98 protein-coding genes, 2 pseudogenes and 1 riboswitch (1 of these 101 running past the window's edge) are annotated in these 85,964 nt (G+C 65.7%); of the genes and pseudogenes, 90 read left to right on the top strand and 10 right to left on the bottom strand.

Features of this window, described 5'->3' with window-relative positions; genetic code table 11:
- From HWX07_RS32925 to dsbD, 32 genes and pseudogenes are all read left to right on the top strand, one after another.
- Nucleotides 1-90: pseudogene (locus tag HWX07_RS32925) on the top strand (elongation factor Tu); the annotation flags it as partial.
- Nucleotides 91-376: 286 nt separating this feature from the next.
- Nucleotides 377-688: a 30S ribosomal protein S10 gene (gene rpsJ / locus HWX07_RS32920; RefSeq protein ID WP_004199280.1), complete on the top strand. Its 312-nt coding sequence runs from the start codon at nucleotides 377-379 to the stop codon at nucleotides 686-688.
- Between the two features lie 178 nt (nucleotides 689-866).
- On the top strand, nucleotides 867-1,517 hold the full coding sequence (gene rplC / locus HWX07_RS32915) for a 50S ribosomal protein L3 (RefSeq protein ID WP_006482922.1): 651 nt from the start codon (nucleotides 867-869) through the stop codon (nucleotides 1,515-1,517).
- The gene (gene rplD / locus HWX07_RS32910; protein ID WP_006477192.1) at nucleotides 1,517-2,137 is read left to right on the top strand and encodes a 50S ribosomal protein L4; all 621 of its coding nucleotides are present in this window, start codon (nucleotides 1,517-1,519) and stop codon (nucleotides 2,135-2,137) included. The genes rplC and rplD overlap by 1 nt, the downstream gene beginning before the upstream one ends.
- Nucleotides 2,134-2,448 (top strand): 50S ribosomal protein L23, encoded by a 315-nt coding sequence (gene rplW, locus HWX07_RS32905; RefSeq protein WP_004199275.1) that lies wholly within the window; start codon nucleotides 2,134-2,136, stop codon nucleotides 2,446-2,448. Before rplD ends, rplW begins: the two co-directional genes overlap by 4 nt.
- A 2-nt stretch (nucleotides 2,449-2,450) precedes the next feature.
- Nucleotides 2,451-3,278, top strand: coding sequence for a 50S ribosomal protein L2 (rplB, locus tag HWX07_RS32900; protein WP_006482900.1), 828 nt, complete (start codon nucleotides 2,451-2,453; stop codon nucleotides 3,276-3,278).
- Between the two features lie 10 nt (nucleotides 3,279-3,288).
- Nucleotides 3,289-3,564, top strand: coding sequence for a 30S ribosomal protein S19 (gene rpsS, locus HWX07_RS32895; RefSeq protein WP_004199273.1), 276 nt, complete (start codon nucleotides 3,289-3,291; stop codon nucleotides 3,562-3,564).
- Nucleotides 3,565-3,576: 12 nt separating this feature from the next.
- Nucleotides 3,577-3,906, top strand: a complete 330-nt coding sequence (gene rplV / locus HWX07_RS32890) for a 50S ribosomal protein L22 (protein WP_004199272.1) — start codon at nucleotides 3,577-3,579, stop codon at nucleotides 3,904-3,906.
- A gap of 11 nt (nucleotides 3,907-3,917) precedes the next feature.
- Nucleotides 3,918-4,718, top strand: coding sequence for a 30S ribosomal protein S3 (gene rpsC / locus HWX07_RS32885; protein WP_006482899.1), 801 nt, complete (start codon nucleotides 3,918-3,920; stop codon nucleotides 4,716-4,718).
- 2 nt (nucleotides 4,719-4,720) lie between these two features.
- On the top strand, nucleotides 4,721-5,137 hold the full coding sequence (rplP, locus tag HWX07_RS32880) for a 50S ribosomal protein L16 (RefSeq protein ID WP_006482873.1): 417 nt from the start codon (nucleotides 4,721-4,723) through the stop codon (nucleotides 5,135-5,137).
- 9 nt (nucleotides 5,138-5,146) lie between these two features.
- Nucleotides 5,147-5,341 carry a 50S ribosomal protein L29 gene (gene rpmC / locus HWX07_RS32875; protein WP_006400652.1) on the top strand — a complete coding sequence of 65 codons (195 nt, stop codon included), beginning with the start codon at nucleotides 5,147-5,149 and terminating at the stop codon, nucleotides 5,339-5,341.
- On the top strand, nucleotides 5,338-5,610 hold the full coding sequence (gene rpsQ, locus HWX07_RS32870) for a 30S ribosomal protein S17 (protein ID WP_006477189.1): 273 nt from the start codon (nucleotides 5,338-5,340) through the stop codon (nucleotides 5,608-5,610). The genes rpmC and rpsQ overlap by 4 nt, the downstream gene beginning before the upstream one ends.
- A 309-nt stretch (nucleotides 5,611-5,919) precedes the next feature.
- Entirely contained in the window at nucleotides 5,920-6,288 is a 369-nt protein-coding gene (rplN, locus tag HWX07_RS32865; protein ID WP_006482918.1) for a 50S ribosomal protein L14, read from the top strand.
- Between the two features lie 9 nt (nucleotides 6,289-6,297).
- Nucleotides 6,298-6,606, top strand: coding sequence for a 50S ribosomal protein L24 (gene rplX, locus HWX07_RS32860; protein ID WP_006477187.1), 309 nt, complete (start codon nucleotides 6,298-6,300; stop codon nucleotides 6,604-6,606).
- Nucleotides 6,607-6,622: 16 nt separating this feature from the next.
- Nucleotides 6,623-7,162, top strand: a complete 540-nt coding sequence (gene rplE / locus HWX07_RS32855; RefSeq protein ID WP_006477186.1) for a 50S ribosomal protein L5 — start codon at nucleotides 6,623-6,625, stop codon at nucleotides 7,160-7,162.
- Nucleotides 7,163-7,169: 7 nt separating this feature from the next.
- Nucleotides 7,170-7,475: a 30S ribosomal protein S14 gene (rpsN, locus tag HWX07_RS32850; protein WP_006482884.1), complete on the top strand. Its 306-nt coding sequence runs from the start codon at nucleotides 7,170-7,172 to the stop codon at nucleotides 7,473-7,475.
- A 14-nt stretch (nucleotides 7,476-7,489) separates the two neighbouring features.
- Nucleotides 7,490-7,885 carry a 30S ribosomal protein S8 gene (rpsH, locus tag HWX07_RS32845; protein ID WP_006477185.1) on the top strand — a complete coding sequence of 132 codons (396 nt, stop codon included), beginning with the start codon at nucleotides 7,490-7,492 and terminating at the stop codon, nucleotides 7,883-7,885.
- A gap of 18 nt (nucleotides 7,886-7,903) precedes the next feature.
- Complete coding sequence (rplF, locus tag HWX07_RS32840) at nucleotides 7,904-8,434, top strand: 50S ribosomal protein L6 (RefSeq protein WP_006477184.1); 531 nt, start codon at nucleotides 7,904-7,906, stop codon at nucleotides 8,432-8,434.
- A 12-nt stretch (nucleotides 8,435-8,446) separates the two neighbouring features.
- The gene (gene rplR, locus HWX07_RS32835) at nucleotides 8,447-8,812 is read left to right on the top strand and encodes a 50S ribosomal protein L18 (protein WP_006477183.1); all 366 of its coding nucleotides are present in this window, start codon (nucleotides 8,447-8,449) and stop codon (nucleotides 8,810-8,812) included.
- 14 nt (nucleotides 8,813-8,826) lie between these two features.
- A complete protein-coding gene (gene rpsE / locus HWX07_RS32830) occupies nucleotides 8,827-9,345 on the top strand; it encodes a 30S ribosomal protein S5 (protein ID WP_006752931.1) in 519 nt (172 codons plus the stop codon).
- Nucleotides 9,346-9,360: 15 nt separating this feature from the next.
- A complete protein-coding gene (rpmD, locus tag HWX07_RS32825) occupies nucleotides 9,361-9,543 on the top strand; it encodes a 50S ribosomal protein L30 (RefSeq protein ID WP_006400644.1) in 183 nt (60 codons plus the stop codon).
- A 26-nt stretch (nucleotides 9,544-9,569) separates the two neighbouring features.
- Nucleotides 9,570-10,004, top strand: coding sequence for a 50S ribosomal protein L15 (rplO, locus tag HWX07_RS32820; protein ID WP_006477180.1), 435 nt, complete (start codon nucleotides 9,570-9,572; stop codon nucleotides 10,002-10,004).
- 42 nt (nucleotides 10,005-10,046) lie between these two features.
- Nucleotides 10,047-11,396 carry a preprotein translocase subunit SecY gene (gene secY, locus HWX07_RS32815; RefSeq protein WP_006482915.1) on the top strand — a complete coding sequence of 450 codons (1,350 nt, stop codon included), beginning with the start codon at nucleotides 10,047-10,049 and terminating at the stop codon, nucleotides 11,394-11,396.
- A 7-nt stretch (nucleotides 11,397-11,403) separates the two neighbouring features.
- Nucleotides 11,404-11,622 (top strand): translation initiation factor IF-1, encoded by a 219-nt coding sequence (infA, locus tag HWX07_RS32810; protein WP_004521905.1) that lies wholly within the window; start codon nucleotides 11,404-11,406, stop codon nucleotides 11,620-11,622.
- A gap of 20 nt (nucleotides 11,623-11,642) precedes the next feature.
- A complete protein-coding gene (gene rpmJ / locus HWX07_RS32805; RefSeq protein ID WP_004199844.1) occupies nucleotides 11,643-11,759 on the top strand; it encodes a 50S ribosomal protein L36 in 117 nt (38 codons plus the stop codon).
- Between the two features lie 38 nt (nucleotides 11,760-11,797).
- Nucleotides 11,798-12,163, top strand: coding sequence for a 30S ribosomal protein S13 (gene rpsM / locus HWX07_RS32800; RefSeq protein ID WP_006477178.1), 366 nt, complete (start codon nucleotides 11,798-11,800; stop codon nucleotides 12,161-12,163).
- A gap of 28 nt (nucleotides 12,164-12,191) precedes the next feature.
- Nucleotides 12,192-12,593 carry a 30S ribosomal protein S11 gene (rpsK, locus tag HWX07_RS32795; protein WP_004197937.1) on the top strand — a complete coding sequence of 134 codons (402 nt, stop codon included), beginning with the start codon at nucleotides 12,192-12,194 and terminating at the stop codon, nucleotides 12,591-12,593.
- Nucleotides 12,594-12,748: 155 nt separating this feature from the next.
- Nucleotides 12,749-13,372 carry a 30S ribosomal protein S4 gene (gene rpsD, locus HWX07_RS32790; protein ID WP_006477177.1) on the top strand — a complete coding sequence of 208 codons (624 nt, stop codon included), beginning with the start codon at nucleotides 12,749-12,751 and terminating at the stop codon, nucleotides 13,370-13,372.
- A gap of 124 nt (nucleotides 13,373-13,496) precedes the next feature.
- Nucleotides 13,497-14,474, top strand: coding sequence for a DNA-directed RNA polymerase subunit alpha (rpoA, locus tag HWX07_RS32785; protein WP_006477176.1), 978 nt, complete (start codon nucleotides 13,497-13,499; stop codon nucleotides 14,472-14,474).
- Nucleotides 14,475-14,623: 149 nt separating this feature from the next.
- Nucleotides 14,624-15,019, top strand: coding sequence for a 50S ribosomal protein L17 (gene rplQ / locus HWX07_RS32780; protein WP_006477175.1), 396 nt, complete (start codon nucleotides 14,624-14,626; stop codon nucleotides 15,017-15,019).
- Nucleotides 15,020-15,221: 202 nt separating this feature from the next.
- Nucleotides 15,222-15,548 carry a divalent-cation tolerance protein CutA gene (cutA, locus tag HWX07_RS32775; RefSeq protein ID WP_175879167.1) on the top strand — a complete coding sequence of 109 codons (327 nt, stop codon included), beginning with the start codon at nucleotides 15,222-15,224 and terminating at the stop codon, nucleotides 15,546-15,548.
- Nucleotides 15,541-17,388: a protein-disulfide reductase DsbD gene (gene dsbD / locus HWX07_RS32770; protein WP_175879166.1), complete on the top strand. Its 1,848-nt coding sequence runs from the start codon at nucleotides 15,541-15,543 to the stop codon at nucleotides 17,386-17,388. Before cutA ends, dsbD begins: the two co-directional genes overlap by 8 nt.
- Nucleotides 17,389-17,532: 144 nt before the next feature.
- On the opposite strand, the gene hemB is transcribed toward dsbD, so the two are convergent.
- Together hemB and yihA are read right to left on the bottom strand one after the other, a co-directional pair.
- The gene (gene hemB / locus HWX07_RS32765) at nucleotides 17,533-18,531 is read right to left on the bottom strand and encodes a porphobilinogen synthase (protein WP_175879165.1); all 999 of its coding nucleotides are present in this window, start codon (nucleotides 18,529-18,531) and stop codon (nucleotides 17,533-17,535) included.
- 252 nt (nucleotides 18,532-18,783) lie between these two features.
- On the bottom strand, nucleotides 18,784-19,443 hold the full coding sequence (yihA, locus tag HWX07_RS32760; RefSeq protein ID WP_006477171.1) for a ribosome biogenesis GTP-binding protein YihA/YsxC: 660 nt from the start codon (nucleotides 19,441-19,443) through the stop codon (nucleotides 18,784-18,786).
- Nucleotides 19,444-19,657: 214 nt separating this feature from the next.
- Between yihA and HWX07_RS32755 the strand changes: the two genes are divergently transcribed.
- The 5 genes from HWX07_RS32755 to msrQ all read left to right on the top strand — a co-directional run bounded on the left by HWX07_RS32755 (nucleotide 19,658) and on the right by msrQ (nucleotide 25,802).
- Nucleotides 19,658-20,311, top strand: a complete 654-nt coding sequence (locus HWX07_RS32755; RefSeq protein WP_011546640.1) for a c-type cytochrome — start codon at nucleotides 19,658-19,660, stop codon at nucleotides 20,309-20,311.
- A 220-nt stretch (nucleotides 20,312-20,531) separates the two neighbouring features.
- Nucleotides 20,532-22,745 carry a cytochrome c biogenesis protein ResB gene (locus tag HWX07_RS32750; protein ID WP_175879164.1) on the top strand — a complete coding sequence of 738 codons (2,214 nt, stop codon included), beginning with the start codon at nucleotides 20,532-20,534 and terminating at the stop codon, nucleotides 22,743-22,745.
- Nucleotides 22,746-22,749: 4 nt separating this feature from the next.
- A complete protein-coding gene (gene ccsB, locus HWX07_RS32745) occupies nucleotides 22,750-23,940 on the top strand; it encodes a c-type cytochrome biogenesis protein CcsB (protein WP_175879163.1) in 1,191 nt (396 codons plus the stop codon).
- Between the two features lie 159 nt (nucleotides 23,941-24,099).
- A complete protein-coding gene (gene msrP, locus HWX07_RS32740; protein WP_175879162.1) occupies nucleotides 24,100-25,095 on the top strand; it encodes a protein-methionine-sulfoxide reductase catalytic subunit MsrP in 996 nt (331 codons plus the stop codon).
- Nucleotides 25,096-25,115: 20 nt separating this feature from the next.
- Complete coding sequence (gene msrQ, locus HWX07_RS32735) at nucleotides 25,116-25,802, top strand: protein-methionine-sulfoxide reductase heme-binding subunit MsrQ (RefSeq protein WP_175879161.1); 687 nt, start codon at nucleotides 25,116-25,118, stop codon at nucleotides 25,800-25,802.
- Between the two features lie 94 nt (nucleotides 25,803-25,896).
- Here the strand turns inward: msrQ and HWX07_RS32730 are convergent, their stop codons facing one another.
- Complete coding sequence (locus HWX07_RS32730) at nucleotides 25,897-26,175, bottom strand: lipoprotein (RefSeq protein WP_011546635.1); 279 nt, start codon at nucleotides 26,173-26,175, stop codon at nucleotides 25,897-25,899.
- Between the two features lie 36 nt (nucleotides 26,176-26,211).
- On the opposite strand from HWX07_RS32730, the gene cyaY reads away from it, so the two are divergent.
- Nucleotides 26,212-26,538, top strand: a complete 327-nt coding sequence (gene cyaY, locus HWX07_RS32725; protein ID WP_011546634.1) for an iron donor protein CyaY — start codon at nucleotides 26,212-26,214, stop codon at nucleotides 26,536-26,538.
- Nucleotides 26,539-26,619: 81 nt separating this feature from the next.
- On the opposite strand, the gene HWX07_RS32720 is transcribed toward cyaY, so the two are convergent.
- Nucleotides 26,620-29,013, bottom strand: a complete 2,394-nt coding sequence (locus tag HWX07_RS32720; protein WP_175879160.1) for a penicillin-binding protein 1A — start codon at nucleotides 29,011-29,013, stop codon at nucleotides 26,620-26,622.
- 220 nt (nucleotides 29,014-29,233) lie between these two features.
- Here HWX07_RS32720 and HWX07_RS32715 point away from each other — a divergent pair, with 220 nt between their 5' ends.
- The 12 genes from HWX07_RS32715 (at nucleotide 29,234) to ugpQ (ending at nucleotide 41,375) form a co-directional block, all read left to right on the top strand.
- A complete protein-coding gene (locus HWX07_RS32715; RefSeq protein ID WP_012327758.1) occupies nucleotides 29,234-30,157 on the top strand; it encodes a competence protein ComA in 924 nt (307 codons plus the stop codon).
- On the top strand, nucleotides 30,157-30,801 hold the full coding sequence (locus HWX07_RS32710) for a fimbrial protein (protein WP_175879157.1): 645 nt from the start codon (nucleotides 30,157-30,159) through the stop codon (nucleotides 30,799-30,801). Before HWX07_RS32715 ends, HWX07_RS32710 begins: the two co-directional genes overlap by 1 nt.
- A complete protein-coding gene (locus HWX07_RS32705; protein ID WP_175879155.1) occupies nucleotides 30,798-31,664 on the top strand; it encodes a pilus assembly protein in 867 nt (288 codons plus the stop codon). The genes HWX07_RS32710 and HWX07_RS32705 overlap by 4 nt, the downstream gene beginning before the upstream one ends.
- Nucleotides 31,661-33,292, top strand: coding sequence for a type IV pilus secretin PilQ (gene pilQ, locus HWX07_RS32700; RefSeq protein ID WP_175879153.1), 1,632 nt, complete (start codon nucleotides 31,661-31,663; stop codon nucleotides 33,290-33,292). The genes HWX07_RS32705 and pilQ overlap by 4 nt, the downstream gene beginning before the upstream one ends.
- A gap of 40 nt (nucleotides 33,293-33,332) precedes the next feature.
- On the top strand, nucleotides 33,333-33,887 hold the full coding sequence (locus tag HWX07_RS32695) for a shikimate kinase (protein WP_027783320.1): 555 nt from the start codon (nucleotides 33,333-33,335) through the stop codon (nucleotides 33,885-33,887).
- Nucleotides 33,884-34,963, top strand: a complete 1,080-nt coding sequence (gene aroB, locus HWX07_RS32690; protein ID WP_175879152.1) for a 3-dehydroquinate synthase — start codon at nucleotides 33,884-33,886, stop codon at nucleotides 34,961-34,963. The genes HWX07_RS32695 and aroB overlap by 4 nt, the downstream gene beginning before the upstream one ends.
- A 65-nt stretch (nucleotides 34,964-35,028) precedes the next feature.
- Entirely contained in the window at nucleotides 35,029-36,213 is a 1,185-nt protein-coding gene (locus tag HWX07_RS32685) for a deoxyguanosinetriphosphate triphosphohydrolase (RefSeq protein ID WP_229278552.1), read from the top strand.
- An 88-nt stretch (nucleotides 36,214-36,301) separates the two neighbouring features.
- A complete protein-coding gene (ugpB, locus tag HWX07_RS32680) occupies nucleotides 36,302-37,636 on the top strand; it encodes a sn-glycerol-3-phosphate ABC transporter substrate-binding protein UgpB (protein WP_175879150.1) in 1,335 nt (444 codons plus the stop codon).
- 96 nt (nucleotides 37,637-37,732) lie between these two features.
- Complete coding sequence (gene ugpA / locus HWX07_RS32675) at nucleotides 37,733-38,617, top strand: sn-glycerol-3-phosphate ABC transporter permease UgpA (RefSeq protein ID WP_126359344.1); 885 nt, start codon at nucleotides 37,733-37,735, stop codon at nucleotides 38,615-38,617.
- Nucleotides 38,614-39,459 carry a sn-glycerol-3-phosphate ABC transporter permease UgpE gene (gene ugpE / locus HWX07_RS32670; protein WP_012327766.1) on the top strand — a complete coding sequence of 282 codons (846 nt, stop codon included), beginning with the start codon at nucleotides 38,614-38,616 and terminating at the stop codon, nucleotides 39,457-39,459. Before ugpA ends, ugpE begins: the two co-directional genes overlap by 4 nt.
- 31 nt (nucleotides 39,460-39,490) lie before the next feature.
- Nucleotides 39,491-40,576, top strand: a complete 1,086-nt coding sequence (locus HWX07_RS32665) for a sn-glycerol-3-phosphate import ATP-binding protein UgpC (RefSeq protein WP_175808463.1) — start codon at nucleotides 39,491-39,493, stop codon at nucleotides 40,574-40,576.
- A 28-nt stretch (nucleotides 40,577-40,604) separates the two neighbouring features.
- Nucleotides 40,605-41,375 carry a glycerophosphodiester phosphodiesterase gene (gene ugpQ, locus HWX07_RS32660; RefSeq protein ID WP_175879149.1) on the top strand — a complete coding sequence of 257 codons (771 nt, stop codon included), beginning with the start codon at nucleotides 40,605-40,607 and terminating at the stop codon, nucleotides 41,373-41,375.
- A gap of 176 nt (nucleotides 41,376-41,551) precedes the next feature.
- On the opposite strand, the gene HWX07_RS32655 is transcribed toward ugpQ, so the two are convergent.
- The gene (locus HWX07_RS32655; protein WP_175879147.1) at nucleotides 41,552-42,283 is read right to left on the bottom strand and encodes an OmpW family outer membrane protein; all 732 of its coding nucleotides are present in this window, start codon (nucleotides 42,281-42,283) and stop codon (nucleotides 41,552-41,554) included.
- A gap of 194 nt (nucleotides 42,284-42,477) precedes the next feature.
- Here HWX07_RS32655 and HWX07_RS32650 point away from each other — a divergent pair, with 194 nt between their 5' ends.
- From HWX07_RS32650 to thpR, 5 genes and pseudogenes are all read left to right on the top strand, one after another.
- Entirely contained in the window at nucleotides 42,478-43,191 is a 714-nt protein-coding gene (locus tag HWX07_RS32650; protein WP_006477151.1) for a transposase, read from the top strand.
- A gap of 288 nt (nucleotides 43,192-43,479) precedes the next feature.
- Nucleotides 43,480-48,183, top strand: coding sequence for a glutamate synthase-related protein (locus tag HWX07_RS32645; protein ID WP_175879146.1), 4,704 nt, complete (start codon nucleotides 43,480-43,482; stop codon nucleotides 48,181-48,183).
- Nucleotides 48,184-48,268: 85 nt separating this feature from the next.
- Nucleotides 48,269-49,735 (top strand): glutamate synthase subunit beta, encoded by a 1,467-nt coding sequence (locus tag HWX07_RS32640; protein ID WP_124701766.1) that lies wholly within the window; start codon nucleotides 48,269-48,271, stop codon nucleotides 49,733-49,735.
- Nucleotides 49,736-50,081: 346 nt separating this feature from the next.
- Nucleotides 50,082-51,575 carry an alanine/glycine:cation symporter family protein gene (locus HWX07_RS32635; protein ID WP_124701768.1) on the top strand — a complete coding sequence of 498 codons (1,494 nt, stop codon included), beginning with the start codon at nucleotides 50,082-50,084 and terminating at the stop codon, nucleotides 51,573-51,575.
- Nucleotides 51,572-52,155: pseudogene (gene thpR, locus HWX07_RS32630) on the top strand (RNA 2',3'-cyclic phosphodiesterase). The gene HWX07_RS32635 and the pseudogene thpR overlap by 4 nt, the downstream one beginning before the upstream one ends.
- A 73-nt stretch (nucleotides 52,156-52,228) precedes the next feature.
- On the opposite strand, the gene HWX07_RS32625 reads toward thpR, so the two are convergent.
- The 4 genes from HWX07_RS32625 to HWX07_RS32610 form a co-directional block, all read right to left on the bottom strand.
- The gene (locus tag HWX07_RS32625; RefSeq protein ID WP_175879145.1) at nucleotides 52,229-53,530 is read right to left on the bottom strand and encodes a D-amino acid dehydrogenase; all 1,302 of its coding nucleotides are present in this window, start codon (nucleotides 53,528-53,530) and stop codon (nucleotides 52,229-52,231) included.
- A gap of 25 nt (nucleotides 53,531-53,555) precedes the next feature.
- Nucleotides 53,556-54,818, bottom strand: coding sequence for an MFS transporter (locus HWX07_RS32620; protein ID WP_175879144.1), 1,263 nt, complete (start codon nucleotides 54,816-54,818; stop codon nucleotides 53,556-53,558).
- Nucleotides 54,819-54,946: 128 nt separating this feature from the next.
- The gene (locus HWX07_RS32615) at nucleotides 54,947-55,723 is read right to left on the bottom strand and encodes an SDR family oxidoreductase (protein WP_175879142.1); all 777 of its coding nucleotides are present in this window, start codon (nucleotides 55,721-55,723) and stop codon (nucleotides 54,947-54,949) included.
- Nucleotides 55,720-57,489: an ABC transporter ATP-binding protein/permease gene (locus HWX07_RS32610; RefSeq protein ID WP_074801539.1), complete on the bottom strand. Its 1,770-nt coding sequence runs from the start codon at nucleotides 57,487-57,489 to the stop codon at nucleotides 55,720-55,722. Before HWX07_RS32610 ends, HWX07_RS32615 begins: the two co-directional genes overlap by 4 nt.
- A gap of 270 nt (nucleotides 57,490-57,759) precedes the next feature.
- Nucleotides 57,760-57,883: riboswitch (TPP riboswitch) on the top strand.
- 222 nt (nucleotides 57,884-58,105) lie between these two features.
- On the opposite strand from HWX07_RS32610, the gene HWX07_RS32605 reads away from it, so the two are divergent.
- The 29 genes from HWX07_RS32605 (at nucleotide 58,106) to tatC (ending at nucleotide 79,650) form a co-directional block, all read left to right on the top strand.
- Nucleotides 58,106-59,242 (top strand): FAD-dependent oxidoreductase, encoded by a 1,137-nt coding sequence (locus HWX07_RS32605; RefSeq protein WP_175879140.1) that lies wholly within the window; start codon nucleotides 58,106-58,108, stop codon nucleotides 59,240-59,242.
- Nucleotides 59,243-59,274: 32 nt separating this feature from the next.
- A complete protein-coding gene (gene thiS, locus HWX07_RS32600) occupies nucleotides 59,275-59,472 on the top strand; it encodes a sulfur carrier protein ThiS (RefSeq protein WP_006488534.1) in 198 nt (65 codons plus the stop codon).
- Nucleotides 59,473-59,510: 38 nt separating this feature from the next.
- On the top strand, nucleotides 59,511-60,326 hold the full coding sequence (locus tag HWX07_RS32595) for a thiazole synthase (RefSeq protein ID WP_175879137.1): 816 nt from the start codon (nucleotides 59,511-59,513) through the stop codon (nucleotides 60,324-60,326).
- Nucleotides 60,323-61,450: a thiamine phosphate synthase gene (gene thiE, locus HWX07_RS32590; protein ID WP_175879135.1), complete on the top strand. Its 1,128-nt coding sequence runs from the start codon at nucleotides 60,323-60,325 to the stop codon at nucleotides 61,448-61,450. Before HWX07_RS32595 ends, thiE begins: the two co-directional genes overlap by 4 nt.
- A gap of 84 nt (nucleotides 61,451-61,534) precedes the next feature.
- A complete protein-coding gene (locus HWX07_RS32585; RefSeq protein WP_006477138.1) occupies nucleotides 61,535-62,356 on the top strand; it encodes an ABC transporter ATP-binding protein in 822 nt (273 codons plus the stop codon).
- On the top strand, nucleotides 62,353-63,120 hold the full coding sequence (gene mlaE / locus HWX07_RS32580) for a lipid asymmetry maintenance ABC transporter permease subunit MlaE (RefSeq protein WP_175879134.1): 768 nt from the start codon (nucleotides 62,353-62,355) through the stop codon (nucleotides 63,118-63,120). The genes HWX07_RS32585 and mlaE overlap by 4 nt, the downstream gene beginning before the upstream one ends.
- A gap of 24 nt (nucleotides 63,121-63,144) precedes the next feature.
- Complete coding sequence (gene mlaD / locus HWX07_RS32575) at nucleotides 63,145-63,714, top strand: outer membrane lipid asymmetry maintenance protein MlaD (protein WP_006477136.1); 570 nt, start codon at nucleotides 63,145-63,147, stop codon at nucleotides 63,712-63,714.
- 31 nt (nucleotides 63,715-63,745) lie between these two features.
- A complete protein-coding gene (locus tag HWX07_RS32570; protein WP_011546612.1) occupies nucleotides 63,746-64,708 on the top strand; it encodes a VacJ family lipoprotein in 963 nt (320 codons plus the stop codon).
- Nucleotides 64,709-64,819: 111 nt separating this feature from the next.
- Nucleotides 64,820-65,449, top strand: coding sequence for an ABC transporter substrate-binding protein (locus tag HWX07_RS32565; protein ID WP_027809257.1), 630 nt, complete (start codon nucleotides 64,820-64,822; stop codon nucleotides 65,447-65,449).
- A complete protein-coding gene (locus HWX07_RS32560; protein ID WP_006477133.1) occupies nucleotides 65,446-65,721 on the top strand; it encodes an STAS domain-containing protein in 276 nt (91 codons plus the stop codon). Before HWX07_RS32565 ends, HWX07_RS32560 begins: the two co-directional genes overlap by 4 nt.
- A gap of 192 nt (nucleotides 65,722-65,913) precedes the next feature.
- Nucleotides 65,914-66,840: an ABC transporter ATP-binding protein gene (locus tag HWX07_RS32555; RefSeq protein ID WP_175879132.1), complete on the top strand. Its 927-nt coding sequence runs from the start codon at nucleotides 65,914-65,916 to the stop codon at nucleotides 66,838-66,840.
- Complete coding sequence (locus tag HWX07_RS32550; RefSeq protein ID WP_006485346.1) at nucleotides 66,837-67,658, top strand: ABC transporter permease; 822 nt, start codon at nucleotides 66,837-66,839, stop codon at nucleotides 67,656-67,658. The genes HWX07_RS32555 and HWX07_RS32550 overlap by 4 nt, the downstream gene beginning before the upstream one ends.
- Before the next feature lie 55 nt (nucleotides 67,659-67,713).
- On the top strand, nucleotides 67,714-67,953 hold the full coding sequence (locus HWX07_RS32545; RefSeq protein WP_006477131.1) for a BolA family protein: 240 nt from the start codon (nucleotides 67,714-67,716) through the stop codon (nucleotides 67,951-67,953).
- A 14-nt stretch (nucleotides 67,954-67,967) separates the two neighbouring features.
- The gene (gene murA / locus HWX07_RS32540) at nucleotides 67,968-69,317 is read left to right on the top strand and encodes a UDP-N-acetylglucosamine 1-carboxyvinyltransferase (RefSeq protein WP_175879131.1); all 1,350 of its coding nucleotides are present in this window, start codon (nucleotides 67,968-67,970) and stop codon (nucleotides 69,315-69,317) included.
- A complete protein-coding gene (hisG, locus tag HWX07_RS32535) occupies nucleotides 69,314-69,967 on the top strand; it encodes an ATP phosphoribosyltransferase (protein ID WP_175879130.1) in 654 nt (217 codons plus the stop codon). Before murA ends, hisG begins: the two co-directional genes overlap by 4 nt.
- 24 nt (nucleotides 69,968-69,991) lie before the next feature.
- The gene (hisD, locus tag HWX07_RS32530; RefSeq protein WP_074801523.1) at nucleotides 69,992-71,308 is read left to right on the top strand and encodes a histidinol dehydrogenase; all 1,317 of its coding nucleotides are present in this window, start codon (nucleotides 69,992-69,994) and stop codon (nucleotides 71,306-71,308) included.
- Between the two features lie 141 nt (nucleotides 71,309-71,449).
- Entirely contained in the window at nucleotides 71,450-72,523 is a 1,074-nt protein-coding gene (hisC, locus tag HWX07_RS32525) for a histidinol-phosphate transaminase (RefSeq protein WP_006477127.1), read from the top strand.
- Nucleotides 72,524-72,588: 65 nt separating this feature from the next.
- The gene (hisB, locus tag HWX07_RS32520; protein ID WP_006477126.1) at nucleotides 72,589-73,176 is read left to right on the top strand and encodes an imidazoleglycerol-phosphate dehydratase HisB; all 588 of its coding nucleotides are present in this window, start codon (nucleotides 72,589-72,591) and stop codon (nucleotides 73,174-73,176) included.
- Nucleotides 73,177-73,236: 60 nt separating this feature from the next.
- Nucleotides 73,237-73,857 (top strand): YchE family NAAT transporter, encoded by a 621-nt coding sequence (locus HWX07_RS32515; RefSeq protein WP_006477125.1) that lies wholly within the window; start codon nucleotides 73,237-73,239, stop codon nucleotides 73,855-73,857.
- The gene (gene hisH / locus HWX07_RS32510) at nucleotides 73,854-74,495 is read left to right on the top strand and encodes an imidazole glycerol phosphate synthase subunit HisH (protein WP_175879129.1); all 642 of its coding nucleotides are present in this window, start codon (nucleotides 73,854-73,856) and stop codon (nucleotides 74,493-74,495) included. The genes HWX07_RS32515 and hisH overlap by 4 nt, the downstream gene beginning before the upstream one ends.
- 163 nt (nucleotides 74,496-74,658) lie before the next feature.
- The gene (gene hisA / locus HWX07_RS32505) at nucleotides 74,659-75,414 is read left to right on the top strand and encodes a 1-(5-phosphoribosyl)-5-[(5-phosphoribosylamino)methylideneamino]imidazole-4-carboxamide isomerase (RefSeq protein WP_006477123.1); all 756 of its coding nucleotides are present in this window, start codon (nucleotides 74,659-74,661) and stop codon (nucleotides 75,412-75,414) included.
- A 106-nt stretch (nucleotides 75,415-75,520) separates the two neighbouring features.
- Complete coding sequence (hisF, locus tag HWX07_RS32500) at nucleotides 75,521-76,294, top strand: imidazole glycerol phosphate synthase subunit HisF (RefSeq protein WP_006751800.1); 774 nt, start codon at nucleotides 75,521-75,523, stop codon at nucleotides 76,292-76,294.
- Nucleotides 76,294-76,710: a phosphoribosyl-AMP cyclohydrolase gene (hisI, locus tag HWX07_RS32495; RefSeq protein ID WP_027783357.1), complete on the top strand. Its 417-nt coding sequence runs from the start codon at nucleotides 76,294-76,296 to the stop codon at nucleotides 76,708-76,710. The genes hisF and hisI overlap by 1 nt, the downstream gene beginning before the upstream one ends.
- The gene (locus tag HWX07_RS32490; RefSeq protein ID WP_006485344.1) at nucleotides 76,707-77,072 is read left to right on the top strand and encodes a phosphoribosyl-ATP diphosphatase; all 366 of its coding nucleotides are present in this window, start codon (nucleotides 76,707-76,709) and stop codon (nucleotides 77,070-77,072) included. The genes hisI and HWX07_RS32490 overlap by 4 nt, the downstream gene beginning before the upstream one ends.
- Nucleotides 77,073-77,142: 70 nt before the next feature.
- The gene (locus tag HWX07_RS32485; protein WP_006477118.1) at nucleotides 77,143-77,535 is read left to right on the top strand and encodes a hypothetical protein; all 393 of its coding nucleotides are present in this window, start codon (nucleotides 77,143-77,145) and stop codon (nucleotides 77,533-77,535) included.
- A gap of 29 nt (nucleotides 77,536-77,564) precedes the next feature.
- Nucleotides 77,565-77,930 carry a histidine triad nucleotide-binding protein gene (locus HWX07_RS32480; RefSeq protein ID WP_011546602.1) on the top strand — a complete coding sequence of 122 codons (366 nt, stop codon included), beginning with the start codon at nucleotides 77,565-77,567 and terminating at the stop codon, nucleotides 77,928-77,930.
- A 93-nt stretch (nucleotides 77,931-78,023) separates the two neighbouring features.
- Nucleotides 78,024-78,254, top strand: coding sequence for a Sec-independent protein translocase subunit TatA (tatA, locus tag HWX07_RS32475; RefSeq protein ID WP_006477115.1), 231 nt, complete (start codon nucleotides 78,024-78,026; stop codon nucleotides 78,252-78,254).
- Between the two features lie 26 nt (nucleotides 78,255-78,280).
- Nucleotides 78,281-78,820: a Sec-independent protein translocase protein TatB gene (gene tatB, locus HWX07_RS32470; protein ID WP_006477114.1), complete on the top strand. Its 540-nt coding sequence runs from the start codon at nucleotides 78,281-78,283 to the stop codon at nucleotides 78,818-78,820.
- Between the two features lie 41 nt (nucleotides 78,821-78,861).
- Nucleotides 78,862-79,650 (top strand): twin-arginine translocase subunit TatC, encoded by a 789-nt coding sequence (tatC, locus tag HWX07_RS32465; RefSeq protein WP_006477113.1) that lies wholly within the window; start codon nucleotides 78,862-78,864, stop codon nucleotides 79,648-79,650.
- Nucleotides 79,651-79,852: 202 nt separating this feature from the next.
- On the opposite strand, the gene HWX07_RS32460 is transcribed toward tatC, so the two are convergent.
- Nucleotides 79,853-81,058: a Do family serine endopeptidase gene (locus HWX07_RS32460; protein ID WP_006477112.1), complete on the bottom strand. Its 1,206-nt coding sequence runs from the start codon at nucleotides 81,056-81,058 to the stop codon at nucleotides 79,853-79,855.
- A gap of 21 nt (nucleotides 81,059-81,079) precedes the next feature.
- On the opposite strand from HWX07_RS32460, the gene HWX07_RS32455 reads away from it, so the two are divergent.
- The 6 genes from HWX07_RS32455 to HWX07_RS32430 all read left to right on the top strand — a co-directional run.
- Entirely contained in the window at nucleotides 81,080-81,826 is a 747-nt protein-coding gene (locus HWX07_RS32455) for a Nif3-like dinuclear metal center hexameric protein (protein WP_006477111.1), read from the top strand.
- Nucleotides 81,827-82,044: 218 nt separating this feature from the next.
- On the top strand, nucleotides 82,045-82,665 hold the full coding sequence (petA, locus tag HWX07_RS32450; RefSeq protein WP_006477110.1) for a ubiquinol-cytochrome c reductase iron-sulfur subunit: 621 nt from the start codon (nucleotides 82,045-82,047) through the stop codon (nucleotides 82,663-82,665).
- Complete coding sequence (locus HWX07_RS32445) at nucleotides 82,665-84,047, top strand: cytochrome bc complex cytochrome b subunit (RefSeq protein WP_012327783.1); 1,383 nt, start codon at nucleotides 82,665-82,667, stop codon at nucleotides 84,045-84,047. The genes petA and HWX07_RS32445 overlap by 1 nt, the downstream gene beginning before the upstream one ends.
- Nucleotides 84,048-84,068: 21 nt before the next feature.
- A complete protein-coding gene (locus tag HWX07_RS32440) occupies nucleotides 84,069-84,827 on the top strand; it encodes a cytochrome c1 (RefSeq protein ID WP_006477108.1) in 759 nt (252 codons plus the stop codon).
- Between the two features lie 94 nt (nucleotides 84,828-84,921).
- Nucleotides 84,922-85,533, top strand: a complete 612-nt coding sequence (locus tag HWX07_RS32435; RefSeq protein WP_006400565.1) for a glutathione S-transferase N-terminal domain-containing protein — start codon at nucleotides 84,922-84,924, stop codon at nucleotides 85,531-85,533.
- Between the two features lie 71 nt (nucleotides 85,534-85,604).
- Nucleotides 85,605-85,964, top strand: the 5' portion of a protein-coding gene (locus HWX07_RS32430) for a ClpXP protease specificity-enhancing factor (RefSeq protein ID WP_012327784.1). Its footprint extends 162 nt past the window's final position; 360 of the gene's 522 nt are visible here — the first part of the coding sequence; its start codon is at nucleotides 85,605-85,607; its stop codon lies beyond the right edge, outside the window.

Here is an 85,964-nt window from a genome sequence, read left to right as displayed (position 1 = left end):
CCGATCGCGATGGAAGAGGGTCTGCGCTTCGCGATCCGCGAAGGTGGCCGTACCGTCGGCGCCGGCGTCGTCGCCAAGATCATCGAGTAATATCGACGATCCGCGGATCCCGACGGGGTCCGCGATTCCCGCGGTACGCCGTTGTACCGTCGAAACCGGGTGTCCAGCTTGCGCTGGCGCCCGGTTTTGTTTTCCGGCGGCGCGTTGCGCGCACCGAGAAACACGCAACACTGCTTCAGAATTTCGTGTAGAATCGCGGGCTTAGCAGTGGAAGTACTGTCCGGAACCTGATGCTTCGCTCCCCGCTGGCGTCATGTTTCACGTTCTTTTAGTGTCCGGCGATGCAACATCGCCTCGCTCTTTTCAAGGAATTGTCATGCAGCAACAGAAAATCCGCATTCGCCTGAAGGCATTCGACTATCGTCTGATCGATCAATCGGCTGCCGAAATCGTCGATACCGCGAAGCGGACTGGCGCAATCGTCCGTGGCCCGGTGCCGCTGCCGACGCGCATTCAGCGTTTTGACATCCTGCGTTCGCCGCACGTCAACAAGACGTCGCGCGATCAGCTCGAAATCCGCACCCACCAGCGCCTGATGGACATCGTCGACCCGACGGACAAGACCGTTGACGCGCTGATGAAGCTCGACCTGCCGGCTGGCGTCGACGTGGAAATCAAGCTGCAGTAAGGCTTCCAGCGCCGGTCGGTCCGCCGGGCGGTGCTAAGTCTTTGTATTGCTTGCGGAAATCGGAAAGTCGGGCTATACTGCTTGGCTTTTCGCGTATTCGCGTAAAAAAGTTGGGCCTTGCGTGCCCGGCATTTTGTAAATCAGCCCCGACCAATCGCAGTCGGGAATGGAGAAAATGATGAGCCTTGGACTCGTAGGTCGCAAGGTTGGCATGACCCGTATCTTCACGGCTGAAGGGGATTCGATTCCCGTCACCGTGCTGGACGTGTCGGACAACCGCGTGACGCAGATCAAGACTGTTGAAACCGACGGCTACACGGCCGTGCAGGTTGCATTCGGCTCCCGCCGCGCATCGCGCGTGACGAAGCCGCTGGCAGGTCATCTCGCCAAAGCCGGTGTCGAAGCCGGTGAAATCCTTAAGGAATTCCGCATTGACGCGGCCAAGGCAGCCGAGCTGTCGAATGGCGCCGTGGTCGGTGCAGATCTTTTCGAAGTGGGCCAGAAGGTCGACGTGCAAGGCGTGTCGATCGGTAAGGGCTACGCCGGTACGATCAAGCGTTACAACTTCTCCTCCGGCCGTGCCACGCACGGTAACTCGCGCTCGCACAACGTGCCGGGCTCGATCGGTATGGCGCAGGATCCGGGTCGTGTTTTCCCGGGTAAACGCATGACGGGTCACATGGGTGACGTGACGGTGACGGTGCAGAACCTCGAAATCGCTCGTATCGACGCAGAGCGCAAGCTGCTGCTCGTGAAGGGTGCGATTCCGGGCGCGAAGGGCGGCAAGGTCTTCGTGACGCCGGCCGTCAAGACCAAGGGGGCGAAATAATGGAACTCAAGCTCCTGAACGAAAATGGTCAGGAAGGTGCAGTGGTCAACGCATCGGACGTCGTGTTCGGTCGTGACTACAACGAAGCGCTGATCCACCAGGTCGTCGTCGCTTACCAGGCGAATGCTCGCCAGGGTAACCGCGCACAGAAGGACCGTGAGCAAGTCAAGCACACGACCAAGAAGCCGTGGCGCCAGAAGGGTACGGGCCGCGCTCGTGCCGGTATGTCGTCGAGCCCGCTGTGGCGTGGCGGTGGTCGTATCTTCCCGAATTCGCCGGAAGAAAACTTCTCGCACAAGGTCAACAAGAAGATGCATCGCGCAGGTCTCTGCTCGATCTTCTCGCAGCTGGCCCGTGAAGGCCGTCTGTCGGTCGTCGAGGACATCATCCTCGAAGCGCCGAAGACCAAGCTGCTGGCCGACAAATTCAAGACCATGGGTCTCGACTCCGTGCTGATCATCACCGACACGGTCGACGAGAACCTGTACCTGGCTTCGCGCAACCTGCCGCACGTGGCGATTGTCGAGCCGCGCTACGCTGACCCGCTGTCGCTGATCTACTTCAAGAAAGTGCTGGTCACGAAGGCTGCGGTCGCCCAGATCGAGGAGTTGCTGTCATGAGCGAGATTCGCAAGAACGATCATCGTTTGATGCAGGTCCTGCTCGCACCGGTGATCTCGGAAAAGGCGACGCTGGTTGCCGACAAGAACGAGCAAGTCGTGTTCGAAGTCGCACCGGATGCCACGAAGCAGGAAGTGAAGGCGGCTGTCGAGCTGCTGTTCAAGGTTGAAGTTGATTCGGTCAACGTGCTGGTTCAGAAGGGCAAGCAAAAGCGCTTCGGTCGTTCGATGGGCCGCCGCAAGGACGTGAAGAAGGCGTACGTTTGCCTGAAGCCCGGCCAGGAAATCAACTTTGAAGCGGAGGCCAAGTAATCATGGCAATCGTTAAAGTTAAGCCGACATCGCCGGGTCGCCGCGCGATGGTCAAGGTGGTCAACAAGAACCTGCACCAGGGCAAGCCGTTCGCGGCACTGCTCGACTCGCAGAGCTCGACCGCCGGCCGTAACAACAACGGTCGTATCACCACGCGTCACAAGGGTGGTGGTCACAAGCAACACTATCGTATCGTCGATTTCCGTCGCACGAAGGATGGTATCCCGGCAAAGGTCGAGCGTCTCGAGTACGACCCGAACCGTAGCGCGAACATCGCGCTGGTGCTCTACGCAGACGGCGAACGTCGCTACATCATCGCCCCGAAGGGCCTGACCGTCGGCCAACAGCTGATGTCGGGTTCGGAAGCGCCGATCCGTGCAGGCAACACGCTGCCGATCCGCAACATTCCGGTCGGTACGACGATCCACTGCATCGAGATGCTGCCGGGCAAGGGCGCGCAAATGGCGCGTTCGGCTGGCACGTCGGCCATGTTGCTGGCGCGCGAAGGCGTCTACGCGCAGGTTCGTCTGCGTTCGGGCGAAATCCGCCGCGTGCACATCGAGTGCCGTGCAACGATCGGTGAAGTCGGCAACGAAGAGCATAGCCTGCGCCAAATCGGCAAGGCTGGCGCGAACCGCTGGCGCGGTATCCGCCCGACGGTGCGTGGCGTTGCGATGAACCCGGTCGATCACCCGCACGGTGGTGGTGAGGGCAAGACGGCTGCAGGTCGCGACCCGGTGAGCCCGTGGGGTACGCCGGCTAAGGGTTACCGCACCCGCAGCAACAAGCGCACGACGACGATGATCGTCCAGCGCCGTCACAAGCGTTAAGGAGTAGGCAATGGCACGTTCTGTTAAAAAAGGTCCGTTCTGCGACGCCCATTTGCTGAAGAAAGTTGAGGCGGCTGCAGCTTCGCGCGACAAAAAGCCGATCAAGACCTGGTCGCGTCGCTCGACGATTCTGCCGGATTTCATCGGCCTGACGATCGCTGTTCACAACGGCCGTCAACACGTTCCGGTGTACATCTCGGAAAACATGGTCGGCCACAAGCTTGGCGAGTTCGCACTGACCCGTACGTTCAAGGGTCACGCAGCCGACAAGAAGGCCAAGAAATAAGGGGCAATCAAGATGGAAGTGAAAGCAATTCATCGCGGTGCCCGCATCTCGGCGCAGAAAACGCGCCTTGTGGCTGACCAGATCCGCGGTTTGCCGGTCGACAAGGCGCTGAACGTTCTGACGTTCTCGCCGAAGAAGGCGGCTGGCATCGTGAAGAAGGTTGTGCTGTCGGCAATCGCGAATGCGGAGCACAACGAAGGCGCTGATATCGACGAGCTCAAGATCAAGAGCATCTACGTCGACAAGGCTGCATCGCTCAAGCGTTTCACCGCGCGCGCCAAGGGCCGCGGTAACCGCATCGAGAAGCAATCCTGTCACATCACTGTGACGGTCGGGAATTAAGGAGCCATACGATGGGACAGAAAATTCATCCGACTGGCTTCCGCCTGGCTGTCAGCCGCAATTGGGCTTCGCGTTGGTACGCGAACAACAACAATTTCGCGGCGATGCTGCAGGAAGACATCGGTGTTCGTGAATACCTGAAGAAGAAGCTGAAGAACGCTTCGGTCGGTCGGGTCGTCATCGAGCGTCCGGCGAAGAACGCGCGCATCACGATTTACAGCTCGCGTCCGGGTGTGGTCATCGGCAAGAAGGGCGAGGATATCGAACAGCTGAAGACGGAACTGCAACGCCGCATGGGCGTGCCGGTTCACGTCAACATCGAAGAAATCCGCAAGCCGGAAACCGATGCTCAGCTGATCGCTGACTCGATCACGCAACAGCTCGAGCGCCGGATCATGTTCCGTCGCGCGATGAAGCGTGCGATGCAGAACGCGATGCGTCTGGGTGCCCAAGGCATCAAGATCATGAGCGCGGGCCGTCTGAACGGTATCGAAATCGCTCGTACGGAGTGGTATCGCGAAGGTCGCGTGCCGCTTCACACGCTGCGTGCTGATATCGACTACGCGACTTCGGAAGCGAAGACGACTTACGGGATCATCGGCGTCAAGGTGTGGGTCTACAAGGGCGATACGCTCGGCCGCAACGACGCACCGGTGGTGGAAGAAGTAGCCGAAGACAAGCGTCCGCGTCGCAATGCGCGTCCGGGCGACCGTCGTCCGCGCCGTGACGGCGAAGGCGGCGCTCCGGGTGCTCGTCGTGGCGCACCGCGCCGTGGCGCCGGCAAGCCCGAAGACGGCAAGACTGGAGAATAACGATGCTGCAACCGAAACGCAGAAAGTATCGTAAAGAGCAGAAGGGTCGTAACACCGGCAAGGCGACGCGCGGCAACGCAGTGTCGTTCGGTGAATTCGGCCTGAAGGCGATCGGTCGCGGTCGTTTGACCGCACGTCAGATTGAAGCGGCGCGTCGTGCAATGACGCGTCACATCAAGCGTGGCGGCCGCATCTGGATCCGGATCTTCCCGGACAAGCCGATTTCGCAGAAGCCGGCCGAAGTGCGTATGGGTAACGGTAAGGGTAACCCGGAGTACTACGTCGCCGAGATTCAGCCGGGCAAGATGCTCTATGAAATGGACGGCGTAACCGAAGAACTGGCACGCGAAGCGTTCCGTCTGGCCGCAGCCAAGCTGCCGCTCAAGACGGCATTCATCGTGCGCCAGCTCGGCGCCTAAGGAGAAAACATGAAGGCTTCCGAACTTCTCCAGAAAGACCAGGCCGCGCTCAACAAGGAGCTGGCGGACCTGCTGAAGGCGCAATTCGGCCTGCGCATGCAACTCGCGACCCAGCAGCTCACGAACACGAGCCAGCTGAAGAAGGTTCGTCGCGACATCGCACGTGTGCGGACCGTCATGACTCAGAAGGCGAACCAGAAATGAACGATAGCGTGAAAACCTCGCTGAAGCGGACGCTGGTCGGTCGGGTCGTCAGCAACAAGATGGACAAGACCGTCACCGTGCTGATCGAGCACCGCGTCAAGCACCCGATCTACGGCAAGTATGTCGTGCGTTCGAAGAAGTACCACGCGCACGATGAAGCGAACACCTACAACGAAGGCGATCTCGTCGAAATCCAGGAAACGCGTCCTGTTTCGAAGACGAAGGCCTGGACGGTGTCGCGCCTCGTCGAAGCCGCTCGCGTCATCTAAGCGGGCAGTGCAGTAGGCAGTAACAGGCACTTCTCCACGAAGTGCTTGAAATCGCAAAGTTTTTGCTTGCGGGACCAGGATTATTTGTTATAATCCTGGTCTTCCCTCTTTATGGGAGCCCCGTCGCGGGCGAAGTTGGTGGGGGAAGCGGACTGGCGCCAGCCTGTCCGAAAGATTCACCGAATTGCGATGGCGGGTTTCGTTTGCCGTCGCTGCTGTTCCAACCCAAGCAGCCGATTGGCTGACGGGACCAAGACTGACCGAATGCATCATGGTGGTGCATCCGGATTAAGTTGGGAAAGACAAACCATGATCCAGACCGAATCTCGGCTCGAAGTAGCCGACAACACGGGTGCACGTGAAGTCCTGTGCATCAAGGTGCTCGGCGGCTCGAAGCGTCGTTATGCCGGCATTGGCGACATCATCAAGGTGAGCGTCAAAGAGGCAACGCCGCGCGGGCGCGTGAAGAAAGGCGAAATCTACAACGCCGTGGTGGTTCGCACCGCCAAGGGCGTGCGCCGTCAAGACGGCTCGCTGATCAAGTTCGACGGCAACGCCGCTGTGCTTTTGAATAACAAGCTCGAGCCGATCGGCACCCGTATCTTCGGGCCGGTGACGCGTGAGCTGCGTAGCGAACGATTCATGAAGATCGTTTCGCTGGCGCCGGAAGTGCTGTAAGGAGTCGCGATGAACAAGATTCGCAAAGGTGACGAAGTCATCGTCGTCACTGGCAAGGACAAGGGCAAGCGCGGCGTCGTGCTGGCTGTCGGTGCTGAACATGTGACGGTTGAAGGTATCAACCTCGTCAAGAAGCATGTGAAGCCGAACCCGATGAAGGGTACGACGGGCGGCGTGGAAGCGAAGACGATGCCCCTGCATATTTCGAACGTCGCACTGGTCGACGCGAATGGCAAGGCGTCGCGTGTTGGCATCAAGGTCGAGGAAGGCAAGAAGGTTCGCTTCCTGAAGACGACCGGTGCCGTACTGAGCGCCTGACGCAGCGGAGTAAAAAATGGCTCGTTTTCAAGAGTTTTACAAAGAAAAGGTTGTGCCCGGCCTGATCGAGAAGTTCGGTTACAAGTCGGTCATGGAAGTGCCGCGCATCACCAAGATCACGCTGAACATGGGTCTTGGCGAAGCGATCGCTGACAAGAAGATCATCGAGAACGCCGTTGGCGACCTCACGAAGATCGCCGGCCAGAAGCCGGTCGTCACGAAGGCTCGCAAGGCAATCGCAGGCTTCAAGATCCGCCAGGGTTACCCCATCGGCGCGATGGTGACGCTGCGTGGCCAAGCGATGTACGAATTCCTCGACCGTTTCGTGACGGTTGCCCTGCCCCGCGTGCGTGACTTCCGCGGTGTGTCGGGTCGTGCTTTCGATGGCCGTGGCAACTACAACATCGGTGTGAAAGAGCAGATCATTTTCCCCGAAATCGATTACGACAAGATCGACGCGCTGCGTGGGCTGAACATCAGCATCACGACGACTGCGAAGACCGACGACGAAGCAAAGGCTCTGCTCGCCAGCTTCAAGTTCCCGTTCAGAAACTGAGGTTACCGTGGCTAAACTGGCACTGATCGAACGTGAAAAGAAGCGCGCCCGCCTGGTCGCGAAGTTCGCAGCAAAGCGCGAAGCGCTGAAGGCGATCGTCGAAGACCAAAGCAAGTCGGAAGAAGAGCGCTACGAAGCACGCCTGGAGCTGCAGCAACTGCCCCGCAACGCAAACCCGACCCGCCAGCGTAACCGCTGCGCGATCACGGGCCGTCCGCGTGGCACGTTCCGTAAATTCGGCCTCGCGCGTAACAAGATTCGTGAAATCGCATTCCGTGGCGAGATTCCTGGCCTGACCAAGGCGAGCTGGTAATAGGAGAAACGTAAATGAGCATGAGTGATCCTATCGCCGATATGCTGACTCGCATCCGCAACGCGCAGATGGTCGAGAAGGTATCGGTCGCGATGCCCTCGTCGAAGGTCAAGGTTGCAATCGCGCAAGTCCTGAAGGACGAAGGCTATATCGACGATTTCGCCGTGAAGGCAGAAGGTGCGAAGTCCGAACTGAATATCGCGCTGAAGTACTACGCAGGTCGCCCGGTCATCGAACGCCTCGAGCGCGTGTCGAAGCCTGGTCTGCGCGTGTACCGCGGCCGTAACGACATTCCGCAGGTCATGAACGGCCTCGGTGTGGCAATCGTGTCGACGCCGAAGGGCGTGATGACCGACCGCAAGGCGCGCGCTACCGGCGTCGGCGGCGAAGTCATCTGCTACGTCGCTTAAAGCCGAGGAGAGAGAAACATGTCTCGAGTAGGTAAGAGCCCGATCGCGCTGCAAGGCGCGGAAGTCAAGCTGGCCGACGGTGCAATCACCGTCAAGGGCCCGCTGGGCACCATCACGCAAGCGATCAATCCGCTCGTGAACGTGGCGAACAACGACGGCACGCTGAATCTGTCGCCGGTCGACGAAAGCCGCGAAGCAAATGCACTGTCGGGCACGATGCGCGCGATCATCGCGAATGCCGTGCACGGCGTGACCAAGGGTTTCGAGCGCAAGCTGACGCTGGTTGGCGTCGGTTACCGTGCGCAAGCGCAAGGCGACAAGCTGAACCTGTCGCTGGGTTTCTCGCACCCGGTGGTGCACCAGATGCCGGAAGGCGTCAAGGCTGAAACCCCGACGCAAACCGAAATCGTGATCAAGGGGATCAACAAGCAACAAGTCGGTCAAGTGGCTGCGGAAGTTCGCGGTTACCGTCCGCCGGAGCCCTACAAGGGCAAGGGCGTGCGCTATGCCGACGAGGTTGTGATCCTCAAAGAAACGAAGAAGAAGTAAGGGTGCGCAATCATGGATAAGACTCAATCTCGCCTGCGCCGCGCTCGCCAGACGCGTATCAAGATCGCTGAGCTGCAGGTCGCGCGTCTCGCCGTGCATCGCACGAACACGCACATCTACGCTCAAGTGTTCTCGCCCTGCGGCACCAAGGTGCTCGCCAGCGCGTCGACGCTCGAGGCAGAAGTGCGCGCAGAACTGGCCGACAAGTCGGGCAAGGGCGGCAACGTCAATGCTGCGACGCTGATCGGCAAGCGTATTGCCGAAAAGGCAAAGGCTGCCGGCATCGAATCCGTCGCCTTCGACCGCTCGGGCTTCCGCTACCACGGCCGCGTCAAGGCGCTGGCTGAGGCAGCTCGCGAAGCTGGGCTCAAGTTCTAAGGAAGGAATTCGTCATGGCAAAGATGCAAGCGAAAGTTCAGGCTGACGAGCGCGACGACGGCCTTCGCGAAAAGATGATTTCGGTCAATCGCGTGACCAAGGTCGTGAAGGGTGGCCGTATTCTCGGCTTCGCCGCACTGACCGTGGTTGGCGATGGTGATGGCCGCATCGGTATGGGCAAGGGCAAGGCGAAGGAAGTGCCGGTCGCTGTCCAGAAGGCAATGGAACAAGCTCGCCGCAACATGTTCAAGGTGCCGCTCAAGAACGGCACGCTGCAGCACGAAGTGCACGGCAAGCATGGCGCATCCGCTGTCCTCCTCGCTCCGGCGAAGGCAGGTACGGGCGTGATCGCCGGCGGCCCGATGCGCGCAGTGTTCGACGTGATGGGCGTTCAGAACGTCGTGGCGAAGAGCCACGGTTCGACGAACCCGTACAACCTCGTTCGCGCCACGCTGGACGGTCTGCGCAAGCAATCGACCCCGGCAGACATCGCGGCGAAGCGCGGCAAGTCCGTCGAAGATATTTTGGGCTAAGCCCGGGTGGTCACCATGTCTGAAAAAACTGTCAAGGTTCAGCTCGTCAAGAGCCTGATCGGGACCCGCGAATCGCACCGCGCGACCGTGCGTGGCCTGGGCCTGCGCCGACTCAATTCGGTTAGCGAGCTGCAGGACACGCCGGCGGTCCGCGGCATGATCAACAAGGTCTCGTACCTCGTTAAGGTCATCGCGTAAGCGGCCCTACGGATCAAGGAGTTGATATGGAATTGAATAACCTGAAGCCGGCCGCTGGTGCAAAGCACGCCAAGCGTCGCGTCGGTCGTGGCATCGGTTCGGGCCTCGGCAAGACGGCTGGCCGTGGTCACAAGGGTCAGAAATCGCGTTCGGGCGGCTTCCACAAAGTCGGTTTCGAAGGCGGTCAGATGCCGCTGCAACGTCGTCTGCCGAAGCGCGGCTTCACGTCGCTGACGAAGGAATTCGTCGGTGAAGTGCGCCTGAGCGACCTCGAGAAGCTGCCGGTCGACGAGATCGATCTGCTCGCACTGAAGCAAGCCGGCCTGGTCGGCGAGCTGACGAAGAGCGCAAAGATCATCGCGACGGGCGAACTGAAGCGCAAGATCGTCGTGAAGGGTCTCGGTGCCACCAAGGGTGCGCGCGCTGCGATCGAAGCGGCTGGCGGTTCGTTCGCCGAGTGACACGCGTAGCGCGTCGTCACTTGCATTCATCGGAGAAGGTACTTGGCTAACAGCCCGAGTCTTGCAAAACCCGGTCGAAGCACGGCGAAATTCGGCGATCTGCGCCGGCGAGCGATGTTCCTGCTCCTGGCGCTGATCGTCTATCGCATCGGCGCGCACATTCCCGTGCCGGGCATCGATCCGGATCAACTGGCTAAGCTGTTCCAGAGCCAGGCGGGCGGCATCCTGGGCATGTTCAACATGTTCTCGGGTGGCGCGCTGTCCCGCTTCACGATCTTTGCGCTGGGGATCATGCCGTATATCTCGGCGTCGATCATCATGCAGTTGCTGGCGATCGTTTCGCCGCAGCTCGAGGCGCTGAAGAAGGAAGGGCAGGCAGGGCAACGGAAGATCACGCAGTACACGCGGTATTTCACCGTGGTGCTCGCGACCTTCCAGGCATTCGGTATCGCGGCCGCGCTGGAAAACCAGCCGGGCCTCGTCACCGATCCCGGCATGCTGTTCCGTCTGACGACGGTCGTGACGCTGGTGACGGGCACGATGTTCCTGATGTGGCTCGGCGAGCAGATTACCGAGCGTGGTCTGGGCAACGGTATCTCGATCATCATCTTCGGCGGGATCGCAGCAGGGTTCCCGAATGCCGTGGGTGGGTTGTTCGAGCTGGTGCGCACGGGTTCGATGAGCATCATTTCGGCGATCATCATCGTCGTTCTGATCGCCGCGGTGACTTACCTGGTCGTGTTCATCGAACGCGGTCAGCGCAAGATCCTCGTGAACTACGCGAAACGCCAGGTCGGCAACAAGATCTACGGTGGGCAGTCGTCGCATCTGCCGCTGAAGCTGAACATGTCGGGCGTGATTCCGCCGATCTTTGCATCGTCGATCATTCTGTTCCCGGCAACGATTCTCGGCTGGTTCAGTACCGGTCAGCCGACGGGAAGCTGGATTTCCAATACGTTGCATAACGTTGCGGAAGCGCTGAAGCCGGGCCAGCCGGTCTATGTGCTGCTGTACACGCTGGCAATCGTGTTTTTCTGCTTCTTCTACACCGCACTGGTGTTCAACAGCAGGGAGACCGCGGACAACCTGAAGAAGAGCGGCGCGTTTGTTCCGGGCATTCGTCCGGGCGATCAGACCGCACGATATATCGACCGCATCCTCACGCGTCTGACGCTGGCCGGTGCGATCTACATCGTCTTCGTGTGTCTGCTGCCGGAATTCCTGGTGCTGCGCTGGAACGTGCCGTTTTATTTTGGTGGAACGTCGCTGCTGATCATTGTCGTCGTCACGATGGACTTTATGGCGCAGGTGCAGTCGTACGTTATGTCGCAACAGTATGAGTCGCTGCTCAAGAAGGCTAACTTCAAGGGCGGCAACATCCCGATGCGTTGAAAGGACTATGGCCAAAGACGATGTAATCCAGATGCAGGGTGAGGTGATTGAAAACCTCCCGAATGCGACCTTCCGTGTGAAGCTGGAAAACGGCCATGTCGTGTTGGGGCATATTTCCGGAAAGATGCGGATGCACTACATCCGCATTCTGCCCGGCGACAAGGTGACGGTTGAGTTGACGCCTTACGATCTGTCTCGTGCGCGGATCGTGTTCCGGGCGAAGTGATTTGAAAAAAGGGTATTATCATGAAAGTGATGGCATCGGTTAAGCGCATTTGCCGCAATTGCAAGATCATCAAGCGCAAAGGCGTCGTTCGCGTGATCTGCAGCTCGGATCCGCGCCACAAGCAGCGCCAAGGCTGACCGCGCGTTTGTTTGCGCTTTTTGTTTGAGGAAAAACAATGGCTCGTATCGCAGGGGTTAACATCCCGAATCACCAGCACACCGAGATCGGCCTGACGGCTATCTTTGGTGTCGGCCGCACCCGTTCGCGCAGCATCTGCGTGGCAGCTGGCGTCGATTTTTCGAAGAAGGTCAAGGATCTGACCGACGCAGACCTGGAAAAGCTGCGTGAAGAAGTGGGCAAGTTTGTCGTCGAAGGCGATCTGCGCCGTGAAGTGACGATGAACATCAAGCGCCTGATGGACCTCGGTTGCTACCGCGGCGTCCGTCATCGCAAGGGCCTGCCGATGCGCGGTCAGCGTACGCGTACGAACGCACGTACCCGCAAGGGTCCGCGTCGTGCAGCGCAAGCGCTGAAGAAGTAAGCGGAACTGACAGTTACAGGAAAACGTAATGGCTAAGGCTTCGAACACCGCGGCGCAACGCGTTCGCAAGAAGGTTAAGAAGAACGTCGCTGAAGGCGTGGTTCACGTTCACGCGTCGTTCAACAACACGATCATCACGATCACCGATCGCCAAGGCAACGCTCTGGCATGGGCGACGTCGGGCGGTCAGGGCTTCAAGGGCTCGCGCAAATCGACGCCGTTCGCTGCTCAGGTCGCAGCCGAGTCGGCTGGCCGCGTCGCGATGGAATACGGCGTGAAGAATCTGGAAGTGCGGATCAAGGGCCCGGGCCCGGGTCGCGAGTCGGCAGTGCGCGCACTGCACGGCCTCGGGATCAAGATCACCGCGATTTCGGACGTCACCCCGATTCCGCACAACGGCTGCCGCCCGCCGAAGCGTCGTCGTATCTAAGGATGTGCTGGCACGTTCGTGCTAGCGCATTGCCTGTCGCCGCTCAGCGTCGACGGGCGTTGCTTTTTTTGATTGACTAAGCCCACCGTTCGCCCCAAAGGGAGCGGACTAGCGCGGATTTCGATCCGCGTGACTGATTGATAAAGGAATGCAAAGTGGCACGTTATATCGGCCCCAAAGCCAAGCTGTCCCGCCGTGAAGGCACCGACCTGTTCCTGAAGAGCGCACGCCGCTCGCTCGCCGACAAGTGCAAGCTCGACAGCAAGCCGGGTCAGCACGGCCGTACCTCGGGCGCACGTACGTCCGACTACGGTACGCAGCTGCGCGAAAAGCAGAAGGTCAAGCGTATCTACGGCGTGCTGGAACGTCAGTTCCGTCGCTACTTCGCTGAAGCCGATCGTCGCAAGGGCAACACGGGTGAAAACCTGCTGCAACTGCTCGAGTCGCGCCTCGACAACGTCGTGTATCGCATGGGCTTCGGCTCGACCCGCGCTGAAGCGCGTCAGCTGGTGAGCCACAAGTCGATCACCGTGAACGGCGTCGTCGCAAACGTCCCGTCGCAGCAAGTGAAGGCGGGTGACGTCGTCGCGATCCGCGAAAAGGCGAAGAAGCAGGCGCGTATCGTCGAAGCGCTGTCGCTGGCCGAGCAAGGCGGCATGCCGAGCTGGGTTGCAGTCGATGCGAAGAAGTTCGAAGGCACGTTCAAGCAAATGCCGGAACGCGCTGAAATCGCAGGCGACATCAACGAAAGCCTGATCGTCGAATTGTATTCGCGTTAATCCGATTGACGGCCGAGGTACCCCGATTGCGTTGCGCAAGGAGGGGCCTCGGCTGTTTATTTTCTGGTTGTTACCGGTCAGCCTTATCGGTGTAACGAGCCGAGGGTATTGAAAAGGAAAGCCCATGCAAACCAGTTTGCTGAAACCCAAGATCATCGCCGTGGAATCGCTGGGCGAGAACCACGCGAGGGTGGTCATGGAACCGTTCGAACGCGGTTACGGCCACACCTTGGGCAATGCGCTTCGCCGCGTGCTGCTGTCGTCGATGGTGGGCTATGCGCCGACCGAAGTCACGATCGCGGGCGTGGTGCACGAGTACTCGACGCTGGATGGCGTGCAGGAAGACGTCGTCAACCTGCTGCTGAACCTGAAGGGCGTGGTGTTCAAGCTGCATAACCGTGACGAAGTGACGGTTACGCTGCGCAAGGAAGGCGAAGGCGTCGTGACCGCCGGCGATATCGAGCTGGCTCACGATTGCGAAGTCATCAATCCGAATCACGTGATTGCGCACCTGTCGAAGGGCGGCAAGCTCGACGTTCAGATCAAGATCGAAAAGGGTCGCGGCTATGTGCCCGGCAACGTCCGTCGCTATGGCGAAGACACGGCCAAGATCATCGGCCGCATCGTCCTCGACGCATCGTTCTCGCCGGTTCGCCGCGTGAGCTATGCGGTTGAAAGCGCACGTGTCGAGCAGCGTACCGACCTCGACAAGCTCGTGATGAACATCGAGACGAGCGGCGTGATCACGCCGGAAGAAGCGATCCGCCAGTCGGCCCGCATCCTGGTCGACCAGCTGTCCGTGTTCGCGGCGCTGGAAGGCACGGAAACGGCAGCCGAAGCGCCGTCGCGTGCACCGCAGATCGATCCGATCCTGCTGCGTCCGGTGGACGATCTCGAGCTGACGGTTCGTTCGGCGAACTGCCTGAAGGCCGAGAACATCTACTACATCGGCGATCTGATCCAGCGCACGGAAAACGAGCTGCTGAAGACGCCGAACCTCGGTCGCAAGTCGCTTAACGAGATCAAGGAAGTGCTCGCTTCGCGCGGTCTCACGCTGGGCATGAAGCTCGAGAACTGGCCGCCGGCTGGTCTCGACAAGTAAGCCCGGTTGTAGCCTGGCTATAGCTGTAGTTGGCAAAGATGCGGATTTTCCTTTAAAATCCGCATCTTGCTTTTTTTCGTTACCGGCCCGTGCACCCTCCGAGGTGCGATAGAAGAGCTGGACCAAAACTTTGAATCAAGGAAACTGAAATGCGCCATCGTCATGGTCTGCGGAAACTGAACCGCACGAGCAGCCACCGTCTGGCTATGCTCCGTAACATGTCCAACTCGCTGATCGAGCACGAAGTCATCAAGACGACGCTGCCGAAGGCGAAGGAACTCCGTAAGGTCGTCGAGCCGCTGATCACGCTCGGCAAGAAGCCGTCGCTGGCAAACCGTCGCCTGGCGTTCAACCGCCTGCGCGATCGTGACTCGGTGGCGAAGCTGTTCGACGTGCTCGGTCCGCGTTTCGCGAACCGTCCGGGTGGCTACCTGCGCGTGCTGAAGTTCGGCTTCCGCGTGGGCGACAACGCACCGATGGCACTGGTCGAACTGCTCGATCGTCCGGAAGTCGACGAAACGGAAAACGTGCAAGAAGCTGAGTAAGCTTCCGGTACGCAGCAGTATCTGAAAGGGGCCGAGCAATTGCTTGGCCCTTTTTGTTTTTGAGATGCCGGCTGCGATCGATTGTCGCAGGCCGGTACCGGCAGCGTTGCGCGGGCTGCGCTACGATACGGGGCAACCGGTGCGGTCCCTGAACGCGTAACCGGCGCGGGCAGAAGCCGGCAGACCCGTTAGGAGGGCGCAGATGATAGTGGTGCTGATGCTGACGACGGTACCCGATGCGGCGACGGCTGCGGCGCTCGCAGACGGCGCGCTCGATGGGCGGCTGGCCGCGTGTGTGTCCGAGCTCGGCACGATCAAGTCGCGCTATCACTGGCAGGGCAAGGTCGAAACGGCCGACGAGATCCAGTTGCTGTTCAAGACGAGCCCCATCCGGGCGCTCGAACTGGAGCGGTTCATTCTCGCGCATCATCCTTACGAGACGCCCGAAATCGTCTCGTGGCAGACGACGGCATCGGCCGCATATGGCCAGTGGGTGACCAGCGAAACTCAACGTCTATTTCATGTTTAACGGTATGGCGCTTTCGGTGCGCGTGCGCGCGCTGCGGTTTCTTGCGGTCCTGTTGTCGTTCGTGCTCGTGCTGGGCGGATTGTCCGCTGCGCGCGCGGCCGACGATTTCCTCGATCCGTCGGTTGCGTTCAAGTTCAGCGCGAGCGAATCGCCGGGACAGGTGGACGTCCGCTTCAAGATCGCCAACGGCTATTACATGTATCGCGAGCGGTTCGCGTTCGCGGTGAAGAGCGGTCAGGCCACGCTCGGGGAGCCGCAATTCCCGGCCGGCCACGTCAAGTTCGACCAGACGTTCCAGAAGAACGTCGAGACCTATCGCGATGAAGTCGTCGTTCGCGTGCCGGTGAAGCAGGCGGCCGGGCCGTTCGAGCTCGCGGTGACGTCGCAAGGGTGTGCGGACGAAGGGATCTGCTATCCGCCGGCCGAGCACGTGATGAAGGTCGATGGCGCAGCGCTCGGCGCCGCCTCCTCGTCCGGTGACACGGCTGCCGCGGGTAGCTGGTTCGACAAGGTCACGAGCGCCGATTTCGCGCAGTCGCTGCTCGAAGGCCACGGCTTCTTCACGATCGTCGCGCTCTATTTCGTCGCGGGTGTCGTGCTGAGCCTGCTGCCGTGTTCGTACCCGATGATTCCGATCGTGTCCGCGATCATCATCGGCCAGGGCACGCGTGCGACGCATGCACGCGGCTTCGCGCTGTCGCTGACGTACGTGGTCGGCATGGCGCTGGTCTACACGGTGCTCGGGGTCGCCGCCGCGCTGGTCGGCCAGAGCCTCGGCGCATGGTTGCAGAATCCGTGGGTGCTTGGCGCGTTCGGCGTGCTGCTGACCGCGTTCGCGATATCGCTGATCTCGGGCAAGGACATCGCATTGCCGGAGCGCTGGCAGAACAGCGCGGCCGGGGCATCGAGCGCGCGCCAGGGCGGCCACTTCGTCGCGGTCGCGGCGATGGGCGCGTTGTCGGCGCTGGTCGTCGGTGCGTGCATGACGGCGCCGCTGTTCGCCGTGCTCGCTTTCATCGCGCACACCGGCAATGCGTTGCTCGGCGGCGCGGCGCTGTTCGCGATGGGGCTCGGGCTCGGCGTGCCGCTGCTGGTCGTTGGCGTCGGGGCCGGGACGGTGCTGCCGCGCGCAGGTGCGTGGATGGACGGCGTCAAGGTGTTCTTCGGCATCGTGCTGCTCGCGGCCGCGCTGTGGATCGTGTGGCCGGTGCTGGCGGGCGCGCTGAAGATGGTGCTCGCGGCGTTGTGGCTGCTGATCGCGGCCGCGGCGCTCGGGCTGTTCACGCCGAATGCCGGCGCCGCGTCGATCTGGCGGCGCCTGGGCCGCGGCGTGGGCGCCGCGCTCGCGATCTGGGCCGCGACGCTGCTCGTTGGCCTGGCTGCGGGCTCGACCGATCCCGTCAAGCCGCTGGCCGTGCTGGCGGCGCGTCCGCTGGCGTCCGGCGGGGCGGCGACGGCTGGCGCGGCTGCCGCGCAAGACGGTCCCGCGTTCGCATCGGTGCGCTCGAGCGGCGAACTCGACGCGCTGCTGAAGACGTCGGGCCAGCCCGTGATGCTCGACTTCTACGCCGATTGGTGCGTGAGCTGCAAGGAGATGGAGCATCTGACGTTCACGGACGCGCGCGTGCAGGCGCGGCTCGCGAAGCTTCACCTGGTGCGCGCGGACGTTACCGCAAACAACCCGGACGATCAGGCGCTGCTCAAACGCTTCAACCTGTTCGGGCCGCCGGGCATCATCTTCTTCGATCGCAATGGCAACGAGATCGGCCGCGTGGTCGGCTATCAGGCGGCCGATACGTTCCTGCGCAGCCTCGATCGGGCGGCCGTGCCGACGGTATGACGGCGGTTGGCGCGGGTGGCATGCCGGACGGCGCCCGGTGAACGGGCGCTCCGGGGTCGGCTGACAGTCGCGATCGACGGTAAACAAAAAACGGCGGAACACCGAGGTGTTCCGCCGTTTTTGCTGGTGCCTGCCGGCACGCGATCAGCGCTGCGCTTTCAGCAGGCGTGCGGCATCGAGCGCGAAGTACGTGAGCACACCATCAGCGCCTGCCCGCTTGAACGCGAGCAGCGATTCGAGCACGACCTTGTCGTGGTCGAGCCAGCCGTTCATCGCGGCCGCCTTCAGCATCGCGTATTCGCCGCTGACCTGATACACGTAGGTCGGGAAGCGGAACTCGTCCTTCACGCGGCGCACGATGTCGAGATACGGCATGCCAGGCTTGACCATCACCATGTCCGCGCCTTCGTCGATGTCGAGCCGCACTTCGCGCAGCGCTTCGTCGCTGTTCGCCGGATCCATCTGGTAGGTCATCTTGTTGCCCTTGCCCAGATTGGATGCCGAACCGACCGCATCGCGGAACGGGCCGTAGAACGCCGATGCGAATTTCGCCGAATAGGCCATGATCCGCGTATGGATATGGCCGTCGCTTTCCAGCATCTCGCGGATCGCGCCGATGCGGCCGTCCATCATGTCCGACGGCGCGACGATGTCGACGCCGGCTTCCGCCTGTGCACGCGCCTGCTCGACCAGGATCTCGATCGTGTCGTCGTTGATCACGTATGCATTTTCGTCGAGCACGCCGTCCTGGCCGTGGCTCGTGTACGGATCGAGCGCGACGTCGGTCAGCACGCCGAGTTCGGGGAAGTGCTTCTTCAACTCGCGCACCGCGCGCGGAATCAGGCCTTCCGGATTGGCTGCCTCGCGGCCGTCGGGCGTCTTCAGCGAAGGTTCGATGGCCGGGAACAGCGACAGCACGGGCACGCCGAGTTCGACGCACTGCTCGGCGACGTGCATCAGCAAATCGACCGACACGCGCTCGACGCCGGGCATCGACGGGATGGGCTGGCGCTCGTTGGTGCCTTCGACGACGAACACCGGGTAGATCAGGTCGTCGGTGGTCAGGCGGTTTTCGCGCATCAGGCGGCGGGAGAAGTCGTCGCGGCGCATCCGGCGCGGACGATGAAGCGGATGGAAGCTCATGGCGATTTGGCAGAAATCAGGGCAAGAAGACCTTACGGAACCCTTAGGTCATTTTCGAGATCGTTGGTATATGATAGCGATCGAGCGGCACGCGTTGCGTGCAGCTCCCCGCTTCTCCTCCCTGAGCGGGTGCCTGTCGTTTTTCGATTAGGCTGTTTGACCCGCCGTTCAACGGCGGGTTTTTTTATGAGCCGGCCGAATCCGCAGGTGCCGTCAGGTGCGCACAGCCGATCCCGGCCGCGCGTTGCCCGCTCATTGTGCTACAGGCTCGCTTTTTTCGTCGGCGACGGACGGCCGCAGCCAGCTCTCGATCAGTTCATGGGCCTCGTCGAGCCCCGTACGCTTCAGCGCCGAGAACAGCTGGACCGTCAGCTTGCCCTTCACGCCCTGGTCGCGATACGCGTCGAGCCCCTTCTGCGTGTTGCGCAGCGCATTGATGCTTTCCTGGCGCGTCAATTTGTCGCACTTCGTCAGCAGCGTGTGGATCGGCTTGCCGGTCGGCGCGAACCACTCGATCATGCGTCGATCGAGATCGGTCAGCGGACGGCGCGAATCCATCATCAGGATCAGGCCACAGAGCTGCGAGCGCGTCGCGAGATAGGACGACAGCAGCATTTCCCAGTGCGCCTTGGCGGCGCCGGGCACTTCCGCGTAGCCGTAGCCGGGCAGGTCGACGAGGTTCGCGACGGGCTCGGCGGCCGGGCCGACGGAGAAGTAGTTGATATGCTGCGTGCGGCCGGGCGTCTTCGACGCGAAGGCCAGCCGCTTCTGGTTGCACAGCACGTTGATCGCCGTCGACTTGCCGGCATTCGAGCGGCCCGCGAACGCGATTTCCGGCTGAACCGTCGGCGGCAGGTCGCGCAGATGGTTGACGGTCGTGTAGAAGCGGGCTTGATGGAGCAGAAAGGCCATGGGAACCGGAAGGACGGGCGGCGCGAGCCGCTTGGTGGAGGCGGGGTAGCCCCGATAGGCGCGGGGGCTTTCAGCACGATATTGTACAATACGGCGGTTTTACCGAAGGCCACCGGGCGCCTGCCTCGCGCTTTTATGTGGCTTCTGCGGTAGACTGAACGCCGTCGTTTTTTGCAGAACCTCAAATTCCCACAAGACGAAACAGGGTGTGCGAATGAATCGACTGTGCAAGTCTCTGATGGTGCTTCAGGTTGCAGCAGGGTTCGTAGGTTTCGTAGCGGAGGCAAATGCGGCAGATGCGGCCAAGCCGGATCTGGACCGCGGCAAGGCGATTGCCGGGCAGGTCTGCGCGTCGTGTCACGGCGCCGACGGCAACAGCGCGTCGGGCAGTTTCCCGAAGCTCGCCGGCCAGCATCCCGAATATCTGGTCAAGCAGTTGAACGACTTCAAGACGCAGCCGGGCGCGAAGGGGCCGGTGCGTAACAACGCGGTGATGGTCGGATTCGCGAGCGCGTTGAGCGCGGACGACATGCGTAACGTCGCCGCGTACTACGGGTCGCAGACGACGAAGCTCGGTACCGCTCGCGATGCGGCGACCGTGCCGGTCGGCCAGAAGATCTATCGCGGCGGCATCGCGGAGAAGGGCGTACCTGCCTGCGCGAGCTGCCACGGGCCGACGGGGCAGGGCATCCCGGTCCAGTATCCGCGTTTGTCGGGGCAATGGGCCGATTACACGGTCGCGCAGTTGACCGCGTTCCAGCAGGGTGCCGGCGCGCGCAACAACAACGAGGCGATGCATCAGATCGCGTCGCGGCTGTCGGATACCGAGATCAAGGCCGTCGCGGATTACATCGCGGGCCTACGTTGAGCGGTCAGCCGCGAACGGAATGACCGGGCGCCCGAAGGGCGGCCGGAGTCAGAACAAGAAAAGGGTGGGGCACCGCGTCGTCGCGGTTGCCTCGCCCTTCTTTTTTGTCGGCACGCGCCGGGCCGAGCCGGGATGGCGCGGCTTGCGGGCGATTGGGGGGCTGCGCCCCCGAAGCGAACATAGTGAGCGTGGGGGCTGTTTCCCCTTAGTCGGAGTTTGAATGAGCGTTACCACGTCGGGGTTGCAGTCGAAGTCGAGTCAGGGTGCGTCGAAACGCGCGGTCGAGCTGCTGAGCTCGATGCGTTTCGCGATCGCGCTGCTGGTGGTGCTGTCGATCGCGAGCATCATCGGCACGGTCCTGACCCAGGACGATCCGTATCCGAACTACGTGAACCAGTTCGGGCCGTTCTGGGCGGATATCTTCCGCTCGCTCAGCCTGTACACCGTGTACAGCGCGTGGTGGTTCATGCTGATCCTGATCTTCCTCGTCGTGTCGATCTCGCTGTGCGTGATCCGCAACGCGCCGAAGATGCTCGCCGATGCGAAGAGCTGGAAGGACAAGGTCCGCGAAGGCAGCCTGCGCGCATTCCACCACAAGGCCGAGTACACGGCATCCGGCACGCGCGCGAGCGTCGCGGCGACGCTCGCCACGTTCGTCACGAAGGCCGGCTACAAGCACGTCGTGCGTGAAACCGACGGCGCGACGCTGATCTCCGCGAAGCGTGGCGCGATGACCAAGTGGGGCTATATCTCCGCGCACCTCGCGATCGTCGTGATCTGTATCGGCGGCCTGCTCGACAGCAACCTGCCGATCAAATTCCAGATGTGGATATTCGGCAAGAGCCCGGTCAACACGAGCGCGACGATCAGCGAGATTTCGCCCGACCATCGCCTGTCCGCGTCGAACCCGACGTTCCGCGGCTATGCGTGGGTGCCGGAGGGCCAGTTCGTGTCGACCGCGATCCTGAACCAGCCGAGCGGCTCGCTGATCCAGGATCTGCCGTTCTCGATCCAGCTCGACAAGTTCATCGTCGATTACTACACGACGGGCATGCCGAAGCTGTTCGCGAGCGACATCGTCGTGATCGATCGCGAGACCGGCCGGAAGATCCCGGCGCGGGTCGAGGTCAACAAGCCGTTCACGTACAAAGGCGTGTCGATCTACCAGTCGAGCTTCCAGGACGGCGGCTCGCAGATGCAGATGACGGCCTATCCGATGACCGGCAGCCATGCGGCGACCGTCCCCGTGAAGGGCACGATCGGCAGTTCGGCGCCGCTGCAGGTTCCGGGCGCCGACGGTGACACGATCGAGTTCTCCGACTTCCGTGCGATCAACGTCGAGAACATGGCCGACGCGAAAGGCAAGCCGGACGTACGCGGCGTCGCGACGACGAGCTCGCTGAAGGAAGTATTCGACGAGCGGCTCGGCTCGGGCGCGAAGACGTCGAAGCCGACGCAGCTTCACAACATCGGCCCGTCGGTGCAGTACAAGATTCGCGGCAAGGATGGCCAGGCACGCGAATTCAACAACTACATGCTGCCCGTCGACATGAATGGCGAGCGCGTGTTCCTCGCCGGCGTGCGCGCGAGCCCGAACGATCCGTTCCGCTACATGCGGATCCCGGCCGACAGCCAGGATTCGATCGGCGAATGGATGCGCCTGCGCGCCGCGCTCGAGGACCCGGCGGTGCGTACCGAAGCCGCCGCGCGCTTCGCGCAGCGCTCGCTGCCGGGCGACGCGTCGCTGCGCGGCCGTCTGCAGGACAGCGCCTCGAAGGTACTGACCCTCTTTGCGGCGAGCGACGACAGCATCCGCCGCGGGGCGGACGGCCAGCCGGTCGGCGGCTTTCAGGCGGTGGCGACCTTCATCGACCGCTCGGTGCCGAAGGGCGAGCAGGAGAAGGCCGCGAGCCTGCTGCTGCGGATGCTCGAGGGCTCGATGTGGGAGGTCTGGCAGATCGCGCGCGAGCGTGCCGGCGAGCCGGCCGCGCAGCAGGGCACCGACACGATCCGCTTCGTGCAGAACGCGATCAACGCGCTATCCGACAGCTTCTTGTATGGATCGCCGGTCTATTTGCAGCTTGACTCCTTCAAGCAGGTGCAAGCTTCGGTATTTCAGTTGACGCGCGCACCCGGCAAGAATCTGGTGTATCTTGGCAGCCTGCTGCTGGTCGCCGGCATCTTCTCGATGTTCTACGTGCGCGAGCGGCGACTCTGGTTCTGGCTGAAGGACGCCGGTTCGGGCGTCGATGTGGTGATGGCAATGTCCACGGCCCGCAAGACCTTCGATTTCGAGAAAGAATTCGTGCAGACGCGCGACGCGGCCGGCGCCGCCTTGCGCGCCGCACCTCGCGACGCCGCGCCCGCCGGTGCGGCTTCGACGGCCCGCCCGCCTGCCGGCGGCGGTTCCGATTCCGAGAATTCCACCCGGTAACATCATGGATCTCACGCAAGTTTCCTCTTCCCGTACGGCGTCGGCTCCGGCGCCGGCATCGTCGCCGTTGTTCGACGAGCGGCCGTTCCTCGCGCGCCTGTCGCTGTTCGACTGGCTGTTCGCACTGGCGCTGGTGGCGGGCGCGGGCTATGCGCTCGTGCACTACAACGCGCACATGGATTATTACGACAAGGCGGTGATGATCGGCACCGTGCCGGCGCTCGTCGCGCTCGGCTGGCGCTGGAAGCCGGCGCGGCTGATGATGGCGTCGATCGCCGTGCTGTCGCTGCTGTCGATCCAGATCTACCAGGGCGATCTCGCCCGCGCCGATTCGGCGTTCTTCCTCAAGTATTTCCTGTCGAGCCAGTCGGCGATCCTGTGGATGAGCGCGTTGTTCGTGCTCGCGACGATCTTCTACTGGATCGGCCTGCTCGCGCGCTCCGAAACGGGCGCCGCGATCGGCCAGAAGCTCACGTGGGTTGCCGTATTGATGGGCTTCACGGGGCTGATGGTGCGCTGGTACGAGTCCTACCTGATCGGTGCGGACGTCGGGCATATCCCCGTGTCGAACCTCTATGAGGTGTTCGTCCTGTTCAGCCTGATCACCGCGCTGCTTTATCTGTATTACGAGGGTCACTACGGCACGCGTTCGCTCGGCGCGTTCGTGCTGCTGGTCATCAGCGCGGCGGTCGGCTTCCTGATGTGGTACTCGGTCGCGCGCGATGCCCAGCAGATCCAGCCGCTCGTGCCGGCGCTGCAAAGCTGGTGGATGAAGATCCACGTGCCGGCGAACTTCATCGGCTACGGCAGCTTCGCGCTGTCGGCGATGGTGTCGGTCGCGTACCTGATGAAGGAACGCGGGATGCTCGCCGATCGACTGCCGACGCTGGAAGTGCTCGACGACGTGATGTACAAGTCGATTGCGGTCGGTTTCGCGTTCTTCACGATCGCGACGATCCTCGGCGCGCTGTGGGCGGCCGAAGCGTGGGGCGGCTACTGGAGCTGGGACCCGAAGGAAACCTGGGCGCTGATCGTGTGGCTGAACTACGCGGCGTGGCTGCACATGCGGCTGATGAAGGGCCTGCGCGGTGCGGTGGCGGCATGGTGGGCACTCACCGGCCTGCTGGTCACGACGTTCGCGTTCCTCGGCGTCAACATGTTCCTGTCCGGGCTGCACAGCTACGGCAAGCTGTAAGATTTCCGCCGTTCGTCCGACTATCAGACCGCCGGTGCACTGCGTGCCCGGCGGTTTTGTTTTGTAACGGGCGGGCGAACCGGGCGTCGAACGGCGCGTGACGGGCCGGGTCGAACGCTGATGAAGCATGCGCGCCGCGCATGCGGGAGGAGCTGCACGATGTGGATCAAACGCCCTTTGCGTAACCTACTGACCGGCGCGGATATCGCGTCGAGCGAGATCACGCCGCGCGCGGTATTCGAGAACCGGCGGCGCGTGTTGCAGGCCGCCGGCCTCGCGGCCGCGGGCGGCCTGTTCGGCACCAGCGGGGCCGCGCTCGCCGCGTATGCGTCGCCCGACCCGCGGGCGGCGAAGCTCACGGCAAAAACCAATCCGAAATTCGTCGCCACCGACAAGGTGACGCCGTTCAAGGACATCACGTCCTACAACAACTTCTACGAATTCGGCACCGACAAGAGCGACCCGGCGCAGAATGCGGGCACGCTGCGGCCGCGCCCGTGGCGGGTGAGCGTCGAGGGCGAGGTGCAGCACCCGAAGGTGTTCGATCTCGACGAGTTGCTGAAGCTCGCGCCGCTCGAGGAGCGCGTGTACCGGCTACGCTGCGTCGAGGGCTGGTCGATGGTGATCCCGTGGATCGGCGTGCCGCTGTCCGAGTTGATCAAGCGCGTGCAGCCGACCGGCAACGCGAAATACGTGCAGTTCATCACGCTGGCCGATCCGTCGCAGATGCCGGGCCTGTCGACGCCCGTGCTCGACTGGCCGTACTCGGAAGGGCTGCGCATGGACGAGGCGATGAATCCGCTGACGCTGCTGACGATGGGCGTCTACGGGCAGGTGCTGCCGAACCAGAATGGCGCGCCGGTGCGGATCGTCGTGCCGTGGAAGTACGGCTTCAAGAGTGCGAAGTCGCTCGTGAAGATCCGCTTCGTCGACAAGCAGCCGAAGACGAGCTGGAACACGTATGCGGCGAACGAGTACGGTTTTTACTCGAACGTGAACCCGAACGTCGATCATCCGCGCTGGAGCCAGGCCACCGAGCGGCGCATCGGCGAGGACGGCTTCTTCACGCCGAAGCGCAAGACGCTGATGTTCAACGGCTACGGCGATCTGGTCGCGTCGATGTATCAGGGCATGGACCTGAAGAAGAATTTCTGAGCGTGACCGTGAGAAACGACATGCCTCCTTCGACGCTCACGCCTGCGCGCGCCGCCAGCACCGGGCCGGCCGCACGTGGGGCGCGCGCGGGTGGGAGCCGGCCCGCCGCGCCGCGCTGGCTCGCACCGGCCAAGGTGCTGGTGTTCGCGGCTGGCCTCTATCCGCTCGCGCGCCTCGTGCTGTTCGGGCTGACCGACCGGCTCGGTGCAAACCCGATCGAGTTCATCACGCGCTCGACGGGCCTGTGGACGCTCGTCCTGCTGTGCATCACGCTTGCCGTCACGCCGGTCAGGCGCATGACGGGTTTCGCACCGCTGTTGCGCTTTCGCCGGATGATCGGGCTGTTCGCGTTCTTTTACGCGACGCTGCATTTCACGACCTATCTGTGGTTCGACAAGTGGTTCGACGTCGTCGCGATCCTGAAGGACGTCGGCAAGCGCCCGTTCATCACGGTCGGCTTCGCGGCGTTCGTGCTGCTGATCCCGCTTGCCGCGACGTCGCCGCGCGCGATGGTGCGCAGGCTCGGTCGCCACTGGGCGACGCTGCACAGCGCGATCTATGCGATCGCGCTATTCGGCGTGCTGCACTTCTGGTGGATGCGCGCCGGCAAGCACAACCTCGCGCAGCCGAAGCTCTACGCCGCGATCGTCGCGGTGCTGCTCGGCTGGCGGCTGGTTGCGTCGGGATGGCGGCGCGTGCGCGCGTGACGGCGCGGCCTGGAAAGATATCCTGAAAAAACAAAAGGCGATGACCGGGAAGTCATCGCCTCGTTTCGCGCGCCGCGCGGGCGGCCTCGCGTCGTTACTTCGTGGCGGCCGGGCCCGATGCCGGAGCGGGCAGGGTCGAGGCGCTGCTCGACAGCTCGGGCGACAGCATGAGCGGCGAGCCGGACGTATCGGGCGTCTCGTCGGACGACGCGTTTTCGTCGGTCGGTTTCACATCCGACGGCGGCGTGTTCTGCGGCTGGATCGGCTTGGGCATCGGGGGCACGGTGGGCAGATAGAGCGCGCCGCTTTGACCGCAGCCGGCAAGAATCGCCAAAGCCGCTACAATCGCGCTCATCCGGAAAACGACTCGCATGATCGTCCCTGAACAATTTAACCGATAGAGTTTAGCATGTCCGATACTGAATACCTGGCCCGTGCCGAGGCCGTGCTGGCGGCCGTCGAGCGTACCGTGGACGTCGCGAACGACGGCGATCACGACATCGATCTGGAGCGCAACGGCAGCGTGCTGACGCTGACGTTCGAGAACGGTTCGAAGATCATCGTCAACCTGCAGCCGCCGATGAAGGAAGTGTGGATCGCCGCGAAGGCAGGCGGATTTCACTACCGTTTCATCGACGGCGAATGGCGCGATACGCGCACCGGTACCGAATTCTTCTCGGCACTCACCGAGTACGCGACCCAGCAGGCTGGCCTGCCGATCACGTTCAGCGCGTGACGGCCGGGGCGCTGCGCCTCGAACGCCGTGCCCATGAAAAAAGCGCCCCGCGGGGCGCTTTTTTCATGGCAGGGCCGCGCGTCAGTGGCCGCGGAACAGGTTCATGATGTCCTGCTTTTCCTGCTCGTCGACATGCGGCACGGCCTCGTCCACGTTTTGCGCGGCCGGCGCCTGCGGCACGCCGACCGTCGACACGAAGCCGTGCCCCGGCGTGAACTCGGTGAAGTACAGTTCGCCGCCGATCGATTCGACACCGTCCGGCACCGTCGGCTTGAACTCGGGCACGCCCTTCAGCGCCGCACCCATGTAGTCGATCCAGACCGGCAGCGACAGGCCGCCGCCGGTTTCGCGATCGCCGAGGCTGCGCGGATTGTCGTAGCCGATCCACGCGATCGCGGCGAGCGTGTGCTGGTAGCCGGCGAACCACGCGTCGTGCGAGTCGTTCGTCGTGCCGGTCTTGCCCGCGAGGTCGGTGCGTTTCAGCACGTTGGTGCGCGCGCCCGTGCCGCGCTGCGCAACGCTTTGCAGCAGGCTGTTCATCACATAGGCGTTGCGTGCGTCGATCGCGCGCGGCGCGTTCTGCTCGGCGACGAGCGGCTGCGCGCGCGCGACGATCGCGCCGTTCGGATCGGTGACCTCGGCGATCAGGTACGGATTGACGCGATAGCCGCCGTTCGCGAAGACCGAGTACGCGCCGGCCATCTGCAGCGGCGTGACCTGGCCCGCGCCGAGCGCCATCGGCAGGTAGGCCGGATGCCGATCGGCGTCGAAGCCGAAGCGCGTGATGTATTGCTGCGCGTATTTCGTGCCGATGTTGTTGAGAATCCGGATCGACACGAGGTTGCGCGAGCGCTGCAGCGCGGTGCGCATCGACATCGGGCCCTCGAAGCCGCCGCCGTAGTTCTTCGGCTCCCACGGCTGGCCGCCCGTTTCCGCGGCGCTGAAATACAGCGGGCCGTCGTTGATCACGGTCGCCGGCCCGAGACCCTTGTCGAGCGACGCCGAGTAGATGAACGGCTTGAACGACGAACCCGGTTGCCGCCACGCCTGCGTGACGTGGTTGAACTTGTTCTTGTTGTAGTCGAAGCCGCCGACGAGCGAGCGGATCGCCCCGTCCTGCGGGACGATCGACAGGAACGCGCCTTCGACCTGCGGCAACTGCGTGATCGACCATTTGCCGGCGTCGTTCTTCACGACGCGGACGATCGCCCCGGGACGGATGCGGCGGTTCGGCTGCGCGTTGGCCGACAGCGCGCCCGACGCGAAGCGCAGGTTGTCGCCCTCGATCGTCGCCGTGCTGCCGTCGATGAACGCCACCGTGATCTGGCGCGGGCTCGCGGCCGTCACGACCGCGGCGATCAGCTCGCCGTTGTCGGGATGCTCGAGCAGCGCGTCGTCGATCGCCTGTTCGCGATCGTCGGTGCCGGCGGGCAGCTCGATGAAGCCCTCCGGCCCGCGATAGCCGTGGCGGCGCTCGTAATCCATGATGCCCTTGCGCAGCGCGGTGTACGCGACCTGCTGGTCCGCGGAATCGATCGTCGTGACGACGTTGAAGCCGCGCGTGTAGGTTTCCTCGCGATACTGCGCGTACATCATCTGTCTGACCATTTCCGCGACGTACTCGGCGTGCACGCTGAAATCGCGGCCCGGCCCCTTGACGACGAGCGGCTGCGCGGCGGCTTCGTCGTACTGCTCGCGCGTGATGAAGTTCAGCTCGAGCATCCGCTGGAGGATGTATTCCTGGCGCACCTTCGCGCGCTTCGGGTTGACGACCGGGTTATACGCGGAGGGCGCCTTCGGCAGCCCCGCGAGCATCGCGGCTTCCGCGAGCGTGATGTCCTTCAGGTCCTTGCCGAAATAGACCCGCGCGGCGCTCGCGAAGCCGTACGCGCGCTGGCCGAGATAGATCTGATTCATGTAGACCTCGAGAATCTGATCCTTCGTCAGCGCGCGCTCGATCCGGTACGCGAGCAGCATCTCGTAGATCTTGCGCGTGTAGGTCTTCTCGCTCGACAGGAAGAAGTTGCGCGCCACCTGCATCGTGATCGTGCTCGCGCCCTGCGACGCGTGGCCGTTCGTCAGCGCGACGAAGCCGGCGCGGATGATGCCGGTGAGGTCCACGCCGCCGTGATCGTAGAAGCGCGCGTCCTCGATCGCGAGGATCGCCTTCTTCAGCGAGTCGGGCACGTCCTTGAAATGGACGACGTCGCGGCGCTCCTCGCCGAATTCGCCGATCAGCACGTGATCGGACGTATAGATGCGCAGCGGCACCTTCGGGCGGTAGTCGGTCAGCGCGTCGAGCGACGGCATGTTCGGCCAGGCCACGACGAGCGCGTAGCCGAGCACGAGGCCGCCGGCCACGACGAGGGCCACGCACATCGCGGCGAAGCCGAGCAGGACTTTTTGCCACCAGGGCCGCTTCTTCGGCTCCGGGGCGGGAGGCGGGGACGTAGGAGTCGTGGATTGCATAGGCATACCGGAAAACAGTCCCGCGATTATAGCTGCCCGGTAAGACCGGTCCTGACGCGGGGGCCGCCCGTCGGAAAGCCGCGGTCGGCGTGCCGTCAGCATAAGTCCGTGCACGGCCGCCGCGAGCAGATGCTGGCCGTTTGGCCGACTGTCGGCCGCACGCGCCGCTTTGCAGAATCAGGTCTCGGAAACGCGGCGTGGGCCGCGACGATCTCGGGAGGCTGGGATGGCAGGACGATGGGTGGCACGGTTTGCGCAGGGCAGGCACCGGTCGACGGGAATCGACGTCGGTGCGCACGAGGTGAGGGTGGCCGTGGTGAGCCGGCGCGGCAAGTGCGCGAACGTGCGCGTCGAGGGGCTCGAGCGGGAGCCGGTCGGGTTGGCGGGCGGGCCGGAAGACGCGCGTTGGGCAGCCGTCGCGCGGTCGCTGGCGGCCGCCGTGTCGCGGCTATCGGCGTCCGATGTGCAGTGCGACGTGCGCGGCGTGATGGCGCTGCACGATGACGAGATGCGCACCGCCACGCTCGATCTGGCCGGGCGCGGCGACATCCCGGACGCCGCGCGGCAAGCGGCCGAACGCATTTCGGGGCTGGCGCCGGATAGTCTGGCGTTCGACTGGCGGCATTACGGCGGCGTGCGGTCCGGCGAGATCGCGGTGGCGGTGGCGCCGCTGGCGCTGCTCGAGCGGCGGATCGACGTGGCCGCCCAGGCCGGTATCGACCTGACGGTGATCGACGGCGAGTCGGTTGCCGTGCTGCGCGCGCTGCGCTATGCCGCACAGTTCGAACTCGACGCGCAGGGTGCCTACGCCGTGCTCTGGTTCTGTGACGCGGGCGTGCGCGGCTGGCGCATCGAGGGCCGGTCGGCTGTCCCGGTGCTCACGCTGTCCGGCACGTTACCGGAAGCGCTTCCCGATGCGTTGCGCCGGCGCGTGCTCGGAGCCGTGGGTTGCGTATTCGTCGCCGGGGACGAGCGATGTATCGCCCGCTTCGACACGTCCGTCGCCGAGATTGGCGATGTGCTCGGCACCGCGGTGGTTCCGTTCGACTGCACGGGGTGGGACGGCCAGCCGTGCGTGCGCGCCGGCATGCCGGGCGGCCCGGCGTTTGCCGTCGCATTCGGGCTGGCGTTGCGCGGGGTGTGGGAGTGATGGCCGGTCACGTGGCGGCGAGCGGGGCCGCGGCGGTTGCGGCCGAGCAGGCGGTACTCGGCGACTTCAACCTGCTGCCGTACCGCGAGCGATTGGCGCAGGCGTTGCGGCGTCGGCGGGCCGCGCAATGCGGTGTCGCGATCCTGCTCGGCGTGCTTGGCGCCGGCCTGTGGACGGGCGCTGCCGGGTTGTCGCGGTGGCGGGTGGACGCCGAGCGGGCCAGCGTGGAGACGCGGCTGCGGCAGTTGCAGCCGCAGGTGGCGGCTGCGACACGCGCCGCCAATGCCGCTGCCGCCGTCGCGCAGCGCGACGCGCAGGCGACTGCGCTGGCCGCGCCCTACCGGCGCGTGGCAGGGTTGCTCGCGACCCTCACGCAGGTGCGTGCCGATCATATCCGGCTCGACGCGCTGCGCATGACGTCGACCGGCGCCGTGCTCGATGCACGTGCCGCGAGTTACCGGGCGGCTGCGCGGTGGCTCGCCGCGATGGCGCGCGAGCAGCGCGACTGGCGGATAGATATAGAGACGTTGAAGCCTGCCTCGGACGCGCCGGCTGCCCCGGCCGGGATGCCGTTCCGGTTCTCGGTGCAGTTGCGCTGGCACGACGCGATGTCGTCGCGGAAGGTGTCGGGAGGTGGAGCATGACCGTGCTCGTGCATCGGCCGGCGCTGCGCGGAGGTGTCGGGTCGGGCCGCCTGCCGCGCGTGTCGCCGGCGGTCGTGCATGCCACAGGGTGTGTGCTGGCATTCGCCGCCGTGCTGGCCGGCGGCATTCATCTGGCGAATGCCGCCGACTGGAGCGGGCTGGCCCATAGTCGCGCGTTGCTCGCCGCAGCGCAGGCGCGCGCGGCCGACGCGCAACGTGTGCTCGCTTCCGCGGGACGACGACGCGACGGACATCGTGCGTCGACGCGCGACGATCATTCGCCGCATGCGCCGGAATGGGCTGCACTGATGCTGGAACTGGCCGATCTCGCCGCGTCGAGCGGGCTGCGCGGGGTATCGATCGAGCCGCAGCGCGCCGATGGCGCGGAATCGGACGGCCGGCGCACCGTGCACATCGCCGCGGATGGCGGTTTTCGCGCGCTGCTGCGAATGGTGGGCGGGCTGGCGCGCTTCCCGGTGCTGGCGGTACCGACGGCGCTGCGTATCGAGCGTGGCATGGCGGCGGCGCGGGTGGACATGTCCGTCGACGTGTTTCCGGCGCTGCCGGCGACAACGGCTGCGGCGGACAACACGCCGGTTCGCGCGGCGGCGCTCGACGCCGATCCGTTCGGCGAGGCTGGCCCGGCCGAAGCGGCGGGGCACGCGGCGCGCCTTGCCGGCACGATTCGCGACGCGCGCGCCGGTCTCGCGTTGTTCGACGACGGCGATGGCGTGTTCACCGCCGTCGCGCCGGGCGATCTGCTCGGGGCCGCGCGCGTGGTGCGCGTCGAGCGCGCGGCCGTGATGCTTGCGACGGCGGACGGATCGCAGCGGCTCGTCCTGGACGACGGAGGCCGGCCATGACGAAACCCGGCTGCTGGGTATTTGCCCTCTGGGCCGGCGTGACGGCGGCCGACGCCAGCGCGTCGTTGCCGCCGCTGCCCGCGGTCTGGCCTGCCGGGTCGACCGCGGTGTCGGTGCCGGGCTTGCCGCCGCCGCTGCGCGTGGCCGACGGCGTGGACGGCGCGGTAGCGCAGGACGCCGGCCCGCCGCCATTCGATCGGGCGGCGCGCGCGGCACTGCAGACGGAATCCACCGCAGCGGCCCCCACGCTGGAGGGGCCGCCGATCCCGCTGGCGCCGCCGGCCCGGATGAGCGACGCTACGGCCCGGCAACCAGGCGATGCGGACGACGCGCGGCGGATCTCGCTGAATCTGCAGGGCGTCGGGCTCGCGGCTGCATTCGATGCGATCGCACGGTTCACGGGGCTCAATATCGTCGTCGGCGAGCAGGTGCGAGGCACGGTGACGTTACGTCTGAATAATGTCCGCTGGCGTGAGGCGTTCGACACACTGCTCGACACGCACGGGCTCGCGATGTCCCGGCGCGGCAACGTGATCTGGGTCACACCGGCAGCCGAGCTGGCCGCGCGCGAACGCGAGCGCTTCGAAATGCACGCGCGGGCAGCTGATCTGGAGCCGCTCGCGAGCCGTACGTTCGTGCTGCACTATCCCCGCGCGCAGGACGTGCAACGGCTGCTGGCCGGCGCGACCGGCCAGCGCCTGCTGTCGAAGCGCGGCGCTGCTGCGGCCGATCCCCGCACGAACCTGCTGTTCGTCACCGATCTCGCGCCGCGCATCACTCAGATCGCGGGCCTGATCGAGGCGATCGACCGACCGTCGCGGCAGGTCCGGATCGAGGCCCGCATCGTCGAAGGCGAGCAGGGTTTCTCGCGCAACCTTGGCGCCCGCGTCGCGCTGCGTGCGCAGGGGCGACCGCCGTCGGCCGAGGGCACGTCCTTCACGGCGGACGCGCGCAACGCGCTCGACCTTGTCGCGCGGCCGCTCAGCGGCTTCGACGCGGCGACCGCCGGCTTCACGCTGTTCGCCGCGCCACTCAGCCGCGTACTCGACATCGAGCTGAACGCGCTCGAGGCGCAGGGCCGGGGCCAGATCGTTTCGCGGCCGCGGGTGGTGACGGCCGATCGCGTCAAGGCCATCGTCGAACAGGGTTCCGAGCTGCCGTATCAGGCGAAGGTCGGCAACGGCATGAGCGGTGTGCAGTTTCGCCGCGCGACGCTCAAGCTCGAAGTCGAGCCGCAGATCACGCCGGACGGGCGCGTGGTGCTCGATCTCGACGTGACGAAGGACAGCGTCGGCGAGCCGACCGCGGCCGGTCCCGCCATCCATACGAAGCATGTGCAGACGCGCGTCGAGGTCGAGAATGGCGGGACGGTCGCGATCGGCGGCATCTATGAACAACTGAACCGGAACGATGTGACGCGGGTGCCGCTCTTGGGCAAAATACCGTTTCTGGGCGCGCTTTTCCGGCACCGCGCGCACCGCGACCAGCGCAACGAACTGGTCGTCTTCATCACGCCGACCGTCGTCGATGCGCGTTGCGGCGCACCTGGCACGGGCGACGCGGATGCCGAGAAAACGGGGCCGGAAGCCGTCGGCGCAGGCTCGACAAGGCAGCCGCTTTGCCAGTAAGCTGCGCCACACACCAGCAAGATTGAAGCAGAGGAAGCCGTTGCAAGCGCGGGACCCACATGCAAACGTATTTTTCGTCGGCCTTATGGGAGCGGGTAAGACCACCGTGGGCCGTGCGGTCGCGCGTCGTCTCGACAGGACGTTCTTCGACTCCGACCACGAAATCGAGGCCCGCACGGGCGCGCGCATTCCGGTGATCTTCGAGCTGGAGGGCGAGGCCGGGTTTCGCGATCGCGAAACGCAGGTGATCGCCGATCTCGCGCAGCGCGAGAACATCGTGCTCGCGACGGGCGGCGGCGCGGTGCTGCGCCCGGAAAATCGCGACAGCCTGAAAACCAACGGCATCGTCGTCTACCTGCGCGCCAATCCGCACGATCTGTGGCTGCGCACGCGCAAGGACAAGAATCGCCCGCTGTTGCAGACGGAAGATCCGAAGGGGCGTCTCGAAGCGCTGTACGAAGTGCGCGACCCGCTGTACCGCGAATGCGCGGATTTCGTCATCGAGACCGGCCGTCCGTCGGTCAACGGTCTCGTCAACATGGTGCTGATGCAACTCGAACTGGCCGGCGTCATCGCCAAGCCGCTACAAGCATGATTACTGTCAACGTCGATCTGGGCGACCGCGCCTATCCGATTCATATTGGCGCCGGCCTGATCGGCCGCACCGAACTGTTCGCGCCCCACATCAAGGGCTCGTCCGTCACGATCGTCACGAACACGACGGTCGATCCGCTCTACGGCGACGCGCTGCGCGCGGCGTTCGCGCCGCTCGGCAAGCGCGTGTCGACGGTCGTGCTGCCGGACGGCGAGGCGTACAAGAACTGGGAAACGCTGAACCTGATCTTCGACGGCCTGCTGACGGATCACGCCGATCGCAAGACGACGCTCGTCGCGCTCGGCGGCGGCGTGGTCGGCGACATGACGGGCTTTGCCGCCGCGTGCTACATGCGCGGCGTGCCGTTCATCCAGGTGCCGACGACGCTGCTGTCGCAGGTCGATTCGTCGGTCGGCGGCAAGACGGGCATCAACCACCCGCTCGGCAAGAACATGATCGGCGCGTTCTACCAGCCGCAGGCCGTGATCGCGGACATCGGCGCGCTGACGACATTGCCCGATCGCGAGCTGGCGGCGGGCGTGGCCGAAGTCATCAAGACGGGCGCGATCGCCGATGCCGGGTTCTTCGACTGGATCGAGGCGAACGTGGAAGCGCTGAACCGTCGCGAGCCGGCAGCGCTTGCGCACGCGGTGAAGCGTTCGTGCGAGATCAAGGCGAGCGTCGTCGCGGCCGACGAACGCGAAGGCGGCCTGCGCGCGATCCTGAACTTCGGCCATACGTTCGGCCATGCGATCGAGGCCGGGCTCGGCTACGGCGAATGGCTGCACGGCGAGGCGGTCGGCTGCGGGATGGTGATGGCGGGCGATCTGTCGGTGCGGCTCGGCCTCTTCGATGAAGCGTCGCGGCAGCGCCTCGACGCGGTGATCGCGGCCGCGCATCTGCCGACCCGCGGGCCCGCGCTCGGCGACGCGCGCTACATGGACCTGATGCGCGTCGACAAGAAGGCCGAGGCCGGCGCGATCAAGTTCATCCTGCTGAAGCGATTCGGCGATACGCTGATCACGCAGGCGCCGGACGAAGCGGTATTCGCTACACTGGCGCAGACGACGCGCTAACGGCGGCCCGGGTCCGCCGGCGCCCCTGACATGGAGGAGACGTGAGCGAGACATCCAGCAGCACACTGCCCGAAGCCAGCCGCGCATCCGCTGCGCCGGTGGCCGAGCCGCCGACGCTGGCGGCGCTGGAAGCCCATCTCGCTCCGTATGCCGCGCACGCGTCGCAGTCGCGCGGCCGCCGCCATCCTGAAACGCCACCGGCGGCGCGCACCGAATTCCAGCGCGATCGCGACCGCATCGTCCATTCGACCGCGTTTCGCCGGCTCGAATACAAGACGCAGGTCTTCGTCAATCACGAAGGCGACCTGTTCCGCACCCGCCTCACGCACAGCCTCGAAGTCGCGCAGATCGCGCGCTCGGTCGCACGCAACCTGCGCCTGAACGAGGATCTCGTCGAAGCGATCTCGCTCGCGCACGATCTCGGCCATACGCCGTTCGGCCATGCCGGGCAGGACGCGCTGAATGCGTGCATGCGCGAGCACGGCGGCTTCGAGCACAACCTGCAGAGCCTGGCGGTGGTCGACGAACTCGAGGAGCACTACGGCGCGTTCAACGGGCTGAACCTGTGTTTCGAGACGCGCGAAGGCATCCTGAAGCACTGCTCGCGCGAGAATGCGCGCAAGCTCGGCGCGCTCGGCGAGCGCTTCTTGCAGGGCCGCCAGCCGTCGCTCGAAGCGCAGCTCGCGAACATCGCCGACGAGATCGCCTACAACAACCACGACGTCGACGACGGCCTGCGCTCCGGCCTGATCACGATCGAGCAGCTCGCCGAAGTGGAGCTGTGGCAGCGTCACTACGAAGCGGCGCTCGCCGAATTCCCGCACCTCGAAGGCCGCCGGCTCGTGCACGAGACGGTGCGCCGCATCATCAACACGCTGATCGTCGACCTGATCGACGAGACGACGCGCAATCTCGCCCGCGTCGCGCCCGCGTCGCTCGACGACGTGCGCGCCGCGCCGCCGCTCGTGTCGCACAGTCCCGAGGTCGCCGCGCAGGCAGCGGCCCTCAAGCGCTTCCTCTTCAAGAACCTGTATCGCCACTACAAGGTGATGCGCATGGCGAGCAAGGCCCAACGCGTCGTCACCGGGTTGTTCGACGCGTTCATCGACGATCCGCGCCTGCTGCCGCCGCCGTACCAGTCCGACGACGCGGCGCAGCAGCCGCGTCTCGTCGCGCACTACATCGCCGGCATGACCGACCGCTTCGCGCTGAAGGAATATCAGCGCCTGTTCGTCATCAACGACAACTGACTGTCACAAACGATCACTAGACTTCGCCGGTTCAATGGCGACGGGAATGTTGCACACGCTGTTGGTAACGTTTTCATAGGAGAGGTCGATGAAGAAGAAGCCTGCGGGGACACTGGTTCGTTCGATCGCGCTCGGCGGCGCGCTGATGTTCGGGGTACAGCACGTGGCGCTCGCCGCGACGGAAATCCAGTTCTGGCATGCGATGGAGGCCGCGCTCGGCGAGCGGGTCAATGCGATCGCCGACCAGTTCAACGCGTCGCAAAGCGATTACAAGATCGTGCCGGTCTACAAGGGCACCTACGACCAGGCGCTCGCGGCCGGCATCGCGGCCTATCGCAGCGGCAACGCGCCGGCGATCCTGCAGGTCTATGAAGTCGGCACGGCGACGATGATGCAGGCGAAGAAGGCGGTCGTGCCGGTCTACGACGTGTTCAAGCAGGCCGGCGTGACGCTCGACGAAAAGGCGTTCGTGCCGACCATCGCGAGCTACTACAGCGACGCGAAGACGGGCCACCTCGTGTCGATGCCGTTCAACAGCTCGACGCCGGTGCTGTACTACAACAAGGACGCGTTCAAGAAGGCGGGCCTCGATCCGAACCAGCCGCCGAAGACGTGGGCCGACGTGAAGGCCGACGCCGAGAAGCTGCGCAAGTCCGGGATGGCCTGCGGCTTCACGACCGGCTGGCAAGGCTGGATCCAGCTCGAGAACTACAGCGCGTGGCACGGGCTGCCGTTCGCGAGCCGCAACAACGGCTTCGACGGTACCGACGCCGTGCTCGAATTCAACAAGCCGCAGCAGATCGAACACATCTCCTTCCTGCAGCAGATGGCGAAGGACGGCACGTTCACGTACGCGGGCCGCAAGGATGAAGCGTCGGCGAAGTTCTACAGCGGCGACTGCGGGATCCTCACGACGTCGTCGGGCGCGCTCGCGAACGTGCAGAAATTCGCGAAGTTCAGCTACGGCACCGGGATGATGCCGTACGACGCGAACGTGAAGGGCGCGCCGCAGAACGCGATCATCGGCGGCGCGAGCCTGTGGGTGCTGGCCGGCAAGGACTCGGCGACCTACAAGGGCGTCGCGAAATTCCTTTCTTACCTGGCTTCGCCCGCGGTCGCCGCGAAATGGCACCAGGACACCGGCTACCTGCCGGTCACGACCGCCGCGTACGACCTGACGCGCCAGCAGGGCTTCTACGCGAAGAACCCGAGCGCCGAAACCGCGATCAAGCAGATGCTGAACAAGCCGCCGCTGCCGTACACGAAGGGGCTGCGCCTGGGCAACATGCCGCAGATCCGCACGGTCGTCGACGAAGAGTTCGAACAGGTCTGGGCGCAGAAGAAGTCGCCGAAGGACGCGCTCGATTCGGCTGCCTCGCGCGGCGACGAGCTGCTGCGCCGCTTCGAGAAGTCGGGCGGCTGAGCACGCATCGCTTCGTGCCGCCGGCGGCGCCGCGCATGCGCGCGTGCCGTTCGGCGGCGCGGCTTCCCTTCCGTTTCGCCTGACCGGATATCCGCGATGCAATCCCGTTCCCGTTTCGGTACGAGCCCGGTGCCGTACCTGCTGATCGCGCCGCAGCTCGCGATCACCGCCGTGTTCTTCCTGTGGCCGGCCGGCGTCGCGCTGTGGCAGTCCACGCAGACGCAGGACGCGTTCGGCACGTCGAGCGAATTCGTCGGCCTCGCGAACTTCACGCACCTGTTCGCCGATCCGCTGTATCTCGATTCGTTGCGCACGACGCTCGTGTTCAGTTCGCTCGTCACGGTGAGCGGGCTCGTCGTGTCGCTGCTGCTCGCCGCATGCGCCGACCGCGTGATCCGCGGCGCGCGCGTGTACCGCACGCTGCTGATCTGGCCGTACGCGGTCGCGCCGACGATCGCGGCCGTGCTGTGGGCGTTCCTGTTCAACCCGAGCATCGGCCTGATCACGTATGCGCTCGCGAAGGGCGGCATCGTGTGGAACCACGCGCTGAACGGCGAGCAGGCGATGTTCCTCGTCGTGCTGGCATCGGTGTGGAAGCAGGTGAGCTACAATTTCCTGTTCTTCTACGCGGGGTTGCAGGCGATTCCGCGCTCGCTGATCGAGGCCGCGGCGATCGACGGTGCGGGGCCGGTGCGGCGCTTTTTCAACATCGTGCTGCCGCTGCTGTCGCCGACGAGTTTCTTCCTGCTGGTCGTGAACCTCGTCTACGCGTTCTTCGACACCTTCCCGGTGATCGATGCGGCCACTGGCGGCGGCCCGGCGCAGAGCACCAGGACGCTGATCTACAAGATCTTCGCGGAAGGCTTCCAGGGGCTCGACATCGGCAGCTCGGGCGCGCAGTCGGTCGTGCTGATGATCATCGTCGTGGGGCTCACGGTGATCCAGTTCCGCTTCGTCGAACGCCGGGTGCAATACGCATGATCGAAAATCGCAAGGGCTTCGACCTGTTCTGCCACGCGGTGCTGATCGCGGGCGTCGTGCTGATCGTGTTCCCTGTCTACGTCGCGTTCTGCGCGGCGACGATGAACGCGCAGGAAGTGTTGACGGTGCCGCTGTCGCTCGTGCCGAGCACGCACCTGTTCGAGAACGTCGCGTACATCTGGGGGCACGGCAGCGGCGGTACGACGGCGCCGTTCGGCCGTTTGCTCGTAAACAGCTTCGCGATGGCGTTCGGCATCGCGGTCGGCAAGATCGCGGTGTCGATCCTGTCCGCGTACGCGATCGTCTATTTCCGCTTCCCGTTTCGCAACACGGCGTTCTGGCTGATCTTCATCACGCTGATGCTGCCGGTGGAAGTGCGGATCTTCCCGACCGTGCAGGTCGTGTCGACGCTGCACCTGACGAACACCTACGCGGGGCTCTCGCTGCCGCTGATCGCGTCGGCCACCGCGACGTTCCTGTTCCGCCAGTTCTTCATGACGCTGCCCGACGAGCTGATGGATGCGGCGCGCATCGACGGCGCGGGGCCGCTGCGCTTCTTCTGGGACGTCGTGCTGCCGCTGTCGAAGACGAGCATCGCCGCGCTGTTCGTGATCACCTTCATCTACGGCTGGAACCAGTATCTGTGGCCGATCCTGATCACGACGGAAGCGTCGCTGTCGACGGCGGTGGTGGGTATCAAGACGATGATCGCGAGCGGCGACGCCGCGACCGAATGGCAATACGTGATGGCGGCGACGCTGCTGGCGATGATTCCGCCGCTCGTCGTCGTGCTGGCGATGCAGCGCTGGTTCGTGCGCGGCCTCGTCGATTCCGAAAAATGAACCACGGACGTAACCGGGAGAAGGACCAGGTATGGCTGCGCTGAGCTTGAAGGGCGTCAGGAAATCCTACGACGGCAAGCAGCACGTGCTGCACGGCATCGACGTGGAGATCGCGGACGGCGAATTCATCGTGCTGGTCGGCCCGTCGGGCTGCGGCAAGTCGACGTTGCTGCGGATGATCGCGGGGCTCGAATCCGTGACGGACGGCGAGATCGCGATCGGCGACCGGGTCGTCAACACGCTGGAGCCGAAGGACCGCGACATCGCGATGGTGTTCCAGAACTATGCGCTGTACCCGCACATGACGGTCGCGCAGAACATGGGCTACGGGCTGAAGATCCGCGGGATCGAGCGTGCGACGATCGATTCGCGGGTGGCCGCGGCCGCGAAGATCCTCGAGCTCGAGCCGCTGCTCGCGCGTCGGCCGCGCGAATTGTCGGGCGGCCAGCGGCAGCGCGTCGCGATGGGGCGCGCGATCGTGCGCGAACCGTCGGTGTTCCTGTTCGACGAGCCGTTGTCGAACCTCGACGCGAAGCTGCGCGTGCAGATGAGGCTCGAGATCCAGCGGCTGCATGCGAGGCTCGCGACGACGAGCGTGTACGTGACGCACGACCAGATCGAGGCGATGACGCTCGCGCAGCGGGTGATCGTGATGAATCGCGGCTACGCGGAGCAGATCGGCGCGCCGGTCGACGTGTACGAGAAGCCGGCGACGGTGTTCGTCGCGGGCTTCATCGGCTCGCCGGCGATGAACCTGATGCACGGCCGGCTGTCGGAAGACGGCGCGAGCTTCACGGTCGCGGGCGGCGGCCCCGCGCTGCCGGTGGCTGGCGCGCCGGGCATCGGCAGCGAGATCGCCACCGGGCGCGACTGGGTGCTCGGCGTGCGTCCCGAACATATGACGCCGCAGCCGGGCGTCGCGCAGGCGACGCTGCCGGTCGATTCGTGCGAGCTGCTCGGCGCGGACAATCTCGCGCACGGCCGCTGGGGCGATCACGACGTCGCGGTGCGCCTGCCGCACGCGGACCGCCCCGCGCGCGGCACGGCGCTGGCGGCCGCGCTGCCCGCGCACCGGCTGCATTTCTTCGATCCCGAAACCGGCAAGCGTGCCGGCTGAAACCGCTGCATTCGCCGAGAGACCGACGATGATCACCCGTACCGACTGGCCCTATCCGCGCGTCGTCGCCCATCGCGGCGGCGGCACGCTCGCGCCGGAGAACACGCTGGCCGCGCTCGACGAGGGCGCGCGGCGCGGCCACCGGATGGTCGAGTTCGACGCGAAGCTGTCGGCCGACGACGTGACGTTCCTGCTGCACGACGACACGGTCGACCGGACCTCGAACGGCCACGGAGCGGCGGCGGGCATGCGTTATGCGGCGCTGGCCGCGCTCGACGCGGGCGCGTGGCGCGATGCGCGCTTCGCGGGCGAACGGATGCCGACGCTCGAGGCGGCGGCGGCGCGTTGCATCGCGCACGGGCTGGCCGCGAACGTCGAGATCAAGCCGTGCCCGGGGCGCGAGCGCGAAACGGGGCAGCGCGTGGCGGCCGACGCGGCCGCGTACTGGCGCGATGCCGCCGTTGCGCCGCTGCTGTCGTCGTTCTCGTTCGAAGCATTGCAACAGGCGCGCGCGACCGTGCCGGCGCTGCCGCGCGGGATGCTCTACGAAGTCGTGCCGGACGACTGGCAGGCGCAGGTGATCGATGCGCTCGATTGCGTATCGTTGCATGCAGACCACACTCGGCTCGATGAATCGCTCGTGCGCGCGATCAAAACCGCCGGGCTGCGCATCCTGGTTTACACGGTGAACGACCTCGAACGGGCGCGCGAACTCGCGCGCTGGGGCGTCGATGCCGTCTGCACGGACCGCATCGACCTGATCGCGCCCGATGCGCTGGACGACATCGACGTCGTCTAGCCGCGACGGCCGTGACGGCGTCCGGTAAAAACCCTCACCCCGGACCGTGCCTGACGAAAAAACGACGCCCCGGCGCGCTGAGCGCCGGGGCGTTTTGCATCGTGGAGACGTTACGCCAGGAAAAATCCGCTACAAATTGCAGCAGGATTAACCATTCCCCAAATATTCGACTACGCTTAGAAGCGGTAGCCGAGGTTCAGGTACGTGACGATCGGGTTCAGCGAGATGTGGGCCTTCGACGTTTCCGTCAGCGTCCCGACCGGCGTCCGGCGGGCCGTCGTGAAGGTCGCGGTCACGCTGACCGGGATGTACGACAGCGACAGGCCTGCGAACCAGTGTTTCGTGAAGTTGTACGTGAAGCCGGCGTTGAGCACGGGCGCCCACTGGTTGCTGGTCGTCGCGCTGGTCGGGCCGCCGAGCACGCCGTTCTCGAACGCGCTGTTGGTGATCTTGGCGCCGGTGAACCAGACGTACGTCGCGCCGACGCCGACATACGGACGGAACTTCGCATTGGCGTCGTTGAAGTGGTAGCGAAGCAAGACGGCAGGGCTCCACTGGTATGCACGGCCGAGTACGCCGAATCTGTCGAACTGACCCTTGCCGGTGATGTCGAACTTCGGCGGGATCCCCATCACGAGCTCGGTGGAGATATGGTCGGTGACGAAGTAGCCTGCTGCGAGCCCCAGCGTATCGGCGTCGTTGATGCCGGCGCCGGTGTTGGGAATCGATTGGTTGATGGGCGTGCCGCCTACGCGGTAGACGAACAGCGGGTCACTGCTGTCCTGCGGCGAAAGGTGCAGCCAGCCGGTGCTGACGTAGAAATCACCTGCGGATTGTGCTTGTGCCGTACCGCCCGCGAACGTGAATGCGAGCGCTACGGCCCCCGTAATGGCCAGTTTTCGTTTCATTGTGTCTCCTCCGATCTAAAGGCGTGCTCATTATGACGACTGCGTTTAAAACCAAACAAGCTCGTAAGTTAGAGTTTTCTCCCTAGGATTCGCACGACCGTACGCTTACGCGCGCCGCAGGGACAGGCATTCTACGCAGGTGCGCACTTTCGGACCTCCGGGTATTTCCTAACGCGTTCAAACGGACATTCAGCATGGCACGGTTAGCACGACTCTACGTTCCCGACCAGCCGCAGCACGTGATACTGCGCGGCCTGGATCAGCAACCCGCGTTCGTCGACGACCAGGACTACGAACTCTTCATCGATTGCCTGAAGGCCGCCGCACGCGATCATCACCTGTCGGTGCATGCCTATGTGCTGCTGCCGCGCCAGGTGCAACTGCTCGTGACGCCCAGCGACGAGGCCAGCCTGCCGAAGGCGATGCAGGCCGTCGGCCGTCGCTACGTCGCGCATTTCAACCGGCGCTATTCGCGCCGCGGCACGCTGTGGGAAGGCCGCTATCGCGCGACGGTGATCGAAGGCGAGCGCTATTTCCTGCTCGCGAGCCGGGTGGTCGAGATGAGCCCGGTGCGTGCGCAGCTCGTCGCGACGCCCGAGGCCTATCGCTGGTCGAGCTACCGGCATCACGTCGGGCTCACCGTCGACAGCCTGATCACCGACCATCCGCTCTACTGGGCGCTCGGCAACACGCCGTTCGACCGCCAGCGTGCGTACAAGGAGCTGTGCGAGCAGCCGCTCGACGAGCGGCAGGCCGACCAGCTGCAGCAGGCGACGTTGAAGGGCTGGGTGCTCGGCGGCGAGAATTACCGCGAGTGGGCGGCGCGCACCGCGAACCGGCGCGTGTCGCCGCTGCCGCGCGGACGCCCCAGAAAGGTGCGCGAGAACACGCCGCCGATCCAGCAGTAATGCCGGAAAGGCGGGCCAGAAGCGGCGCTGCGAGCGCCGCTTCTTTTTGCACCAAAATGATACGTCCCCAATAAAACGGCACCACATCAAGGCATCTGTTTAATTGGGGTTCGATCAAGCGGTTTTTGTTGCTATTCCGTTGATTCGTCGCGTATATTCCGAATTCCGGTGGCCCGGGCGAAGCTTGCCCAACCACGGTCGGCCGCGCCGTCTCCCGTCGGGAGCGGGATCGATGGCAACAAGAAAACGGTTCAACGGCCTCCGGGCCCCCTTTACGACGGTGTCCCCATGAACGACCACCAGCAGCCGCTCGCCGCGGTGCCCGCCGCACAAGGTCTGTACGACCCGCAAAACGAACACGACGCCTGCGGCGTCGGCTTCGTCGCTCACATCAAGGGCAAGAAGAGCCACGAGATCATTCAGCAGGGTCTGAAGATCCTCGAGAACCTCGATCACCGCGGCGCGGTCGGCGCCGATCCGCTGATGGGCGACGGCGCGGGCATCCTGATCCAGATTCCGGACGCGTTCTATCGCGAGGAAATGGCGAAGCAGGGCGTCGACCTGCCGCCGGCCGGCGAGTACGGGGTGGGGATGATCTTCCTGCCGAAGGAAAACGCATCGCGTCTCGCCTGCGAGCAGGAGCTCGAGCGTACGGTGAAGGCCGAAGGCCAGGTCGTGCTGGGCTGGCGCGACGTGCCGGTCGACCACGCAATGCCGATCTCGCCGACGGTCAAGGCGAGCGAGCCGCTGATCCGCCAGATCTTCATCGGCCGCGGCAAGGACATCATGGTGACGGACGCGCTCGAGCGGAAGCTGTACGTGATCCGCAAGACGGCGAGCCACCGCATCCAGGCGCTGAAGCTCAAGCACGGCAAGGAATACTTCGTGCCGTCGATGTCGGCGCGCACGATCGTCTACAAGGGGCTGCTGCTGGCGGGCCAGGTCGGCGTGTACTACCGCGACCTGCAGGACCCGCGCGTCGTGTCGGCGCTCGCGCTCGTGCACCAGCGCTTCTCGACCAACACGTTCCCGGCGTGGGAGCTGGCTCACCCGTACCGGATGATCGCGCACAACGGCGAGATCAACACCGTGAAGGGCAACGTGAACTGGCTGAACGCGCGTACCGGCGCGATCGCATCGCACGTGCTCGCCGACGATCTGCCGAAGCTGTGGCCGCTGATCTACCCGGGCCAGTCGGATACCGCATCGTTCGACAACTGTCTCGAACTGCTGGTGATGGCCGGCTACCCGCTCGTGCACGCGGTGATGATGATGATCCCGGAAGCGTGGGAACAGCACACGCTGATGGACGAGAACCGCCGCGCGTTCTACGAATACCACGCCGCGATGATGGAACCGTGGGACGGCCCGGCCGCGATCGCGTTCACCGACGGCCGCCAGATCGGCGCGACGCTCGACCGTAACGGCCTGCGCCCGGCGCGCTACATCGTGACCGACGACGACCTCGTCATCATGGCGTCGGAAGCCGGCACGCTGCCGATCCCCGAATCGAAGATCGTCAAGAAGTGGCGCCTGCAGCCGGGCAAGATGTTCCTGATCGACATGGAACACGGCCGCATCATCGACGACAAGGAACTGAAGGACAACCTCGCGAACGCGAAGCCGTACAAGAGCTGGATCGACGCGGTGCGCATCAAGCTCGACGAGATCGAGCCGAAGGCCGAGGAAGTCGCGGCCGGCCGTACGCAAGGCGCCGCGCTGCTCGACCGCCAGCAGGCGTTCGGCTATACGCAGGAAGACCTGAAGTTCCTGATGGCGCCGATGGCGCAGCAGGGCGAGGAAGCCGTCGGTTCGATGGGCAACGACTCGCCGCTCGCGGTGATGTCGAACAAGAACAAGACGCTCTATCACTACTTCAAGCAGCTGTTCGCGCAGGTCACGAACCCGCCGATCGATCCGATCCGCGAAAACATGGTGATGTCGCTCGTGTCGTTCATCGGCCCGAAGCCGAACCTGCTCGACACGAACAACATCAACCCGCCGATGCGGCTCGAAGTGTCGCAGCCGGTGCTCGACTTCAAGGACATCGCGAAGATCCGCGCGATTGACCAGTACACGGGCGGCAAGTTCAGCGCGTACGAACTGAACATCTGCTATCCGGTCGCCTGGGGCAAGGAAGGCATCGAGGCGCGTCTCGCGTCGCTGTGCGCGGAAGCCGTCGACGCGGTGAAGTCGGGCTACAACATGCTGATCGTGTCGGACCGCAAGACGGATGCCGAGCACGTCGCAATTCCCGCGCTGCTGGCCACGTCGGCGATCCATACGCATCTCGTCCAGCAAGGGCTGCGCACGAGCACGGGCCTCGTCGTCGAGACGGGCTCCGCGCGTGAAACGCACCACTTCGCGCTGCTCGCGGGCTACGGCGCGGAAGCCGTGCACCCGTACCTCGCGATGGAAACGCTCGCGAAGATGGCCGAAGGCCTGCCGGGCGACCTGTCGCCGGAGAAGGCCGTCTACAACTTCACGAAGGCGGTCGGCAAGGGCCTGCAGAAGGTGATGTCGAAGATGGGCATCTCGACGTACATGTCGTACACGGGCGCGCAGATCTTCGAAGCGCTCGGCCTGTCGAGCGACCTCGTCGAGAAGTACTTCAAGGGCACGGCATCGAAGGTCGGCGGCATCGGCCTGTTCGAAGTCGCGGAAGAGGCGATCCGCCTGCACCGCGATGCGTTCGGCGACAGCCCGGTCCTGCGCGACATGCTCGATGCGGGCGGCGAGTACGCGTACCGCGTGCGCGGCGAAGACCACATGTGGACGCCGGACTCGATCGCGAAGCTGCAGCACGCGACGCGCAGCAACTCGTACCAGACGTACAAGGAATACGCGCACCTGATCAACGACCAGACCAAGCGTCACATGACGTTCCGCGGCCTGTTCGAGTTCAAGGTCGAGCCGACCAAGGCGATCCCGATCGACGACGTCGAGCCGGCGAAGGAGATCGTCAAGCGCTTCGCGACCGGCGCGATGTCGCTCGGTTCGATCAGCACCGAAGCGCACGCGACGCTCGCGGTCGCGATGAACCGGATCGGCGGCAAGTCGAACACCGGCGAAGGCGGCGAGGACCAGAAGCGCTATCGCAACGAACTGCGCGGCATTCCGATCAAGGCGGGCGAGACGCTGAAGTCGGTGATCGGCGACGAGATCGTCAGCGACATTCCGCTGAAGGACGGCGATTCGCTGCGCTCGAAGATCAAGCAGGTCGCGTCGGGCCGCTTCGGCGTCACCGCCGAGTACCTGGCGTCGGCCGACCAGATCCAGATCAAGATGGCGCAGGGCGCGAAGCCGGGCGAAGGCGGCCAGCTGCCGGGCCACAAGGTGTCGGAATACATCGGCAAGCTGCGTTACTCGGTGCCGGGCGTCGGCCTGATTTCGCCGCCGCCGCACCACGACATCTACTCGATCGAGGATCTGGCGCAGCTGATCCACGACCTGAAGAACGTGAACCCGAGCGCGAGCATCTCCGTGAAGCTCGTGTCGGAAGTGGGCGTGGGCACGGTCGCGGCCGGTGTCGCGAAGGCGAAGGCCGATCACGTCGTGATCGCCGGCCATGACGGCGGCACGGGCGCGTCGCCGCTGTCGTCGGTCAAGCATGCGGGCACGCCGTGGGAGCTCGGCCTGGCCGAAACGCAGCAGACGCTGGTGCTGAACCGCCTGCGCGGCCGCATCCGCGTACAGGCCGACGGCCAGATGAAGACGGGCCGCGACGTCGTGATCGGCGCGCTGCTCGGCGCGGACGAATTCGGCTTCGCGACGGCGCCGCTCGTCGTCGAAGGCTGCATCATGATGCGCAAGTGCCACCTGAACACGTGCCCGGTCGGCGTCGCGACGCAGGATCCGGTGCTGCGGGCGAAGTTCAAGGGCCAGCCCGAGCACGTCGTGAACTACTTCTTCTTCGTCGCCGAGGAAGTGCGCGAGATCATGGCGCAGCTCGGCATCGCGAAGTTCGACGACCTGATCGGCCGCGCCGACCTGCTCGATACGCGCAAGGGCATCGAGCACTGGAAGGCGAAGGGCCTCGACTTCTCGCGCGTGTTCTACCAGCCGGAAGAGTGCGAGGATGTCGCGCCGCGCCACGTCGACGTGCAGGATCACGGCCTCGAGCGCGCGCTCGACCACGTGCTGATCGAGAAGGCGAAGGCCGCGATCGAGAACGGCGAGCATGTGTCGTTCATCCAGCCGGTGCGCAACGTGAACCGGACGGTCGGCGCGATGCTGTCGGGCGTGATCGCGAAGAAGCACGGCCACGACGGCCTGGCCGACGACGCGGTGCACATCCAGCTGAAGGGCACGGCCGGCCAGAGCTTCGGCGCGTTCCTCGCGAAGGGCGTGACGCTCGACCTCGTCGGCGACGGCAACGACTACGTCGGCAAGGGCCTGTCGGGCGGCCGGATCATCATCCGTCCGACCAACGACTTCCGCGGCAAGTCCGAGGAAAACATCATCTGCGGCAACACGGTGATGTACGGCGCGATCGAAGGCGAAGCGTTCTTCCGCGGCGTCGCGGGCGAGCGCTTCTGCGTGCGCAACTCTGGCGCGACGGCGGTCGTCGAAGGCACGGGCGACCACGGCTGCGAATACATGACGGGCGGCACGGTCGTCGTGCTCGGCGAGACCGGGCGCAACTTCGCAGCCGGCATGTCGGGCGGTCTCGCGTACATCTACGATCCGGAAGGCACGTTCGCGGCCAAGTGCAACAAGTCGATGGTCGCGCTCGAGCCGGTGCTGCAGCAGGCCGAGCAGGAACGCACGGTCGACCGCGCACTCTGGCACGAAGGCACGACGGACGAAGCGCTGCTCAAGGGGCTCGTCGAGCGTCATTTCCAGTTCACGGGTTCGCCGCGCGCGAAGTCGCTGCTGGAAAACTGGGACGCAGCGCGCCGCCAGTTCGTGAAGGTGTTCCCGCACGAATACAAGCGCGCGCTGGGCGAGATCGGTGCGAAGAAGGCGGCGAAGGAAGTGCTGGCCGCCTGAGCGACGAACGACATAGCGAATGCCGCGCGCGCCTGACGGCCGCGCGCGGCTCCCCCACCCGATACACCGAACAGAAGAGCACCTTATGGGCAAGGCAACCGGTTTTCTGGAGTTCGAACGCCGCCACGAGGCGTACGAAGCACCGCTCACGCGCGTGAAGCACTACAAGGAATTCGTCGCGGCACTGACCGACGCGGACGCGAAGATCCAGGGCGCGCGCTGCATGGATTGCGGCATCCCGTTCTGCAACAACGGCTGCCCGGTCAACAACATCATCCCGGACTTCAACGATCTCGTTTACCGCCAGGACTGGCAGCAGGCGATCGAAGTCCTGCACTCGACCAACAACTTCCCGGAATTCACGGGCCGCATCTGCCCGGCGCCGTGCGAAGCGGCGTGCACGCTCGGGATCAACAACGACCCGGTCGGCATCAAGTCGATCGAGCACGCGATCATCGACAAGGCTTGGGGCGAAGGCTGGGTGAAGCCGCTGCCGGCCGAACACAAGACGGGCAAGAAGGTCGCGGTCGTCGGTTCGGGCCCCGCGGGCCTCGCCGCCGCGCAGCAGCTCGCGCGGGCGGGCCATGACGTGACGGTGTTCGAGAAGAACGACCGCATCGGTGGCCTGCTGCGTTACGGGATTCCCGACTTCAAGCTCGAGAAGTGGCTGATCGACCGCCGCATGCGCCAGATGGAAGCGGAAGGCGTGACGTTCCGCACCAGCGTGTTCATCGGCAAGGAGCCGCTGCCGGAGTCGATCGGCAGCCTCGCGAAGGAAACCATCTCGCCGGATACGCTGAAGGAAGAATTCGACGCGGTCGTGATCGCCGGCGGTTCGGAAACGCCGCGCGACCTGCCGGTGCCGGGCCGCGAGCTCGCGGGCGTCCATTTCGCGATGGACTTCCTGCCGCAGCAGAACCGCGTGAACGCGGGCGACAAGCTGGCCGACCAGCTGCTCGCGAAGGGCAAGCACGTGATCGTGATCGGCGGCGGCGATACGGGTTCGGACTGCGTCGGCACGTCGAACCGTCACGGCGCGAAGCACGTCACGCAGTTCGAGCTGCTGCCGCAGCCGCCGGAAGAGGAAAACAAGCCGCTCGTGTGGCCGTACTGGCCGATCAAGCTGCGCACGTCGTCGTCGCACGACGAGGGCTGCGAGCGTGACTGGGCGGTCGCGACGAAGCGTCTCGAAGGCAAGAACGGCAAGGTCGAGAAGCTGATCGCGGTGCGCGTCGAGTGGAAGGACGGCAAGATGCAGGAAGTGCCGGGTTCCGAGTTCGAGATGAAGGCCGATCTCGTGCTGCTCGCGATGGGCTTCACGCAGCCGGCCGCGCCGGTGCTCGACGCGTTCGGCGTCGCGAAGGATGCGCGCGGCAATGCGCGTGCGGCGACCGAGGGCGATCGTTCGTACTACACGTCGGTCGACAAGGTGTTCGCGGCAGGCGACATGCGTCGCGGCCAGTCGCTCGTGGTGTGGGCGATCCGCGAAGGCCGCCAGTGCGCGCGCTCGGTCGACGCGTATCTGATGGGGCATTCGGAACTGCCGCGCTGAGCTGAAGCGCGCGAGCGGGTTTCGATGGAAGCCGGGCGTCCGAGAGGGCGCCCGGTTTTTTTATGGCTGGGCGCGCGATCGATGTCGTTGCGTCGGCGTCGGCCCCGATGGAGCCGAGCCGCGTCCGGAATTCCTGCCGCGCGGACGCGAGCCGGTGGGCCGGGCCGCCATCATCGCTCCCGCATTTTCGCGAAGCGTCGTCTAACCTGATGACATCCGGCTGCGATTTTTCATCATTTCAAATTCTTTCGTTTTGTAATAATCCTTGGGAACTGTCATATCATGTGGCCCCTCAGGCCGCGTTCGCGGCCGCCGCACATGATTGACGTTATTTACAAGGACTCTGATGGAAGCATTCGTGCAAGGGCTGATCGAAGCCGTCAACGGCGTGCTGTGGAACTACGTGCTGATCGCGCTGCTGCTCGGCGCCGGGGCGTGGTTCACGTTGCGGTTCCGGATGATCCAGTTGAAGGCGCTGTTCCTCAGCATGAAGCTGGTCGGCAGCAAGGGCGAACCGGGCAGCATCTCGTCGTTCCAGGCGTTCGCGACCGGGCTCGCGAGCCGCGTCGGCACCGGCAACATCGCCGGCGTCGCGGTGGCGCTGACGGTCGGCGGGCCGGGCGCGATCTTCTGGATGTGGATGACCGCGCTCGTCGGGATGTCGTCCGCGTTCGTCGAGGCGACGCTCGCGCAGATCTTCAAGGTGTCGCACCCGGACGGCAGCTATCGCGGCGGCCCCGCGTACTACATCCAGACGGGGCTGCGCTCGCGCGGCTTCGGCGTGCTGTTCTCGCTGTCGCTGATCCTCGCGTTCGGCTTCGTGTTCAACGCGGTGCAGGCCAACGCGATCGCCGACGCGTTCCATACGTCGTTCGGCTGGAGCCGCGAGACGGTCGGCCTCGGTCTCGTGCTGCTGTCCGCGCCGATCATCTTCGGTGGCATTCGCCGCATCGCGACGGTCGCACAGGTGATCGTGCCGCTGATGGCGATCGGCTACCTCGGGCTCGCGGTCTACGCGGTCGCGACGCACGTCACGCTGGTGCCCGGCGTGATCGCGTTGATCGTGAAGAGCGCGTTCGGCCTCGAGCAGGCGGCCGGCGGCCTGACCGGCTATGCGGTCAGCCAGGCGATCGCGATCGGCGTGAAGCGCGGGCTGTTCTCGAACGAGGCGGGGATGGGCAGCGCGCCGAACGCGGCCGCGACCGCCAGCACGCGCCACCCCGTCACGCAGGGGCTGATCCAGATGCTCGGCGTGTTCGTCGACACGATCGTGATCTGCAGCGCGACCGCGTTCGTGATCCTGCTGTCGGGCCAGTACGAACTCGGCACCGGGATGGAAGGCGCGGCGCTCACGCAGCGCGCGATTTCGAGCCACGTCGGCGACTGGGGCGGCATCTACATGGCCGTCGCGATCTTCTTCCTCGCGTTCTCGTCGGTGATCGGCAACTACGCGTATGCGGAAGGCAATGTCGAATTCATCACGAAGCGGCGCGGCGTGCTGCCGCTGTTCCGCATCGCCGTGCTCGGCATGGTGATGTTCGGCAGCGTCGGGCAACTGCCGCTCGTGTGGGCGATGGCCGATACGAGCATGGGCCTGATGGCGATCATCAACCTGATCGCGATCCTCGCGCTCGGCAAGTACGCGCACGCCGCCTGGGCCGACTATCGCCGCCAGCGCGCGGCCGGCGTCGCCGATCCGGTGTTCACGCGCAACACGATCCCCGAACTCGCGCGCGTGCTGCCGGCCGACGTGTGGGGCGAGCATGGTCCGCTGCCGCAGCGGCCGGCTGCTTCCGCCGACGTGCCGAACGCGCCGCGGGCCGCCGCGAGCGAATCATGAACGGCGACCGGCTCCGTGCGTTCGTCGCGCTGATGCCCGATGCGGCATCGCGCGACGCGCTGCACGCGTTGCGGTCACCCGCGGGGCGCGGCGCACGCCGTCCGCCCAACTGCACATGACGCTCGCGTTCATCGGCGCAATCGAGCGGGAGCGGTGCGACGCGCTGGCCGCGCACCTGCCCGCGCTCGCGGCCGCGCATGCGTTGCCGTCGTTGCCGGTCGAGCGGATCGCGTGGTGGCCGAGCCTGCCGCGTGCGCGGCTGATCGTCGCGGAGCTCGCGGCCGATGCCGCTTGCGTCGCGCTGAATGCGGGGCTGGCGGCGCTGCTGCGCGAACTCGGCGTGCCGGCCGACCGACGGCCGTTCCGGCCGCACGTGACGCTCGCGCGGCTGCCGCACGATGCGAGCGGCCAGCCCGCGCACGGCGGTGCGCCGGGGCGGCTCGTCGAGCTGCGCGTCGAAGCGCTGACGCTGTTCGAAAGCCGGCTGTCGCACGAAGGCGTGTCGCATCGGCCGATCGTATCGGCGCCGATTGCACGCGCGGACGACAGCGTCGGCGCCCAGAGGCGGCTCCATGAATGAATTTTTCCAGAGAGGCGAACGTGCGTTCCCGCCCGCATGGCGGCGTCGTTCGTCGTTATTCGCGCGAACAGGCCTAGCGGCCGTACCGCTCGAGCGTCAGGCCCGCCAGATCGATCTCCGGCGTGCGTCCGGTGACGAGATCCGCGACCACCTTTCCCGAACCCATCGACATCGCCCACCCCGTCGAGCCGTGACCCACGTTGAGCCAGAGGCCGTCGATCCCGCTCGCGCCGAGCAGCGGCGGCCCGTCGGGCGTCATCGGCCGGCGGCCGACCCAGAAACGCGCCGACGTGCGATCGGCCGCGTGCGGGAACCAGTCGTCGAGCACCTTCATCAGCGTGTCGAGCGCCTGCTGCCGCAGCGTCGCGTGGCGATTGCCGAGCTCCGCGGTGCCGGCGACGCGCAGCGTCGGGCCGAAGCGCGTGATCGCGGTCTTCAGCGACTCGTCCATCAGCGCGGCGCATGGCGCCTTTTCATCGTCGACGACCGCGAGCGTGGCCGAGTAGCCCTTCACCGGATACAGCGGCACGTCGATGCCGTGCGGTCGCAGCAGGCCGGCGCTGTCGACGCCGAGCGCGACGACGATCGCGTCGGCGGCGAGTGTCGTGCCGTGTCGCGCGCCGCCGCTACCGTTGCCTTCGTGGTTCCCGCCCACGGCGACGACGTGGACGCCGCGCGCCTTTTCGCCCGCGACATCAAGTGCGCGCAGTTCGGTGTTGAAGCGGAACGTCACGCCATGCGCTTCGCACAGCACCCGTAGTTCGCGCGTGAAGCGCGCGCAGTCGCCGGCTTCGTCGTCGGGCAGGTAGATGCCGCCGACGGGCGCCTGCCGCGCCCAGCGCAGGCCCGGCTCGATCGCGGTGCAGCCGGCCGCGTCGAGTTCGCGAAACGCGATGCCGGCATCGCGCAGCACCTTCAGCGCGGGCTGCACCATGTCGACGTCGAACGCGCCGCGCAGCAGTTGCAGATAGCCGCGGCTCGCGCCGTAGTCGAAGGGATAGCGCTCGCGAAACGCATGCAGGCGCGCGCGGCTGTAATACGCGATGCGCTGCATCCGCTGCTTGTTCACGCGAAACCGCTCGAATTCGCATTCGCGCAGCCAGCGCGCGATCCAGCGCCACTGCGCGGCGTCGAGCGTCGGCCGGAAGATCAGCGGCGACGCGGGCTTGAACAGGTATTTGAGGATCTTGCCGGGCATTCCGGGCGCGGCCCACGGCGTCACGTAGCCGGGGGCGATCACACCCGCGTTGCCGAGGCTCGTCGCCTGCGCGACATCGGCCTCGCGTTCGATCACGGTGACGTCGCAGCCTGCTTCGCGCAGGTGCCAGGCGGTGGTGACGCCGATCACGCCAGCGCCGAGAACGATCACGTGCATGCGGGCTCCGGAACGAAGCGGTGGCTCACGACGCGACGGCCGGATCGTCGGCGAGCGACTTGCCGCGCGTTTCCGGCAGCACGAGCGCCGCGACGATCACCAGCAGATAACCGCCGCCCGCGACGAGGCCCATCGCCTTCACGAGCGACATCGATTGCGACAGCGCGCCGACGAGGATCGGAAAGAACGAACCGAGCCCGCGGCCGAGGTTGTAGCAGAAGCCCTGGCCCGAGCCGCGGATCGCGCCCGGATACAGCTCCGACAGATACGCGCCGACACCCGCGAAGATGCCTTGCACGACGATGCCGAGCGGAAAGCCGAGCAGCAGCATCGCGGTATCGGTGATCGGCAGCATCGTGTACGCCATGCCGAGCGAGAACGAGCCGATCGCGAACAGGATGAACGACGCGCGGCGGCCGAGCCGGTCGGACAGGATCGCGCCGACCACGTAGCCGACGAACGAGCCGACGATCAGCACGACGAGATAGCCGCTCGTGTTGAACACCGACAGGTGGCGCACGGTTTTGAGATAGGTGGGCAGCCACGTCGTGATCGCGTAGTAGCCGCCGAGCATGCCGGTGCACAGCGCGCTGCCGAACAGCGTCGCGCGCAGGTGCGGTGGCGAGAAGATCTCGAGGAAGTGGCCCGACACGCGGCCTTCGTCGCGGGCGCGGCGCGTGGCCGTATAGATGTCCGGATCGCTGACGTTGCGGCGGATATAGAAAATCCACAGGGCGGGCACGATGCCGATCCAGAAGCACGCGCGCCACGCGACCTGCTCCGGCAGCAGCGCGAAGAACGCCCAGTAGAGGATCGCGGCCGCGCCCCAGCCGAACGACCAGCTGCTCTGCACGGTGCCCACGGCCTTCGCGCGATGCTCGGGCGAGCGGATCGTCTCGGCCATCATGATCGTCACGACCGACCATTCGCCGCCGAAGCCGAAACCCTGCAGCGTGCGCGTCGCAAGGAGCTGCCAGAACGAATGCGTGAAACCGGACAGACACGTGAACAGCGCGAACGTCGCGATCGTCCACTGCAGCACGCGCACTCGGCCATAGCGATCGGCGAGGATGCCGGCGACCCAGCCGCCGATCGCCGACGAGATCAGCGAACTGGTCGCGATCATCCCGGCCTCGCTCTTCGTCATGCCCCAGGTGGCGATCAGCGTCGGGATCAGGAACGAATAGATCATGAAGTCGAACGCATCGACCGCATAGCCGCCGAATCCGGCGTACAGCGTCCGGCGCTCGCGCGTCGACAATTCGTTGAACCACTGGAATGCCTGCATGCTCGCCGCCCCCTCTCGTCTTGTCTCGTCCCGCGCTGCCGCGTCGCGGTTATTTTACGGGCGCGATCCGGCATGCCAAAAAGGCGGATGCAGGTTCGTGCTGAAAAGCAGGCAGGAGGGAAGACGCGTCAGAGCGTCAGGCCGCCATCGACGTGGATGACCTGGCCGGTGATCTGCCGTGCCGCGTCCGACAGCAGGAACGCGATCAGCGCGGCGACGTCGTCGGGTTCCGCGATGCGGCCGAGCGGCGTCGCCTGTTCGGCCTGCGCCCACGCGGCGGCGTTGCCGGCGCTCGGCCCGTGGTCCTTGCGCGTGAAACCCGGCGCGACCGCATTGACGGTGATGCCGTGCGCGGCGAATTCGGCGGCCGCGCTCCGCACCAGCGATTCGAGCGCGGCCTTCGCGGCGGCGGTCGCCGCGAACGGTGCATCGGCGCGGTAGCGGTGCGCGACGAACGAACTGACCGCGACGATCCGCGGCGCGGCCGACGCTTCGAGCAGCGGCCGCGCGCGGCCCGCGAGTTCAGAGAACGCACCGGGCATCGCCGCGAAGGCCGACGCGAGTGCGTTCGCGGAGAGTTCGGAAAAGGATTGCCGCGCGGCGAAGCCGGCGTTCGCGACGAGCTGGTCGAGCCCGCCGAAGCGTGTCGCGGTGCTATCGATCAGTGCGGTGGCGATGCCCGGTTCGCCGAGATCGCCGGTCAGCGTGATGCACTCGGCGCCGGCCGTCGTGCACGCATGGGCGACTTCCGCGAGCCGCGATCGTGCCGCATCGTCCGCGCCGCGCGCATGCAACGTCAGTGCGACGCCGGGCGCCGCGAGCCGCCGCGCGAGCGCCGCGCCGATCCCCGAGCCTGCGCCGGTGATCAGCGCGATGCGTTCGAGGTGCGCGGCGCGTGCGTTCACGCGGCGACCTTGTCGTCGCTGCTCACGCGCTCGACGTTGATCGTGCCGACGTGGAACGCGGCCAGCGACTCGCGGTGCGCGATGCTGACGATCGCGGCCTTCGGCAGCCGTTCGGCGAACAGGTGATAGAGGCGGGCTTCGTTGTCCGCGTCGAGCGCGCTGGTCGCTTCGTCGAGGAACAGGAAGTCGGGCTTGTGCAGCAGCACGCGCGCGCCGGCCAGGCGCTGCTGTTCGCCCGGCGACAGCACGCGGGTCCAGTGCGCGGTTTCGTCGAGGCGCTCGACGTAATCCTCGAGGCGGCACGCGCGCAGCGCATCGCGGCACGCTTCGTCGCTGAAGGTGTCGGGCGTCGCCGGGTAGGTGAGCGCGGCCTTCAGCGTGCCGATCGGCAAATAGCTGGTTTGCGGCACGAACATCATCCGCGCACCGACCGGTGCGTCGATCGCGCCGTCGCCGAACGGCCACAGGCCCGCGAGCGCGCGCATGAACGTGCTCTTGCCGGAGCCCGACTTGCCGATCACGAGCCAGCGCGAGCCGGGCTCGATCGTGACGTCGCCGATGTTCGCGAGCGCGTTGCCGTTCGGCAGCGCGAGCTTGAGCGACGATGTGGACAGCTTCGCGGCGTCGATGTAGTGCAGGTTGATGCCGCCGTGCTCGGTTGCGGGCGACAGGCTTTCCTTCAGGTGCGACGTGCCCATCACGCGCTTGAATTCGCGCAGACGGTTGACGGTGGCGCGCCATTCGACGAGGGTCGAGTAGCTGTTGATGAACCACGAGAACGAGTCGCTGACGGTGCCGAACGCGGACGAGATCTGCATCAGCACGCCGAACGAGAACGCACCGGCAAAGTAGCGCGGCGCCGCGACGACGAGCGGGAAGATGATCGCGATCTGCCCGTAGAAGCTCAGCACGAACGTGAGCCGCTTCGTGTACTTCATCACGCGCCACCAGTTGTCGCGGATGCGCGTGAAGAGGGTCTGCGCGTTGCCGGCCTCGGTCTTCTCGCCGTCGTAGAACGCGATCTGCTCGGCGTTCTCGCGCACGCGGATCAGCCCGAAGCGGAAATCGGCCTCGACGCGTTGTTGCTGGTAGTTGATCGACACGAGCGGATGGCCGACCTTCTGGATGATCAGCGAGCCGACCACCGCGTACAGCGCGGCCGCCCACACCATGTAGCCGGGAATCGCGATCGGCGTCGCGCCGAGCGTGAACGTCAGCGCGCCGGCGAGCGACCACAGGATCGTGATGAACGACACGAGCGTGACGACCGTCGACAGCAGGTCGAGCGACAGCGCGAGCGTCGTGGTCGCGAACGACTGGAGGTCGTCGGTGATCCGCTGGTCGGGGTTGTCGGCGAGACGGTCACGCTCGATCCGGTAGAACGCGCGATCGCCGAGCCACTGGCCGAGGAAGCGGTCGGTGAGCCACTGGCGCCAGCGAAAGCCGAGCATCTGGCGCAGGTAGCGGCCGTACACGGCGAGGATGATGAACGCGAAGGCGAGCGCGGAGAACTGCATCAGCAGGTTCGGGAAGTCGTGGACGTCCTTCGACTGCAGCGCGTTGTAGAACTGCGCGTTCCACTTGTTCAGCCGGACGTTGATCCAGACCACGCAGAGGTTGATCGCGATGATCGTGACCAGCAGGCCCCACGCGATTTTCCATTCGGACGATACCCAGTAGGGCTTGATGAGGCTCCATGCGGATACCGGGCGCTCGTCCTGCGGCGCGTCGGGTGCGGAGCGGACGGGATCGATCGATTGGGTCATGTGCTTCCTGATGATGAGCCGGCGCGCGGGCCGGGCGAAACCGGGTGCGCGCCGCGATACGGCATGCCGGGGCGCGGCGCCGACTGACGGCGGGCGTCCGGATGGTCGCCCGTGCGTCTTAAACGGCACTTAAAAACCGGCGGTGACGCGGCAACCGGCCGCTCGCGCGGCCGGCCTGCGGGCATTGTGCCAGAGCGGCGCCGCGCGCCGGCGAATTTGCCGCCAGGGGGACAGTTTGCGGCGCTTTCCGCTTTTATGGTCTAATGGCCGACGACGAAACAGGGGTGCTTCGTGGCGCGGCCGGCAGATGTTCCGGGCAGCGCGGCGAGGCTGAGAAAGACCCTTCGCACCCGATCCGGGTAATACCGGCGAGGGAAGTTTCTGATCCCGCCGGGCCGCGCTGGCCGCCATCCCACATGGTCAGCGCCCGAGTCCCGCCCGGCCGGCCTTTGCTGCCGGTTTCGTCCTTTTGGGTACGCGCTTTGCGCGTTACGGAAGGAATGATGGCCGCACAATCTTCAGTCTTTTGCAGGGCTTCCGCCCCGATGTCGCGTGCGTTCGCAGGCGGCGCGTGCGCGTCGACGTTCGTCGCGCGCGACCGCGCGGAGGGCGCGCGATGAACGTCCGGGATGCACGACCCGATTTCGCGGTGCTCGGCGGTGGCCTCGTCGGCCGCCTGATCGCGTGGCGGCTCGCGGGCGACGGGCATCGCGTCGCGCTCTACGAGGGCGGCGGCCCGGACGGCGAGCAGTCGGCCGCGTGGGTCGCGGCCGCGATGCTCGCGCCGCTCGCGGAAGCGGCCAGCGCGGAACTGCTGATCACCGAGCTCGGCGTCGCGTCGCTCGCGCGCTGGCCGCAGTGGCTCGCGGAATTGCCCGAACCCGTTTTTTTCCAGCAGCACGGCACGCTCGTCGTCTGGCATCACGCGGACCGCGCGGAGGCGCCGCTGTTCGAGCGGCGCGTGCGCGCGAACGCGCCGGCCGAGCTCTTCGAGGGCGGCTTCGTGACGCTCGCCGGCGCGCAGGTCGACGCGGCCGAACCCGCGCTCGCGGGCCGCTTCGCGCGCGGGCTGATGCTGCCGCGCGAAGGGCAGCTCGACAATCGCCAAGCGCTGCATGCGCTTGCGGTGGGCCTCGCCGAACGCGGTGTCGCGTTGCACTGGCACGCGCCGGTCGACGACGCGAACCTGCCGGCCGCGCATTTCACGATCGATTGCCGCGGGCTCGGCGCGAAATCCGCGCTGCCCGCGCTGCGCGGCATCCGCGGCGAAGTCGCGCGCGTGCATGCGCCCGGCATCGGGCTCACCCGGCCCGTGCGGTTGCTGCATCCGCGCTACCCGCTGTACATCGCCCCGAAACAGGACGATCTCTATGTGATCGGCGCGACCGAGGTGGAGGGCGAGGACATGTCGCCCGTCAGCGTGCGCTCCGCGCTTGAACTGCTGAGCGCGGCGTTCTCCGTGCATCCGGCGTTCGGCGAGGCGCGCATCCTCGAACTCAACGCGCAGTGCCGGCCGACGCTGCCCGATCATCGCCCGGCGGTGATCTGGGACGGCGCGTCGACGCTCGCCGTCAACGGCCTGTACCGGCACGGCTTCATGATCGTGCCGGAAGTCGCGCAGGCGGCCGTCGTGTTCGCGCAGGCCGCGCTCGGCGGCAAGCTCGGCGACGCCGACGCGTTCGCCGCGTGGCGCGACGCCGCCCGTTGGCCGACGCTGCTTCATCACCGCAACGACGCGCGCCAGCCGGCCTGACGCGCGCCGCCGACCGAATCCGACCCAGCCTCATGGATATCCAGATCAATCAACAGACCCTGACGTTGCCCGACGGCGCGACCGTGGCCGACGCGCTGGCCGCGTACGGCGCGCGTCCGCCGTACGCGGTCGCGCTGAACGGCAACTTCGTCGCGCGCACGCAGCATGCGGCGCGCGCGCTCGCGGCGGGCGACCGGCTCGACGTCGTGCACCCCGTCGCGGGCGGCTGAGCGCCGCCGGTTCGTCCCCGCTCTTCCAGGAAAACGACATGACGTCCCACCCCTCCGCCGACGCGCTGACGCTGTACGGCGAAACTTTCGCAAGCCGCGTGCTGCTCGGCACGTCGCGCTATCCGTCGCTGCAGTCGCTGTCCGATTCGATCGACGCGTCGCGCCCCGGGATGGTGACGGTCGCGCTGCGCCGGCAGATGACGGGCGGCACGGCCGAAGCCGGCTTCTTCGACCTGCTCAAGCGCCACGCGGTGCCGCTGCTGCCGAATACGGCCGGTTGCCAGACCGTCGCCGAAGCCGTGACGACCGCGCACATGGCGCGCGAGGTTTTCGACACCGACTGGATCAAGCTCGAACTGATCGGCGACGACTACACGCTGCAGCCCGACCCGGTCGGGTTGATCGAAGCCGCCGCGCAACTGGTCAAGGACGGCTTCAAGGTGCTGCCGTACTGCACCGAGGATCTCGTGATCGGCCGGCGCCTGCTCGACGTCGGCTGCGAGGCGCTGATGCCGTGGGGCGCGCCGATCGGCACCGGCAAGGGCGTCGTGAATCCGTACGGCCTGCGCGTGCTGCGCGAACGGCTGCCGGACGTGCCGCTGATCGTCGATGCGGGGCTTGGCGTGCCGTCGCACGCGTGCCAGGTGATGGAGTGGGGCTTCGACGGCGTGCTGCTGAATACCGCGGTGTCGCAGGCCACGCACCCGGAAATCATGGCAAGGGCGTTTGCGCAGGGCGTCGAGGCCGGCCGCGCCGCGTATCTCGCCGGCCCGATGGACGCGCGCGACACCGCGCATGCGAGCACCCCGGTGGTCGGGATGCCGTTCTGGCACCAGGACGGAGGCGGCGCGTGAGCGCGGCGCGCTTCGCCGATGCGTTCTGGCCGCCGGCCGACGAGCTGGCCGAAGCGGCCGAGCGGATTCGCGCGCGGCTCGGCGACTGGCCGGCCGGCGCGGCGCCGTGGCGGCTCTGCGTGGCGGTGCCCGACGTGCCGGCCGACGGCGACGTGCTGATCGTGTCGGCCGGTGATCGTGCCGCGCAGGCGCGCGCATCGGCCGTGTCGCGGCCTGCGTCGCTCGATGCGGTGGCGATCGAATTCGACGAGCAGGGTGCCGTGCTGCATGCGGCGGACGGGCGTTACGCGCTCGACGCCGCGCATCCGCTCGCGGACGACTGGATCGCGGCGCTCGCCGCGTTCCTCGATTGCGGCTTCGCGCCGGTCGACGCACTGGTGCTCGCGCTGGCGTGGCGCGACGGCGACGAGACGCGCGCCGCCGACGCATGGCCGGTGGATGCCGCGCGATTCCCGCGGGTGGCCGGGCTGCCGCCTGCGCCGGAACCGGCGTTCGCGCCGTGCCCCGCGCGGCTCGGCCTCTATCCGGTCGTGCCGAGCGCCGAATGGGTCGAGCGCGTGCTCGACGGTGGCGCGCGCACCGTCCAATTGCGTGTGAAAGAGGCGACGCCGGACGCGTTGCGCCGGGAAATCGCGCGTGCGGTCGCGGCGGGGCGTCGTTATCCCGATGCGCGCGTGTTCATCAACGATCACTGGGAGATCGCCGCAGAAGCAGGCGCGTACGGCGTACATCTCGGTCAGGAAGACCTCGAAACGGCCGATCTGGCCGCGATCGCGCGCGCGGGCCTGCGGCTCGGACTTTCGAGTCACGGCTATTACGAGATGTTGCGGGCGCTGCACGAGCGGCCGAGCTACCTCGCGCTCGGCCCCGTGTACGCGACCGCCACCAAGGCCGTTGCCGCGCCGCCACAGGGGCTCGCGCGGATTGCCCGCTACGCGCGCTTCGCCGGCGCGAGCGCGCCGCTCGTCGCGATCGGCGGGGTGGGGCTCGACACGCTGCCGGCGGTGCTGGCGACGGGCGTCGGCAGCGTCGCGGTGGTCAGCGCGGTCACGGGTGCGGCCGACTATCGGACGGCGCTTATTGCACTGCAGCAGTGCTTTACCGGACAATTTGACAATCATTGACCGCAGGGCCCGGAACGGCGTCACGACATCATTCCAATGCAGGCCCTATAATTCGGCGTTCTGCGTAAAAGGACTGTCAGCTCCGTGAGCCCCACTCCTACCGAGACCCTGCTGGAACTTCGCGACGTCGACTTTGGCTACGGCGACCGCCTCGTCCTGTCCAACCTGAACCTGCGCTTCGGGCGCGGGCAGGTCGTCGCGGTCATGGGCGGCTCGGGTTGCGGCAAGACCACCGTGCTGCGTCTGATCGGCGGCCTCGTGCGTGCGCGTCGCGGCCAGGTGCTGTTCGACGGCGCCGATGTCGGCGCGCAAACGCGCGACGGCCTGTACGCGCTGCGCCGCAAGATGGGCATGCTGTTCCAGTTCGGCGCGCTGTTCACCGACATGTCGGTGTTCGAGAACGTCGCGTTCGCGCTGCGCGAGCATACCGACCTGCCCGAAGACCTGATCCGCGACCTCGTGCTGATGAAGCTCAACGCGGTCGGGCTGCGCGGCGCGCGCGACCTGATGCCGTCCGAAGTATCGGGCGGGATGGCGCGTCGTATCGCGCTGGCGCGTGCGATCGCGCTCGATCCGCAGCTCATCATGTACGACGAACCGTTCGCGGGCCTCGATCCGATCTCGCTCGGCATCACCGCGAACCTGATCCGCACGCTGAACCAGGCGCTCGGCGCGACGTCGATCCTCGTCACGCACGACGTGCCGGAATCGTTCGCGATCGCCGACTACGTGTATTTTCTGGCCAATGGCGGCGTGCTCGCGCAGGGCACGCCCGACGAGCTGCGCGCGTCGACCGATCCGAGCGTGCGGCAGTTCATCGACGGCGCGCCGGACGGCCCGTTCAAATTTCATTACACGAGCCCGCCGCTCGCAGCGGATTTCGGGCTCGGCGGAGGGCGCGCATGATCAGCGCGATCGGACGTTACGTCATCAGCGGCCTCGAGCGCGCGGGCTACGGCACGCGCCTGTTCGTGCGCCTCGTGCTGGAATTCTTCCCGCTGCTGCGGCGGCCGCGGCTGGTCACGAAGCAGATCCACTTCCTCGGCAACTATTCGTTCGTGATCATTGCCGTGTCGGGGCTGTTCGTCGGCTTCGTGCTCGGCCTGCAGGGCTATTACACGCTGAATCGCTACGGTTCCGAGCAGGCGCTCGGGCTGCTGGTCGCGCTGTCGCTCGTGCGCGAGCTGGGGCCGGTCGTCACCGCGCTGCTGTTCGCGGGCCGCGCGGGCACGTCGCTCACGGCCGAGATCGGCCTGATGAAGGCCGGCGAGCAGCTCACCGCGCTCGAGATGATGGCGGTCGACCCGATCAAGAACGTGATCGCGCCGCGCATGTGGGCGGGCATCATCGCGATGCCGCTCCTGGCCGCGATCTTCAACGCGGTCGGCGTGCTCGGCGGTTACTTCGTCGGCGTCGTGCTGATCGGCGTCGATCCGGGCGCGTTCTGGTCGCAGATGCAGGGCGGGGTCCAGGTCTGGGCCGACGTCGGCAACGGCGTGCTGAAAAGCATCGTGTTCGGCTTCGCCGTGACCTTCATTGCGCTGTACCAGGGGTATGAAGCGAAGCCCACGCCCGAAGGCGTGTCGCGCGCGACCACCAAGACGGTCGTGTTCGCGTCGCTTGCCGTACTCGGCCTCGATTTCCTGCTGACCGCGCTGATGTTCAGCTAAGCCTCAGCCAAGCCAAATTTTGGAATGACGATGAAAAAGACTGCTCTCGACTTCTGGGTCGGCCTGTTCGTGGTGGTGGGCTTCCTTGCGGTGCTGTTCCTGGCGCTGAAGGTCGGCAACATGAGCTCGCTGTCGTTTCAGCCGACCTACTCGGTGAGGATGAAATTCGACAATATCGGCGGGCTGAAGCCGCGCGCGGCCGTGAAGAGCGCGGGCGTCGTGGTCGGCCGCGTGAAGTCGATCGGCTTCGACCCGAACACGTACCAGGCGGTCGTCACGATCGACGTCGACGGCCAGTACCCGTTCCCGAAGGATTCGTCTGCGAAGATCCTGACGTCGGGCCTGCTCGGCGAGCAATATATCGGCCTCGATCCGGGCGGCGACACCGAAATGCTGAAGTCCGGCGATACGATCACGATGACGCAGTCGGCGATCGTGCTCGAGAACCTGATCGGCCAGTTCCTGTACAGCAAGGCCGCGGATGCGGGCGGCGCGAAGCCGGCAGCGGGGGCGTCGGCCGTTCCGGCTGCGCCGGCACCGGTGGCGGTGCCGGCGTCGGCGGTGTCCGGCGCGTCCGGCTCGGCGGCTCAATAACCACACGAGAGAAGACAAGAGGGTAATGACCATGCACACGATCCGCATCAGGCACGCCGCGCTGGCGATGGCGGCAGTCGCCGCGTTGAGCGGCTGCGCGACCGTGCAGACGCCGACCAAGGGCGATCCGCTCGAAGGCTTCAACCGGTCGATGTACAAGTTCAACGACACGGTCGATACGTACGCGCTGAAGCCGGTCGCGAAGGGCTACCAGTACGTGGTGCCGCAGCCGGTGCGCGACAGCGTGACGAACTTCTTCTCGAACATCGGCGACGTCTACATCGCGGCGAACAACATCGTTCAGCTGCGGATCGCGGACGGCGTCGGCGACATCATGCGCGTCGTGATCAACACGGTGTTCGGCGTCGGCGGCCTGTTCGACGTCGCGACGATCGCGAAGCTGCCGAAGCACACGGCCGACTTCGGGATCACGATGGGCCGCTACGGCGTGCCGTCGGGCCCGTATCTCGTGCTGCCGCTGCTCGGCCCGAGCACGCTGCGCGACACGGCCGGCCTCGGCGTCGACTACGTCGGCAACCCGCTCACCTACGTGAAGCCGGACGGTTTGAGCTGGGGCCTGTTCGGCGTGAACCTGGTCAACACGCGCGCGAACCTGCTCGGCGCGGGCGACGTGCTGGATGCCGCGGCGCTCGACAAGTATTCGTTCGTGCGCAACGCGTACCTGCAGCGTCGCCAGATGCTGATCAGCAACGCGCGCGGCGAGGCCGCCGCGACGTCGAGCAACGACGCGCTGCCGAAGTACGATCTGCCGGAAGACGGCGCGGCACCGGCGGCAGCCGGCGCGGCCGGAACGGCGGGCGCGGCAGCGGTGGGCGGCGCGGCGCCGGCGCCCGCATCGGGCGCGGCGGTTGCTGCGCCGGCCTCGGGCACGGCCGAAGCGCCGAATCCGGCCAGCGAAACGAACGTGCCGGCGATGCAGGTGGCACCGCCGTCGCCGGGCGGGTTCCGGTTCCCGAGCATCCGGCTGCACTGACGGACTTACATTCGTTACAGCCGGAAACGATTCCGTCGGTAGCGTAGGCGAACTTGCGCGTAAGCTACCTGCTCCAACCTTCGCATCGACTCATTCATGCAGGCCACTATGATGAAAAAACTGTTCCTGATCCCCGTTTTCGCGGCGCTGTTCTCGTTCGGCAGCGCAGCTCACGCGCAAGTCGACCAGTCGAACCCGCAAGCGCTGATCAAGACGGCGACCCAGCAGGTGCTCGACGAAGTCAAGCAGCAGACGATCAAGCAGGGCGACACCAACCGCATCATCTCGATCGTCAACAAGGACATCCTGCCGTATACCGATTTCCGCCGCACCACGCAGCTCGCGATGGGCCGCAACTGGCGCACGGCGACGGCCGAGCAGCAGCAGCAGGTTCAGGAGCAGTTCAAGCTGCTGCTGATCCGCACGTATTCGGGTGCGCTCGCGCAGCTGAAGCCGGACCAGCAGATCCAGTACCCGCCGTTCCGCGCCGATCCGGCCGATACCGACGTCGTCGTGAAGACGGTCGCGCTGAACAACGGTCAGCCCGTCCAGATCGACTACCGTCTGTACAAGACGGCGAACGGCTGGAAGGTGTATGACCTGAACGTGCTCGGCGCATGGCTGATCCAGACGTACCAGCAGCAGTTCAACGAGAAGATCCAGCAAAGCGGCGTGGACGGCCTGATCAAGTTCCTGACGCAGCGCAACCAGGAGCTTGCCGCGGGCAAGCAGGCGTCGTGAGCGGCTTCGAAGCCGGCTCCTCGCTGACCGTCGCGAGCGCGAAGTCCGCGCTCGCGGACGGTCTTGCGCGCATCGGCGCCGGCGCGACCGCCGTCGATTGCGCGGCGCTGACGCAGTTCGACTCTTCCGCGCTCGCCGTGCTGCTCGCATGGCAACGTGCCGCCAAAGCGCGCGGCACAGCCCTCGACATCCTCAATCTCCCTCCGAAGCTCGCCAGCCTCGCGCGCGCCTACGGCGTCGACGCACTCATCGAAGGCACCGGGCGACATTGACGCTGTCCGATCGAAGCCTGCCGCGCCAGCCGGCGCGCGCACGCTTCAGGCCGCGCGCCGTCGGCGCCGGCTCCACCAGCCGGTTTGCCCTATAATCAAGCGTTTTGCGGGGCAGCCAATCGGCGTCCGGCCCCCATTTTCTTTCGCAGCAAGCACAGAATAGGCGTCGCGGCCCTTGCGTCGCGCACAGTCATGTCAGCCATAGAAATCCGTCACGTCAAGAAGCGCTACAAGTCGCTTCAGGCGCTCAAGGGCGTCAGCCTGTCGGTCGAGGAAGGCGAGTTTTTCGGTCTGCTCGGCCCCAACGGCGCAGGCAAGACCACGCTCATCAGTATCCTCGCCGGGCTCGCCCGGGCCGACGAAGGCAGCATTTCGGTGCGCGGTCACGACGTCGTCCAGGACTTCCGCAGCGCGCGCCGCGCCCTCGGTGTCGTTCCGCAGGAACTCGTTTTCGACCCGTTCTTCACCGTCCGCGAGACGCTGCGGATCCAGTCCGGCTATTTCGGGCTGCGCCGCAACGACGACTGGATCGATGAAGTGATGGCCAATCTCGATCTCACCGAGAAAGCCGACGCGAACATGCGCGCGCTGTCGGGCGGGATGAAGCGCCGCGTGCTCGTCGCGCAGGCGCTCGTGCACCGGCCGCCCGTGATCGTGCTCGACGAGCCGACCGCCGGCGTCGACGTCGAATTGCGCCAGACGCTGTGGAAATTCATCTCGCGCCTGAACCGCGAGGGTCACACGATCGTGCTGACCACCCATTACCTCGAGGAAGCCGAGTCGCTGTGCGACCGCATCGCGATGCTGCGCCGGGGCGAAGTCGTCGCGCTCGATCGCACCGACGCGCTGCTGCGCCGCTTCGCGGGCCTGCAGCTGTACCTGCGGCTCGCGACCGGCGCGCTGCCGGCCGAGCTGCGCGGGCTGGAGACCGACCCGGCCGCGCGCGCGCCGGGCGAGCATCTGCTGCGCCTCGCGAGCTACGACGAGGTCGAACGCATCCTCGCGCAATGCCGCGTGGCCGGCTGCACGTTCGACGAGATCGAGGTCCGCAAGGCCGACCTCGAGGATGTGTTCGTCCAGGTGATGAACGGGGCCGAGGTGATCGAGGGTCTGGCATGAATCAACACTCCCCACGCGAACTGCGCTCGCTGACGTCCGAGGGGACGGCCCGGCGCGTGCCGGGCAGCGGGTTTCGAACGCTGTTCTACAAGGAACTGCTGCGTTTCTGGAAGGTGTCGTTCCAGACGGTGCTCGCGCCGATCGTCACCGCGCTGCTGTATCTGACGATCTTCGGCCACGCGCTGTCGGGCCGCGTCGAGGTGTATCCGGGCGTCGAGTACGTGAGCTTTCTCGTGCCGGGCCTCGTGATGATGAGCGTGCTGCAGAACGCGTTCGCGAACAGCTCGTCGTCGCTGATCCAGTCGAAGATCACCGGCAACCTCGTGTTCATGCTGCTGCCGCCGCTGTCGTACCGCGACATCTTCGGCGCGTACGTGCTCGCGTCCGTCGTGCGCGGGCTCGCGGTCGGCACCGGCGTGTTCGTCGTGACGATCTGGTTTATCCCGATGCACTTCGCGGCGCCGCTGTTCATCATTGCGTTCGCGTTGCTCGGTTCGGCGATCCTCGGCACGCTCGGCCTCATCGCCGGGATCTGGGCCGAGAAGTTCGACCAGCTCGCCGCGTTCCAGAACTTCCTGATCATGCCGCTGACGTTCCTGTCCGGCGTGTTCTATTCGACACACTCGCTGCCGCCCGTGTGGCGCGAAGTGTCGCGTCTCAATCCGTTTTTCTACATGATCGACGGCTTCCGTTTCGGGTTCTTCGGCGCGTCCGACATCAACCCGTTCGCGAGCCTCGCGATCGTCACCGGTTTCTTCGTGCTGCTCGCGCTGATCGCGATGCGGCTGCTCGCGACCGGCTACAAACTGCGTCATTGATATCGACAGGCCGCGGCCGCCCCAGGGCGGCGCGCGCCGACAGGAGCCTTACACCATGTTGCCGACTCCCGAACAGGTCAAGCAATACATCGCCGGCGGTCTCGCCTGCACGCATCTGGAAGTCGAAGGCGACGGCCAGCATTTCTTCGCGACGATCGTGTCGGCGGCCTTCGAAGGCAAGCGGCCGATCCAGCGGCACCAGCTCGTCTATGCGGCGCTCGGCGATCGCATGAAGCAGGAAATTCACGCGCTCAGCATGAAGACGCTGACGCCCGCCGAATGGCAGAACGCATAAACGGAAATCACTGAGTGCAAGTCACCGTCAACGAGCGCGACGCCGTCCAGAGCGTCGCCACGGCACACCCGGCCGCCAACGGGGAATCGCAGGGACAGGGGATGGACAAGCTCGTGATCGAAGGCGGCAAGCGCCTGTCCGGCGAGATCGTCGTGTCGGGCGCGAAGAACGCCGCGCTGCCGATCCTGTGCGCGGGGCTGCTCAGCGCCGAGCCGGTCGAGCTCGACAACGTGCCGAACCTGAAGGACGTGCGCACCACGCTGAAGGTGCTGAACCAGATGGGCGTGAAGAGCGAGACCGACGGCTGCCGCGTGCAGCTCGACGCGTCGCGCGTCGACAACCTCGTCGCGCCGTACGAGCTCGTGAAGACGATGCGCGCGTCGATCCTCGTGCTCGGGCCGCTGCTCGCGCGCTTCGGCGAGGCGAAGGTGTCGCTGCCGGGCGGCTGCGCGATCGGCGCGCGGCCGGTCGACCAGCACATCAAGGGCCTGCAGGCGATGGGCGCGGAGATCAGCATCGAGCACGGCTTCATCGAAGCGCGCGCGAAGCGCCTGAAGGGCGCGCGCATCGTGACCGACATGATCACGGTGACGGGCACCGAAAACCTGCTGATGGCCGCGACGCTGGCCGACGGCGAGACGGTGATCGAAAACGCTGCGCGCGAGCCGGAAGTGAGCGATCTCGCACACTTGCTGGTTGCGATGGGCGCGAAAATCGACGGCATCGGCACCGACCGCCTCGTGATCCAGGGCGTCGAGCGGCTGCACGGCGCGCGTCATTCGGTGATCCCCGACCGTATCGAGGCCGGCACGTTCCTGTGCGCGGTCGCGGCGGCCGGCGGCGACGTGATGCTGACGGGCGTGCGCCCGCACATCCTCGACGCGGTGATCGACAAGCTGCGCGAAGCCGGCGTGTCGATCGAGGAAGGCGACAGCTGGCTGCGCGTGAAGATGGACCGCCGCCCGTCGGCGGTGACGATCCGCACGTCGGAATACCCGGCGTTCCCGACCGACATGCAGGCGCAGTTCATGGCCCTCAATACGGTCGCGACGGGCACCGCTCAGGTCGTCGAAACCATTTTCGAGAACCGCTTCATGCATGTGCAGGAGCTGAACCGGCTCGGCGCGAACATCACGATCGACGGCAACACGGCGCTCGTGACCGGCGTCGACAAGCTGTCGGGCGCGAACGTGATGGCGACCGACCTGCGTGCGTCGGCGAGCCTCGTGATCGCCGGGCTGCGCGCCGACGGCGAAACGCTCGTCGACCGCATCTATCACCTGGACCGCGGCTACGACCGCATGGAAGCCAAACTGACCGCCGTCGGCGCGAACGTGCGCCGCCTTTCCGGGAGCCAAGCATGACCGCGCCGCTGACCCTCGCCCTGTCGAAGGGCCGGATTTTCGAGGAAACCCTGCCGCTGCTGGCCGCCGCCGGCGTGCAGGTCACGGAGGATCCGGAAACGTCGCGCAAGCTGATCCTGCCGACGACGAATCCCGACCTGCGCGTGATCATCGTGCGCGCGAGCGACGTGCCGACCTACGTCGAATACGGCGCGGCCGACTTCGGCGTGGCCGGCAAGGACGTGCTGGTCGAGCACGGCGGCTCGGGGCTGTACCAGCCGATCGATCTGAACATTGCGCGCTGCCGGATGTCGGTGGCCGTATCGGCCGGTTTCGACTACGCGAACGCGGTGCGCCAGGGCGCGCGGCTGCGGGTCGCGACGAAATACGTCGAAACGGCACGCGAACACTTTGCCGCGAAGGGCGTGCACGTCGACCTGATCAAGCTGTACGGCTCGATGGAGCTGGCGCCGCTCGTCGGGTTGGCCGACGCGATCGTCGACCTCGTCAGCTCGGGCGGCACGCTGAAGGCGAACAATCTGGTCGAGGTCGAGGAGATCATGGCGATCTCGTCGCGCCTCGTCGTGAACCAGGCCGCGCTCAAACTGAAGCGCGCGGCGCTCAAGCCGATCCTCGACGCGTTCGAACGCGCGTCGCAGAATGGCGGTTGAGCGCATCACCGTAACGGAACTCCCATGTCCATCACCATCCGCAAGCTCGATTCGACGAACGAAGGCTTCGGTGCCGCGCTGCGCGCCGTGCTCGCGTTCGAGGCGAGCGAAGACGAAGCGATCGAGCAATCGGTCGCGAAGATCCTCGCCGACGTGAAGTCGCGCGGCGACGCCGCGGTGCTCGAGTACACGAACCGTTTCGACCGGCTGAGCGCGAACAGCGTCGCCGCGCTCGAACTGCCGCAGGACGCGCTGCAGACGGCGCTCGACGGCCTCGCGCCGAAGGCGCGCGCGGCGCTGGAAGCGGCCGCGGCGCGGGTGCGCGCGTACCACGAGAAGCAGAAGATCGAATGCGGCACGCATAGCTGGCAGTACACGGAAAGCGACGGCACGGTGCTCGGCCAGAAGGTCACGCCGCTCGACCGCGTCGGCCTGTACGTGCCGGGCGGCAAGGCCGCGTATCCGTCGTCGGTGCTGATGAACGCGATTCCCGCGCGCGTCGCGGGCGTCGGCGAGATCGTGATGGTCGTGCCGACGCCGGACGGCGTGAAGAACGACCTCGTGCTGGCGGCGGCGCTGCTCGGCGGCGTCGATCGCGTGTTCACGATCGGCGGCGCGCAGGCGGTCGGCGCGCTCGCGTACGGTACCGAGACGGTGCCGGCCGTCGACAAGATCTGCGGCCCCGGCAACGCGTATGTCGCGTCGGCGAAGCGCCGCGTGTTCGGCACGGTCGGCATCGACATGATCGCCGGGCCGTCGGAAATCCTCGTGCTGTGCGACGGGACGACCGATCCGAACTGGGTCGCGATGGACCTGTTCTCGCAGGCCGAGCACGACGAACTCGCGCAGTCGATCCTGCTGTGCCCGGACGGTGCATTCCTCGATCGCGTCGAGAAGGCGATCGGCGAACTGCTGCCGACGATGCCGCGCCAGGACGTGATCCGCGCGTCGCTCGAAGGCCGCGGCGCACTGATCAAGGTGCGCGACATGGCCGAGGCGTGCCGGATCGCGAACGACATCGCGCCGGAACACCTCGAAATCTCGGCGCTGGAGCCGCAGCAATGGGGCCAGCAGATCCGCCACGCGGGCGCGATCTTCCTCGGCCGCTACACGAGCGAGAGCCTCGGCGACTACTGCGCGGGCCCGAACCACGTGCTGCCGACGTCGCGCACCGCGCGCTTCTCGTCACCGCTCGGCGTGTACGACTTCATCAAGCGCTCGAGCCTGATCGAGGTCAGCGCGGAAGGCGCGCAGACGCTCGGCGAGATCGCATCCGAGCTCGCCTACGGCGAAGGGCTGCAGGCGCACGCACGGAGCGCCGAGTTCCGGATGAAGGGCTGACCGCGCACCGTGCGCGGAGCCGGGCGGGCGCCGAGGCGCCCGCCCGGCGGCACCCGGATCGGGCAGGAGACCAGCGCAGGGCGGCAGCCGCCGCCTTGCCGACCCATTTGACGCCGGCGCGACGCACGCCGGCTTGAGACCATGACGACGCCACAAGACATCATCCGCCGCGACGTGCTCGCGATGACCAGCTACCCGGTGCCCGACGCGAGCGGGTTCGTGAAGCTCGACGCGATGGAGAACCCGTACCCGCTGCCGGCGCCCCTCGCCGCGGCGCTCGGCGAGCGGCTCGCGCAGGTCGCGCTGAACCGCTACCCGGCGCCGCGCCCGGCCGCGCTGCTCGACAAGCTGCGCCACGCGATGCGCGTGCCGGCCGGCTGCGACGTGCTGCTCGGCAACGGTTCCGACGAAATCATCAGCATGATCTCGGTCGCGTGCGCGCAGCCGGGCGCGAAGGTGCTCGCACCGGTGCCGGGCTTCGTGATGTACGAACTCTCGGCGAAGTTCGCGCAGCTCGAATTCGTCGGCGTGCCGCTGAAGGCCGACCTGACGCTCGACGTCGACGCGATGCTCGCGGCGATCGCCGAGCACCGGCCGGCGATCGTCTATCTCGCGTACCCGAACAACCCGACCGGCACGCTGTACGACGATGCCGACGTCGAACGGATCGTCGCGGCCGCCCGGCACAGCCTGATCGTGATCGACGAGGCGTACCAGCCGTTCGCCGAGCGTTCTTGGCTGCCGCGCGCCGGCGAGTTCGACAACGTCGTCGTGATGCGCACGGTGTCGAAGCTCGGCCTCGCGGGCATCCGCCTCGGCTATCTCGTCGGCACGCCCGCGTGGCTGAACGAGTTCGACAAGGTGCGCCCGCCGTACAACATCAACGTGCTGACCCAGGCGACCGCCGATTTCCTGCTCGATCACCTCGACGTGCTCGACGCGCAGGCGGCCGAATTGCGCGCGGAACGCACCCGCCTCGCGCAGGCGGTGGCCGCGCTGCCGGGCGCGACGGTGTTCCCGAGCGCCGGCAATTTCCTGCTGGTGCGCGTGCCGGACGCGGCCGCCGTGTTCGATGCGCTGCTCACCGAGCGGGTGCTGGTCAAAAACGTGAGTAAAATGCATCCGTTACTGGCCGAATGCGTGCGGCTGACCGTCGGTTCTCCCGACGAAAACGCCCGCCTGCTGGCCGCCTTGAAACTCGCGCTGCCCGGTTGAGCCCAGGGCGCGGCGGCGCGCGACGATCAATCCCCATTTACATCAGACTCAATCAAGGAATTGCCATGCGTGTGGCGGAAGTCGTTCGCAATACCAGCGAAACGCAGATCCGTGTGAAGCTCGATCTCGACGGCACCGGCCAGCAGAAGCTGGCCACCGGCGTGCCGTTTCTCGACCATATGCTCGACCAGATCGCGCGACACGGTCTGGTCGATCTCGAGGTCGAAGCGCATGGCGACACGCATATCGACGATCACCACACGGTCGAGGATGTCGGCATCACGCTCGGTCAGGCCGTCGCGAAGGCGATCGGCGACCGCAAGGGCATCCGCCGCTACGGCCATTCGTACGTGCCGCTCGACGAGGCGCTGTCGCGCGTCGTGATCGATTTCTCCGGCCGGCCGGGCCTCGAATTCCACGTGCCGTTCACGCGCGCGCGGATCGGCACGTTCGACGTCGACCTGTCGATCGAATTCTTCCGCGGGTTCGTGAACCACGCGGGCGTCACGCTGCACATCGACAACCTGCGCGGGATCAACGCGCACCATCAGCTCGAGACGGTGTTCAAGGCCTTCGGCCGGGCGCTGCGCGCGGCGGTGGAACTCGACGAGCGGGCGGCCGGGCAGATTCCGTCGACGAAAGGCAGCCTCTAACTTCCGAACGGACGACGCCAAGGACAACCTCACGGCTTCGGCGCGGCGCGCCGGCGTGCGATGGATCTGCTCAAATCGTTCATTTCGCTGCTCGCGCTGATCAACCCGGTCGGCGCGGTGCCGTTCTTCCTGAGCCTGACGGCGCAGCAGACGGACGACGAGCGGCGTCGCACGATCCGGATCGCGTCGGTGTCGGTGTTCTGCGTGATGACGGTGACCGCGCTGCTCGGGCAGCAGATCATCAACTTCTTCGGCATTTCGGTCGGGTCGCTCGAAGTGGGCGGCGGGATCATCATGCTGCTGATGGCGATCAACATGCTGAACGCGCAGATCGGCAACACGCGATCGACGCCGGAGGAACGTCACGAAGCCGAGCTGAAGGACAACATCGCGGTCGTGCCGCTGGCGATTCCGCTGCTCACGGGCCCCGGCTCGATCAGCACGGTGATCATCTATGCGGCGAACGCGCATCACTGGTATGAACGGGCCGGACTGGTCGCGATCGGCGCGGCCCTGGCTTTTCTGTGTTTCGTCGCGATGCGGCTCGCCGAGCCGATCGCGAACTGGATCGGCCGCACCGGCATCAACATCGCCACGCGGCTGATGGGTCTGATGCTGTCGGCGCTGGCGGTGGAATTCATCGTCAATGGACTGAGGGCGCTACTGCCTGCACTGAGATGAAAACTTCGATTGCGATTGTGGATTATGGGATGGGCAACCTGCGCTCGGTCGCGCAGGCGCTCAAGAAGGCCGAACCGGCCGCCGACGTGGCGATCGTCGACACGCCGGCCGCGATTCGCGCGGCCGACCGTGTCGTGCTGCCCGGCCAGGGCGCGATGCCCGACTGCATGCGCTGTCTCGGCGAATCGGGCCTGCAGGAGGCCGTGATCGAGGCGTCGCGCACGAAGCCGCTGCTCGGCGTGTGCGTCGGCGAGCAGATGCTGTTCGACTGGAGCGCGGAAGGCGACACGAAGGGCCTCGGCCTGCTGCCCGGCAAGGTCGTGCGCTTCGCGCTCGACGGCCGCTTGCAGGACGACGGCTCGCGCTTCAAGGTGCCGCAGATGGGCTGGAACCGGGTGCGCCAGGCGCAGCCGCACCCGCTGTGGGACGGCGTGCCCGACGACGCGTATTTCTACTTCGTGCACAGCTATTACGTGAGCCCGGACAACCCGGCACACACGGTCGGCGAAACGGCGTACGGCGCCCCGTTTACGTCCGCGGTCGCGCGGGACAATCTCTTCGCGACCCAATTCCACCCCGAGAAAAGCGCGGAGGTCGGGTTGCGTCTGTATCGCAACTTCGTACACTGGAAACCGTAAACGTGGTGCGGGAGCCACAGTCGACGGCGCGCAAGCGCCTGTCGTGCGGGGCTCTCGCGCTTAAGCGCCGAAAGAGTTGTACTAAACTAGCGAGACGGCGCGGCACCGGTTTGGCCGGTACGCGCCGGATTCTTTTCTTTTTCCACGACGACACCCGATTGCTATGTTGCTGATTCCGGCCATCGACCTCAAAGACGGTCAGTGTGTGCGCCTCAAACAGGGCGATATGGACCAGGCCACGATTTTTTCCGAGGACCCGGCGGCGATGGCCCGCAAGTGGGTCGATCTCGGCGCCCGGCGGCTCCATCTCGTCGACCTGAACGGCGCATTCGCCGGCAAACCGAAGAATCTCGAGGCGATCGAAGCGATCCTCGACGAAGTCGGCGACGAAATTCCCGTCCAGCTCGGCGGCGGCATCCGCAGCCTCGAGACGATCGAGAAGTATCTCGACGCCGGCCTGTCCTACGTGATCATCGGCACCGCCGCCGTGAAGAATCCGGGCTTCCTGCAGGACGCGTGCACCGCGTTTTCCGGCAGCATCATCGTCGGGCTGGACGCGAAGGACGGCAAGGTCGCGACCGACGGCTGGAGCAAGCTGACCGGCCACGAGGTGATCGATCTCGCGAAGAAGTTCGAGGACTACGGCGTCGAATCGATCGTCTACACGGACATCGGCCGCGACGGGATGCTGCAGGGCATCAACATCGACGCGACCGTGAAACTCGCGCAGGCGGTCGGCATCCCGGTGATCGCGTCGGGCGGCCTGTCGAACCTCACGGACATCGAGAGCCTGTGCGAAGTGGAAGAGCACGGCGTCGAAGGCGTGATCTGCGGCCGGGCGATCTACTCCGGCGATCTCGATTTCGCGGCCGCGCAAAAGCGCGCGGACGAACTGAACGGCGAACTCGACAACGCGTAAGCGCGCTCGTCCCGTTCGCCGGGGCTGCCCGCAGGCGGCCCCGACCGGAAGCCTCGCGCGAGGCTTCCGCAACCGGCCGTCCCAGCGCGGCATTTGGCGCAACATCATGGCTCTAGCTAAACGCATCATCCCCTGCCTGGACGTGACTGCCGGGCGTGTCGTCAAGGGCGTCAATTTCGTCGAACTGCGCGATGCCGGCGACCCCGTCGAAATCGCCCGCCGCTACGACGACCAGGGTGCCGACGAACTGACCTTCCTCGACATCACCGCGACGTCCGACCAGCGCGACCTGATCCTGCCGATCATCGAGGCCGTGGCGTCGCAGGTGTTCATTCCGCTGACCGTCGGCGGCGGCGTGCGCGCCGTCGAGGACGTGCGGCGCCTGCTGAACGCGGGCGCGGACAAGGTCAGCATGAATTCGTCGGCGGTCGCGAACCCGCAGCTCGTGCGCGACGCGGCCGACAAGTACGGCTCGCAGTGCATCGTCGTGGCGATCGACGCGAAGCGCGTGTCGGCCGACGGCGAGACGCCGCGCTGGGAAGTGTTCACGCACGGCGGCCGCAAGAACACGGGCCTCGACGCGATCGAGTGGGCGCGCAAGATGGCCGAGCTCGGCGCGGGCGAAATCCTGCTCACGAGCATGGACCGCGACGGCACGAAGTCGGGCTTCGACCTCGCGCTCACGCGCGGCGTGTCGGACGCGGTGCCGGTGCCGGTGATCGCGTCGGGCGGCGTCGGTTCGCTGCAGCATCTGGCCGACGGCATCAAGGACGGCCGCGCCGACGCGGTGCTGGCCGCCAGCATCTTCCACTACGGCGAGCACACGGTCGGCGAGGCGAAGCGCTTCATGTCCGACCAGGGCATCCCGGTGAGACTGTGATGAATACCGAAACGAAATCCCTGCCCGCGTGGCTCGACAAGGTCCGCTGGGACGACAACGGCCTCGTACCGGTGATCGCGCAGGAAGCGTCGACGAACGACGTGCTGATGTTCGCGTGGATGAACCGCGAGGCGCTCGCGAAGACGATCGAGACGCAGCGCGCGGTCTACTATTCGCGTTCGCGCAAGCGCCTGTGGTTCAAGGGCGAGGAGTCGGGCCACGTGCAGCACGTGCACGAGGTGCGGCTCGACTGCGATGAGGACGTCGTGCTGCTGAAGGTCGAGCAGGTGTCGGGCATCGCATGCCACACCGGCCGGCATTCGTGCTTCTTCCAGAAATTCGAAGGTACGGTGGACAGCGGCGACTGGGTCGCGGTCGAGCCGGTGCTGAAAGACCCCGAACACATCTACAAATGACGCAATCGACCGAAGACACGCTGCTGCGCCTCGCGGCCGTGATCGACAGCCGCAAGGGCGGCGATCCCGATCAATCGTACGTGTCGCGCCTGTTCCACAAGGGCGACGACGCGGTACTGAAGAAGATCGGCGAAGAGGCGACGGAAGTCGTGCTGGCCGCGAAGGACGTGCGCCAGGGCGGCGCGCCGACCGCGCTGGTGGGCGAGGTGGCCGACCTGTGGTTCCACTGCCTCGTGATGCTGTCGCATTTCGACCTGAGCCCGGCCGACGTGATCGCCGAACTCGAGCGTCGCGAAGGCTTGTCGGGCATCGAGGAAAAAGCGCTGCGCAAGCGCCGCGAGCGCGAGGAAAACGGCGGGTGACACGCAGGCCCCGCCGCGGTGGCAACAGTGCGGTAAGCTGTAAGAATTGTCATCCAACGGGGGTAGCATCATGAACGATACGTCGAACCAGTTCCCGACGCCGGCGGTGTCGGGGGCAGCGGAGGCCGAACGCCTGAACGGGCTGCGTACGCTGACCCACGTGCTGTACGGCCTCTATGCGATTCACTGGCTGACGGGCGGCGTCACGGGCATCATCGCGATCATCATCAACTACGTGAAGCGCGGCGACGTAGCCGGCACGCCGTACGCCGATCACTTCGAGTGGCAGATCCGCACGTTCTGGCGTGCGCTGATCGCTTATGTGATCGGGTTCGCGCTGATGTTCGTCGCGATCGGGTTCGTCGTTATGTTTGTCACGTGGATTTGGACGCTGTACCGTATCATCAAGGGTTGGCTGTACCTGAACGACAACAAGACGCTCGATCCGCAGGCGTGGTTCTGACCGGCGCGCGGGCGTTTCGCAGGAGCAACATGAGTCACGATCCGAATTGCCTGTTCTGCAAGATCGCGGCAGGCGAGATTCCGAGCACGAAGGTGCACGAGGACGACGAATTCGTCGCGTTCCGCGACATCCGCCCGGCGGCCGACACGCACGTGCTCGTGATTCCGCGCCGGCACCTGCCGACGCTGTCGGCGGCGAGCGAGGCCGATGCGCCGATGCTCGGCCGGCTGATGCTGCTCGTCGCGCGTCTGGCCGACCAGCTCGGCGTCGCGTATACGGGGGGCGAAACCGGTTTTCGCACGGTGATCAACACGGGACCGGGCGGCGGGCAGGAGGTTTACCACCTGCACGCGCATATCCTGGCCGGCCCGCGCCCGTGGCAGCGGATGGGTTGACGCAGCGGGGCGTTTCCCCGCATCGATAGTCGAAGCCGGCGCGCCGCCGGCGATTTGCGCCGCCCCGCGGCGTGGTTGAGGAGAGGTTTCATCATGGGTGGATTGAGCATTTGGCACTGGCTGATCGTGCTGCTGATCGTCGCGCTGGTTTTCGGTACGAAGAAGCTGCGCAACATCGGCAACGACCTCGGCAGCGCCGTGAAGGGTTTCAAGGACGGCATGAAGGAAGGCGAAACGCCGGCGGATGCGCAGCAACTGCCGCGTTCGGGCGCGGTCGACGTCAACGCGAAGGAAACGACGCGTTCCGATTCGAACAAGGCGTAACGCCGGCACGCTGACAGGCATTCGCGATGCTGGATCTCGGTCTTTCGAAGATGGCGCTGATCGGCGTCGTCGCGCTCGTGGTGCTCGGCCCCGAGCGCCTGCCGCGCGTCGCGCGCACGGCAGGCGCGCTGTTCGGCCGCGCGCAGCGGTACATCAACGACGTGAAGGCCGAGGTCTCGCGCGAAATCGAACTCGACGCGCTGCGGACGATGAAGACCGATTTCGAATCGGCCGCGCGCAATGTCGAGACGACGATTCACGACAACCTGCGCGAGCACGAGAAGGAACTGAACGACACGTGGCATTCCGCGGTCGGCGGTCTTGACGGGGCTGCCGGCGACGCCGGTTCCGTCGGTTCCCCGGGTTCCGATACGCCCGCGGCGCCGTCGTGGCGCGGCAGTTCGGCCGCGCTTGCGCCGAAGCGTCGCAACTGGCGCATCAAGCAGGCGGCGACGCCTGTCTGGTACAAGCGCGCGACGACCCGCCGCACGCACGTGCAGTCGGGCGCCGCACGTGTCGCGCGCCATCAGCCGGCCAGCCTGCGCCGGCCGACGCGCTTCTTCTGAGTCGAGCGCATGCTCGCTCGTCAATCCTACCGAGGGCCGGTGTGAGCGACCCCCAGCAGAACCCGGGCGACGCCCCGGAAGAAACCTTCATTTCCCATCTCGTCGAGCTTCGCGATCGCATCATTCGCGCGGGGCTGGCCGTGATCGTCGTGTTCCTGGGGCTCGTCTACTGGGCGCCGGACATCTTCAAGCTGCTCGCGCGGCCGCTGATGGACAACCTGCCGAAAGACGGCAAGATGATCGTCACCGACGTCACCGGCTCGTTCTTCGTGCCGATGAAGGTCACGATGCTCGTCGCGCTCGTGATCGCGCTGCCGATCGTGCTGTATCAGATCTGGGCATTCGTCGCGCCGGGGCTGTACCAGCACGAGAAGAAGCTCGTCGCGCCGCTCGTCGGCAGCAGCTACTTCCTGTTCCTGTGCGGGATGGCGTTCGCGTATTTCCTCGTGTTCCCGACGATCTTCCGCGTGATGGCGCACTACAACGCGCCGCTCGGGGCCGAGATGACGACCGACATCGACAACTACCTGAGCTTCGTGCTGGGGATGTTCATCGCGTTCGGGGTCACGTTCGAGGTGCCGATCGTCGTCGTGCTGCTCGTCCGGATGGGCGTGCTGTCCCTGAAGAAGCTGAAGGAGATGCGGCCGTACGTGATCGTCGGCGCATTCGTGGTCGCGGCGGTCGTCACGCCGCCGGACGTGTTCTCGCAGCTGATGCTGGCGCTGCCGCTCGTCGTGCTGTTCGAGATCGGGCTGCTGGCCGCGAGGTTCTTCGTGCCGAAGAAGCCGGTCGAAGAAGGCGAGGCAGGGAACGGCGAAGCCGCGGGTTGACGGCACGCGGCGCCAGGCGGCTTTCCGGCCAGGCTGCAGTGGCCCGGTTTGGTCCATCAGCCGGCGCGTGAGAAAACCACCTTCCCGCCAACGCCGAATCGTCAGACGCAAAGCAAAAGGGCAGCCGACGGCTGCCCTTTTTCATTTCCGCGTCGCGTTGCTTCGCATCGCGACCGGCAGGCGGCGCACCGGCCGCCGACCGTCATTCGCTATCGTTGTCCTGCTCGTCGAGCGCCTGCTTCGGCGGCGGCGGGCGCTTGCCGATCACGACGTTCACGTCGAACTGCTTGCCCTTGCGTACGACGTGCACCTTGGTCGGCGTGCCCGGCTTGATCTGCGCGACAGTGTTCAGCAGCTTCGTCGTGTCGGTGATTTCGTCGCCGTTCACGCTCACCAGGATGTCGCCCGGCTTGATGCCGGCCTTGTCGGCCGGCCCGCCCTGCAGCACGCCCGCGACGATCGCGCCCGATTTCTGTTGCAGCCCGAACGACTCGGCGATTTCCGGCGTGACGTCCTGCGGCTCGACGCCGATCCAGCCGCGCGTGACCGAGCCCGTCGTGATGATGCTTTCGAGCACCGTGCGGGCGGTCGAGACGGGAATCGCGAAACCGATGCCGAGCGAGCCGCCGGAGCGCGAGTAGATCGCCGTGTTGATGCCGAGCAGGTTGCCGTTCACGTCGACCAGCGCGCCGCCGGAGTTGCCGGGGTTGATCGGCGCATCGGTCTGGATGAAGTTCTCGAACGTGTTGATGCCGAGGTGGTTGCGGCCGAGCGCGCTGATGATCCCCATCGTGACCGTCTGGCCGACGCCGAACGGATTGCCGATCGCGAGCACGACGTCGCCGACGCGCGACTGGTCGGAGCGGCCGAGCGTGATCGTCGGCAGGTTCGTCATGTTGATCTTCAGCACCGCGAGATCGGTTTCGGGATCGCTGCCGATCACCTTCGCGGTGGCCGTGCGGCCGTCGGCGAGCGCGACTTCGATCTGGTCGGCGCCGTCCACGACGTGCTGGTTCGTTAGAATGTAACCTTCAGGGCTCACGATAACGCCCGAGCCGAGGTTGGCGGCCGGCTCGTCCTGCTGCTTGCGGGCGTTGCGGTCGCCGAAGAAGTAACGGAACAGCGGATCTTTCGCGCGCGGATCGGGCGGCAGCGAGCCGTCCTTGCTGGAGAACACGTTGACGACGGCCGGCATCGCCTTCTGCGCGGCTTCGGCGTACGACGTGGTCGCCGGTGCGCCGCCGATGCCCGGCGCGACTTCCCGCAGCGCGACGATCGGCGTGGCGAGCTGCTTGCCGAGCTGTCCTTGCCGTTGCAGCCATTGCGGCTTGAGCGTCACGACGATGAACATCAGCGCGAGCAGTACGGTCACCGCCTGCGCGAAGAACAGCCAGAAGCGTCTAAGCATCTGAATGGATTAGAGGTTTATATGGATCGGATCGAACTTGAATTGTACTTGAACAATACCCTTGAAACCGCGCGCTTCAAGGACTATTGCCCGAACGGCCTCCAGGTCGAAGGACGCCGCAAGATCGAGAAGATCGCCACCGGCGTGACGGCGTCGGTCGCGTTCCTCGAAGCCGCGCTCGAATGGGGGGCGGATGCCGTGCTCGTCCACCACGGCTATTTCTGGCGCAACGAGGCGCCGCAGATCACCGGCCGCAAGTACCAGCGCCTGAAGCTGCTGCTCGCGAACGACCTGAACCTGTTCGCGTTCCACCTGCCGCTCGATGCGCATCCCGAGTTCGGCAACAACGCGCAGCTCGGCGAAAAGCTCGGCCTGATCGGCGACCAGCGGTTCGGCGAAGGCGATCTCGGCTGGATGGCGACACTGCCGATGCCCGTCACGCTCGAGCACTTCGTCGCGAAGGTCGAGCGCACGCTCGGCCGCACGCCGCTCGTGCTCGGCGAGCCGGACACGCAGCTGCGCCGCATCGCGTGGTGCACGGGCGCCGCCCAGAGCTATTTCGACGCGGCGATCGACGCGGGCGCGGACGTGTTCCTGACCGGCGAGGTGTCCGAGTCGACCACGCACGCGGCGGCGGAGAGCGGTGTCGCGTTCGTTGCGGCAGGGCACCATGCGACCGAGCGCTACGGAATCCAGGCACTTGGGCGCCACTTGTCGGAAGAATTCGATCTCGAACACCTTTTTATCGATATTCATAATCCGGTCTGAGCGATGGATTTGCGGCGGCGCATCGAAATTTCACAATGTAGCATTCGCTTAAAAGTGAAATGATTTAATCGCTCCGGTAGTGGGGGATAACCCTTAACTATCAAACACTTCGAAGGGATTTTCATCTCCGGGCCTTGTAAATGACGACTCCATTCGAGCAAACTAGCGGCGGAATGGAAAGTCGTGACGGAAAATCCAACTCAGAAGTGGGGCGTGTGATGCGAGACAAGGAAGAGAAACGCGTCGACAGCGGCCGCCGTACCTGGCTGATTGCGACATCCGTAGCAGGTGGCGTAGGAGGCGTCGCCACCGTCATACCTTTCGCGGCGTCGCTTGCGCCGTCCGCGAAAGCGAAAGCGGCCGGGGCACCGGTCGAGGTCGACATCAGCGGCCTGAAGCCCGGCGAAATGGTCACCGTGCCGTGGCGCGGCAAACCCGTCTGGATCCTGAATCGCACCGATTCGATGCTGGCCGACGTGGTCAAGGCCGACAAGGAAGTGGCCGATCCGACCACGAAATCCCCGTATTCGATGCCGTTGCCCGCGTATTGCGCCAACGAATATCGGTCGCGGGCCGATCGCAAGAACATTCTCGTCGTGATGGCCGTGTGCACGCACCTCGGCTGCACGCCTAGCCAACGCTTCACGCCGGGTCCGCAGCCGAACCTGCCGGACGACTGGCCGGGCGGTTTCCTGTGCCCGTGCCACGGTTCGACCTACGACCTCGCCGGCCGTGTGTTCAAGAACAAGCCGGCGCCTCAGAATCTCGACATCCCGCCCTACATGTTCACGTCGGCGACGACCCTCGTGATCGGCAAGGACGAGAAAGGAGAAGCGTGATGGCCGCCGACAACAAAGAAGTCTCCACCACGGGTTTCACCGGCTGGATCGACCAGCGCTTCCCGCTCACGTCCACCTGGAAGAAGCACGTATCCGAGTACTACGCGCCGAAGAACTTCAACTTCTGGTACTTCTTCGGCTCCCTCGCGCTGCTGGTGCTCGTCAACCAGATCGTCACGGGCATTTTCCTGACGATGAACTACAAGCCCGACTCGACGCTCGCGTTCGCGTCGGTCGAGTACATCATGCGCGAGGTGCCGTGGGGCTGGCTGATCCGCTACATGCACTCGACCGGTGCATCGATGTTCTTCGTGGTCGTGTACCTCCACATGTTCCGCGGGCTGCTGTACGGGTCGTACCGGAAGCCGCGCGAGCTCGTCTGGATCTTCGGCTGCGCGATCTTCCTGTGCCTGATGGCCGAGGCGTTCTTCGGCTATCTGCTGCCGTGGGGCCAGATGTCGTTCTGGGGCGCGCAGGTGATCGTGAACCTGTTCTCGGCGATCCCGTTCGTCGGGCCGGACCTGTCGCTGTGGATTCGCGGCGACTACGTCGTGTCCGACGTCACGCTGAACCGCTTCTTCGCGTTCCACGTGATCGCGATTCCGCTCGTGCTGGTCGGCCTCGTCGTCGCCCACCTGGTGGCCCTGCACGAAGTCGGGTCGAACAACCCGGACGGCATCGAGATCAAGGCGAAGAAGGACGAGAACGGCATCCCGCTCGATGGCATCCCGTTCCACCCGTACTACTCGGTGCACGATTTCCTCGGCGTGTGCGTGTTCCTGATGGTGTTCGCGCTGATCGTGTTCTTCTCGCCGGAGATGGGCGGCTACTTCCTCGAGGCGAACAACTTCGTCCCGGCGAACCCGCTGCAGACGCCGCCGGAGATCGCGCCGGTCTGGTACTTCACCGCGTTCTACGCGATGCTGCGCGCGACCACCGACCCGTTCAAGATCGTGCTGATGATCGTGATCGCGCTGCTCGGCGTGCTCGCGCTGATCCGTGCGCGCGGCAAGTGGAAGGTCGGGCTGCCGGTGCTGGCGGCGGCGATCGTCGTGTTCATGTACCTGACGGAGTCGAAGTTCTGGGGCGTCGTCGTGATGGGCTCGGCGGTGATCTCGCTGTTCTTCCTGCCGTGGCTCGACCGCAGCCCGGTGAAGTCGATCCGCTACCGGCCGCTGTTCCACAAGGTATTCCTCGGGATCTTCGTCGCGGCGTTCCTGACCCTCGCGTTCCTCGGCACGCGGCCGCCCTCGCCGGCGGCGACGCTGATTGCCCAGGCCTGCGCGCTGATCTACTTCGCGTTCTTCCTCGGCATGCCCGTCTGGACGCCGCTTGGCACGTTCAAGCAGCCGCCGGAACGGGTGCGCTTCAAGCCCCATTAACGTGAGCGAGGAGAGAACGACATGAAGAAACTGCTTTCGACACTCGCGTTGATCGGGGCGACCGCCTGTGCGTTGCTGGCGGCGCCGGCCGTGCGGGCGGAGGGTAATTTTCCGCTCGACCGGGCGCCCGATAACACGGAAAATCTCGTTTCGCTTCAGCACGGCGCGCAATTGTTTGTAAACTATTGCCTGAACTGCCACAGCGCGAACCTGATGCGCTACAACCGTCTGACGGATCTGGGCATATCCCAGAAGGAGATCGAAACGAATCTCCTGTTCACGACCGACAAGGTCGGGAACACGATGTCCGTTGCGATGCGGCCCGACGACGCGAAGAACTGGCTCGGCACCACGCCGCCCGACCTGTCGGTCGAGGAGCGTGCGCGCGGCCGCGACTGGCTGTACACGTATCTGCGGAGTTTCTACCGCGACGATACGCGGCCGACCGGCTGGAACAACGCGGTGTTCGAGAACGTCGGCATGCCCCACGTGTTGTGGCAGCTGCAGGGGCAGCGCGTAGCCAAATTCGAAGACAAGACGGACGAGGAGACGGGCGAGAAGGCCCACGTGCTCGTCGGCTTCCAGCAGGTCACGCCGGGCACGCTGTCGTCGCCCGACTACGATGCTGCGGTGGCCGACCTGGTGGCCTATATGACATGGATGTCCGAGCCGGCCCAGCAGACCCGCAAGCGCCTCGGCGTGTGGGTGCTGATCTTTCTCGGTGTCCTGACTTTCCTGGCCTGGCGGCTGAATGCCGCGTACTGGAAAGATATCAAGTAAACACGCCTGACCGGCGTGGGGCCGGCGCAAGGCGGAACCCGTGAAAGGGGTTCCGCCGCGTGCCGGCCCTCGGCTTTTTTGAGGAAACGCAAATATGATGGTTCTGTATTCCGGCACAACTTGCCCGTTCTCCCAGCGTTGCCGGCTGGTGCTGTTCGAGAAGGGCATGGACTTCGAAATCCGCGACGTCGACCTGTTCAACAAGCCGGAAGACATTTCGGTGATGAACCCGTACGGTCAGGTGCCGATCCTGGTCGAGCGCGACCTGATCCTGTACGAATCGAACATCATCAACGAGTACATCGACGAGCGCTTCCCGCATCCGCAACTGATGCCGGCTGACCCGGTGCAGCGCGCCCGTGCGCGCCTGTTCCTGCTCAACTTCGAGAAGGAACTGTTCGTCCACGTCAGCACGCTCGAGAACGAGAAGGGCAAGGCGGCGGAGAAGAATCACGAGAAGGCACGCCTCGCGATCCGCGATCGCCTGACGCAGCTCGCGCCGATCTTCGTGAAGAACAAGTACATGCTCGGCGAAGAGTTCTCGATGCTCGACGTCGCGATCGCACCGCTGCTGTGGCGCCTGGATCACTACGGCATCGAGCTGTCGAAGAACGCCGCGCCGCTGATGAAGTACGCCGAACGGATCTTCAGCCGTCCGGCCTACATCGAAGCACTGACGCCGTCCGAAAAGGTCATGCGTCGTTAATGTTGCAATGAAGGCATGACGGAGCGGGTGGCGCGGCGTGCCGCGCGCCCGCTCCGGGTTCGAGGATTGTGATGCAAGAGATTTCAACGAAGCCTTATCTGCTGCGCGCGTTGTACGAGTGGTGCACCGATAACGGTTACACGCCGCATATCGCGGTGAGGGTCGACAACTCGACGCGCGTGCCGCGTCAGTTCGTGCGTGACGGCGAGATCGTGCTCAACATCAGCTTCGAGGCGACGAGCCAGTTGCAGATGGGCAACGAGTGGATCGAGTTCACGGCCCGGTTCTCCGGGAAGGCGCACAAGATCGAGATTCCGGTGGCCAACGTGCTCGCGATCTATGCGCGCGAGAACGGACAGGGCATGGCGTTCCAGGTCGATGCGGTCGCGGGCGAAGGCGAGGATTCGGGCACGTTCGACGATGACGCCGCG

Source organism: Burkholderia sp. BCC0097, from assembly GCF_902832985.1.
GTDB classification, from domain to species: Bacteria; Pseudomonadota; Gammaproteobacteria; order Burkholderiales; family Burkholderiaceae; genus Burkholderia; species Burkholderia orbicola.
The sequence above is the reverse complement of the archived record's forward strand: the minus strand, read 5'-3'. Positions and strand labels throughout refer to the sequence as shown.

What these genes read in the sequence shown, in the direction of transcription:
- rpsJ (WP_004199280.1), top strand. Translation starts at nt 377, where the DNA reads ATGCAGCAACAGAAAATCCGCATTCGCCTGAAGGCATTCGACTATCGT.
- rplC (WP_006482922.1), top strand. Translation starts at nt 867, where the DNA reads ATGAGCCTTGGACTCGTAGGTCGCAAGGTTGGCATGACCCGTATCTTC.
- rplD (WP_006477192.1), top strand. Translation starts at nt 1,517, where the DNA reads ATGGAACTCAAGCTCCTGAACGAAAATGGTCAGGAAGGTGCAGTGGTC.
- rplW (WP_004199275.1), top strand. Translation starts at nt 2,134, where the DNA reads ATGAGCGAGATTCGCAAGAACGATCATCGTTTGATGCAGGTCCTGCTC.
- rplB (WP_006482900.1), top strand. Translation starts at nt 2,451, where the DNA reads ATGGCAATCGTTAAAGTTAAGCCGACATCGCCGGGTCGCCGCGCGATG.
- rpsS (WP_004199273.1), top strand. Translation starts at nt 3,289, where the DNA reads ATGGCACGTTCTGTTAAAAAAGGTCCGTTCTGCGACGCCCATTTGCTG.
- rplV (WP_004199272.1), top strand. Translation starts at nt 3,577, where the DNA reads ATGGAAGTGAAAGCAATTCATCGCGGTGCCCGCATCTCGGCGCAGAAA.
- rpsC (WP_006482899.1), top strand. Translation starts at nt 3,918, where the DNA reads ATGGGACAGAAAATTCATCCGACTGGCTTCCGCCTGGCTGTCAGCCGC.
- rplP (WP_006482873.1), top strand. Translation starts at nt 4,721, where the DNA reads ATGCTGCAACCGAAACGCAGAAAGTATCGTAAAGAGCAGAAGGGTCGT.
- rpmC (WP_006400652.1), top strand. Translation starts at nt 5,147, where the DNA reads ATGAAGGCTTCCGAACTTCTCCAGAAAGACCAGGCCGCGCTCAACAAG.
- rpsQ (WP_006477189.1), top strand. Translation starts at nt 5,338, where the DNA reads ATGAACGATAGCGTGAAAACCTCGCTGAAGCGGACGCTGGTCGGTCGG.
- rplN (WP_006482918.1), top strand. Translation starts at nt 5,920, where the DNA reads ATGATCCAGACCGAATCTCGGCTCGAAGTAGCCGACAACACGGGTGCA.
- rplX (WP_006477187.1), top strand. Translation starts at nt 6,298, where the DNA reads ATGAACAAGATTCGCAAAGGTGACGAAGTCATCGTCGTCACTGGCAAG.
- rplE (WP_006477186.1), top strand. Translation starts at nt 6,623, where the DNA reads ATGGCTCGTTTTCAAGAGTTTTACAAAGAAAAGGTTGTGCCCGGCCTG.
- rpsH (WP_006477185.1), top strand. Translation starts at nt 7,490, where the DNA reads ATGAGCATGAGTGATCCTATCGCCGATATGCTGACTCGCATCCGCAAC.
- rplF (WP_006477184.1), top strand. Translation starts at nt 7,904, where the DNA reads ATGTCTCGAGTAGGTAAGAGCCCGATCGCGCTGCAAGGCGCGGAAGTC.
- rplR (WP_006477183.1), top strand. Translation starts at nt 8,447, where the DNA reads ATGGATAAGACTCAATCTCGCCTGCGCCGCGCTCGCCAGACGCGTATC.
- rpsE (WP_006752931.1), top strand. Translation starts at nt 8,827, where the DNA reads ATGGCAAAGATGCAAGCGAAAGTTCAGGCTGACGAGCGCGACGACGGC.
- rpmD (WP_006400644.1), top strand. Translation starts at nt 9,361, where the DNA reads ATGTCTGAAAAAACTGTCAAGGTTCAGCTCGTCAAGAGCCTGATCGGG.
- rplO (WP_006477180.1), top strand. Translation starts at nt 9,570, where the DNA reads ATGGAATTGAATAACCTGAAGCCGGCCGCTGGTGCAAAGCACGCCAAG.
- infA (WP_004521905.1), top strand. Translation starts at nt 11,404, where the DNA reads ATGGCCAAAGACGATGTAATCCAGATGCAGGGTGAGGTGATTGAAAAC.
- rpmJ (WP_004199844.1), top strand. Translation starts at nt 11,643, where the DNA reads ATGAAAGTGATGGCATCGGTTAAGCGCATTTGCCGCAATTGCAAGATC.
- rpsM (WP_006477178.1), top strand. Translation starts at nt 11,798, where the DNA reads ATGGCTCGTATCGCAGGGGTTAACATCCCGAATCACCAGCACACCGAG.
- rpsK (WP_004197937.1), top strand. Translation starts at nt 12,192, where the DNA reads ATGGCTAAGGCTTCGAACACCGCGGCGCAACGCGTTCGCAAGAAGGTT.
- rpoA (WP_006477176.1), top strand. Translation starts at nt 13,497, where the DNA reads ATGCAAACCAGTTTGCTGAAACCCAAGATCATCGCCGTGGAATCGCTG.
- rplQ (WP_006477175.1), top strand. Translation starts at nt 14,624, where the DNA reads ATGCGCCATCGTCATGGTCTGCGGAAACTGAACCGCACGAGCAGCCAC.
- cutA (WP_175879167.1), top strand. Translation starts at nt 15,222, where the DNA reads ATGATAGTGGTGCTGATGCTGACGACGGTACCCGATGCGGCGACGGCT.
- dsbD (WP_175879166.1), top strand. Translation starts at nt 15,541, where the DNA reads ATGTTTAACGGTATGGCGCTTTCGGTGCGCGTGCGCGCGCTGCGGTTT.
- hemB (WP_175879165.1), bottom strand. Translation starts at nt 18,531, where the DNA reads ATGAGCTTCCATCCGCTTCATCGTCCGCGCCGGATGCGCCGCGACGAC.
- yihA (WP_006477171.1), bottom strand. Translation starts at nt 19,443, where the DNA reads ATGGCCTTTCTGCTCCATCAAGCCCGCTTCTACACGACCGTCAACCAT.
- HWX07_RS32755 (WP_011546640.1), top strand. Translation starts at nt 19,658, where the DNA reads ATGAATCGACTGTGCAAGTCTCTGATGGTGCTTCAGGTTGCAGCAGGG.
- HWX07_RS32750 (WP_175879164.1), top strand. Translation starts at nt 20,532, where the DNA reads ATGAGCGTTACCACGTCGGGGTTGCAGTCGAAGTCGAGTCAGGGTGCG.
- ccsB (WP_175879163.1), top strand. Translation starts at nt 22,750, where the DNA reads ATGGATCTCACGCAAGTTTCCTCTTCCCGTACGGCGTCGGCTCCGGCG.
- msrP (WP_175879162.1), top strand. Translation starts at nt 24,100, where the DNA reads ATGTGGATCAAACGCCCTTTGCGTAACCTACTGACCGGCGCGGATATC.
- msrQ (WP_175879161.1), top strand. Translation starts at nt 25,116, where the DNA reads ATGCCTCCTTCGACGCTCACGCCTGCGCGCGCCGCCAGCACCGGGCCG.
- HWX07_RS32730 (WP_011546635.1), bottom strand. Translation starts at nt 26,175, where the DNA reads ATGCGAGTCGTTTTCCGGATGAGCGCGATTGTAGCGGCTTTGGCGATT.
- cyaY (WP_011546634.1), top strand. Translation starts at nt 26,212, where the DNA reads ATGTCCGATACTGAATACCTGGCCCGTGCCGAGGCCGTGCTGGCGGCC.
- HWX07_RS32720 (WP_175879160.1), bottom strand. Translation starts at nt 29,013, where the DNA reads ATGCCTATGCAATCCACGACTCCTACGTCCCCGCCTCCCGCCCCGGAG.
- HWX07_RS32715 (WP_012327758.1), top strand. Translation starts at nt 29,234, where the DNA reads ATGGCAGGACGATGGGTGGCACGGTTTGCGCAGGGCAGGCACCGGTCG.
- HWX07_RS32710 (WP_175879157.1), top strand. Translation starts at nt 30,157, where the DNA reads ATGGCCGGTCACGTGGCGGCGAGCGGGGCCGCGGCGGTTGCGGCCGAG.
- HWX07_RS32705 (WP_175879155.1), top strand. Translation starts at nt 30,798, where the DNA reads ATGACCGTGCTCGTGCATCGGCCGGCGCTGCGCGGAGGTGTCGGGTCG.
- pilQ (WP_175879153.1), top strand. Translation starts at nt 31,661, where the DNA reads ATGACGAAACCCGGCTGCTGGGTATTTGCCCTCTGGGCCGGCGTGACG.
- aroB (WP_175879152.1), top strand. Translation starts at nt 33,884, where the DNA reads ATGATTACTGTCAACGTCGATCTGGGCGACCGCGCCTATCCGATTCAT.
- ugpB (WP_175879150.1), top strand. Translation starts at nt 36,302, where the DNA reads ATGAAGAAGAAGCCTGCGGGGACACTGGTTCGTTCGATCGCGCTCGGC.
- ugpA (WP_126359344.1), top strand. Translation starts at nt 37,733, where the DNA reads ATGCAATCCCGTTCCCGTTTCGGTACGAGCCCGGTGCCGTACCTGCTG.
- ugpE (WP_012327766.1), top strand. Translation starts at nt 38,614, where the DNA reads ATGATCGAAAATCGCAAGGGCTTCGACCTGTTCTGCCACGCGGTGCTG.
- HWX07_RS32665 (WP_175808463.1), top strand. Translation starts at nt 39,491, where the DNA reads ATGGCTGCGCTGAGCTTGAAGGGCGTCAGGAAATCCTACGACGGCAAG.
- ugpQ (WP_175879149.1), top strand. Translation starts at nt 40,605, where the DNA reads ATGATCACCCGTACCGACTGGCCCTATCCGCGCGTCGTCGCCCATCGC.
- HWX07_RS32655 (WP_175879147.1), bottom strand. Translation starts at nt 42,283, where the DNA reads ATGAAACGAAAACTGGCCATTACGGGGGCCGTAGCGCTCGCATTCACG.
- HWX07_RS32650 (WP_006477151.1), top strand. Translation starts at nt 42,478, where the DNA reads ATGGCACGGTTAGCACGACTCTACGTTCCCGACCAGCCGCAGCACGTG.
- HWX07_RS32645 (WP_175879146.1), top strand. Translation starts at nt 43,480, where the DNA reads ATGAACGACCACCAGCAGCCGCTCGCCGCGGTGCCCGCCGCACAAGGT.
- HWX07_RS32640 (WP_124701766.1), top strand. Translation starts at nt 48,269, where the DNA reads ATGGGCAAGGCAACCGGTTTTCTGGAGTTCGAACGCCGCCACGAGGCG.
- HWX07_RS32635 (WP_124701768.1), top strand. Translation starts at nt 50,082, where the DNA reads ATGGAAGCATTCGTGCAAGGGCTGATCGAAGCCGTCAACGGCGTGCTG.
- HWX07_RS32625 (WP_175879145.1), bottom strand. Translation starts at nt 53,530, where the DNA reads ATGCACGTGATCGTTCTCGGCGCTGGCGTGATCGGCGTCACCACCGCC.
- HWX07_RS32620 (WP_175879144.1), bottom strand. Translation starts at nt 54,818, where the DNA reads ATGCAGGCATTCCAGTGGTTCAACGAATTGTCGACGCGCGAGCGCCGG.
- HWX07_RS32610 (WP_074801539.1), bottom strand. Translation starts at nt 57,489, where the DNA reads ATGACCCAATCGATCGATCCCGTCCGCTCCGCACCCGACGCGCCGCAG.
- HWX07_RS32605 (WP_175879140.1), top strand. Translation starts at nt 58,106, where the DNA reads ATGAACGTCCGGGATGCACGACCCGATTTCGCGGTGCTCGGCGGTGGC.
- thiS (WP_006488534.1), top strand. Translation starts at nt 59,275, where the DNA reads ATGGATATCCAGATCAATCAACAGACCCTGACGTTGCCCGACGGCGCG.
- HWX07_RS32595 (WP_175879137.1), top strand. Translation starts at nt 59,511, where the DNA reads ATGACGTCCCACCCCTCCGCCGACGCGCTGACGCTGTACGGCGAAACT.
- mlaE (WP_175879134.1), top strand. Translation starts at nt 62,353, where the DNA reads ATGATCAGCGCGATCGGACGTTACGTCATCAGCGGCCTCGAGCGCGCG.
- mlaD (WP_006477136.1), top strand. Translation starts at nt 63,145, where the DNA reads ATGACGATGAAAAAGACTGCTCTCGACTTCTGGGTCGGCCTGTTCGTG.
- HWX07_RS32570 (WP_011546612.1), top strand. Translation starts at nt 63,746, where the DNA reads ATGCACACGATCCGCATCAGGCACGCCGCGCTGGCGATGGCGGCAGTC.
- HWX07_RS32565 (WP_027809257.1), top strand. Translation starts at nt 64,820, where the DNA reads ATGAAAAAACTGTTCCTGATCCCCGTTTTCGCGGCGCTGTTCTCGTTC.
- HWX07_RS32555 (WP_175879132.1), top strand. Translation starts at nt 65,914, where the DNA reads ATGTCAGCCATAGAAATCCGTCACGTCAAGAAGCGCTACAAGTCGCTT.
- HWX07_RS32550 (WP_006485346.1), top strand. Translation starts at nt 66,837, where the DNA reads ATGAATCAACACTCCCCACGCGAACTGCGCTCGCTGACGTCCGAGGGG.
- HWX07_RS32545 (WP_006477131.1), top strand. Translation starts at nt 67,714, where the DNA reads ATGTTGCCGACTCCCGAACAGGTCAAGCAATACATCGCCGGCGGTCTC.
- hisG (WP_175879130.1), top strand. Translation starts at nt 69,314, where the DNA reads ATGACCGCGCCGCTGACCCTCGCCCTGTCGAAGGGCCGGATTTTCGAG.
- hisD (WP_074801523.1), top strand. Translation starts at nt 69,992, where the DNA reads ATGTCCATCACCATCCGCAAGCTCGATTCGACGAACGAAGGCTTCGGT.
- hisC (WP_006477127.1), top strand. Translation starts at nt 71,450, where the DNA reads ATGACGACGCCACAAGACATCATCCGCCGCGACGTGCTCGCGATGACC.
- hisB (WP_006477126.1), top strand. Translation starts at nt 72,589, where the DNA reads ATGCGTGTGGCGGAAGTCGTTCGCAATACCAGCGAAACGCAGATCCGT.
- HWX07_RS32515 (WP_006477125.1), top strand. Translation starts at nt 73,237, where the DNA reads ATGGATCTGCTCAAATCGTTCATTTCGCTGCTCGCGCTGATCAACCCG.
- hisH (WP_175879129.1), top strand. Translation starts at nt 73,854, where the DNA reads ATGAAAACTTCGATTGCGATTGTGGATTATGGGATGGGCAACCTGCGC.
- hisA (WP_006477123.1), top strand. Translation starts at nt 74,659, where the DNA reads ATGTTGCTGATTCCGGCCATCGACCTCAAAGACGGTCAGTGTGTGCGC.
- hisF (WP_006751800.1), top strand. Translation starts at nt 75,521, where the DNA reads ATGGCTCTAGCTAAACGCATCATCCCCTGCCTGGACGTGACTGCCGGG.
- hisI (WP_027783357.1), top strand. Translation starts at nt 76,294, where the DNA reads ATGAATACCGAAACGAAATCCCTGCCCGCGTGGCTCGACAAGGTCCGC.
- HWX07_RS32490 (WP_006485344.1), top strand. Translation starts at nt 76,707, where the DNA reads ATGACGCAATCGACCGAAGACACGCTGCTGCGCCTCGCGGCCGTGATC.
- HWX07_RS32485 (WP_006477118.1), top strand. Translation starts at nt 77,143, where the DNA reads ATGAACGATACGTCGAACCAGTTCCCGACGCCGGCGGTGTCGGGGGCA.
- HWX07_RS32480 (WP_011546602.1), top strand. Translation starts at nt 77,565, where the DNA reads ATGAGTCACGATCCGAATTGCCTGTTCTGCAAGATCGCGGCAGGCGAG.
- tatA (WP_006477115.1), top strand. Translation starts at nt 78,024, where the DNA reads ATGGGTGGATTGAGCATTTGGCACTGGCTGATCGTGCTGCTGATCGTC.
- tatB (WP_006477114.1), top strand. Translation starts at nt 78,281, where the DNA reads ATGCTGGATCTCGGTCTTTCGAAGATGGCGCTGATCGGCGTCGTCGCG.
- HWX07_RS32460 (WP_006477112.1), bottom strand. Translation starts at nt 81,058, where the DNA reads ATGCTTAGACGCTTCTGGCTGTTCTTCGCGCAGGCGGTGACCGTACTG.
- HWX07_RS32455 (WP_006477111.1), top strand. Translation starts at nt 81,080, where the DNA reads ATGGATCGGATCGAACTTGAATTGTACTTGAACAATACCCTTGAAACC.
- petA (WP_006477110.1), top strand. Translation starts at nt 82,045, where the DNA reads ATGCGAGACAAGGAAGAGAAACGCGTCGACAGCGGCCGCCGTACCTGG.
- HWX07_RS32445 (WP_012327783.1), top strand. Translation starts at nt 82,665, where the DNA reads ATGGCCGCCGACAACAAAGAAGTCTCCACCACGGGTTTCACCGGCTGG.
- HWX07_RS32440 (WP_006477108.1), top strand. Translation starts at nt 84,069, where the DNA reads ATGAAGAAACTGCTTTCGACACTCGCGTTGATCGGGGCGACCGCCTGT.
- HWX07_RS32435 (WP_006400565.1), top strand. Translation starts at nt 84,922, where the DNA reads ATGATGGTTCTGTATTCCGGCACAACTTGCCCGTTCTCCCAGCGTTGC.